Here is a 115343-nt window from a genome sequence, read left to right on the forward strand (position 1 = left end):
TAAATAATTAATAATCAGCTGTTTAATTTAATGGATAATCAACAAATTGTAAAAGATAATTTAGACTATACTTTGTTTTCTTGGGGAAAACAAGGTGGTCTAAATCCTATTAATGTATCGCATGCAAATGGTTCATATGTGTATGATAGAGATGGAAAAAAGTATTTAGATTTTTCTTCTCAACTTATGAATGTAAATATTGGTCATGGAAACCAACGCATAACAGATGCAGTTGCTAAACAAATGCAGGAAGTAAGTTTTGTATATCCTGGAATGGCAACAGATGTTCGTGGTAAATTGGGAAAAAAAATCGCTGAGATTACCCCGGGAAATTTAACAAAAACTTTTTTTACACTTGGTGGAGCAGAAGCTATAGAAAATGCTATTAAGCTTGTTAGAATGTATACTGGTCGCCATAAAATAATTACACATTATCGCGCTTATCATGGCGCAACATACGGAGCGATTACCGCTGGTGGAGACCCAAGACGTTTTCCTGTAGATAGTCAAGCCATGCCAAATGTAGTACATGTAGAAAATCCATATGCATATCGTTGTCCGTGGAATTCCGATTCTATTGAGCAATGTGGAGAACGCGCCTTAGCGCATTTAGAGCGTGTGGTAAAGTTTGAAAATCCAAATAGTGTAGCTGCTATTTTGTTTGAAGGCGAATCTGGTTCTTCAGGATGTTTAAAATATCCACCTATGTATTTAAAACGCGTACGAGAACTCTGTGATAAATACGGAATTATGATGATTGATGATGAAGTGATGAGTGGTTTTGGACGCACAGGAAAAATGTTTGGGATAGACCATCATAATGTCACTCCAGATATTATGTGTTTGGCTAAAGGCTTAACTTCTGGTTATTTACCATTAGGAGGTGTTGTAGTGACAGATAAAATTGCTGAGCATTTTAACGACAATCCAATGACTATTGGGTTAACATATTCTGCGCATTCTGTTTTGTGTGCTGCTGCATTAGAAAATATTAAAGTTATTGAAGAAGAGAATTTAGTAGAACGTGCAGCAGAAATGGGTTTATATATTGAAGCTGAAGTAGAAAAACTGAAAGCAAAACATCCATCTATTGGTGATTTTAGAAATACCGGATTACTTGGATGCATTGAGCTTGTGAAAAATAGAGATACAAAAGAACCAACCACGCCTTGGAATGCGAAGCCAAATGAAATGGAAGCCACGTCTAGAATGGCGACCAAAATCAGAGAGCTAGGCATGTTCACATTTGTACGTTGGAACTGGATTTTTATTGCGCCTCCTTTAAATGTCACCAAAGAAGAAGTAGATGAAGGGTTGCAAATAATCTCACAAGCAATTGCAATTGCTGATGAGTATGTCATTCCTGCGTAGGCAGGAATCTCGTGAAGTAAATTCAGAATTGGTTAATAAAAGTAAATGTCATTCCGACAGAGTGAGGAACGAACAACGAGGAATCTCATAATTTAAAGTAAGATTCTTCATTTTATTCAGAATGACAAACAACTAAAAAAGAAGTTCCAACTAAATGAATAAAGACATCGTAGAACTACAAGAAGACGTTTCAAATTCTTCACTATATAGCGAAGATTTAGCACCTGTACCTTCAAGTCAGCGTACTTGGAGCAAATGGCACCTTGCTGCAATTTGGATTGGTATGGCAGTCTGTATTCCTACATATTTATTGGCGTCTTATATGATTAAGACAGGATTGAATTGGTATGAGGCACTTATTATTATTGGGCTTGCTAATTTAATCATTACCATTCCTATGGTGCTTAATGGTCATGCAGGAGTAAAATACGGCATTCCATTTCCGGTTATTGGTCGAGCCGCTTTCGGAACAAAAGGTGTGCACTTAGCATCTGTAACTAGAGGAATCATTGCTTGTGGCTGGTTTGGTGTGCAAACTTGGATTGGAGGTTTAGCTATTTATGCCATTTTCAATGCCATTACTGGTTCAACAGGTGAGTTAGGATTGTCGATTGGTAAGTTCGTAGGCTTCGGAATTTTTTGGATTATTAATATGTATTTTATCTGGAAAGGTACAGAAAGCATTAAATGGTTAGAAACCTATTCGGCACCTATTCTTGTGATCATGGGAATTGTGCTCATTTATTGGAGCTATGCCAAAGCTGATGGATTTTCTATTGTGTTAGACCAAAGTGTTCAGCTTGAAAAAACAGCTGCTACAATTACAGAAAAAGAGGATACCTTTTATCTCAATTTAAATGTTTTAAAAAGTAAAGAAGGTCAACTCAAAGCTACTGAGTATGCTATTGTTTCAGAAGAAAATACAAGTTGGAAACCTTTCACTTCAGAACCAATTCAAATTAAAAACACTAAGAATATTCAAGTGCAATTCAGAAATAATGATGTTTTGTCTAGTGTTGTATCTGCGAATATAGTTTCTAATAATTCGGGAAGTAAGCTTTGGCGTTATTTGCTCTGGCTAACTGCTATGGTTGGTTTTTGGGCAACCATGTCTATTAGTATTGCAGATATTACACGTTATGCAGCAACTCAAAAAGACCAAATTGCAGGACAATTTATAGGATTGCCAGCAACTATGATGTTGTATTCTTTTGTAGGCATTTTTGTTACCTGTGCGGCAATTATCAATTTTAAAGATATTTTAATTGCTGATGATGCACCTTGGGACCCAGTTTCTTTAATAGCTAAATTCAAAAATCCAGTTGTGGTTATTGTAGCTCAGGTTTTTATGATTATAGCGACCTTGAGTACTAATATTGCTGCCAATGTAATAGCACCATCCAATGCATTTTCAAATTTATGGCCTAAAAAAATTAGTTTTAAAACTGGAGGAACACTAACAGGGATCATCGGAATATTAATCATGCCTTGGTGGTTATTAAATGAGATCTCAGGATTTTTAATTTTTGTAAGTGGATTATTAGGTCCAGTACTCGGAATTTTAATTGCAGATTATTATTTGGTTAGAAAAAAGAAGCTAGAATTAGCCGAACTTTATAAAGAAGAAGGAATCTATTCATATAACAAAACAGGTTTTAACAAAGCAGCTATGATAGCTTTATTCGTAGGTGTTTTTGCTGCGCTCATAGGTTTTTGGGTTCCTGCTCTAAGTTTCTTGTATTCACTATCTTGGTTTACAGGATTCTTTATTTCGTTTGTATTGTATTATCTATTAATGAAGAAAAAATAAAATGTCAATACTCATAAAAAATGGTCGTGTTGTAACGGCTTCAGAAAGTTATATCGCTGATGTCTATACCGAAGGCGAAAAAATTGTTGCCATAGGAAAAGACCTAAACTATCAAGCGGATAAAATAATTGATGCCACAGATAAATTAGTGTTTCCTGGCGGAATTGACCCTCATGTGCATTTGGATATGCCTTTTATGGGAACCTATTCTAGTGATGATTATGAAACAGGAACTCGTGCAGCTTTGCATGGCGGAACAACTATGGTCATCGATTTTATATTACAAACCCAAGGTGATACGCTTCATAATGCATTAAAAACTTGGCAAGAAAAATCGAAAAAAGCGATTGGAGATTATTCGTATCACATGGCTGTAACCGATTTTAATGATGATGTGGCAAAAGAAGTTGTTCAGATGATTGAAGACGAAGGGATTTCTTCGTTTAAAACATTTATGGCTTATAAAGGGGCACTTATGATTGATGACGGACAAATGGTGCAACTGATGAAAGTCGTTAAAAAACATGGTGGTTTAGTTACGGTTCATGCGACCAATGGCGATATGATTGATTCATTAATTGCTAAAAATAGAGCACTTGGAAACATGTCGCCTTTATATCATTATTTATCCCAACCAGAAGTTACAGAAGCAGAAGCTTCAGCACGTTTTGCAGATATGCTGCATTATACAGATTGCCCAGGTTATATTGTGCATATGACTTGTGAAGGTGCTTTAAATGCAGTTAGAAAAGCAACACAGCGTAACCAAAAGGTTTTCGTAGAAACCTGTACACAGTATTTAGTATTAGATGCCTCTTTATATAAAAATGATTTTGAAGGTGCTAAATGGGTTATGAGTCCGCCATTACGAGAAAAGAAAGACCAAGTGGCTTTATGGTCGGGGATTAATCAAGGTTTAGTTCAAGTGGTTGGTACAGACCATTGTCCGTTTATGTGGGAACAAAAGAAAATGGGCAAAGATGATTTTTCAAAAATCCCAAACGGTCATCCAGCAATTGAGCATCGTATGGAATTATTGTTTTCTGAAGGTGTTAATAAAGGAAAGATTTCACTCACTAAATATGTAGAAGTTGCTTCAACCAATGCTGCAAAAATCTTTGGAATGTATCCTAGAAAAGGAACCATTGCTATAGGAAGCGATGCAGACATCGTAATATTCGACCCAAATAAAGAACATACTATTTCTGTAGAGACACATCATATGAATTGTGATTATTCAGGCTACGAAGGATTCAATTTAAAAGGAAAAACAGAAACTGTCATCTTACGAGGTCAAGTTGCTATAGAAAATGAAGACTGCCTTTTAAAAGCAGGTCATGGAGAATTTATTAAAAGAGGAAAAACCTCTAAAACGGTTATTTAGTTAAGAGTTATGAGTTTAGAGTTGAAAAAAGAAAGTAAAAGTATTGTTGCTGAGAAAGCATATGCATTTGCTTTGCTTGTTATTTCAATTTATAAAGAACTAAAAACGGAAAACGAATTTATTCTTTCTAGACAAATACTTCGTTCAGGAACTTCAATTGGAGCAAATGTTAATGAAGCTATTTCTGCTGAATCTAAAAAGGACTTTGTTCATAAGTTGAGTATCTCTCTAAAAGAGGCTAGAGAAACTAAATATTGGTTAAATTTATTAAAAGACAGTAACTTCATTCATCAAGAGATGTATAACAAATCAAATAAAAAATGTGAAGAATTGATAAAAATTTTGAGTAGTATTATTTTAACTACAAAGCAACGTTACTTAAACAACTCTTAACCTAAAACTAATAATTCATAACTATAAGATATGCCAAGAAAAGTAAAATCAGGATTGATACAAATGAGTCTTCCAATGACGGAAGGAGAAGGAACTATTCAAGAAATAATGGATGCAATGTATGATAAGCATATGCCATACATTGAAGAAGCAGGACGACAAGGTGTTCAAATTTTATGTTTACAAGAAATTTTTAATACACCATATTTCTGTCCTGGTCAAGATAAAAAATGGTATGCATCTGCTGAATCTGTTCCAGGTCCAACAACCGAAAAAATGCAAGTACTTGCCAAGAAACATAATATGGTGATTATCGTTCCTATTTATGAGAAAGAATCGCCAGGCGTGTTGTATAACACAGCAGCAGTGATTGATGCCGATGGAACCTATTTAGGGAAATACAGAAAAAATCACATTCCGCATACCACTGGATTTTGGGAGAAGTTCTTCTTTAAACCAGGAAATATGGGCTATCCGGTATTTCAAACAAAGTATGCTAAGGTAGGTGTTTACATTTGTTACGATAGGCATTTTCCGGATGGTGCACGAGCTTTAGGTTTAAATGGCGCTGAAATCGTTTATAATCCGTCTGCAACAGTTGCTGGACTAAGTGAGTACTTATGGAAATTAGAGCAACCAGCTCATGCAGCTGCGAATGGCTATTTTATGGGTTGTATCAATCGTGTTGGTGAAGAGAAACCATGGAATTTAGGTAAGTTCTATGGACAATCATATTTCGTGGATCCACGTGGACAAATTTTCGCAGAAGCTTCTCGTGATGATGATGAATTATTAGTAGCTGAGTTTGATTTGGATTTAATTGAAGAAGTACGCTCTACTTGGCAATTCTATAGAGATAGACGACCAGAAACTTACGGAAGATTAACAGATCTTTAGTGATTTAATTATGGATTAAGAGCTAAGAATTTCTTTAAAAATGAAACTCATAACTCATAACTTTTAAACTCATAACTCTCAAATGGCAGAATATAAACGACCAAAAACGAAAGCCGAATTCGATAAGAATTTTAAGCAGAAAAAACCATTAATGAATGATACTGAAGCCTTTTACGAAGCTTCACGATGTTTGTTTTGTTATGATGCGCCATGTATTCAAGCATGTCCGACGAGTATTGATATTCCATTATTCATCAAACAGATTCACACCGATAATATTACAGGAGCATCCAAAACTATTTTCGATTCGAACTGGCTAGGAAACGCTTGTGGTGTCGTGTGTCCTACTGGCGTGTTGTGTGAAGGTGCTTGTGTATATAATCACCAAGATGTGCCGCCAATTCAAATTGGTAGACTTCAAAATTATGCGACGAATAAAACCATAGATGCTGATAAAACAATATTCAAAGTTGGCGAATCCAACGGAAAAAAGATAGCCATCATTGGAGCTGGTCCAGCTGGTTTGGCTTGTGCTTGCGAAGCACGAACTTTGGGTTATGAAGTTGATATATATGAAGCTAAAGAAAAGCCATCAGGATTAACGGTTTATGGAATTGCACCATATAAAATTACAAATGAAGAAGTCTTGAAAGAAGTCGATTATCTTCAAAATCAGTTGGGTTTCAATATTAAATATAATAATGCAATCAATTCAAAAAAAGAATTAAGTACTCTTGAAAACAACTATGATGCTATTTTCCTTGGTGTTGGTTTAGGTGCAACACGTCATCTAGGTTTAGATGGTGAAGACAAACAAGGCGTTATTGGTGCAGTTGAGTTTATTGAAGAATTGCGAATGAAACATCATGAAGTCAAAGTTCCAGCTAAGGTTGTTGTAATTGGTGGAGGAAATACGGCAATGGATGCTGCTTCTGAAGCAGCTAGAATGGGAGCACGAAAAACGGTCCTTGCGTACAGAAATTCGAAGGATAAAATGGGTGCATACGGATTTGAATACGACCTGGCAATCAGTGCAGGAGTAGATAGTCTATTTAATGTGACACCTTTGGCAATTACTGGAAATGGAAAAGTAGAAGGCGTGAAATTTGCAAAAACCGAAGTGATTGATGGTAAACTACAAACCAATATGAATAACACATTTATTGTGAGATGTGACATGGTTATAAAAGCAACTGGACAGGCTAAACAAGGGTATTTCTATGATATGATAGATGGTTTAGATATAGATAATAAAACAAGAATTAAAATCAATGAAGAATTTCAAACGTCCAATCCAAAGTATTTTGCGGGAGGCGATGCTATTAATGGTGGAGCAGAAGTTGTAAATGCAGCTTATGACGGAAAAATGGCAGCTCAAGGCATTCATAATTGGTTAAACAAAAAATAGAATAGACTGTCATTCCGCACTTGATACGGAATTCACATGCTTAATAATATAGATTCCTGCATACGCAGGAATGACAAAAAAACAAAAACATGATAGACTTATCAATAAATTTCGGAGGTATAAAAGCACCAAACCCGTTTTGGTTGGCATCAGCACCTCCAACAAATTCTGGATATCAAATAATGAAAGCTTTTGATGCTGGTTGGGGTGGAGCAGTATGGAAAACACTTGGTGTTCCTGTTGTTAATGTGTCTAGTCGCTATGGTGCTGTGAATTATAGAAATGCTAGAATGATGGGGTTCAATAATATTGAATTAATTACAGATAGACCATTAGCTGATAATCTTCGAGAAATAGAAGAAGTCAAAAAATATTTTCCTGACCATGCGGTGATTGCTTCATTAATGGTTGAGAGTAGAGCAGAATGGGAGCAGATTATAAAAGATGTTGAAAATGCTGGAGCTGATGGGATAGAACTCAATTTTGGTTGTCCACATGGCATGTGTGAACGAGGAATGGGGTCGGCAGTAGGTCAAGAACCAGAGGTTTTAAAGACGATAGTTGGTTGGGTGAAAGAAGCTGCAAGCATTCCTGTAATTACCAAACTATCGCCTAATATTTCACATATAACAGATCCTGGATTAGCAGCTGTGCAAGGTGGAACAGATTCAATTTCATTAATCAACACAATTAAAAGTATTGTTGGTATTGATTTGGATTCTTATGCGCCATATCCTATTGTAGATGGGAAAGGAACTAATGGAGGTTATTGCGGACCAGCAGTAAAGCCCATTGCAATGCATATGCTTAAAGATTTAGCACAACACCCAGAAATTGGCAAAGTCCCTTTGTCTGGTATTGGTGGTATTGAAACATGGCGTGATGTTGTAGAGTTTATTCTACTCGGAGCAACATCAGTTCAAGTATGTACTGCTGTAATGCATTATGGTTTTGGAATCGTACGTGAAATGGAAGCTGGTTTGCGCCAGTTCATGGAAGAAAAGAATTACAACACTATTTATGATTTTGCTGGAAAAGCCTTGCCTAATGTTACCGAATGGAAACACCTTAATTTAAAGCATAAAGTAGTTGCAGAAATTAATGCAGATAAGTGTATTGGTTGCGACTTATGCTATATAGCCTGTGATGATGGAGCGCATCAAGCCATTGCTTTGCCGATTGATTTAACAAATAGAATCCCAAGTATTATCGAAGAAAATTGTGTAGGCTGTAATTTGTGTTCATTGGTATGCCCTGTTGAAGATTGTATTACGATGGTTAAAAGGGATGATGGAACCCAAAGTTTAACATGGCACCAACGCACAGAAAATGATGATATTCCAGTAACTTTTGATGATGATAGAGCAGGTGGAAAAGGACATTTTGTTCCAACACCTGAAGATGCTTTGAAGCATAGAAAATAATGCCAATAATAAAACCTACTTATAAGCCACGTTTTTATTTTAAAAACGGATTTGTGTCTACTGTTTATTCTGGTTTAGCTAGAAATGTTTCTGGTGTTCTGCAAGAACGAGAACGAATAGTGCTTTCTGATGGCGACTTCTTGGATTTAGATTGGAGCTTTGCTCAGCAAAAAACTAACAAACTTATTATTGTGCTTCATGGTTTAGAAGGAAATGCACAGCGTCCATATATGAAAGGAACTGCTAAAGTGTTTAATGAAAATGATGTGGATGCAGTCTGTGTTAATTTTAGAAGTTGTAGTGGAGAAGATAATTTAAAGTTTAGGTCCTATCATTCTGGTGCTACTGAAGATCTGCATGATGTTGTTGAGCATGTTATTACTACAAAGCATTATACTCATATCTATATAAAGGGCTTTAGTCTTGGCGGAAATATGACACTCAAATATTTAGGAGAGCGTGATGTTCCGCATCAAATAAAAGCAGGAATTGCTATTTCTGTGCCTTGTCATTTGTATGGTTCTTGTCAAGAATTACACAAGTTTAATAATTTTTTATACCACGACCGTTTTAAAAAACATTTAGTAGGCAAGCTGAAAAGCAAACAAAGTTTGTTTCCAGATTTGGTTTCAGATGAAGATATTGCATCTATAAAAACACTTAAAGATTTTGATGACGTATATACATCTAAAGCGCATGGTTTTAAAGATGCTTTAGATTATTATAGTCAATGTAGTAGTTTGCAGTTTCTACAGAATATAAAAACGCCTACACTTATTATTAATGCACTTAACGATTCCTTTTTATCTCCAGAATGCTTTCCTGTAAAAGAAGCAAAAGAAAACCCAAATCTGTTTTTAGAAATGCCAAAATATGGAGGTCATGTTGGGTTTGTCGATAAACGTAATATTTATTATAACGAAAAGCGTGCTTTAGAGTTTGTGAAAACAAATTAAATAAGTTACTTAGCGCTTCTTAAAAATAGTATATGAAACATATTTACACTTCTATTATTTTATTCTTTTTTTTTCAATTGTCTTTTGGGCAGATTGGGTTTGAGGATAACTATATAACCAATTTTAATAACAGCACATATAATCCGGTAGGAACAGTAAAACATTTTGTTGATTTTGATGGTGATGGTGATTTAGATGTGTTATTGTCTTTTTTTAATAGGGTTTTGAGCTGGCATGAGAATATTGATGGATATGGAAATTATTCACAACAAAATATACTTTTGGATTTACCTGGTACTGGTAACATTGTATTTGAAGTTTTTGATTTTGATTATGATGGAGATGAAGATGTGGTATTAAAGTATGAGAATGTAATGTATTGGTATGAGCATATAGATGGACAAAACGAGCTCAATGAAGGGGTAGTGATACTTGATGATATTCAATTGGGAGCTTATAAATTTGAAGATATGGATGGGGATAATGATAAGGATATTGTTTTTAATTCAACTACAGGGAATACAAAGTTATTAATGTGGTCTGAAAACGATGGGCTAAATAATTTTGGACCACAACAAACTATTGATTCTGCAACAGGGTTTGGGGGTTTTAAATTTTATGTTGATGATATAGATGATGATGGTGATATGGATATTCTTGGAGCTAAAGAAGATTTTGTTTGGTACGAAAATACGGATGGCAATGGTGATTTTAGCAATGAGCATATCATACAGGCTAATGTCTCTGCGAATTTTTCAGTTGTTTATAATAGAGGTTTTGTTATTGCTGATTATGATGATGATGGTGATAAGGATATTATTACTAATGAATATCAAAATTATATGAAAATATATGAAAATATAAATGATATCTCTTTTGGAAGTGCACTGCTGCTTTCGGAGTTTCATAATACTTATGGATTTGCAGTAATGGATATTGATTTGGATGGAGATCAGGATATTTTAAATGGAAGCTCGAATGGTTTTTATTGGTCAGAAAATAATAATAATACTTTTCTTAACAGTCAATCATTGTTTGTTGATAATGGAGGTCATTATATAGAGAAATTAATAGATATAGACCTAGATGGAGATTTAGATATTTTGGTGAAGAATTATAGTGATGTTTTGTTTAAAATTAATTCAAACGGGACTTTTGAAGAGACGCTTCCTGTTTTTATGCAGTTATCTCGACCTAAAGAGGTTAAAGCTGCAGATTTAGATGGAGATTTAGATTTAGATATAGTTGCTACGGATCTTTACGGTAATATATTTTGGTATTCAAATATTGACGAAATGGGATATTTTAGTGTTCAAAGATATATTCATGATAACAGTGAGTATAGTGATGACCAAAGAAAAAAAATAAGTATCGGTGATCTTGATGGTGATAACGATAATGATATTATTTCAGTATCCAAATACGATGGTAGAATTTCTTGGCATGAAAATTTAGACGGACAAGGTGATTTTAGTAATGAGCAAATCATTAATTCAAGTCTAACAGATCAAGTACATAGTCTAGATTTAAAAGATGTAGATAATGATGGGGATAATGATATAGTGGTTGGCACTCATTATGGAATATACTGGCTTAAAAACGCAGATGGATTAGCAGGTTCGTGGGAAATAAATCAAATAGGTGCTAACGTAGGTTCTGTTTCAGAAATAGAATTAAATGATTTAGATAATGATAATGATAATGATGTTGTATGTTTTGATGGTAATGCAATTGTCTGGTTTGAAAATGTTGGTGGATTAGGTTCTTATGGAAATATGATGCCAATTTCATCAAACACCACTTATTTTCCAAAAGGTGTTTTTAAAATTTTTGATATGAATGGCGATGGTTACAAAGATATAATAGTATCATCTCGAGATAATAATAATATTTCTTTTTTTGAACATATAGATGGTAATGGTGCGTTTGAAGATGCTGTAATTGTTGTTAATGACGCAAACGGTGTCTCATCTATTGATATAGCTGATGTTGATAATGATGGTGATTTAGATATACTAGCTGCACTTGCAGATTTTGATATAGTAGTTTGGTATGAGAATTTAGATGGACAAGCTGAGGCTTTTGGTGATTTTAATGTTATTACTGATTTACAAGATAATACTAGTTCTTTTGTAGACTATAGCGGTTATATTGTGGCTGTAGATGTTAATCAGGATAATAATATTGATGTAATATCTGCCACTCAGATGTACCATAATTTAGTTTGGAGTAAGAATTTATCTCTAACGAATAGAATTAGTGGTTTCGTGAATTTTACATTTGACTTAAATGGTGTTGGTTGTGATTTCAGTAATAGTATTCCAGTTAATAATGTATTGATAAGTACATCAAACGGTGTTGAAAGTAAGGCTACATTTTCTTTAAATAATGGTCATTACCAATTGTATCCAGCACAAGATGGAAATTATGAAACGCAAATACTAACATCATTACCTCTTTATTTTGAATCTAATCCTGAATCAGAAACAACAGAATTTATAGGTCAAGGAAATACAAATGAAGTTGATTTTTGTATAGAACCTGTAGGAGTAGTTAATGACTTAGAAATTAGCTTATACCCACTTTCTGAAGTTCGACCTGGATATGATGTGTCTTATCAAATTGTCTATAAGAACGTTGGGACAACTATAGTAAACAATGGATTTATAACTTTAGATTATGATAATACAAAAATCAATTTTCAATCTTCAAGTGAATCTGTCTTTGCACAAACATCAAATTCTTTAGCATTTCAGTATCTTGATTTACAGCCTTTTGAAATAAGAACTATTGAATTGAATTTCAGTATGAATAATATACCATCAGTGATGTTAGGGGATATATTATTTTTTGAGACAGAAATTACACCTTTCACACAAGATGAAACTATTTATAACAATTCTTTTAATTTGCAACAAACTGTAATAGGCTCTTACGATCCAAATGATATAAGTGTTTTAGAAGGAGAACAAATATTATTAGAAGATGCAGATAAATATTTGCATTATATTATTCGTTTTCAAAACACAGGTACTGCAAGCGCTATTAATATTAATGTAGAGAATGCATTAGATGATAAACTAGATTGGACAACAATGCAATTGGAGAGTTTAAGTCATGCTGGTCGCGTAGAAATTAGAGATGGTAATATGGCAAAATTTATATTTAATAATATCCATTTACCAGATAGCACAAATGATGAGCCTAACTCTCATGGCTATATTGCTTATAAGATAAAACCAAAGAGTGATGTTGAAGTTGGTGATATATTTTATAATACCGCAGATATCTTTTTCGACTTTAATCCGGCAATTGTTACCAATACAGTAAGCACAGAAATAGTTAATGCTTTGTCGGTAAATGAATTCGAGGTTAAAGGATTTTCAATCTATCCAAATCCAGTAAATAATACATTAACTATAGAAGGAAAATCGGCTTTAGAATCTATTGCTGTTTATGATGTTAATGGTAGAGAATTAAATGCAATTGATATAGAAAACAACCAATTGCAGTATCTACTAGATGTTTCAGAGTTGTCTCAAGGTATTTATTTTATAGAAGTACAGTCAGATAACTTTAAATCTTCAAAAAAGTTTATTAAAGAATAACTCATAAATTTAACACTATAAAAAAGCGAACCCTTTGGTGACCATACCAAAGGGTTCTATTTGTGTAATACTTAAATAATCATAAATAAAAATTTAAGTGGCTGCAAATATAGTCTATTATATCATTTATAAAGCTATTAATTAGTATTTGTGCGGTAGGTGTGAAAAAATGTACGACTAAAGATTAAGATTTTTTCTTACATTTAAGGAAATCAACCTTTTATGCTTAAAAAAGTTTTTGGAAGTGCAGTTTTTGGAGTTGAAGCCACAACAATTACTGTTGAGGTAAATGTAGATTCTGGTATTGGTTATCATCTAGTTGGGCTTCCAGATAATGCTATAAAAGAAAGTAATTTTAGAATAGCTGCTGCGCTTCAAAATAACGGTTATAAAATCCCAGGTAAAAAAATCATCATAAACATGTCTCCTGCAGATTTACGTAAAGAAGGCTCAGCTTACGATTTAACTTTAGCGATGGGTGTTTTAGTCGCGTCTAAGCAAATTAAAGCAGAAACCATAGGAGAATATCTTATTATGGGAGAATTGTCATTAGATGGTAATTTACAGCCTATTAAAGGTGCTTTGCCTATTGCGGTAAAAGCTAGAGAAGAAGGGTTTAAAGGGTTTATTCTTCCTAAGCAAAATGCTAAAGAAGCTGCTATTGTTGATGGTTTAGAAGTGTATGGTGTTGATAATATAACTCAAGTAATCAACTATTTTGATAAAGGTGAAACTTTAGAGCAAACTATTATAAATACTAGAGAAGAGTTTAATAAAAGTCTCAATTTCCCTGAGTTTGATTTTAGCGATGTAAAAGGGCAAGAAAGTATAAAGCGCTGTATGGAGATTGCAGCTGCTGGTGGACATAACATTATTTTAATTGGTCCACCAGGAGCAGGAAAAACAATGTTAGCAAAACGATTGCCTTCAATATTGCCGCCAATGACACTTCATGAAGCGTTAGAAACAACAAAAATACACTCTGTAGTTGGTCGAGTTAAAGATTCAGGGCTCATGTCGCAAAGACCTTTTAGAAGCCCGCATCATACAATTTCTAATGTAGCACTTGTTGGAGGTGGAAGTTATCCACAACCAGGTGAAATATCTTTATCACATAATGGTGTTTTATTTTTGGATGAGTTGCCAGAATTTAAAAGAGAGGTTTTAGAAGTGATGCGTCAGCCACTGGAGGATCGAGAGGTTACTATCTCTAGGGCTAAATTTACAGTTACATATCCCTCATCTTTTATGTTGGTTGCTAGTATGAACCCAAGTCCAGGTGGTTATTTTAATGATCCAAATGCGCCTGTAACATCGTCACCAGCAGAAATGCAACGTTATTTGAGTAAGGTTTCTGGACCATTGTTGGATCGAATTGATATTCATATAGAAGTCACGCCAGTGCCTTTTGAAAAGCTATCAGACACTAGAAAAGGGGAAACCTCTGTAGAGATAAGAAAAAGGGTTGTATCTGCCAGGGAAATACAAACAGAACGCTTTAAAGTTTCTAATAATGTGCATTATAATGCGCAAATGAATGCGAAGCAAATTAGAACGTATTGTAAATTAGATGATGCTTCTATGCAGCTTTTAAAAACGGCTATGGAACGTTTAAATTTGTCTGCTAGAGCTTATGATAGAATTTTAAAAGTTGCGAGAACGATTGCAGATATTGAAGGCGCAAAAGATATAAATGGGACACATATTAGTGAGGCTATACAGTATAGGAGTATGGATAGAGAAGGTTGGTTAGGATAGCTAATCTAAAAAATATAATTTAATGTTTTGGTTTATATAAATTTATGTAAACAGTTAAATATTATTATATTAATATTGTGTTATTGATTTTATCAATGATTGAAAATAATCAATAAAAGCTTCAATTAAAAAAGATATAACTAAAAAGAAAAGTAATTAGAATAAGATTTATATATTAGACAAAACTATTTATTAACCTAACCCAAAAATCATTTAAAAATGAAAAAAATTGTAACATTAGTATTAGGATTTATCTTAGGTGCTTTAGCTATGTATTATTATTCAAATCAATCTTTAGGCGAAAGTGAAGCTATTGTAAAACCAAAAGGTGTTATTACTCCTGCAGAAGCTAAAACTCTTGATCAAGCTTTTAACACTAGACATGAACTAATTAGCGATTCTATAGTTAAACGACCAGATAATAGATCATCTTGGTGGTCATTAGAGGACATGAGAGATTATTTAAACTATGCTGAAAAAGAAAGCTTAGAGCTAGGCTATACAATGAATGGTGTTAGAGTATATTTAGGAGCATATCCTACAGATAAGGAAGTTGGCTATACAACAATGTTTATGGTGCCTACAGGGAATTTAAATGTTTCAGAAGGTAATATGACTCTTATTAATTATCGTATAGGCGACCCTCAAAATATTCCTGGAGGTTCAGGTTTTAACAAAGGAGCAGATGGAAATCCTCCTAATGCAAACTATACTCAATAACTTAGTTGTTTGAAACAATTTTTATTAGATAATTATTCCTTAATTACAAAAGCGTTTGAGATTATTGCTGCAGTGTTTGGTTCTATTTATTTATCAAAGACTAAAGATACTAGGTATAAAATTTTTGTAAATTATTTATGGCTAACTGTTGCTGTTGAGTTTATAGGTGAATACACAGCATTTCTGCAAAACAATTATGATAATGAATGGTATAATGCTATAAAAAATAGTGTATTTTGCAGAAATACGTGGTTATTTAATATTTATACCTTTCTGTCTATAGGATTGCTTGGTATATTTTATTCAAGGTTCTTTAGTAGTAAAATATCAAAGGCTATAATTAGGTTTGTTGTTTTGGGGTATAGTTTGTTTGTATTAATATACTTTACTGCAACAGATGCATTTTTTGTAATGTCTTTGCCTTACGATGAGATTTTAGGTACAGTTATTATTTGTACATACATCTTGCTTTATTTTATGGAGTTGATAAAGAGTGATTCTATATTAGTGTTTTATAAAACACCATTGTTTTATATAAGTGTAAGCTTATTGTTTTGGTATATATGTGTTACCCCTTTGTTTATATTTAATGGCTATTTTAGAGCTATAAATACAGATTTTGTAATATTTAGATATTTACTTTTATTACTTATTAACGTAATTACTTTTTTATGCGTCACATTTGGTTTTTGGTATTCACTCTACAAGAGGAAGTTATAAAAGAGGAACAAATAGCTTTAATTGGCTATGTGACTTTAGTTGTACTTATGTTGTCTGCTATGGTTATTATCTTTTTTATTGGTTTTCAAAAAAGAAAAAATAAATTATTACTAGATAAAATTCAACAACAGCAAGAGTTTGAAGAAGAAATATCTAAAACTCAATCTGAAATACAAGAGCAAACTTTAAAACATATAGGTTGGGAATTGCATGATAATGTTGGTCAACTTTTAGCTTATGCTAGTATGCAGCTAAATATGTTGTCTTCTAAAGTTTCTGATGATAATAAAAAGAAAGTTAATGAAGCTTCAGATGTAATTAAAGAAAGTTTAAAGGAAGTACGCTCTTTGTCAAAATCGCTCAATAATGATGTGATTTTAAATATAGGTTTTGAGAAGTCTATTACAAATGAATTAGATAGATTAAAACGGATGCAGTTTACTTCAGCTGAGTTGCATACAATTGGAACAAAAGTTGAGTTGCCAAATAAAAAGCATGAGATTGTGATTTTTAGAATTTTGCAAGAATTCTTTTCTAATTCAGTTAAATATTCCGAAGCAGATAACCTAAAAATTAGCTTAGATTATAAACCTGATGAATTAATAATTGAAGCCTCAGATGACGGAAAAGGTTTTGATATTGAAACTGTAGAAAAAGGCTCTGGCTTAATTAATATGAAAAGTAGAGCAGAGCTTATAGGAGCATCGTTTAATTTACAGTCACAACCAAATAAAGGAGTTGTTTTGATCTTGAAATATCCTTTATAATTAAATATTATTATGTTTATTCATAGCGTCACCCTGAATATATTTCAGGGTTGCAATCTAATTGAACAGTTTTTTAATTTTATGAGATTCTGAAACAAGTTCAGAATGACATACTTTACCTAAATTATGCATGCATCCCAAATGGGGTCTTTAGGTAATGGAGCAGTGATATTCAGTTCTATTTTTGAAACAGGATGAATAAAAGAGATATGTCTTGCATGTAAACTAATACTTGCGTCTTTATTACTTCTATTAAAACCATATTTTAAATCCCCTTTTATAGAACAGCCAATACATGCTAATTGTGTTCTTATTTGATGATGTCTTCCAGTTTCTAAGTTAATTTCTAAGAGGTAATAATTATCTAGCTTTTTTATAATTGAATAATGTAAAATTGCTTTTTTACTATCCTTAATTTCTTTATAATACGCAGTTGATTTATTGTTCTTTGGGTTCTTTTTTAGCCAATGTATTAAAGTGTCTTTAGATTTTGGAGGCTGATTCTTTACAATTGCCCAATATGTTTTTGAAATATCTTTAGAAACAAATAATTTGTTTAAACGAGGTAATGCTTTTGAGGTTTTAGAAAAAATAACCAAACCCGTTGTAGGTCTATCAAGCCGATGTACTGTGCCTAAATATACATTGCCTTGTTTATTATATTTTTCTGCAAGAAATTCTTTAACAATATCACTTAAAGGTTTGTCCCCTGTTTTATCACCTTGAACAATATCTCCAGCACGTTTGTTGACAATAATAATGTGATTGTCTTCGTAAAGAACTTGAAGGTTAGATTTGTTAGAAAGGACTTTAGACACTGTAATTAGTATTGCTCAGAGTCATTAGGAAAATCAACCGATTTTACATCATCTACATATTGAGAAATAGCAGTAGTCATGTCTTCATATAAATTCATATAACGACGTAAAAAACGCGGATTAAACTCATGAGTCATACCTATCATATCATGTAAAACTAGAACTTGTCCGTCAACACCTTTTCCAGCTCCAATACCAATAACGGGAATGTTAACACTCTCTGCAACTTCTTTTGCTAGTTTAGCAGGGATTTTTTCTAGAACAATTCCAAAGCAACCAGCTTTTTCTAGCATTAAAGCATCTTCTTTTAATTGTTGAGCTTCTTGTTCTTCTTTTGCACGAACTGTGTAAGTTCCAAATTTATATATAGATTGTGGTGTTAAACCTAAATGCCCCATTACAGGAATACCTGCATTTAAAATACGTTTAATAGATTCTTTTACTTCTTTTCCACCTTCCATTTTAACAGCATGACCACCACTTTCTTTCATTATTCTAATAGCAGAGCGTAAAGCTTCTTTTGGATCACTTTGGTAGCTTCCAAAAGGTAAATCGACAACAACTAAACAACGATCTATAGCTCTAACTACAGATGATGCATGGTATATCATTTGGTCTAAAGTAATTGGTAGTGTCGTTTCATGACCGGCCATTACATTACTTGCAGAATCACCAACTAAGATTATATCAATTCCTGCACCATCAACAATTTTTGCCATGGTATAATCATAAGCAGTTAGCATAGAAATTTTCTCACCATTAGCTTTCATATCTACTAATGATTTTACAGTAATTCGTTTGTATTCTTTTTTTGCTACAGACATAATTTTTTAGTTTGGTATTACAAAAGTAATGAGATTTTGTAATAATAAGATCTTATAATAGTTTTCTGTTTAGCAATCTGCCATATTTACTCTAACCGCTAAACCGCCTTCACTAGTTTCTTTATATTTAGTATTCATGTCTTTTGCAGTTTCCCACATAGTGTCTACAACTTTGTCTAATGGTACTTTTACATTGCTTGGATCTGTGTCTAAGGCTAGTTCTGAAGCATTAATAGCTTTAATTGCTCCCATTGCATTACGCTCTATACAAGGTATCTGTACTAAACCGCCAATGGGATCACAAGTTAGACCTAAATGATGTTCCATAGCAATTTCTGCCGCAACTAAAACCTGTTCTGGAGTTCCGCCTAAAAGCTCACATAAAGCCCCAGCTGCCATTGCAGATGATACACCTATTTCTGCTTGGCAACCACCCATTGCGGCACTAATTGTGGCTCCTTTTTTAAAGATACTTCCTATTTCGCCAGCTACTAATAAAAAACGTTTGATGTCATCAAAATTACCATCATGATTCTCAATCACTAAATAATACATAAGTACAGCAGGAATTACTCCAGCGCTTCCATTAGTTGGTGCAGTCACTACACGACCTAAAGATGCATTTACCTCATTAACACCTAGAGCAAAGCAACTTACCCATTTTAAAATTTGCCTAAACTTTACTTCAGTACTTCTAATTGTGTAAATCCATTCTACAGGATTAGAGTATGGTGTTTCTCCTTTCAAGCTTTGATGCATATCATATGCACGACGTCTTACATTTAAACCTCCAGGAAGTTGGCCTTCGGTATGACAACCATCATACATGCATTCTAGCATAGTATTCCATATGCGTTTAAGTTCTGTATCTATTTGTGCTTCATTTCTAATCGATTTTTCGTTTTCTAAAACAACTTCAGAAATTGATTTATTTAAAGTACTGCAAAACTGAAGCAAATCCGTACCTTTTTCAATAGGATAAGGAAACGAGCATTTTATTTCAAAATTCTTTTTATGATTTGTACGTTCTTCTTTTACTACAAAGCCACCTCCAATAGAGTAGAAAGTAGATTTTAATTTATTACCGTTAATTGATGCAGTAAAGGTCATTCCATTAGAATGAAATGGTAAAAACGTTTTATTAAATGTAATATCGGTTTCAGGATTAAAAGCTAATATTTTTTCACCATTAAAGCTTAATGTATAGGTAGTTTTAATCTCATTAATGTAGCTGTTTATTTTTTCCGTAGGAATGGTTTCCGGATCACATCCTAACAAACCTAGCATCACAGCATAATCTGTAGCATGTCCTTTTCCGGTAAGTGATAATGAACCATATAAGTCTACAGTTATACTTTCAACGGTATTAAAACTGTCTGTGTCTTTTAATTCTTTTATCCAACGTTCTGCTGCTCTCCAAGGACCAAGTGTATGCGAACTTGATGGGCCAACACCAATTTTTAGCATATCAAAAACCGAGATACATTCCATAAATAAACAGTTTTGTAGTTGTAAAAATAGGCTTTTAACTCTTATGTAGATTAATTTTTATTAAAGATTGAAATTTTTAAATGACAGCTTGTCATATTTTTTGTCATGGCATAATCATTGACATATAGATAACGAATTTAAAATGAACATTCAACACTTAATTTCTGTGTAAACAGAAAACTATAAAAACAAAAAATATAAATTATAATTATGAGTAAGATTATTGGAATCGATTTAGGAACAACCAACTCTTGCGTTTCTGTAATGGAAGGTAATGAGCCAGTTGTAATCCCAAATGCAGAAGGAAAAAGAACAACGCCATCTGTTATTGCTTTTGTTGAAGGAGGCGAAATTAAAGTTGGTGATCCTGCAAAACGTCAAGCAGTAACAAACCCAACAAAAACGGTTTATTCTATTAAACGTTTTATGGGAAACAAATATTCTGAATCTAAAAAAGAAGCAGAACGTGTACCTTATAAAGTAGTAAAAGGAGATAATGACACACCACGTGTTGATATTGATGGTCGTTTATATACGCCTCAAGAATTATCTGCAATGGTACTTCAAAAAATGAAAAAAACAGCTGAAGACTATTTAGGAACTTCAGTTGCAGAAGCAGTAATTACTGTGCCAGCATATTTTAACGATGCACAACGTCAAGCAACTAAAGAAGCTGGTGAAATTGCAGGTTTAAAAGTACGTCGTATTATCAATGAGCCTACAGCAGCAGCTTTAGCTTATGGTATGGACAAAAAAGGAACAGACCAAAAAATAGTAGTATTTGATTTTGGTGGAGGAACACATGATGTATCTATCTTAGAGTTAGGAGATGGTGTATTTGAAGTATTAGCTACAGATGGAGATACACATTTAGGTGGTGATGATGTTGATGAAAAAATCATTAATTGGTTAGCAGAGGAGTTTAATGCTGAAGAAGGTATGGATTTAAGAAAAGATCCTATGGCTTTACAACGTTTAAAAGAAGCTTCAGAAAAAGCTAAGATAGAGTTATCATCTTCAGCACAAACTGAAATTAATTTACCTTACGTAACAGCAACAGCTAGTGGACCAAAACACTTAGTACGTACATTAACAAAAGCCAAATTTGAGCAATTAATCGATGATTTAGTAAAACGTACTATTGAACCTTGTGAAGCGGCTTTAAAAGCTGCAGGTTTATCAAAATCTGATATTGATGAAGTGATATTAGTTGGCGGATCTACTCGTATTCCTGCTGTGCAAGAAGCCGTAGAAAAGTTTTTTGGTAAAACACCAAGTAAAGGTGTAAACCCAGATGAGGTGGTATCTTTAGGAGCAGGAATTCAAGGAGGTGTATTAACAGGTGATGTAAAAGATGTCTTATTATTAGACGTTACCCCTTTATCTCTTGGTATCGAAACTATGGGTAATGTAATGACCAAGCTTATTGAAGCAAACACTACGATTCCTACTAAAAAATCACAAGTGTTCTCAACAGCTGCAGATAATCAACCATCGGTAGAAATTCACGTATTACAAGGTGAGCGCCCTATGGCAGCAGATAACAAAACAATTGGTCGTTTTCACTTAGACGGTATTCCACCAGCAAGACGTGGAACACCTCAAATTGAAGTAACATTCGATATTGATGCCAATGGTATCATTAAAGTTTCTGCTACCGATAAAGCAACAAATAAAACTCAAGATATTCGTATTGAAGCATCTTCAGGTTTAACTGATGAAGAAATTCAAAAAATGAAAGCTGATGCAGAAGCTAATGCAGAAGCAGATGCTAAAGCAAAGGAAACAGCTGATAAATTAAATGCAGCCGATGCAATGATTTTCCAAACAGAAAGTCAATTAAAAGAATTTGGAGATAAATTATCTGATGATAAAAAGAAACCAATTGAAGAAGCATTAGAAGAATTAAAAGCTGCTTTTGAAACAAAAGACTTAGCAGTAATTGATCCAGCTTTAGAGAAAATTAATGAAGCATGGAAAGTGGCTTCTGAAGAAATGTACAAAGCACAAGCAGAAGCTCAAGGTGGAGCAGAAGCACCAGGACCAGATGCTAGCCAAAATGGTGAGGCTGAAGGAAGTGATGTTGAAGATGTAGACTTTGAAGAAGTAAAATAAAATTGAAGATGTCACCTTGAGCGCAGTCGAAAGGTCTCATCGAGATTACTTAACATTTGAAAAAGCGCAATCAGAAATGATTGCGCTTTTTATTTCTAATAAACCTCAAAAGAGTTTACTTTGCATATCTAATGATTTCTACATTAATTAAAAGTACATACCAACCAAAGCGCCTAGCTGTTAAACTTACTGCTAAAGGAGAAAATTATGTACAGCAAGGTCATCCTTGGGTGTTTTCAGATAGTATAGTAAAAATTACTGCAGACGCCAATACAGGAGACTTAGCTATAATTTTTGGTAAACGTGCAAATAAGATGATTGGAATAGGCCTCTATGATGCATTGTCTCCAATTAGAATAAAAATGATTTATAGTAGCACAACACCAGTTACTATTGATGCTGCTTTCTTTTATAAAAAGATAGAGAAGGCTTTTCAGAAAAGAGCACCATTACTAAAAACAAATACTAATAGTTACAGATTGTTATTTGGTGAAAACGATGGTTTTCCATCGTTAATAGCCGATGTATATAATTCAGTTTTAGTTGTGAAATTGTATTCTGAAATTTGGTTGCCTTATTTTAATACTATTTTAGAAAGTTTAGTTGATGTTTCAAAATGTGAAACAGTTGTGATTCGTTTAAGTCGAAGCTTACAAAACTCAAATTCTCATCAGCTTAAAGATGGAGAGGTAGTTTACGGAACTTTAGATAATGAGGTTGTTCAATTTGTTGAACATGACGTTAATTTTTCGGCAAATGTAATTAAAGGGCATAAAACAGGTTATTTTTTAGACCATCGTGAGAATAGGAGGCAAGTTGGGTTGTTAAGTAAAAACAAAACAGTTTTAGACGTGTTTTCTTATGCTGGTGGGTTTTCAGTTCACGCTTTAGCCAATGGAGCAAAAAAAGTAACAAGCTTAGATATAAGTGAGCAAGCTTTAGAGATTGCAAAACAAAATGGGAAGCTTAATAACTATTCAGGTAAGCATAATGTATTAGTAGGAGATGCTTTTAAAATACTAAAGCAACTCGTTGTAGAACATCAACAATTCGATGTCGTTGTAATAGATCCTCCAAGTTTTGCCAAGCAACAATCTGAAGTCGCTTTAGCAAAAAAGAAATATGCACAATTGGCAGAGTTAGGCGCTAAGCTTACAGCAAAAGGAGGAATGTTAGTACTCGCATCTTGTTCTTCTAGAGTTACAGCCACTTCGTTTTATGACATAAATTCTCAAACGTTGCAAAAAACACAACGCACTTTTTCTATTGAGCAAAAAACACAGCATGACATTGACCATCCAATTGGTTTTCTAGAAGGTGCATATCTCAAATGTGGATATTATCGGTTCTTAGATAATTAGATTTAAATGTATTTATAAACCTATTTTAATTTACCCAGTATTGGGTATTGAATAGCTTTTGTTCTAATGATATTTTGGTACATATTAACTAAACCAATTTATTATGAAAACAAGAATATTAATCTATCTCTTTTTATTTGCATTTAGTACGCTGCAAAGCCAGAACTCTGAAATTATTGAAGATAAAGTTTACCGTTTTAAATTTGGTATTGAATTAATAGAGTGTAAAACAAATGGAGAACCAGTTATTGATATGTTATCAGGAAGCCCAAGTGCTACAACTTATAAAAGTATTATAGCTGAAAAAGGATGGAAATTTAGAATAGATAAAATTTTAGAAAATAATGTAGTTATAACGTTTATTAATTGGGTAGGCACAGATCCAGTATTGGCACAACGAAATAAAGATTTTGTTTATGATAATGATAAAAAATATTTTTTATTAACTAAAGATAAACTTAAAAGATCTTCTGAAATAGTTTCCGCGAGAATAGAAATTGAATTTGGAACTGTAACAATCCCAATTAAAATAAGACCTGGTAATGGAGAAAATATCCCTCTTGATTTTTATGGTAATTTTAATGCAGGAGTTGGTTTGAGTTTTAGGCTTAGAAATATTTTAGATATATATTCTGGTATTAGTATCACTTCTGTTCCTGTTGATAGTGAAACTACAAATGGAGTTATTACTTCTACAACTAATGCTGCGGCTTTAACACCAACATTTGGTGTTCTTAAAGAAGTGGGAAAGGCTCAATTTGGTTTGTTTGTAGGATTTGATTTTTTATCAAGAAATTTAGGGAAAAACTGGACTTATCAAGGAAGAAGATGGTTTGGTATTGGCATTGGGTATAATATCTTTAGTGTAAGTAAAGGGCAAGAAAATGTAAAAGGTCAGTAATTCTGTTTTTTATTGTGATGTAATTTGGTAGTTTAGTTCGCAGTTAGATAAATTATAAGAGTCTTATGCCCAATAAAAACAGTTTAATAGATGCAATCCAGCAATTAATTGAAACCATTCTTAAAGCTTTAGGTTATTCTAATACTAAAAAAAGAACTTGGCATCAACATGTTGTTCCATATGAGGAGAATTGGGCTGTTCGTAGAGAAGGCAATAAGCGTATTACTTCTAAACACAGAAAGCAAAGTACAGCTATCCGCAAAGCTAAAACCTTAGCCAAACGTTATAATGCAGATGTTATAATTCATCGTGAAAGTGGTGGCATTCGAGACAGGATTAGTTATAAAGAAGACTAGTTGTAATGTATTATAGATTTCAAAAAGCAGCAGATTACTATGCGTGCATAATATTTTGTTATATTTGCTCAAATAAAATGTCAGGTTGAGCGCAGTCGAAACCTAATTTAATTTACGATTCATGCAAACCAAACTCACGCAACTTTTAAATATAAAGCATCCAATTATTCAAGCACCAATGTTTTTAGTATCAAATACCGCTATGGTTATTGAAGCTATGAAAGGAGGAATTGCTGGTTGTATTCCCGCATTAAATTATAGAACACTTGATGAGTTAAGAGCTTCAATAAAAGAATTAAAAGCAGCTAAAATTGAAGGTGGTTCGTTTGGGTATAACTTGATTGTAAATAAATCAAACATAAAATATAAGGAGCAACTAAGAGTACTTTGTGAAGAAGGTTGTGATTTTATAATTACATCTTTAGGAAGTCCAGAAGAAACTATTAATCAAGCACACAAAGTTGGGATTAAAGTGTTTTGCGATGTGGTTGACTTAAAGTTTGCTAAAAAAGTAGAAGGTTTAGGTGCTGATGCTGCCATAGCTGTAAATAATGAAGCTGGAGGTCATAGAGGCAATATGTCTCCAGAAGAATTAATCAAGCATTTAAAAGATAATTTAACTATTCCTGTAATTTCTGCAGGAGGCGTTGGTTGTAAAGCAGATATTGATGAGATGCTAAGTTATGGAGCTGAAGGTGTTTCTGTTGGTAGTCCGTTTATAGCTTCTATTGAAGCTGGAGTAACTCAAGAATATAAACAAGCCTGTGTAGATTATGGAGCTAATGATATTGTAATGACAGAACGTATTTCTGGAACACCTTGCACTGTTATCAACACACCTTATGTTAAAAAAATTGGTACTAAGCAAACTTGGTTAGAGTCTGTTTTAAATAAGAATAGAAAATTGAAGAAATGGGTTAAAATGATTCGTTTTTCTATAGGAATGAAGGCTACTGAAAAAGCCGCCAAAAAGACGACTTATAAAACAGTTTGGGTTGCAGGTCCAAGTATAGAGCATACTACTTCAATTTTACCAATAAAAGCAATTATTGAAAAGCTAACTATTTAATAGGCAGATAAATATCTGTTTTTAATTTCTGTTCTTCAGTGCGTCTAGGGTCATTTCTATAATGTTCTCTGGCTGACTCATCTCTTAGCTCATAATCATTATTCATTAGCCATTCATTAAAAATGTAATCATATACTTGAGGAAAGTTAGTATAAGAACCTTGATATTGAAAAACTGCAAATTTTCCACCTTTTAGTGTTTTTACACCAACATCACCATTAGGTTTGGCATCTTTATGTATAACCAAACACGCATCGTATCTAATTTTATCGTCTTCAGTAACATTTGGGTCGTCATGAGATTGTCCAATACCTTGAATACCGGCTGTAAATAATTTTTGTGTTTTTACTTCGTTCCATAACTTTTGCCAAGCTTCAGCATAATCTAAAGTTTGGTAAGCACCATGCATTCTGTAATACAGGCATTGCTTGTCTTCAATAGTAGTAATTTTTGGTTTCTTAATGTTCAATGTGGTTTTCATAATGTTCATTGTTTTGATGATGTGATGTTTATCGGTTCTATAATGTGATGGAGAAACTCCAAAATGATTTTTAAAAGCCTTAGATAATGATGAAGGTGTTTCAAAGCCAACATTGTAAGCAATCGTTTCAATACTAGAAGTAGAATAACCTAGCATTTTGGCTGCTGTTTCTATTCGTGTTCTAGAAATGTATGCTCCAATAGGTTCTCCTAAAAGCGCTCTTGTTATACGATGAAAATGAAATGGAGAAAAACATGAAATCTCAGCTAAGGTTTTAATATCAATTTTTTGATCTAGGTTATTGTGTATATAATCTATAACTAGGTTTAAGTTTTGCTGATAAATAACTCTATTAGATTCTTTTCTTGTCATTTCTTTGTATTGATACTGCAAATATATAACCCTATTAGGTTACAAACTTTTCCAATCTTGCTATCATGGAGACTTAGATGGTATATAATATTTTATTATTTACTTTAGTTGTAACTTTTATGGCTTGCGAGTCGTCTCATGTAAAAATTAACTAAATACTTTTCAATCAAAAAAATCAAATTATGACACTTAGTTTAAATCATCAATTTATCAAATCAAAAATCTTAGTCCTTTTTGTATTACTTTTTATAAGTCAGCTTTCAGTTGCGCAAACAAAAGAGGCACAAATAGATAAACTCATAAACACCTATGTAGATTACAATACATTTAACGGTTCAGTTTTAATAGCTGAAAATGGAAAAGTTATTTATAAAAAGGGGTTTGGAATGGCAAATATGGAATGGGATATTCCTAATGCACCAAATACAAAGCATCGTTTAGGGTCTATATCTAAACAATTTACAGGTTTATTAGTTTTGCAATTAGCCGCAGAAGGTAAAATTGATTTACAAGCACCAATCACCACATATCTTCCAGATTATAATAAAGAAAATGGAGATCGTATTACAACACATCACTTATTAACACATACATCTGGAATACCAAATTACACATCTTTTCCTGGTTTTGTTAGAAACGATAGTCGTGATCCATATACCCCAACAGAGTTTCTAAAACGATTTTCTGATATGGATTTAGAGTTTACGCCAGGAGAAAAGTTTAGTTATAGTAACTCAGGTTATTTTTTACTTGGTGCACTTATTGAAAAAGTGTCTGGTAAGACCTATGAGCAAATGCTTCAAGAACGAATATTTACGCCACTTGGCATGAATGATTCGGGTTATGATCATCACAAGACTATTTTAAAAAATAGAGCAACTGGTTATGAAAAGGAAGCAAATGCATTTGTCAATTCAGGATATTTAGATATGTCAATTCCTTATGCTGCGGGATCATTGTATTCTACAGTTGAAGATTTATATAAATGGGATCAAGCATTATATACTAATAAATTACTAACAAAAGAATATAGAGATTTATTTTTCGGAAAACACATTGAGGCAGGTCGCCGCAGCCATTATGGTTATGGATGGCGAATGGGTAACGACAGAATTGGTAATACTGAAGAAAGAATAGAAACTATAAGTCATGGTGGAGGAATTAATGGTTTTAATACTAATATTTCTAGAGCGCTTTCAGATAAATCATTAATTGTTTTATTAAATAACACAGGGCGAGCACCTCTAAGAGAAATAACAAGTTCTATACGTGCAATTCTATATGACAAAGCATATGATTTTCCTAAAAAATCTATAGCAAATGAATTGTTAGATGTAGCTTTAAATAATGGAAAAGAAGCAATTACTAAGCATTATACTACTATCAAAGATGTTAAAGACCATTACATCGATGAAGGCGAAATGAATCAAGTTGGTTATCAATTATTCCAATCTGGGAAGCTTGATGAAGCTGTAGCTATTTTTAAGATTAATGTAGAGGCATATCCAAAATCTTCAAATGTATATGATAGTTATGCAGAAGGCTTAATGAGCCAAGGTAAGAATGAGTTAGCAATAACAAATTACCGAAAGTCTATAGAACTAAATCCTAATAACCAAAACGGGATAAGTATGTTAAAGAAGTTAGGAGCAGATGTATCAGATTTAGAAAAAGAAATTAATGTTCCAGATGCTATATTACAAAGTTATGTTGGCAAATATGAGTTAGCACCATCTTTTATAATTGAAATCACTAAAGATGGTAAGCAATTAAAAGCACAAGCTACAGGACAACCAATTTTTGATATTTTTCCTAAAACTGAAAATGTATTCTATTTAAAAGTAGTTGAAGCACAACTTACATTTAATAAAAATGATAAAGGCGAAGTTGAAAGTGCAACACTGAAGCAAGGCGGAAGAGAAACAACAGGAAAACGATTAAAATAATTACTAGTTTACAGTCTATAGAAAAAACTCTTGATAACTATCAAGAGTTTTTTGTGTTCTTAAAGGTCTGGTATAGAGTTTGTTTGTAACAATTTAATAGATTTTACTACTTATAAGTAAAACAAGTATAATAATTAAAAAAAAGAAAAAGTATGATTAATAAAGGAGCTATTGTATTAGGAGTACTAATAGGAGCAGGAATAGGTGTGTTATTAGCGCCAGAAAAAGGAAGCGTTACAAGAGAAAAGCTTAAAAAAGAAGGAAAAGATATAAAAGATCAAATAACCCAAGATTTTGTTGAGGTTAAAGATGATTTGTCTAAAGCAGCTATTTCTGGTAAAGAAAAATTTAAAAAGGAAGCAAAAGACTTAGCCTCTAAAACAAGTTATAAAACAGAACAGGCTATTACATTTTTAGAAAAGCAATTGGCCGTTTTAAAAGAAAAGAATAAGACACTTCAAAAAACGGTTTAATAACCGTTAAAAACTGTTGCTTTAATGTTAGACCATTCTTCTTTTAAAATGCCGTAGCAGCAAGTACTGCGTTTAAAGCCATCGTTCATTAAGGTATCTTTTCGTAAAATACCTTCTAGTGTTGCGTTAAGCTTTTCAACAGCTTTTCGTGACTTCTGGTTGCGCTCGTCAATACGAAACTCTACTTTATCAAACTTTAAAGTTTCAAATGCATATTGAAGCATCAAGAACTTCATGTGTTTGTTTAAACCTGAACCTTGAAAGGCGTGACCAATCCATGTCCAACCAATATGGGCAACTTTATTTTTCCAGTTTATAAGCCCAAAACGAGTACTTCCAGCATAAACTTGTTTTTGCTTATCATAAATAATAAAAGGTATTGTGGTTTTATGGTAATAACCATCAACAGCAACTTGCACATAAGCTTTTAAAGCTTTTGGTGTAGAGATATTACTAGGCGAGTAGTAGATAAGGTTTTTTTCTTGGGCAATGTTTAATATATGCTCATAATTACTCAAATCTAATAATGAGAGTTTTACACGCTCATTTTCTAAAGTTGGTACTTTCATACTAAACTGTTTACTAATTTTACATTCACTTCATGAGTTCCTTCAAAAGGGATTATGTTTACATTGTTGGTAAATAACTCGTTAACACGATTAGTTTCATATTCCATGCGTTCGTCATTTAAATATTCGTCATTTATGCCATAAATCAAGCTTACTTTTCCTTTGAAAAATTTAAAATCATTTGCATTCAATTCTTTAGGAATACCTCCAGAATGTAATACCAATTGAGAGCATTGTAATTTGCGTTTGGCAACATAACGCATGGCAACACTAACACCTTGCGAGTACCCAAGCACAATAAGGTTTATATCTTCAGGAATTTGTTCGGTTTCAAAAATTGCATCAAAATTACGTAGTACGTTTTCTGTTTCTTTTAAAGTGTTTTCTTTAGTTAACCAGCTTGCGCCAACATGCTTAAATTTGGGTGGTACGTAGTATTTGCTTTGCGCTTGAGGCGCAATAATATAATTTTCTTCAGTATTAAGTTTTACAAAATATTTTAAAAAATAACGACTTAAATAACCCATGCCATGACATACAAACCATACGTTTTTGGTTTTTTTGGTTAAGCTATTTAAAGTAGAGTAGCTATTGGTAGTTGTATAAGAAATTTCCTTTTCTATAGAATTCATTTTGTACTTTTGTTAGCGACATTAAAAATACAGTATTTCTATGCAATTATCTAGAGAAGAAATTCTAAAACGCGCTAATCAAATTACAAAAAACACCTTGATGGAAACACTAGAGATTGAGATGGTAGATTTTGGTGATGATTTTGTTGTTGGCAGAATGCCCGTAAATAAAAGAGTATATCAGCCAGATGGTGTTTTGCATGGAGGAGCAACTGCGGCTTTAGCCGAAACCACAGGAAGTTTTGCTGCAGAATTACTTATGGATTTAGATAAAGTTTTTGTTAGAGGTATTGAGATTACTGCTAATCATTTAAAGAGTGTTCGAGAAGGTTACGTTTACGCAACAGCAAAATTTGTGCATAAAGGAAGAACAACGCAACTATTAGATATTAGAGTAACAGATGATAATGATAATTTAGTTTCGCTTTGTAAACTAACTACTATTTCTTTGCCAAAGAATAAATAATGATTTCAGGCACTTTTTTCGAACGTATTAATGAGCATTATAATTATGCGTTACCTTTTGTAGTTTATAGAAAACCTAATAAAAGTAATGCAAAGGTATTTCTCCAAACTGATGATAAGCTATATAAAAGTATAGATTATGCAGAAAGCGGATTTATATTTGCGCCTTTTAATAATAAAGCAGGTTCTATTTTAATGCCTTTAGAAGCTTCAGAGGTTTTTCAAACTGAACTTACTAGTAGTAATACTATATCAAGTAAAGCAGAAACACATGATGTTATTAATGAAGCGGAAAGAGAGGCGCATATTAAATTGGTTCAAAAAGGTATTGTTGAAATAGCTAAAAAGCAATTAGATAAAGTTGTTTTGTCAAGAAACGAAACTGTTACTATTTCTAATAACAACCCAATTTCAATTTTTAAACAATTATTAGATAAGTATACTAATGCATTTGTGTATTGTTGGTATCATCCAAAAGTTGGGCTTTGGTTAGGTGCAACACCAGAAACCTTAATTAAGGTTGAGGACAAACGTTTTTCTACAATGGCACTTGCGGGAACACAAGAATATAAAGGGACGCTTGATGTTACTTGGGAAACTAAAGAAAAAGAAGAACAGCAATTTGTTACAGACTTTATAGTAAACAGTTTAAGTGATGATGTTGAAAACCTAAACGTTACTGAAGCCAAAACTGTAAAAGCTGCTAATCTATTACACATTAAAACGCAAATAACAGGAACTCTTAAAGGAAGTCAAACCAGTTTTAAAAAGTTGTTAGATAAGTTGCATCCAACACCTGCAGTTTGCGGGTTGCCTAAAGTTGCTGCTAAACAGTTTATTTTAGATAATGAAGTTTATAATAGAGAATTCTATACTGGTTTTTTGGGAGAATTAAATCTTAAAGAGAAGCGTGTTAGAAACTCTAATCGACGTAACGTAGAGAATAATGCTTACAATTCTATAAAAACGGTTTCTAACTTATTTGTGAATTTACGTTGTATGCAACTTAAAAACAATGAAGCGTTGATTTATGTTGGTGGCGGAATTACTAAAGACTCTAATCCAGAACAAGAATGGCAAGAAACTGTAAACAAAACAAAAACAATAAAAGGTGTTTTGTGAAGTAATGTTTTGTTAGGTTGAGTCCTTCGACAGCGCTCAGGATAAACTTAAGTCGAAACCTATTTTTTTTACTACATTTGAACACACTATTTTTTAGATGAAGTACCCAAAAATTCCACTTGCTCAAACGGTTGTTCAGCTTTGTAAAGCTAAAGATATTAGTAATATTGTTATTTCTCCAGGAAGCAGAAATGCACCTTTAACACTAGGCTTCACAAACGATTCATTTTTTAATTGCTATAGTATTGTTGATGAACGCTGTGCTGCTTTTTTTGCTCTAGGTATTGCTCAGCAAACACAAAAGCCAGTCGCAGTACTTTGTACATCTGGAAGTGCTTTACTTAATTATTATCCTGCAATTGCAGAAGCATATTATAGCGATATACCGTTAGTAGTTTTATCTGCTGACCGACCTAAATATTTGGTAGGTATTGGTGATGGTCAAACTATTAATCAAAAAGAAGTGTATAAAAATCATATAGTATATTCTGCTAATTTAAAACAAGATGTAAAAGCTGAAAATAATAGTGAAACAGAAGAGCTTCCTATTTTTAAAAATATAGAGAATAAGCTTGAAAAGCTATTAGGCTTACAGCAAACCATTCAGCAAGAAAATGAAACTGAAATTAACACAGCAATTAATACAGCAATAACCCAAAATGGTCCGGTACATATTAATATTCCGTTTGAAGAACCTTTATATGAATTAACAGATGAATTAGCTGTAAATCCAAAAGTTATTCTTCCAGAAGTTAATGTAGTTAAAACTAATCCAGAGGCTTTAAATGATTTGGTTGATGTTTGGAATAATACATCTAAGAAAATGATTCTGGTTGGAGTTAACAAACCAAATAGTATAGAGCAACAATGGCTAAATAAGTTAGCTGAAGATGAAAGTGTGATTGTTTTTACAGAAACAACGTCAAATCTGCATCACGATAACTTTTTCCCGAGTATAGACCAAATTATTGCGCCTTTAACCGAAGATGAATTTAAAAGATTGCAACCCGATATTCTTTTAACTTTTGGAGGTTTAATAGTATCTAAAAAAATAAAAGCATTTTTAAGAACTTATAAACCCAAATTTCATTGGCATATTGATGAGAAAAAAGCTAATAACACGTTTTTTAGCTTAAGCAATCATTTGCGAGGAAACCCAAACACTTTTTTTTCTAAATTTTTACCAAAAGTAGATGTACGTAAAAGTAGTTACTTTTCATTTTGGTCTGCTATTAAAAAGAATAGATTGGTTAAGCATGATTCGTATTTAGAAACAATTCCGTATTCCGATTTTAAAGTATTTAATCAAATTTTAAGCACATTACCAAGTGATAGTGTATTACAACTGAGCAATAGCTCTACAATACGATATGCACAACTTTTTAAATTAAATAAGGCAGTAGATGTGTTTTGTAATCGAGGAACTAGCGGTATTGATGGTAGTACATCTACAGCTATTGGATTCGCTTTAAAAAGTGACAGACAAACAACTTTAGTAACTGGAGATTTGAGTTTTTTTTATGATAGTAATGCGTTGTGGAATGATTATATACCTAATAATTTTAGAATTATAGTTATTAATAATCAAGGTGGCGGAATTTTTAGAATCCTTCCAGGTCATAAGAATACTGAAAACTTCGACACTTATTTTGAAACCAAGCATAAGTTATCTGCAAAACAATTGTGTGAGATGTATGATTTTGATTATCAAGAGGTTTCAGGAGAATTTAATTTGTCTTCTGCTTTACAATCTTTTTATAATAATAATTCTCGACCAAAACTTTTAGAGGTTTTTACTCCTCGAGAAATTAATGATGAGGTCTTGCTTAGCTATTTCAAGTTTATTAAATAACAATTGTTGAGTGACTTTTACGTAAGTATTGTGTCTAATAATTAACTATCTTTATAGAGTATTTTTTAACCTAAAACACAATTAAAAATGAGTAAAAGAGACGAATTAATTGCAAAATATGCAGCAGATTTAAAGGATAAGTGCGGTGTTAATGCAGACATGGATTTATTAACTAAAGTAACTATAGGTTGCGGTCCATCAATTTATAATGCAGACTCTGCTACAGTTTCTGGATCTGATGAATCTGAATTGTCGACTGTAAAAAATAATTTCTTAATTAAAAAATTAGGATTAAAAGATGGTGCAGATTTAGATAAAGGTATCGATGCAGTTATGACGACTTATGGTAAATCTAATCGTAATAAGTATAGAGCAGTTGTTTATTATTTGCTAACTAAGCACTTTGGTAAAGAATCTGCTTATTAATTGGCAAACTAATAAAATTTATAGCGTTACTATTGTAACGCTTTTTTTATATCTATAAACTAGATATGATTACCTTTGCCAAATGATAAAAATTGGAGAATACAATACGCTAGAAATAATTAGAGAGACTAATCAAGGTTTATATCTTTCTGATAAAGAAAACCATGAAGTCTTACTACCTAATAGATATGTGCCAGAAACATTTCAAATATGGGAAATGATAGATGTATTTGTGTATTTAGATAATGAAGAACGTTTAGTTGCAGTAACAGATCAACCTTATATAATGCGTGGTGATTTTGCAGTGCTTAGATGTAATGAGGTTACTAAGCATGGTGCTTTTTTAGATTGGGGAATGGTTAAAGAATTGTTTTGTCCATTTAAAGAGCAAGCGTTTAAAATGAAACCAGGTGGTTGGTATCTTGTACATTGTTATTTAGATGAAGAATCACAAAGGTTAGTTGCATCAAGTAAAACCAATAGATTTCTTGACAATAAAGAGTTAACCGTTGCGCAATTTGATGAAGTAGATATTATGGTTTCGCATCCTTCAGAATTAGGAATGAATGTAATTGTTAACAAACAGCATTTAGGTTTAATTTTTAAAGATGATATATTTAAAGATTTAAGTATTGGAGATACTTTTAAAGGTATTGTTAAAAAAGTGCGCCCAGATAATAAACTTGATATTGCTTTAGGGCAAATTGGTTACAGAAATATTGAACCAAATGCTGAAGCCATAATGCATGAACTTCATGACAATAGTGGTTTTATAAGCCTTAATGATAAGTCATCGCCTGACGATATTAAAAATAGGCTTCAAATGAGTAAGAAAAATTTTAAAAAAGCAATTGGCACGTTATATAAACAGCGCTTAATTGAGATTAAGGATGATGGTATTTATTTAAAGGAGTAATAGACGCTATCCCAGTTTTTTCTATTACCCAATTTGCAGCATCAATAAGTGAGTTAAATTGTTTCCGTTTAGACTTAAAGTAATAATCTTCAATGGCAAGTATACGTTTAGTATTATGGCTATAGGTAACTATAGCATAGGCACTTAAATGTAATATGTTGTGTTTTTGCTTTATGATGTCAAGTAAGTTTACAGAAAAAGAATTCACTCTGTTAGAGATAAAACCATAAGGTTTTGTACTAAAAAATTCCCTACTCAAATCAAAAATTTCTTTAAAATCATTAAAAGATACATAAGCACCTTGCTTAAATTCTGCAACAATAAAATTTTCAAAAAAATGAAAATCTCCAATGTCGAGACAATAAGTGGCTTGAACGTTTTTTGAAAGAGGGGATTCTAAAACCTTCACAATAATTTTATGGATTAATTCATTTCAAACTTACAATCTATGTGTACTATAGCCAAAAAAAAAAGATGTTATTAGATGTAAATATGTATTTTTACGCTGAAAATTATTTCTATGGATAAAATAGGTTGGAAAGTCGTTAAAGAATACGAAGACATAACTTACAAAAAGCACAATGGCGTTGCTCGTATTGCATTTAATAGACCAGATGTACGTAATGCATTTAGACCAAAAACTACTAGTGAGTTGTATGATGCATTTTATGACGCAAATGAAGATGTAAATATTGGCGTAGTGTTACTTTCTGCAGAAGGCCCATCAACAAAAGATGGTATTTGGAGTTTTTGTTCTGGTGGTGATCAAAAAGCAAGAGGCCATCAAGGTTATGTTGGAGAAGATGGTTACCATCGTTTAAACATACTAGAAGTTCAACGCTTAATTAGGTTTATGCCTAAAGCTGTAATAGCAGTTGTACCTGGTTGGGCAGTTGGTGGCGGACACAGTTTACATGTTGTTTGCGATTTAACTTTAGCAAGTAAAGAACATGCAATTTTTAAACAAACAGATGCCGATGTAACCAGTTTTGATGGTGGTTATGGGTCTGCTTATTTAGCAAAAATGGTTGGACAGAAAAAAGCACGTGAAATATTTTTTTTAGGAAGAAATTATTCTGCACAAGAAGCTTATGACATGGGAATGGTAAATGCCGTTATTCCTCATGCTGAATTAGAAAGTGTAGCATATGATTGGGCTCAAGAAATTCTTGCTAAATCGCCAACATCAATTAAAATGTTAAAATTTGCTATGAATTTAACAGATGATGGTATGGTTGGTCAACAAGTATTTGCTGGAGAAGCAACACGTTTGGCTTATATGACAGACGAGGCAAAAGAAGGGCGTGATGCATTTTTAGAAAAACGCAAACCTAATTTTGATAAAAAGTGGATTCCTTAATTAAAAAGATTGATGAATAAAATTAAACCTTGGTTTTTAGCATTTAGATTAAGAACACTTCCGCTTTCAGTTTCTGGTATTATTATAGGATCTTGCTTTGCACACTATAATGGTGTTTTTGATGTTACTATCTGTGTGTTAGCTATTTTAACAACTATTAGCCTTCAGGTGCTATCAAATTTATCTAATGATTATGGAGATGGCGTTAAGGGAACAGATGATGAGAATAGAGTAGGACCAGAACGCGCTATTCAAAGTGGAATAATAACACCAGATGAAATGATAGAGGGAATTAAGTTTAATATTCTCGTTGTAATCATACTCTCAGTAATGTTAATTTACATTTCTTTTGGACATAAACATTTTTTATATGCCTTATTGTTTTTCTTTCTTTCTGGGGCATCAATCTATGCTGCAATGAACTATACTATTGGTAGTTCTGCCTATGGCTACAGAGCTTTAGGAGATGTTTTTGTATTTGTTTTTTTTGGCTTACTAAGTGTTGTAGGTAGTTATTTTTTATACTCAAAACAGTTAGACCATCATGTAGTTTTACCAGCAATTTCAATAGGATTATTATGTGTGGGTGTTTTAAATTTAAATAATATGCGTGATATAGAAACAGATGTTTTATCAGAAAAAATTACACTAGCAGTTAAATTAGGAAAAGATAAAGCTAAGGTGTATCATGTTTTTTTAGTAGCTACAGCAATGCTAATTGCTGTAATATTCTCCATTTTATATTTTTCTTCATTCTATAATTTTTTGTATGTAATAGCTTTTATTCCACTAGCTATTCATCTTAAAAAAATAATTAAAGCAGAACAACCAATAGATTTTGATCCTCAATTAAAAGTATTAGCACTTACTACTTTTTTATTTTCAATCTTATTAGGTGTTGGTTATATTTTATAAAAAAAACATAAATATTTGGAAATCAAATAATTAATTATTATATTTAATTTGAAATTTTGTAGGTCGGCATTTATTTGCTATATGTTGGCAATAAAATTTGGGGCTTTAAAACTCAGACAAATTTCTCAATTCTGTCTGAGTTTTTTCGTATTTTACATTTTGTAACACGATAACGCTATTCAAAATGAAAATTACATTTTATGGACATGCTAGTTTAGGTATTGAGATTAATAATATCCATATTCTAGTTGACCCTTTTATTTCTGCAAATGAAAAAGCTTCTCATATTAGCATAAATAATTTAAAGGCTGATTATATTTTATTAACACATGCACATCAAGACCATATTCTGGATGCCGAAGCTATTGCAAAACGTACTGGAGCAAAAATTGTATCTAACTATGAAATTGTGATGCATTATGATAAGTTAGGTATTGAAGGTCATCCAATGAATCATGGTGGTTCTTGGCAGTTTGATTTTGGGACAGTTAAATACGTAAATGCTATACATACATCATCGTTTCCAGATGGTAGTTATGGCGGTCAACCAGGAGGCTTTATAATTAAAGGAGAACATAAAACTATATATATTGCTGGTGATACAGCTTTAACGTATGATATGAAACTTATTCCAAATCAATTTAAGTTAGATCTAGCTATTTTGCCTATAGGCGATAATTTTACAATGGGTGTTGATGATGCGCTTTTTGCTTCTGAACTTGTAGAATGTGATAAAATACTTGGATATCATTTTGATACGTTTGGCTATATAAAAATTAATCGAGAAGAAGCTAAACGCAAATTTTTTGATAATGATAAAGATTTAATGCTACTAGAAATTGGTGAGAGTTTAGAGTTGTAATTTCTTTAGTTTCAATATTAATCTATTGTTCTTAAAATATTATTAATCTAATACATGTTATTAAATAAATTAGTTATTATCTCTTGTCTTAATCCATTCTTCTCGTAAATCATCACTAACTTTTCCTGTGCCATCATGACGCCATCCTGGAGGTTTTATAAAATAAAGTAATCTACTAGTTAAAGACTTTTTTCCGCTAAAAGCATCTTTAAACATATTAACCCATTCTATAAAAGCAATTTTTACAGGATTATAAGTATTTATATTTTTTACTAAACCATAAACTACTTTTTCATCGTCAAGTTCTGGTTGAAAAGTTCCGAAAAACTTATCCCAAATAATTAATATTCCTGCATGGTTTCTGTCTAAATACAAAGGATTACTACCATGATGAACACGATGATGAGATGGTGTATTCATAATAGCTTCAAACCATTTTGGTAGTTTGTTTATAGTTTCAGTATGAATCCAGTATTGATAAAGAAGGCTTACAGACATTTGAAACATAATCATAGCAGGATGAAATCCTACTAAAGGCATCCATAACCAAAAAATAAAGGTGTAAAAACCACCAGACCATGTTTGCCTAAGTGCTGTACTAAGATTGTAATATTGTGACGAGTGATGCACAACATGAGAAGCCCAAAACAAACGGCATTGATGTGCTATTCTATGATTCCAATAATACGTAATATCATCAGCAAAAAAAATAAGTATAAAACTCCACCAAGTTACTGGTATTGTAAATACTCTAAAATTGTTATAAATCCAAAAAAAAGCTAATAGTACTAAAGCTTTACTTAAAAATCCAAGAAATACATTTCCTAAACCCATAGTAATTGACGAAAAAGCATCTTTGGCTTCGTAACCTTTTACATGTTTTAATTGCTCTCTAGTTGTTACAAATAATTCTATAAGCATCGTTAAGACAAACACAGGTATGGCAAAAAGTATAATATCTGGGAATTCTGGTGTTTCCATTTTTTAGATTTAAAGGAGCTGTAAATTACAAATTTTATTGATTATTTTTGGGCTGAATAATGACAGCAACTTATCATAAATATATTTTAAACTTTAAACAGCCAAGTGGTACGTCACGAGGCGTTTTAAAAACTAAAGAGACTTGGTTTTTAAGATTAACTGATAACGAAAAAATAGGTGTAGGCGAGTGTGGTGTGTTTAGAGGATTAAGTATTGATGATAGACCAGATTACGAAGACAAATTAAAATGGGTTTGTGAAAACATTAACTTGGGTTTAAATAATTTGCTTAGTAAACTTGTTGAGTTTCCTAGTATTCAGTTTGGTTTAGAAATAGCCTTTAAATCATTACAGAGAGCTTTTCCTTTTGAATTATTTCCTTCAGAATTTACAAAAGGAAAAAACAATATTCCTATTAATGGTTTAATATGGATGGGAAGCAAAGCATTTATGAAGCAGCAAATAAAAGAAAAGCTTGAAGCTGGTTTTACGTGTATAAAACTAAAAATTGGCGCGATAGATTTTCAAACCGAATTGAGTTTATTAAAATCTATACGCAAAGAGTATTCTGCTAAAGATGTAGAATTGCGTGTTGATGCAAATGGAGCATTTCATGCAGATAATGCATTAGAGAAATTAAAACAACTTTCAGATTTTAATTTACACTCTATTGAGCAACCAATACAGCAAGGTCAATTTGAAGCTATGGCCAGACTTTGTGAAGAAACACCTTTGCCAATTGCTTTAGACGAAGAATTAATAGGTGTGTTTTCTGTAACTAAAAAACAAGAATTACTACAAACTATAAATCCGCAGTACATTATCTTAAAACCTAGTTTAGTTGGTGGTTATAAAGAAAGCCAAGAGTGGATAGGTTTAGTAGAAGAACGTGAGATAGGTTGGTGGATTACTAGCGCTTTAGAAAGTAATGTTGGTTTAAATGCCATTACACAATGGACATTTACTTTAAAAAATAAAATACCACAAGGACTTGGTACTGGAGGTTTATTTACAAATAATTTTGATAGTCCTTTACAAGTAAAAAATGGTGCTTTGTATTACAACACAAATTTAGATTGGAAATTTAATTTATAAAAATGAATTACATACAACAGGCATATAAAGGAGAGAATGAACCTTGGAAAATTGTTTTAACCTTGATATTAGTATCAGGTCTTTTTGTTGGGAACATTATATATTTTATGTTTTTTGGAGATGGAATAGATGTCATTGAAGAACAAAAAAAATTATTAGAAATGATACCAAGTAAAAACTTTTGGTTAGCAATAAATTTATTGCCATTTGTAATTTTACTAGGCCTTTTATTCTTGTTAGTAAAGTCATTGCACAAAAGAAGCTTACTCAGTTTAACCACAGCTAGACCCAAAGTAGATTGGAGTAGAGTAGCTTTTTCTTTTTTATTAATTGTAATTACTGCGCTTGTGTTGTTTGGTATTAGTTATTATTCTGACCCATCATTGGTTGAGTTGCAGTTTAATCCTTTAAAGTTTACAATTTTATTAATTATTAGTCTTTTAATGTTTCCGCTTCAAATTGGTTTAGAAGAGTATTTGTTTAGAGGCTATTTAATGCAGCAGGTTGGTATTTTGGTGAAGAACAAATGGTTTCCTTTAATACTTACTTCTGTTTTATTTGGATTGCTTCATGGAGCAAATCCTGAGGTTGCAGAGATTGGTTCTATTATTATGGTGTATTATATTGGTACAGGCTTACTTCTTGGTATTATGACTTTAATGGATGATGGATTAGAATTGGCGTTAGGCTTTCATTTTGGTAATAATTTATTAGCAGCTACCTTAGTAACGGCAAAATGGTCTGCTTTGCAAACAGATGCTGCTTTTGTTTATACCGCAGAGGAAGCTTCAACTCAAATTTCTGAAATAGTTTTACCAGTTTTAATAATTTATCCAATACTACTTTTTATACTTGCTAAAAAATATAAATGGACCAATTGGAAAGATAAACTCTTTGGTAAAGTTAAAGCACCACCAAAAGAAAATTATAAGATTATAGAATAAAAAAAAGCTGTCTAAAAAGTGATGTTTTTTGTCATTTTGAGCGAAGTCAAAAATCTCAATTATCTATAAATTAGAATATTGATTCTATAGAGATTCTTCATTTTAATTCAGAATGACACTTTTTAGATAGCTTTTTTTCTATGTGCTATTTGAGTTTTTATTCTGTTGCTTTAAGTAGTATTGCGGCTTTATTAAAATCTGAAGCTGCGTTAATGACATCTCTAAATTCTTCATAACGATTTAAATCGTACTCATGCGTTTTATAAAACTCTTCAATGCTAATTGTAATTGTATTACCTTCTTGTTTGTATGATGATTCAAACTTTGCAATTTTTTCGCCATTTAAAGCTTTATAACTTTTATCAATATTTAATGAGTTTAAACCTTCAGCCGTATAACCATCAGGAATAGTAACAACAATAGAATAGTTGTAACGGTTTGGATAGGTCATCTCTATTGGGTTTATGCGTTCTGTTTCTTGGTATAATTCACTTTGTGTGCCTATAACCAAGCCAACTTGAAATATATAGCTGTCTCCAGCATCTTCTAATAAGGCCTCAGAAGTAATTGTAGATGTTACAACAAATGGCTTGTTGTATTCTAGTTGATTCATTTCTGCATGTTCTACTTTATAATCTAAAATCTCTTTATCTTCAATACCAGAACCTGTTAAGTAGTCTTTAAACTCTTTCTTGCCTTGATCTGTAGAGAGACTTAAAACGGCTCTATTGGTTTCAGACCAATGCCCATAATACTCTTGGTATTCTGATATGGTTACGCTCTCTAATTCGTCAGAAAAACTTATGTCCATATCTCGTTTAATTCTACTATAATCTTCATCATACTCTACAATTTTTGTAAAATAGTGGTTAAAATCTGATTCTATAAACAAACCGTAATTACCTAAAATATTAAAAGGTGCTTCACCAACTCTAGATTCTATTCTGTCTGGAGCTATGTACTTTTTCTCAGTAGGTAAGTAGATTAAAAAGTCACGTAACATACCTGGAATAAAGAAATTTGGATCAAACTTGGTTAAAAAACGATTTGCAGTTATTACAATTTCGAAATCTACATTTAATGCTTTTAAAAAGTGTGCATAAACCTTTACAATACCATAATCACTTGCCGATTTGTTAGTGAGAATGTAATCTAAATTTGTAAGATCTTCGTTATTGTTTTTTACAATTGTAAAGTTTGTTTTAATATAATTATCGATTCGAGTTGCTTTCTCAAAAGGCGATAAATCTGTTTTGCCTTCTGTAATTGTTTGGATGTCGTTTTTAATTTTCTCTGAAACTACTTCTGGAAAAAACTGTCTTCCAACATTGTTAGAAACATTACTCCAAAACATATCTTGAGTTATATTTTGCCCTTCAGGAAAACATTGGTATACAACTGCAATATCATTTGCTTTTGGTGTAGAATATTCTTCCTCAATCATTGCAGGAATATTAGTTAACGTTAATAGTTTTCCCGAATATTGATCTGTAGAAACATCTTTAAATTCTTCTTCGGTTCTATATGCTTTTACATTAGAATTTAAGCCGTTGGTTACAAATAAAAACTCTGCATTTTTAATTTTATAATCTGCTTGTATCGTTTCAGAACCATACATGTCGTACTCTTTTTCTACAGTATATAAAACCTCTATTTCTGAACCTTTCTCAACACCTTCAATAGCAAAAATTTTAAAGTCGCCATATTCTTCAACATTTTTTACTTCTTTAATATTGTCTTTATTTAAAAGCGTGATTTTTCCGTTAGCATTTATTGTTCTTGCTTTTATATCTACTACATTTTTTACTGAATACATTGGGATATATACAGTGTTGTGCTGACTTATACCTTTGTCGTCGTTTACTCGAGCTATGGTATGTTCTGTTTCAAAACGTCTAGGTTCTGCAGAAAATTGACCTTTTGAATATTCTACAATATGTTTTTTTAAAATGACTATTGAAGATTCATCTTGCTCTTTTTTTGTTAGCTCATGAAGTTTTGGGTCTTGGCTCCAATTGTAAGTTTTATAGTACTGAGCAAATGAATTGGTTGTTGCAAGTAACAGAAGTATTAGTGCTTTTTTTATCATTATATTTTTTCTAAAATTATACTTTTTTTATAAGCTTTTGTTAAGCTTTTTATGAAGCTATTCCAGCTTTCAAAATTTTCATTTTTTATACTAAGTGTATTTACATTTAAAAATTTATGTTGTGTTATTACATTGTCTTTTACAGTATACGAAATTTTGAAACTATAGTTTGGGTTTTCAAACGAAAGTGCTTTAGGGATATAACTTGCTTTGTAGCCTTCGGGAATTTCAAAAGTTGATGTAAAATCTCTATTAAATTTATAATCAATCTTTTTACTATACTTACGTTCTTTTAGATTATCTATTTTACTCTTAGATAATGTACGGTCTATATTTAGATTCACGTATATTTTATCAGATATGGTTTTTGTATAACTATCTATAGTTAAATCATAACTTAATATTAAAGGCGTGTTTTTATTGTCAAAATTGGCTTTGGTAATATTGGTGTATTTTGTTTTGTTATTACCTAAGGCTAAGGTTGTGTTTAAAAATTCTTCTTCGGTTTTATCATCTTTTTTATACGTGTAATTTGAAATGAATTCAACTTTTTCATAGCCTTTTAAAGCACGTTTTTCTTTAACCTTTATTGTTCCGTTATCAAAAGTGATTTTGCTTGTAATTTTTGAGGTACTCTTTTTGGCATCTTGAACAGGAACCTTAATTACCTTAAAGTTATTTTCGTCGATACCTAAAAGCGCTTCTTTGGTTTGTGTAAATGCACTCGGCATCCCAAATGGCACGTAACTATCTGTGGCATCTAGAAAAATGGTGTCATTTTCTACAATGGCAGTATTTATCATATGATTGTCTACCATTGGCGTTGGTACATCAAAGTAAGAATAGTTTCTGTTTCGAGTTCCGATCCAAGTTCTATAAGATGTTATACCAACATGATTAAGCATTTCGTATAATAGGTTTGCCATATCCTTACAGTCGCCATAACGTTTGTCACAAACACTTGCAGCACCACGAGGAATAAATCCACCTAAACCGTCTTCAAAAGCAACATAAGTAATATTGTCTTGAACCCAATTAAAAATTGCTTCAGCTTTTTCGCGTTTTGTATTTAGAGGTTTTACAATATCATCTGCAATAGCATAAACTTTATCTAAAGCATTTACATCAATTTGATCTACTAATGATGTATACCATTTGTATAAATCGCTTACATCGTTTAAAACATTATGAGTCTTTCCGTTTTTCTCATAACTCTTTATATAAACAATAATATGAGGCAAGTAATATAAAATGGCTTCGCTATCTTCTTCGCCTTGAAAACCTTTAATATTATTAACTGTCCATGTATAAATATTGTTATCACCAGACAGCTCTTTTTTAAAGTCTAAATTTATGCCTTGTGTATTAAAATCTATATAACCAATAGTTACATTTTTAGGAAACTCAATAGATAATTGAGCACTCTTTGTTGGCACAAAACTCCCAAACCTAAAAAGACCTAAAAAATGAGGGTCTTTTATGATTTCTTTATAACTTAAATTAGTTACAGCACCTTTTGTTACTGCAGGAAATGTGAAGTTTTTAGATTCTTGGTCGCTATAAAAAACACCATTATCAAAAGCACGTTTCGTTTCAATATAATCGACATTAATTTTTTTGTTTGTACTTGGGATGTATGTGTAAGCTTCAATATCTTCAATAGTTGTAAAGCTATCAAAATGCATAGCTTCATTTGCAAAAACAAGTTTTTTAGATGTTAGATATTCTGCTTGTTCAGAAATATTTTTTGCAATATTAAACTTATGTTTATTGAGTTCAATTTTTATATGTTCATGTCTTTTTAAATAGATATAGTCTTCATCAGAAAAATCTTGCGAAAAAGCCAAAAAAGGGATTAATAAAAAGAGAAAAAAAGCTTTATTCATTTGTTTTAGGTTTACATTCAAATATAGATATATTTTAATATTTATGTTTAACTTGAAGCCGTTAAATATATTATAAAGTTACGATAGCTAATATCATACCAAAATGACACCTACGTTTGATAAAATTCACTTAAAATTTAAGTTTAATTCTAATAAATATACGTTTAAAGACTTAAAAGAAGTTGCTTATAGCTTTGTAAAAGAAGGCGACGAATTTGAAAAAAATATTGGTGATTTTTTTTTAGATTGGCTGGATGATAAACCATATATAGAGACTAAAACGTCTGGTTCTACAGGTGTTCAAAAAGTGATTAGACTTAGTAAACAAGCGATGGTGAACTCTGCTATTGCTACTGGAGATTACTTTAATCTTAAACCAGGAGACTCAGCTTTACATTGCTTACCATGTAATTATATTGCTGGAAAAATGATGATGGTTAGAGCACTTATATTAGGCTTAGAGGTTGATGTAATTAAACCTTCGTCAGCTCCAATTTTTAGTACGAAAAAGCGTTATGATTTTAGTGCGATGGTTCCGTTACAGCTCAAAAACTCATTAAAAAATTTGCAGCATATAAACACTGTAATTGTTGGCGGTGCTTCAGTTTCTCATAAGCTGATTGAAGATTTAAAGTCTTTAAAAACCACTGTTTATGAAACTTATGGCATGACAGAAACGGTTAGTCATATTGCTGTGAGACAGTTAAATAGTTTAAAGCCTTCTCAGACCAATTATTTTAAAACATTGCCAGACATAGAGATAAGTCAAGATGCTAGAAATTGTTTGGTAGTTAATGCACCTAAATTATCAGATGAAGTTGTAGTAACTAATGATATTGTTGAATTAAAGTCTGAAACTCAATTTAAATGGCTCGGTCGTTTTGACAATGTTATTAATTCTGGAGGCATAAAATTGTTTCCTGAGCAGATAGAAGTAAAGCTTCAGAATAGAATTAGACGACGTTTTTTTATTACTTCAGAAAAAGATGAAGTATTAGGAGAAAAAGTTGTGTTGGTTTTAGAAGACGAGTCTAATGTACTAGATAAATCGTATTTTAAAGATTTAGATAAGTTTGAAATCCCCAAAAAAGTATATTCAGTTTCAAAATTTAGTGAGACATCTACAGGAAAAGTGCAACGCCAAAAAACATTTCTAGAGGCAAAAGCTTAGTTCACTCACTCAAAAGAATACTTCACGCATTATTGGTTTTCTAATTAATGAATTGGTTTTAGGTTTACAATAAACTTAAATACAATCATTATAAAACAAATGCCAAAGTTAATGGTTGGTTAGATAGATTTTTTTTAGTTGAATTGGTATTTGTTTAAAAGCAACTTGATTATTTGGGTTGCTTTTTTTAAACCTGTAAAACACCCATATTAAAAGGTTTTTCAATAGGAGCGTGGTTAGCAGCTTCAATTCCCATGCTAATCCAAGTTCTGGTATCTAAAGGATTTATAATAGCGTCTGTCCAAATACGAGCAGCAGCATAATATGGAGAGACTTGATTGTCATATCTATCTTTTATTTTATTAAAAAGCTCGGCTTCTTTTTCAGGCGTAATTTCTTCGCCTTTTTTAAGTAATGACGCTTTTTCAATTTGTAGTAGCACTTTAGCAGCAGAGTTACCGCTCATTACTGCAAGCTCGGCACTTGGCCAAGCAACAATTAATCGAGGGTCGTATGCTTTTCCGCACATAGCATAGTTTCCAGCTCCATAACTGTTTCCTATAACAATAGTAAATTTTGGAACTACAGAATTACTCACAGCATTTACCATTTTGGCACCATCTTTAATAATGCCTCCATGTTCAGATTTACTACCAACCATAAAACCTGTTACATCTTGTAAAAAGACTAACGGAATTTTCTTCTGATTGCAATTGGCTATAAAACGTGTAGCCTTATCTGCACTATCATTATAAATAACACCACCAAATTGCATTTCACCTTTTTTGGTTTTTACTAGCTTTCGTTGGTTGGCTACAATACCAACTGCCCAACCGTCTATACGAGCATAAGCAGTAATAATTGTTTGCCCGTAACCTTCTTTGTATTCGTCAAACTCACTGTTGTCAACTAAACGTTTGATGATTTCTTTCATATCGTATTGATCGGCTCTCGATTTAGGTAGAATACCAAACATATCATCAGGGTTCTCTTTTGGTTTTTTTGATGCTACTTTACTAAAACCAGCCTTATCGTAATCACCAATTTTATCTATTAAGCGTTTAATAGTATCAAGAGCATCCTTATCATCTTTAGCCTTATAATCAGTTACACCAGAAATTTCACAGTGTGTAGTTGCACCACCAAGTGTTTCATTATCGATACTTTCTCCAATAGCAGCTTTAACCAAGTAACTTCCGGCAAGAAAAATGCTTCCAGTTTTATCTACAATTAAAGCTTCGTCACTCATAATAGGTAAGTAGGCACCACCAGCAACACAGCTTCCCATAACTGCTGCAATTTGGGTAATGCCCATACTACTCATTATCGCGTTATTTCTAAAAATGCGACCAAAATGTTCTTTATCTGGAAAAATTTCATCTTGCATTGGTAGATAAACACCTGCAGAATCTACTAGGTAAATAATAGGTAATTTATTTTCTATAGCAATTTCTTGAGCTCGTAAATTTTTTTTTCCAGTTATAGGGAACCAAGCACCAGCTTTTACAGTTGCATCATTTGCTACAACAATACATTGCTTTCCGCTAACATATCCAATTTGTATTACAACACCACCAGAAGGACTACCACCATGTTCTTCGTACATGCCTTCTCCAGCAAAAGCTCCAATTTCAATAGACTTAGATTTAGGGTCTAGAAGATAGTCAATACGCTCTCTAGCAGTCATTTTGCCTTTAGCATGATGCTTTTCTATACGTTTTTGTCCGCCACCTAATTTTACTTTGGTAAAGCGTTTTTTTAAATCTGAAACGAGTAGTTTATTGTAATCTTCGTTTTTATTGAAGTTAATGTCCATTCTTAATATTATTTTGCACGAATTTACAAAACCAATTCATGTATAAAAAGTGAAAGGTTTGTTAAAAAATATAACACGGAATTATTTTCCTTGGAAACTAAATTTATTTACTTTATATTTGTACCATCAATTTAAAATTAAAGAAATGAAAAGAGATAAGATTATTTATTATGTAGCAACAGGTTTATTAACCTTGTTAATGTTGTTTTCTGTAAGTATGTATTTTTTTAAGCATGACGATGTAGCAACAATGTTTACAGCATTTGGGTACCCAACATATATTATATATCCATATGCCATTGCAAAGCTGTTGGGATTATTTGCAATTTGGAATCCAAACTTTAAAATAATTAAAGAATGGGCTTATGCAGGCTTCTTTTTTGCTTTTATTTTAGCATTTTTTGCACATTATATGATTGGCGATGGCGAACAAACAGGAGCATTAATTGCATTTGTATTATTAATAGTATCATATATTTTTAACAAAAGAATAAATTAGAGATTTCCTTCTTCAAGGAAATGAATAAAAGAATAATTAAATGAAAAATATAATAGCCTTTGCAGGAAGCAACAGTAAAAATTCAATTAACAAGCAACTAGCAACTTATGCAGCAAATTTGGTATCTAATGTAGAAGTAATTGTTTTAGATTTAAACGATTTTGAATTACCTTTATATGGAATAGATTATGAAGTTGAACATGGCATACCAGATAATGCGCATAAGTTTTTAGACTTAATTAAGTCAACAGACGGAATTGTTTTATCATTAGCAGAACACAATGGTGCTTATGCTACAGTGTTTAAAAATATTTTTGATTGGATGTCGCGTATAGACGGAAAATTATGGAGTGGTAAACCAATGTTATTAATGGCTACATCTCCAGGAGGCAGAGGAGGCGCAACAGTTTTAGAAATTGCCAAAGGACGTTTTTCTTATATGGGAGGAAATATAGTTGCAGATTTTAGCTTGCCTTTTTTTATGGATAATTTTTCTGATGATAAAATTGTAAATCAAGATTTAAACGAAGAATTAATTGGTAAAACCACATTGTTATCTAAAGCCTTATAAAATGAATATTGAGCAATTTGATGATGGTAAAAAAGGAGAATTCTATATTGAAATAGAAGGAACTCAACTAGCCAAAATGACTTATACTTATGCAGGTGATGATAAAATTATTATTGACCATACAGAAGTTAACGAAAAACTTAAAGGTCAAGGTATTGGTTATAAACTTGTAGCTGCTTCAGTCGAATTTATGCGAGCAAATAATATTAAAGTGATTCCTTTATGTCCTTTTGCTGCAGCTGTATTTAAGAAAAAGCAAGAGTATTCAGATAGATTAGTTTAAAACTATGGGAGATATTTCAACAGATATAAATACAACTTTTCCTAATAAAAAGGTAAAGGCATTATTAAATATTATTTATACAGCAAACTGGATAAGTAGCCATCAAAATGCATTTTTTAAACCTTTTGGAATTTCTCCACAGCAGTATAATATTTTAAGAATATTAAAAGGCGCAGGAGAAGCTATTAAAGTGCAAACTATTAAAGAGCGTATGTTAGAGCGTGCGCCAAATGCAACACGATTAATGGACAAATTATGTGATAAAAATTTAATACATCGTTTGCCTTGTCCAGACGACAGACGTGTTGTGCATATTGAAATAACAAAAAATGGATTACAACTGTTAGATGAAATTTCTAAAGAATTTAAAGATGATTTATTAGAAAATATAACAGAAAAAGAAGCAGACCAATTAAGTAATCTACTAGATAAAATACGATAGCGTATTTTTTTAATCAAATAGTTTCCATGGAAACTATTGCAAATAAAGATAAAATGAAATTAAATACAATAAAAAGAGCAGGGCGAAGCCACTTTGTAGACATGGGGCCAATTCGGTTAAGACAACCGTTTCCAACCCAACATATAGAAATGATAGACCCATTTGTATTATTGCATCATTATGGGCCCTACGAGATATCAGAAACAAATAATCCGTTCGATTTGGGACCACATCCTCATAGAGGCTTTGAACCCATTACATTTTTGGTGCAAGGCGAACAACTGCACAGAGATTCATTAGGAAACGAAAGTGTTGTTAAAGCTGGAGATGTACAGTGGACAACAGCTGGTCGAGGTATAATTCATGCTGAAGGCCCAACAAATGAGTTTGTTCAAAAAGGAGGAACACTTGAGGGGATACAGTTATGGTTAAACTTACCAGCAGAAAAAAAGATGATACAGCCTAACTATCAGCATGCAAAAAGTGAAGACTTTAATGTTGTAGCCTCTGAAGATGCTAAAGTTAACGTGCAAGTTATTGCCGGAGCCTTTAAAGGTAAAAACGGAAGAATAGTAACGCAAACATCTGTTAATGCATTTATGATAGATGCAAAAAATGGAGGAGAACAGTTTATACAGTATTCTAATTTACATCAAGGTCTACTATATTTATTAAACGGAAAAGTTACCGTAAATCATGTTGAAGCTTTAGAGTTAGATAAAAACCAATTAATGGAGTTTCAACAAGATGGAGAAGGTTTTTCAATAAAAGCAGAAGAAAACAGTAAACTATTATTTCTATCTGGAAAACCAATTGATGAGCCAGTTGCAACTTATGGGCCTTATGTAATGAATAATCAAACAGAATTGTTAGAAGCAATGAGAGATTATCAAATGGGAAAAATGGGATTTCTCCCAGCTAATTAAAATTAAAAGAGAAAAGTTATGAAAACAATACTTCATAAATCAAATACAAGAGGATTTGCTAACCATGGATGGTTAAAATCTCATCATACGTTTAGTTTTGCGAGTTATCAAAATGCAAAACGCATGAATTTTGGAGCACTTCGTGTTTTAAATGACGATGTAGTACAACCAAAAATGGGATTTGGAACGCATCCTCATCAAAACATGGAAATCATTTCAATCCCATTACAAGGGGCATTATCCCATAAAGATAGTATGGGTAATAAACGCGCTATAGAAGTAGGAGAAATACAGGTTATGAGTGCAGGTACAGGATTAACACATTCTGAATTTAATGATAGCAAAACAGACGAGGTTAATTTTCTGCAATTATGGATTTTTCCTGAAAAACTAAATATTGAACCAAATTATAACCAACGCTTATTTCCTTTAGAAGGAAAAAAGAATCAGTTGCAAACTGTTGTTGCGCCAAAAGATAAGCTCGAAGACAATGCACTTCCAATTAATCAACAAGCTTATATTTATAGAACAAATTTAGATTCAGAGACTAGTGTTAATTTAAAAGTGAAATTACAACAAAACGGATTTTATGTTTTTGTTGTAGAAGGTGAAATCCAAATAGATAACACCTCGTTAGGGAAAAGAGATGCTTTAGGTGTATATGAAACAGAAAATATACAAATAAAAGCGAATCAAAGTTCTGAGGTGATAATCATTGAAGTTCCTATGAACTAGATATAATTATTGATTAATAGTATAGAGGCTATCTAAAAAGTGTCATTCTGAATGAAAATGAAGAATCTCAATAAAATAAAAAATTTGATTTATAGATAATTGAGATTTTTCGACTCCGCCCAAAATGACAATATAATTACTTTTTAGACTGTCTCTTTTTAGTTTAAAAATGCGATATTTGTAATTCCCTTAAAAACAAAACTAAATTATGGCAATGAATAAAAATACAGTATTAGCATGGGCTACTACTATAATGATAATAGTAGGATTAGGTTTAATAGCACTTGGAGCATTTCGATATGATGACGTAGCTGGTTGGGGATTTGCAGCTGTTGGGATTGGCTTTTTTGCTATTGCTTGGGTGTTTAACGCATTAAAAGGCAGAGTTTAAAGCTTTTTAATGAGTAGTATTCGGTCAATCAAATAAACAGATAAACATAGCAACTTCTTAAACTAATAAACTCAAAAAAAATGAGTGATGATAAAAAGATAATATTTTCAATGTCTGGTGTAACTAAAACATTTCAAAGTGCAAACACACCAGTTTTAAAAAACATATACTTGAGCTTCTTTTATGGAGCAAAAATTGGAATCCTTGGTCTTAATGGTTCTGGTAAATCTACCTTATTAAAAATAATCGCAGGCGTCGATAAAAATTACCAAGGTGATGTAGTATTCTCTCAAGACTATTCAGTTGGGTATTTAGAGCAAGAACCAAAACTAGATGAAGACAAAACAGTGATGGAAATTGTTAGAGAAGGCGCAGCAGAAACTGTTGCTATTCTTGACGAGTACAATAAAATTAATGATCAGTTTGGTTTAGAAGAAGTCTATAGCAATCCAGATAAAATGGAAAAGCTAATGAATAGACAAGCAGAACTTCAAGATCAAATAGATGCTGCTAATGCTTGGGAGTTAGATACCAAATTAGAAATTGCTATGGATGCATTACGTACGCCAGATGGTGATAAAAAAATTGGTGTGCTTTCAGGTGGTGAGCGTCGTCGTGTAGCCTTATGTCGTTTATTATTGCAAGAACCTGATGTCTTATTGTTAGATGAACCTACCAACCATTTAGATGCAGAATCTGTACATTGGTTAGAGCATCATTTAGCACAGTATAAAGGAACTGTAATTGCAGTAACACACGATAGATACTTTTTAGATAATGTTGCAGGTTGGATTTTAGAATTGGATAGAGGAGAAGGCATTCCTTGGAAAGGAAACTACTCATCATGGTTAGATCAAAAATCTAAGCGTATGGCTCAAGAAAGCAAAACAGCCTCTAAACGTCAAAAAACGTTAGAGCGTGAGTTAGAATGGGTTCGCCAAGGTGCAAAAGGTCGTCAGACAAAGCAAAAAGCACGTTTAAAAAGTTACGATAAGTTAATGAGTCAAGATCAAAAACAACTTGACGAAAAACTTGAAATCTATATTCCTAACGGACCACGTTTAGGAACCAATGTTATTGAAGCAATAGGTGTAAGTAAAGGCTATGATGATAAGTTGTTATATGGCGATTTAAACTTTAATTTGCCGCAAGCAGGTATAGTTGGTGTAATTGGACCTAATGGAGCTGGGAAAACCACCATTTTCAAGATGATAATGGGAGAAGAAACTGCAGACAAAGGCGAGTTTAAAGTAGGAGATACAGCCAAGATTGCTTATGTAGATCAAAAGCACTCAAATATTGACCCAAATAAATCGATTTGGCAAAACTTTAGCGACGAGCAAGAATTGGTAATGATGGGAGGAAAACAAGTAAACTCTCGTGCTTATTTAAGTCGATTTAATTTTTCTGGAAGCGAGCAAAATAAGAAAGTAAGTTTGCTTTCTGGAGGTGAGCGTAACCGTTTGCATTTAGCAATGACGCTTAAAGAAGAAGGTAATGTGCTACTTTTAGACGAACCTACTAATGATTTAGATGTCAATACATTAAGAGCTTTAGAAGAAGGTTTAGAAAACTTTGCAGGCTGTGCTGTGGTAATTAGTCACGACAGATGGTTTTTAGATCGTATTTGTACACATATTTTAGCTTTTGAAGGTGACTCTGAAGTGTATTTCTTTGAAGGCAGTTTTTCTGATTATGAAGAAAACAAAAAGAAACGACTTGGTGGTGATTTAATGCCAAAGCGCATTAAATATAAAAAACTAGTTAGGTAGTTGTTTATAAACACTAGTTATAGCATATTTTAATTGAAAGTAAAAAAGAATAAGGTAAAAAACAGATTAGTTGTTGCTAGTATTATTTTGAGTGGATTAGTATCATATATTGGTCTTTCAAATTATTTCAAAGTAGTAGTACTTAATAGAACGGATTCTTATCTATTTGGAAAAGAAGAAGTTTCATTTCAGCCTTATTTTTATAAGACACCTGAGTTGTTTTCAATGGTGAATTTGATTTTAGTCTTTTCATTTTAGGAATATGGAATGTTGAAGCAAAAAAAATAAGTCAGACTAAGATTATCGGAATCATGTGGTTTTTTATTATTGTATTTTCAATGCACAATTTTTTAGCGCGTATAAATTAAAACAGACAAACAGTCAGAACAACATACGTAATTAATTGTTAATTTTGGATATACTCGGAAACCCTACGAATTTTCATCTGGTTCGCTTTCTTTTGCTAACTTATTGCTGACACAATGAAGCCATACATAAAGCTATTGTTAATGATTAAACCTAATTGATATAAGCACAAGAATGAATCGTGAAATAATCGATATAAATGATTACACAATCTTGTTGGAAGAGGCTTCTACCGATAATAATTTAATAGATTCATGCTTTTTTGACGAACCTGTAATAGCTATCGCCTTTTATGGTGCAGGTGATGTTAGACTTAACGTAAAATTTGATGGAAAAGTCAAAGAATTCCATCACACCAAAGGTATGGTGCTATCATTTTATGCAGATGATATGGTAGAGTTTGAACATCATGTTTCCAAACTAAAATCTCTGCAATGTTTAGTAATCGCAACAACAATAAGAAACATAGACAAATTGCCTAATGGTGAAGGTCAATTCTTAGAACAATTTTTACATCAATTAATTCACCCAAAAGATCATTATGTTGAAGGTCCAGTATTTAATATGAGCCCAGAAATGTTTCAATTAGTTGAACAGTTCTTTAGCAATACCTATGAGGGCGAAATTAAAATGATGTTTTATAAAAGCCATATCACAGCTTTACTTTCTCATTATTTTGGACAGTTGGCAAAACAACAACACACAAAACTTGATACTTCGCAAATAGAAAAAATCAATCTAGCCCAAGAAATTTTAATATCCGATTTGGAAAACCCGCCTTCATTAACAGAGCTTGCCTATAAAATCGGAACAAATACAAATAAACTTAAAACAGAATTTAAAGCTCAATTTGGCGTACCTGTTTTCAAATATTTGCAAAACGAACGGCTAAAAAAAGCTTATAATTTAATAAAGAACGAACGAAAAACTATTCAAGAAGCGGCTTGGGCTGTAGGATACGATAGTTTAGGTTCTTTCTCTAACGCTTTTGAAAAAAAGTTTGGCTATAGACCTAGCCAAGTGTAAAATTCTTTTCGAATAAATCATAATTCTTTTTGAATAAGTTGCTGGAAGACAGCTACTATAGATTTGTATCATAATTTAAAAACTAAAGATTATGATTAGTAAAAATTTATTTAGCATTGTATGTGGTATACTCGTTTGGATTTTAGGAGTTAGCTTTTACCTCTTATCATTTTATGTCCCCATTTTAGAAAATCTGGAACTACAATCTAATAGCGCATTGGCTTTAGGTATCATACCTAGTGCATGTATAGGAACATATCTGTTCTATACAAAAAGTCACATAAAACCATCTACATTAGGGCTTACATTCGTTATTGTGGCAACGCTTCTAGATGTAATAGTTACGGTTCCAGTCTTTATAGTTCCAAATGGTGGAAGCTATTTAGAATTTTTCGGAGACCCAATGTTTTACACAATTGTAGTTGAGTTTTACTTCATTGTATTCTATTTCGGAAATCATTTAACCAATAAAAAAATCAAAGCATGAAAACTATTGTTTTTTTATTACGGTTTTATTGAATGCACTTTCTACAGGTTTTTTCTTTGCTTGGTCTGTTTCAGTCATATTGGGAATAAAAAAAGTAGGTCATTTAACGTATTTGGAAACCATGCAAAGCATTAATAGAGAAATCTTGAATCCATTGTTCTTCATTGTGTTCTTTGGAAGCTTAATTGCATTGGGAATAACTACTTATTTAAGTTCAATAACAAAACTGTATTTGTGTTAGTGTTGGCATCAACAATCATTTATCTAATTGGCACCTTTGGAGTTACAGCTTTTGGAAATGTTCCCTTAAACAATGAACTAGAAGCATTAACCATTACCAATCTTAAAGCAATAGAGCTAAAGAATTTTAGAATCTATTATGAAAGTGCATGGAATCATTACCATGGTATTAGAGCCATTTCAAGCATGGTTTCATTCATTCTATTACTTATATCAACATTTATTCAAAAAACATTTTAAAACAATTCATTATGAAAACAAACATTTTAGTTATCGGAGGAACTGGAAAAACTGGTCGCCGAGTAGTCGAGCAATTACAAAACAAAGGAATTGAACCAAGAGTTGGCTCAAGAAATTTATTGCCAAGCTTTGATTGGGATAATAAAGATACGTGGATCAGTGCTTTAGAAGGCATCGAAAAAATGTATGTTACGTATTATCCTGATCTTGCTGTTCCAGGAGCCAAAGAAGCTATAGAGAGTTTAACTTATTTAGCAAAAGAATTAGGTGTTAAAAAAATGGTGCTGCTCTCTGGAAAAGGTGAAACTGAAGCTGAAGCTTGTGAAAAAATTGTGATGAATTCTGGAATGGATTATACAATAGTTAGAGCATCTTGGTTTAATCAGAATTGGAGCGAAAGCTTCTTTTTAGACCCTATTCTTTCAGGAGAAGTGGCATTACCAATGTCTGATGTATTAATCCCGTTTGTAGACGCTAATGATATTGTAGAGGTTGCTGCTACTGTCCTACTCAATGATACATACAATGGTGAAATTATTGAGGTAACTGGTCCTGAATTAATCACTTTTAAGGATATTGTCAATATCATTTCAAAAACTAGTAAAAGAAATTTGAATTTTTACGATATCACGCTAGAGCAATATATCGATGGCATGAAACAAATGCAAATGCCTAATGATGTTGTGTGGTTAATTGAGTATTTATTTAGTCATGTTTTAACCAATCCAAAGAACCAACTTGTAGTTAATGATATTGAACGAGTTTTAGGAAGAAAAGCGAAAACATTTCTAGAATATGCACAAGAAACTGCTGAAACTGGGATTTGGAGTCAAGTTGAAGTCCAATAACTATTGCCAATAATGTGTATGAGTAATAGCGATTTGAATCTTAATTGAAGTTGCTATTCTTTTTTTTTATTGTAAATTACTTTCTGAATAGTAGTATCTTTTGTTCGCTATTACTTATACAGAAAACCGTTAGCCAATTAATTCAAAATAAATAAGATGAAAGTTACAGCCGAGAAAAACGAAAGAATTGCTAAAATGACATTTGCATCTGTGTATCCACATTACATAAATAGGTTAGAGAAAAACGGTAGAACGAAAGAAGAATTTCATCAAGTGATAGAATGGCTAACCGGATTTGATGAAAAACAAATACAAGAAATGATTGATGAAAAAGTAACGTTTAGAACATTTTTTCAAGAAGCTAAAATACATCCTAATGCACATTTGATTAAAGGAGTCGTTTGTGGATATAGAATAGAAGACATAGACGATGAATTTGAATTGTATAGACAATGTAGATATTTAGATAAGTTGTATGATGAATTGGCAAAAGGCCGTAAAATGGAGAAAATTTTACGAGTAGAAAAGAAATAGTACCTGTAGTGACAGAATGTATAATTAATTGTTTTGCAAGTGCTTATTTGTAAAACTCTATAGAAATACTCTTTGTCAAGATTTTATTTGCTAATTTAGTTGCTAACCACATCAACAAAGCCATCTACGAATGTGTTTGAGTAACTCAATATGAAAAAAATAATATTAGCCATATCAATTTTAATAACTTCATCTGCCATTAGTCAAGAAATAGAATTAGTAAATTTTAAATCAACTGATTGTACTGAGGAAAGAGGAATTGGTGACAGCATCCTTTTTAAGAAACAAAATGGCAATACTTTAATTATAAAAATTACTGCAGAATTTAATTGTTGCGGAAGTGTTTCAGGTTCAATAGATTTAAAAAAAAGATTTCTTAAAAAAAACATTCTTAATCTCACATATGAAGATTATTCAGAAGAATATTGTAACTGCATTTGTTATTTTGAGTATACATACACAATAGAAGGTATTAAAAAAGAGAACTATCTAGTTTATATAAATGGTAAAGAAATTGAATACACAAATTAATTGCTTAGTACTAGCAAGCTTCTTTCTTATTGTTGTGAGTTGTAAAAAAACAACCAGTGAAACAAAAAAAGATAATCAAATCAAATCTTTAAAAGATAGTATCTCTAGTACTATTAAAAGTGATTATTTTGCCTTGCTTGATACAATTACTGATGTTTCAACACCAATGCATTATGAAATAGCACGAACTAATTATGTAAGAGAAAGTATAATAACTAAAACTGTAATAAACATGAAAGGTTTCCTTCATATTCAATATAAGCTAGACTCGATAATCCCCATAATTTTAACCAAAAATAATCACGCTATTAATCTTGGTTTTACTAATAGTTCAGAAAATAAAATTAACGTGTTAAAAAATGATTATTCGTTTATTCGAGCAAATAATATATACTTTAATGCAGCATTTATTTTTAACCAAAATAAACACAAAATAACCTATGCAATAAGTTACTCAGGAAAGCAAAAAGGAAAATTTTGGCATCACGCGGGATTAATGAAAAACTAACTCACTCAAAAACAATACCTGTTAAAAAGAGTTTCTGGTGCATTTGTGAAAAAGAATGAAAGTAAAAAAAATAAGAGGACATAAAAGAATTTGGAACGACATTGAAAGATGGAAAAAAGCTAATCTGTACCTTGATATAGAAAAACTTAAACATTCCGAAAGAGATTATGTAAAAATTTGGATTCATCCTTTTAGCAGTATTTCTTTAACTAATAGCCAATATCCAGAACCAAAGGGAGAAACTAAAAAAAGAATTTTAAATGGTCTTTTTGATATTTATGAGTGTTGGGAAAAACAACTAAATCAACTAAATAAACCTTATTATTTAAAAATATGGCTTTATACACCAAGGTTTTCTAAATCACAAGTTGTCTGTTCGATCACAAACTCAATTAATCTTTATAAAAATACATTTAGTATTCCAGAAAATGTAAAAACCTTTAAGCCTAATTCTGTTGGGGTTGCAGAAAGTAGAATTAAAAATTATAAATGGGAACATAGAGTTGACGAAGAGTTTTTAGATAATACCGAAATAGGGCAACCAGAAGACTTTAAAACAGTAAACGATTACTATGAAAACAAAAAGTGGTTTGAAGCAAAATTAAAAAAATCACACAGAAAGACAGAATATAAAAAACCAATAGCAAACATAACTGAATTTTATGCTTTTAAGCTAGGAGACGTTTGGCTTGGGGAAAAGTAAATTAATAAAGTAAAGTAGTATTAACCAATATAGAATCATTAAAAAATTTAATATGAAAAAATTAGTATCAGTATTAGCATTACTATTATTTTTAAATTTTGCGTATACCCAAGAAGTTAAAAAATATTACGATAGTGGGCAGTTATTCTCAGTTGGAAAACAAGAAAACGAAAAGCGAGAAGGTTTATGGAAATTCTATTATAAAAATGGTAAATTAAATTCTGCTGGGACTTATGAAAATGGATTGAAAAATGGCGTATGGGATTACTATTTCGAAAATGGTAAACTAGCTGAAAATAAAAAATATATAAACGGCGTACTTGAAGGTTATGCCACAGAATATCATAAAAACGGTATACTATCCAGAATTGGAAAATATAAAGAAGGAGTGAAAAATGGTGAATGGAAAGTATTTAAAGCCAATGGGAAAATTGCTGAAACAGCAAATTACACCACAGGTAAAGATTATGTCGAATGGATGAGCTATAACGTAAACGAAAAACTATATAAAACAGGATATAGAATGTTAAAAACACGAGATCGTTTAGGTAAATGGAAATATTATCATGAAAATGGAAATTTAAGTTGGAAAGGATCTTTTTTGAGTGATAAGTTTGATGGTGAATGGATTGGATATCATGAGAATGGTGAAATCTATAAAACCGAAATTTGGTCTTTAGGAAAACTTAAATCTATTTTATCTTGTTACGACGGACAAGGAAACAAATTAGAAATAGGCACGCTTAAAGACGGAAATGGTACTGTAAATAATTATGATATAGATGGTAATTTATCTAGTACTATAACATACAAAAATGGTGTAAAGCAAGAATAATACTGCTAATATCACAAGAATTGTTTTTTTCTAATGCAGCAAAAATGTCTGATGAGTATGAAGAACTTGTGCCCAAAAGAAACTAAGACTATCTTCTTAATTCAATTAAAAACAAAGGATTATCAAAAAAAATAGCAGAAATTGAAAGACAGGCATGACGTCGAGAAATTCACTCATTAAAAGAACTAACATTTAGAACAACGATCTCAAAATTTACAAAGGCTATAAAAGGAAGAAAAGATTTGTATTACGAAGACATATTTTTATCTAGAGTGAAATATACCGATTTTATTAAGGATGAACCTGAAAATAGATTTAATGTTATTACAACTAAAAATAAGTTTTATGAATATGAAAAAGAGTTAAGATTATTTATATTTTATTACCCAAAAATTGAATGAGGAATATATCCGCCATATAATACTTTTATTGGAAGAAGATTAAAAGTTGATTTAAGGGAGTTGATTGATGAAATTTGCCCAAGTCCGTTTCTAGACAAGTGGTTTGATAAAACCTTAGTAGAGATTTTAAATAAAATAAACCCAAGTTTGAGCAAGAAAATAAAAGCCTGCAATTAGCAGGCTTTTTTATTTATTATTTAACTATTGTTTTAGTTTTTTGTTTTCAGCTCGAAGCTTAGAGCTTTTTAGTAAGCTTAATATTAAAAGGCTAATAATTGTAACAATTGCAATAGATAGAATTACTACAATTTTTTCAGTTTCATTTTGAGGAGTTACTATTAAGTTAATAGAATTTAATGTCATAATTTAGTTGTTATCATATAAGTGACCATCGGTAAAGTCTTTATAGCTTTTTTCTACATCAGATTTAAAACCACTCATTTCAGATAATTTCTTATTCTCCGCTTTTAACCTGTACATTTTAATTATAGCAACACCTATTAAAAATGCAAAAATACTAGCAGTAATAATTAGTACAATTGTGAGTTGTGTAGTGGTTACGAGCGCATAACTTTGGTGAGTATATAGTAACATATAATAGGTTTATTAGATTTGGTTTGGTGCTCAAATATACAATTTTAATTGAAACTCTAACTGTTTAAAAATAAAAATGTTATAAAAAAATAAATCGACGAAATGCATATATTGTCTACGTATGCATCATTGCAATAGGTGAATATTTCTGTTTTTTTCAGTATTAATAGGGTGTTTAAATAGGTATTGCTATTTAAAATAATCTTAAAAAAAAGCTAACTTTTTTAAATCTGATTTAGGCTATTTTTGTAACATTTTTTTTGTTTTTACTACTGATATTTTAGCAGTTAATGTTTTTAAAATCATATTTTTTAACGAAATTGCTTATCGTAAAATTGTTCAACTTAAAACACTACATATACTATGTCTGATGATTTTGATTTATTAGAAACCAATACAAACGAAAAAAGCGAAAAAGTAGATGTCAATTGGGGAAAAGCCATCGACACTATGAAATCTAAATTAGCTCAAGAAGATGACCCTGAAAGTCGCCAAAAAATATTAAATGCAACATTAGACGATGTTGTGCACATGGCAGAAAAGGACAGAACGACTTTGCTTGACGCTATAAAGGATTTAACAGATTATCAAGATGAAGTAGGTATTATGTTTGAAGGTTTTTCAGCACTAAATGCTGCAGAACAAAAAATAATTGATGATGCCATAAAACGTTTAGAACGTGCTAAAGTTGAGTTAGAAGATGCTCAAAATAAGCCAGACACGTGGTGGAATAACCTTTGGGGAAGAAAAGGTAAAATCAAAAAAGCTGAGCAAGAACTAAAAAATGCTCAAAAAGAGCGTGATGCTTCAGATAATAAGGCAAAAGCAATGTTTCAGCAACGTATTGAGAGTGCAGATGTGCAAACCCTATTAAATGAGTTGTCATTTAAAAGTCAAGCAGCAATAAAGCGATTAAAAGACAGAGAAGTAGAAATTAAAGAAGTAGAAGAAAGCCTTAAAGATGCTATTGTAGAAGCTAGTAAAAATCATACTAAAGCTCTAGAAAAGAAAAAAGAGGTAGAAAACCAATTAGAAGAACAATACGCATTGTTAAAGCAAGCGCGTCAAGCATTAGAAGAAGTAGCAGATAAGCAATCTGCAGAATATTCAGATGCTTTAGCAAAAGTAACGCAACTTGAGCAAAAAGTTGAAGAGTTAGAAGGGCTTAAAAATGCATACACAACATTAGCCGCAAGTAAAGATAGTTTTGTACATAAGCATAATTTAACAATTAAAGTATTAACATCATTACGTAGTAATTTACAAACACATCGTGCTAAATTAAAGTCAGATACAGACGAAAGGTTAAAGTATTATGACGGTTATGTAGTGGCTTTAAAAGCAAGAACAGATCAAGAATTTGCTGCAATTTTAGAGCATTTAGGTGTTAAAACAGATGAGCATATAGGAGAAACATTAGCATCTATGCATACAGCAAGTGCTAAAGCACGTCAAGAAATGATGGATAATATTCCAGTTCATGAAAAAGTAATGCAAGGTGTTTATGGCAGTTATGCAGAGGCTTTACAAGAGATTCGTAATAAAGATAAGTCTATTCAAAAAAACTTTGCTGAGCGTTATGGTATCGATATGAAAGAGATTTTCGAAGATTATTATGCAGCTGACCCAAATGAACCAGCAGGTGATGACAAAAAACCTTCTGGAGAACCAAAACCAGAAGCAGGAGACGACGACTTATTAGGATAAATTTATTATGGCGTTTCAGCAGTTGTTTTTAAAAACAACTGCTGTCAGGCTTTCACTACTCGCTCTCTGCGAGGCGCTCAAACAAACCGTTCAATCCTTAACGCAAAAGCTATTTTTTATAATAACCAATAAACACGTTTTTAAAGACTATATAATTAATAAAACAGAAACTAGTTGTAGCAAAATTGCTAACAGCTAATAAGCTAAGTGCTAAAATATGATAGTAACACCATTAGATTCTGCATATCTTGATTCCAAAGAGCATTATGTATTCTATCACAAAATGATAGATTTTGCACTTAAAGAGCTTATAGTTGCTGTACAGCAGCAACAACTCTGTAATGAAGATGAAGTCAATCTCTTCAAACAATACAGTGATTTATTGTTGTATTCTATTGAAGCTATGCGTGTTAAGTACATGTATGATGATGAAGGCAACATGAAGGTTGATGTTACAGATTCAGGATTTCCAAATTATTTAGAATTCCGTTATTTATTTAACGATTTAGAATTACGTGAAGAGTATCTGGATAAGCTTACAAATGTTGACACCTTAAAAGAGGAATTTTTAGATACATTATTACGCAAAAAAGAACCTATAAAAAAACGTAAACTATTTCAAGCTTCATCAATTGTATATTATACATCAGCTAAAAAGGAATATATTTTTAACAGATTTGTGCAAGGTAAAATTATTAATGCAGAAGATGGTACGCCTGGTGAATATTTAGTAAGTTGGAGTTTTTACGATGTGTCTCATAACAGACCATTTATTTGTTATATGTATTTTGATTATAATGGAGGAAAAAATCCATTAAAAGACAGGGAAGATATTTATAAAATACTTAAAACAGTAGCAGATCGTGAAATGGCATTAGACACGATGGCATACGCCATTGATAAACGTTTAGAAAAAGTGTTGCCAAAACTTATAAAACGTATTGATTTAGGACCAATACACAATATGTTTGCTAAAGACGAAAACCAAATAACGCATGCTATATTAGATGGTATTTCTAAAAAAACAATTCCTTTAGAATCGTATGCAATATCATTAAAAATAGACGAAGTAGCATCAGGCAGCGAATTTAAAGAAGGCAGCTTTTTTAATAAGCAAGTATTGCAAAAATGGAACAGTGTGTTTAAAAAGAAATATGTTTTAGCGCCGCATAGAATTATTCAGTTGTTATATAACAAAACACCAGAAATAATGAATAAACTATCAAAAGCACCAATTGAAATAGCCAATTTAAAAATTGATAAAATAAAAAAGTAAAATAGTATACAGTCACAGTCTCAGTGAGCAGTTCTGTTTACTGTGACTGAAACTGCAAACTGAAGACTAAAATATGGAACACAATTCAACATTTCCTATAAAACAAAATGAATTAGATATGCTTCGTGATGAAGCAACATCTTACATTAAAAGTATACAATGGGAACAAGGCCAACGTGCTAAGAATAAAGATAAAGATGCCAAAGACGAATCGATTTTATTGTATTTGTCTCGTGCAAAAGGTAATGGAGCAGCAGATGTAACTTCGGTATCAAAAACCGTATTGGCTTTAAAAAAACGTCTATTACCTGAGTCAGTAGCACTTCCTATATATTTAAATCAAACATTATATGCAGTTCAAGAAGGTTTAACACTTGGTATTTGGATAAAAGATAGCTATTATGATGCATCTGGTTTATCTACTTTAAGTGAAAATAAATCAGCACTTGATAATGCTGGTAAACGTGAATACGAAAGTAAAATGCATACAGCAACAGCATTTATGTTATTTGCTACAGCGTATAAAATATTGCATGATTTAAAACCGCATGCATCAGATGATTTAAGTGTCATGAAACAAAAGTTTGCAGGTATTCCTGAGGTTTCATTTATGTCGCCTTTAAAAGGAATTTCTTGTAGCTTATTTTATTACGATAAATATTTAAGTCATCCAGAAATTATAAAATCTGACAAAGATGTTATAGATTTTACAACCGTTTATTTTGAAGCTTTAATTGATGAAATACAATTACGTAAAAGTGCTTTAGAATATACCGAAACAATTACAGACAGAACCTATAAATTAGAAAATTCAGATTTTGCAGTAGATGGTTGGGACAACCAATTTTCTGGTACTGCAGTAAGTGTAGAGTTTAATAAAATTCAGTTTGAGCAAATTGTAGGTAATAAAGACGCAAAGCATTTTGCGAGACGTTTAACAGAACGTTTATTGAGTTATGATTTTGAGGCTAAAAAAAACCCGTTTCAGGAACTTGGAGGTTTTATGCCAGTGTTTATGGGTTACGGAATTCCAGGAACTGGAAAAAGTATGCTTATTGCTGCCATTGCTACGCGATTAAAGATGCATAGTGAGAATTTAGAAATTCCATTTTTGTTTCACCCAATGCCAGATACTTTAATTAGTACATTTCAAGGTGGTTCTGCTGAGAAAATGGTAGAATGGATGAAACCATTGCAAGATCCAACACGACTTATTTTTGCACCAATTGATGATGCCGAAAATAACTTGCAAGAGCGTACAACACAAGGTGTTTCTGCTGGTGTAAAAGAAGTTATAGGTGTATTTTTAAGATATACCGAAGGCGCTTATGCAGTAAATTACGGAAATAGTTCTGTAGGCCTATTCACTAATCTACCAGAGATGCTAGATAAAGCTGTAATTTCTCGTGTGCAAGGGCGTTTTAAAATAGATGGAGCCAGAAATGAAAAAGATTTTGTAGATCAAGATTACTTGTGGTGGCGTAAACTGGAAAAAACAATGCCAGATTTTATAAATATGAGTAATCCTAAAGATTACAAATATTTAGATGCACAACAGGTTGCAAAAAACCTAGGAGAGATTTTAGATAAAGTAGATAAACCAACAGAAGAGCGTGTGTTAGACACATTTGATAGAATTACTAAAAAGTACAATGACAATGAGCATATGTTTTATGCCCATTTATATACTGAGGTTCAAAAAATATTTCCATTCTTTTCATCAAGAGATGTTAGAAATATTCAAAAAGCAGTATCATTACGTTTAACAGATTTTGATTTAGAAAAAGATTGGTTCGAAAATCCAGAAGTATACTTTAAAAAGGATTATGAGACCAAGTTTGGTATGTTGCAAGAACTGATGCGAGCTAATATGAAAGGCTTAGATTTTTCTGACATTAGACGTCAAGAAGTAGTACGTTATTTAGATAATGTGGCAACAATTGCAGATACAGACTTTAAGCGTAAAGTAGATGCGAGAATAAATCAATTAAATATCGAAACAGAAGCTAGAGAGCAGTTTGGGAATAATAAGGATTAAGTAAAAAGTAACAAGGCAAAAGGAGATTAATTTATCGCTTTTCTCTAGTGCCTTTTCACTTAAAAGAAACATGCAAAAGCTAAAAGAAGCAAATTTATATAGAAGTGAACTCATTCCTGTAAGTGGGAAATTAGTTGAGCGTTATAATCAATGCTTATTAAAATTGGGGTTTACAGAAACTAAACTCACTCATTTTTCTATAGATGGTTTGGGTTGGAGTCCAGAAGTGGCAGATGAAAAAGAAGAGCTATATTATTTAAATAATGGAGAATCTAATCCGCATGGGATTATTATTTCGCCATTACAAAAAGGAAAACCTGTTTATAATCCATCGCATACATTTGATAGAGAAATGATGCAACATGTGTTTAGAACACATGGCGAAAAGATAAATAATATCACTCGAGATTCTGCAATATGCATAGATTTTGATCAAGATATTGATGCGTTTTATGAACCTTTAGATGTTTTAAAGTACACCACTATAAACATCAAGTTTCATCTAATTAATAACCTTGACAAAATTCAAGAGGGGCAATTACGACTCATCGAAAAATTTAAACAAGGCAATAATTTTATTGATGAAACATTGCATGAGCAATTATTACATTCCGCTAGAACCTATGGTGATTTACGCGGACGGAATTTAGAATTGCACCCAATACAGTTTACTACAAATTCATTTTATACACGTTCATTTGGAGGTGTTTATGTGTTGAGAGATTTCATTTCACCAATTATCGTTTTTGAAGACGAAAAATGGTATAAAGAAGCCATTAAAGACACAACTCATGATGTGTTTATTTTTCATATTTCTCAGCCTCAACTTATAGAAAAACTAAGAGATCATATTATTATTACTTATGACCTTGAAGATTCTGTAAAAACTAAGCGTTACAATAGAATAAAGAAATTTGAATTTGCACAACACTTAAAAAACACACAACATCCAATTAGAGATATTTTAACAAACGACCTTTTGTTTAAAAGCTATCTTAACAAAATAGATATAGAGTCTCGTAAAAAAATAATGAGTGTCGAGCGTTATCTCGAAAAGTTAGAAACAAGTAATCAATATAAAATAGCAGATATAGTTGATGTTAAGTTATTTGAAGCTTTGCATGAGCCACATTCGTCTTTAGATCCAAAGCATCAAGATTTAATCTGGAAATTGCTAGTTAATATCTCAGCAAAAGATGTGTTGTTCTTGTATTGGTATGATAAAGAGCAGTTTTACAAAAGCTATGATGCCTGGGATGACTCATTAAAAGAATGGGTTGTAGAGACTATAAGTAACAATATTTAATAGTTTTAGACTAACTTTATAAACAAGCATTATCAAAATAAAATATTATGGGATTAGAACTAATTATATTTATCACAGCTATATTATTTGGCATCTTTTTATATTGGAGAGAATCCAATGGTAATGGCTTATACAGGTTTGTAAATAAAATTGTGAATAGTAAAGAATTGCAAATGAAACCAGAAGATAAAAAGGGCTTTGTTTACAGGCAAGCATTTTTACCACGATTAGTTTTTGTAGCTGTATTATTTTTATTGATTGCAGTTATTTTACAGTTTTTAACCCCATTTAAAATTTTTGGAAGTTATAATGGTGTTTCTGCGTTCGCGTCAGTTATCGTCGGAACTTTATTAGGAACATACTTAGCAAATTTTGTATTAAAGTCAACCAAAGTTATTGAAGAAAAAAGTGACTCTTTAGGAGATATGGTAGAAGATGCTGTAGAAAAAGGAAAAGACCTCATTGAGGATTTAAAAGAAAAGGGTGAAAAATCTGTAGATGTTGTAGAAGACAAAATTGATGATGTAAAAGAAGACATTAAAGAAGAAACCAAAAGTGCTCGTGAGCGCCTGAAGGATAAAGGCCTAATGTAATACTTGTCATTCCGCACTTGATGCGGAATCCATAAAATAAGATTAAATCTTTGCATTATAATGCAGAATGATAAAAACTAAATTAATGATTAAAAACTATTGGAATAAAGGAGGAAAGCAAAAAGCAATTACCATTATAGTTGGTCTAGTTTTGTTAATCGCATTATTTGTGTTGCGTGATGACTATCAACCAGCGTTGTTATTTGTTAGAAAATACATTTTTATTATCATATTATGCCTAATTGTATTACTCTTAGGTTTACGTAAGTTTAGAAAAACGGCAAGTACAGGCAAACGATTAGGTGTTTTAGCTTTTTTAATTGTCTTTTTTGGGCTTTTATATGTTGCTGGTTGGCATTTTAAATTATATGATTATATGAAAACCTATAATGTTTTTAATAATCTAAATAAAGTCGAAATAAATGAATTGCCTTTAACTCAAAACGAACGTATACAACCATTACGTAATATTTTTTCTATGGCAAATGAAAGTGTAGGAGAAACAAAAGATGTGTCACTTCCGCATTTAGTACGTGTTGATGATGAGAATAAATGGACCATGGCAATTCAGCCTTCAGAAAAATACACCATACAACAAATAAGCGATAATACAGAAGAAGTATTTTCAGTATCGAGTACAACGCCATTTCCTAGATTTTCTAGCGAGAATCGTATTCCTGTAACATTTTCTATTGGTGAATCTTTAAAGTTTAGCCGTAATACATACAATGCAGTTGTGCAACGTTTTAATCCTTGGATGCTATTTAACTACGAGCCAAGTGATACCTTTTATATGAAAAACGATTCTGGACAATGGGTGCAAGTAGTGAGTTTAATTAAATGGAAAGGCTTTTTATTTCCATATCCAACCTTTGGTGGCGTTATGGTTATAGATAATGGCGAACATGATTTTAACGATTATATCGAGCGTATTTTAATAGGAAAAGGAACCTATATAAGTCCAGATGAGATGAAAAATTATCCGTATCTCACAAAGCAAAATACATTATCAGAAAAAGTATCACGATTACAAGCCGAATCTTTAAAGTTTATAGGTGGTTTTAGTGATCCTTTACCTTGGAATATGAAAACGGCTGTTAAAATTCCAGATTTAGCAGACGACCAAAACCAACAACCATTTGTAACAGATTTTGATTTTGCAGGTTCAGAGTCTGATGCGTATAGTGGTTTGTACCATTGGTTTGGTTTAGAGCCAGTAGGTGATGAGCGTACCAGTTTAACCTATAGTGTGTTTATTCCGGCTGACGGAACAGATAAAATGTACTATTACGATCATGCATCAAAAAAACAAGGTTATGCAGGCGTTTCTGCAATGCCTTTAAAAGTGATAGAATCGCGTAAAGAGTTTGATTGGTCTGTAAACAAGCCTGTTGAGTTTAGACCTTATATAAAAGACATTGCAGGAAGAAAACGTATGTTCTTCCTTGGGACTATATCTGCAATTAGAGAGAACGATTCTGGTAAGTTTGATGGTTCTGCTACGCCAGATTTAGCTTTAGTTGATAGTGAATATAGAGATGTAGTTTGGATCGATGTTAAGCATCCTAGTACTTGGGATAAAGTCGTTTACGACCAATTAGGAGAAGCTTGGCGATCTAGTGAAGGCATTGGTTATTATTATGAAAATGAATTACAAGACAAAGACATTAATGATGCTTTAGGGCAAACCTATAAAGTCATAGACTCTTTAGATAACGCAAATAAAGAGCGTAATAAAGAAGCTATTGAAGCTTTACAACGTAAAATAGATTCATTAAAATCGGTTATTAATTAATGTTAAACTCTATTTGTGCTTAATTTAAAACTCAAATTAAGATTGAACTGCGATAAAAATACAAATTCATGAAGACAGTATATATTTTATTTTTATCAATCATAACAATAGGAAATATTTATTCTCAAAATGATAAAAATCAAACTAAGTTTGAAATATTGTTCCCAGAGATAAAAGTTGAAAATGTAAATAAAAAAACTATAACATTTTATGAATTTGAAGAAGGACCATTTACTGTATCTTTTTCAATTCATAAGTTTCTAGATATTCCTAAAAATATAACAACATCTGAAGAATTATGTAATTGGATTAACGAGGATATAGAAGATACAATTCCTGATGATTTTAGATTTCATGTAGGACACATTTCCAAACAAATAGCCTATTTTAAAACTACTGAAAGAACCTATTCATATGAAAAAGAAACTTATTTAAAATTAGCCAATGAAGGTTATTTATTTAAGTATTCTGTGTATGGTTCTGGAGTAAAAGATAAAATAAATTCTAAGTATCTTAAAAAATACTTCAATTTTTTGGAAGGTATCAAAATAAACTAATCACAACAATGTGTATAGTTCATTGCTTGTTCAGTTTGCACTCAAAAATTAAATAACTAACTCCATTTTAATATCACAGCGTATATATGGGCAATCTGGCTCAACAGGAATTTCAATAAAACCATATTTTCTATAAATATAGATGGCGTTTTCTAATTTTTTACTAGAGTAGAGTATAAGTTTAGGGATGTTGTTTGCTTTAGCGAAGTCAATACAATGTTGCATTAATTGTTGACCAATTTTTCGTCCGCGTTCTTTTGGAGAAACAGCCATTTTTGTAAGCTCAAAAACACCAGTTGCTTTCATTGGCATTAAAGCAACTGTACCGAGTATGTTTTTGTTGTCTTTGGCAAAAAATATATAACCACCTTTATCTACGATATAAGTTTCTGGTTTACTTAATACCTCTTGGTCATAAGGTTCTACATAAAAATAAGTTTTAAGCCATTCAATATTTAAATCATAAAAGGCTTTGGCAAAATGGTTGTCATAATTAATTATTTCGATAGTATTAGATGTTGTCTTTTTTGCTCTTTCAATAACAGTAGTACTAAACCTTTTTTCTGTTAGTTTAAGTTCAAAATTATTTAACTGCTCAATTAGTGAGTTTGCTTTCCCATTAGAAAACTCTTTTACAGTTGCATCTATGGCTTTCCAAATAGGTTTCATTTGAGATTCTTGGTTTCTTCCTTTTGTAGAAAGAAAGACTATTTTTTTTCTTTTATCTTTTTTATCAGTTTTAAAAACCACCAATTCTTTTTTTGATAGTTTGTTAATTGCCTGTGTAATTGCTGGCTGTGATATATGTAATGATTCTTGTAATTGTGTTGTAGTTACACCATTTTTTGTGCTTATTATTTTAAATATAGGAAACAAGTATGGATCAAAATCTATATTAAAACTATCATATACCAATTGAGTTTCTTTCATCATATAGTCACTCATTCTTTTTAACCTAGAACCTAAACCTAACTCACCAAAGCCTTTTAATGCATCCATAATATTTGTGTTTATATAAGTGCTTATGCAAATATACACATGTGAATTAAAATATAAAAGCGATTTTTAATTTTTTATGAAATCTGTAATGAGATAGGTGATAAGCTTACCAACTTTAATAGCTGTTTTTTTTGTTGGTGCTGCTTCACAGATATGTAAGTAAGTAGCATTTTTGTGATTTGAAAAAAAATTAACAAAATGTCTAGCTTTTGTAACACTAAATCCGCTAGGCGTCATTGCACTACTTGGAATATCTACTATGGCATCACAATCTATTTCTATGCCGTAGTTTGTGTTAGATACATGATTAATAACCTTTTTTAATTCGGTTTTATATTTTAATTCTTTTCTTATTTCAATCGCTTCAAAAGTGTTGTACTGTATAGATTTTAAATGATCCATTGTTTTAAAAATATGATCTGAAGTATAGTTTTCATGCAGCCCGAAAACAAAATAATTTTTTAAAAACCCTTCAGAATAAGCATAACTAAACCCATTACCGCTATGTCTACCTTCTTCAGCTCTAAAATCTGTATGTGCATCAAAATTAACGACATTAATAGGTTTTTTAAGTGCTAAACTTGTTCCTTTTATATTTCCGTAAGCATTATTATGTCCGCCACCAATAATAATTGGTGTCTTTCCTGCGCTAACAATATTATATACCAAATGAGAAACTGTTTTGTCAATCTGTTCTACTAATTGTCTGGCAGTTTTAACATCTTTCTTTTTCTTTTGATTAAGTGTTTTTAGTTGTTCTTGTTGCTCATGAAACTCTAAGCAACCAAGAATTAGCACCTTTTTTGGGTTAGTAAATGCATTGCTTTGTATGTTTAACAAAATTTTAATTGCTGCGTCCCAAGCACTTGAAGCACCTGATTTCCCGTAGTTTGCGAAAACACCTACATCTTCTTTTATGCCAAAAAGAACATAGTCAACGTCTAAATTTTCTAAGTCGTCGTATATATTGGTGAGTTGAGAAAGTAAAACAACATGTTCTCCAAATTTGGTTTCGCCAGAACGTTTTTTAAGAAGACGATTTAAATCTTCAGCATTGAAAACAGAAAGTTGATCCATTAAGAGATAAATTAAAATTGAAGAATTAAAAATACAGTTTATTTATTTTCGAAACTATTAAAAACAATTATTTAAAGCATAACAATTAAGAATTAACGTTTCAACAACTTAAAACAAAAGCGATTTATGGAAAATTCAAACAGTAAAAGTACAGGGTTAAAGGTTGCATTAGGTATTTTAGTAGTCCTTTTTCTAGCTACAGGGTTTTATACTTCAAAATTGTATAAAGACAAAAAAGAAAACGAAGCTACACTTACAAAACAAAAACAAGAAGTAATGGCTGAGTTAAGCACAATGGCAAAACAATATGATGTAGCTATTGGCGAAAATGATGTAGCAAATCAAAATTTATTAGAAGCTAGAGAGCGTATTCAAGGTTTAATGGATTCTTTAAAAATATCACAAAACAGTGTAAATAGCCTTTGGAGATACAAAAAGAGATTCTTAGCATTACAAGAAGAAATGGATGTGTTATTAACTGAAAATGATAAATTGAAAATTGAAAATGCTTTATTAGCAACATCTTTAGATAGCACTCAAATGCAGTTAGCAGAGCGTGAAATGTTTACAGATTCTCTATTAGTTCAAAATACAGAATTAGCAGATGTAGTTGAAAATGCAGCAGTTTTACAAACTATAGGTTTAAAAGGATTTGGTGTTATAGAGCGTAGTTCTGGTAAATTAATACCAACAGAAAGAGCTAAACGAAGCGATAAAATTAGAGTTTGCTATACTGTTGCTAAAAATAGCTTAGTAGGTTCTGGAGATAAAGAGTTATATGTGCAAGTATTAGACCCAAGTGATAATGTATTAGGTGCTAACGAGCAAATACAATTTGATGATAAAGTTTTAAACTACAGTTTGGTAAGCAAATTTAATTATGAAAACCAAAGTTTAAACATTTGTGAGTTTGTAGCTCCTGCTGAAGATTTTCAAAAAGGACGTTACGTTGTAAATGTATTTAATGAAAAAGAGTTATTATCTTCTACAGAATTTTCACTTAGATAATTAAGTAATATAAAGTAAAGAAAAGCCTGAAAGTATTTTTCAGGCTTTTTTTATTTTATAGATTTATCTTGTAATGTAAGTATATTATGAACGTCATTCCGAATTTATTTCGGAATCTCATCACTAAATACATCAAACAGTTAAAATGAGAACCTGAAACAAGACTTCGACAAGCTCTGCCTAATAGTTCAGGTTGACCAATAACGATTATTGAGATTAGACCTAACTTTATACTGTTTGCCCATTAATGATAACAGTATCAATAAGATTATCACCAAATGCATATGGTAAATAGGAGTAATCAGGAATAGGTTGTGTAATTATGATGTTTGCTTTTTTGCCTCTACAAATACTGCCATGAGTATTGCTAATTCCCATAGCATAGGCTCCATTTATAGTCGCTGCATTAATAGCTTCTTCTGGAGTCATTTTCATTTTTATGCAAGCTGTGCTAACTACAAAATTCATGTTACCACTTGGTGTAGAACCAGGATTGTAATCTGTAGCCAAAGCCAGCGGTAAGCCAGCATCAATTAATTGTCTCGCTGGTGTATACGGAATACTTAAAAAGTAAGAGCAAGATGGAAGTGCAACAGGTATTGTATTAGTATTTTTAAGAGCTTCAATATCTTCTGTGTTTAATTCTTCAAGATGGTCAACAGAAAGTGCATCATTGTTTACGGCTAACGCAACGCCTCCAAAAGCATTAAATTGATTAACGTGAATTTTTGGAATTAACCCATGTTGTCTTCCTGCTTCTAATACACGTTTTGTATCTTCAAGAGAGAAGTAGCCTTTTTCACAAAAAACATCAATATATTCAGCTAAATTTTCATTTACAACTGCTGGAATCATTTCATTAACTACTAAATCAATAAAACCTTCTTTATTGTTTTTGTAAGCTTTCGGTATAGCATGAGCAGCTAAAAGTGTCGCTTTAACTTTTACATCAAAATCTTTTTTTAAGCGTTTAATAACACGGAGCATTTTAAGTTCGGCTTCAACAGTTAAACCATAGCCTGATTTTATTTCTATGGCTCCAGTACCTAATTTAATGACTTGTTTTAGGCGTTCTGCGGATTGGTTATATAATTCGTCTTCACTAATATTTTGAAGTTTTTCTGCCGAATTTAAAATGCCACCACCACGATTGGCAATAGCTTCATAGCTCAAACCATTTATTCTATCAACAAATTCTTGAACTCGATTTCCTGCATACACAAGATGTGTATGAGAATCGCACCAAGTTGGTAAAACAACTTTACCTGAAGCATCTATAATTTTATCTGCTTCAATATCTATACAATCTGTCATGCTTCCGTATTCAACTATAGTATCATGTTCAATAAGCAAATATGCATTCTTTAAAGTTGGCAGGATTTTCATGTCAGCGCCTTTTATAACAGTAACATTGGTTTCTCTTACTTGAAGTAATTCTTTTATATTGGTAATTAATAAAGTCATATTTTGCTATAAAAGCCTAAATTTAACAAAATTAAATTCTGATGACTAGAGAAAAACGTGATAAAATTTGTGAGAGTTGTAATAATCATATTATTGACGAACGTTACGGATTGTTATGTGGACTAACCAATAATTTTGCAAATTTTCAGGATAAATGTAAAGATTATAATGCATCAGTTGCAGCACCATCAATAGCTAGAAAGCCTATAGAAAGAACTACAATTACAAAAAAGAAAGAAAAAAAGGGCTTTGGTTCTGTAATAGGAACAGGAATTGTTTTGTGGATTGTATTTAAAATTGTTTTAAAACTGATTAAGAGTTTTTCAGAATAAAAAAGAAGTTATTTAAATAAGTGTCATTCTGAATGAAATGAAGAATCTTATATAAATACACGTAATAATTATTATGTGAATGAGATTTTTTAACTACACTCAAAATGACTAAGCATAACTCTTTTTTTGAATAAAAAACGCCAACTATAAGCTGACGTTTGTAATATAAATTGAGTTTTTTTGATTCTTATTTTGAATCGCCAACCATATTTTCAGGTTTAACCCAAGTATCATAATCTTCGGCAGAAACATAACCTAAATTAATGGCTTCTTCTTTTAAAGTTGTTCCATTTTTATGAGCTGTATTTGCAATTTCGGCAGCTTTATAATAACCTATTTTAGTATTTAATGCAGTTACTAGCATTAATGAGTTATTTAATAATTCTTTAATAACGCCATGATTTGGTTCTATGCCAGAAGCACAATGCGCTTCAAAGCTTACACAAGCGTCTCCAATTAGCTGTGCAGATTGTAAAACATTTGCAGCCATCATTGGTTTAAATACGTTTAACTCGTAATGACCTTGAGTACCACCAACAGTTACGGCAACATCGTTGCCCATAACTTGAGCACAAACCATGGTTAAAGCTTCACATTGGGTTGGGTTTACTTTTCCTGGCATAATAGAGCTTCCAGGTTCATTAGCAGGAATTATAATTTCTCCAATACCAGAACGTGGTCCAGAAGCCATCATACGTACATCATTAGCAATTTTGTTAAGTGATACAGCTAATTGCTTTAAAGCACCATGTGTTTCAACTAAAGCATCGTGAGCAGCTAAAGCTTCAAATTTGTTTTCAGCAGTTATAAAAGGTAGGTTTGTAAATTGAGCAATATATTTTGCAACTAAAATATCATAACCTTTTGGTGTGTTTAATCCTGTACCAACAGCTGTTCCTCCTAAAGCTAATTCGGCTAAATGGGGTAAAGTGTTTTTTAAAGCTTTAAGTCCATGGTCTAATTGAGACACATATCCCGAAAATTCTTGACCTAAGGTTAGTGGTGTTGCATCCATTAAATGTGTGCGTCCAATTTTAACAACCTCCTTAAATTCAATAGCTTTTTTATGTAATGTATCTCTAAGTTTAGTTATTCCTGGAATAGTGGTTTCTACTATTTTTTTATAAGCAGCAATATGCATGCCTGTTGGAAATGTATCGTTAGACGACTGTGATTTATTCACATCATCATTTGGTTGAATTGTTTTTTCACCTTCACCAATAATATGACCAGCAATTTGATGCGCTCTATTAGCAATAACCTCATTTACATTCATATTGCTTTGTGTTCCTGATCCTGTTTGCCAGATAACTAAAGGAAACTGATTATCATGTTTACCTTCTAGAATTTCATCACAAACTTTAGCTATTAAATCTCTTTTTTCTGTTGATAAAACACCAAGTTCATTATTTGTGTATGCAGCTGCTTTTTTTAAGTAAGCAAAACCATAAACAATCTCTAGTGGCATTGATGCTGAAGCCCCAATTTTAAAGTTATTACGAGAACGTTCTGTTTGAGCTCCCCATAGTTTATCTGCAGGCACATTTACATTACCCATAGTGTCTTTTTCTATTCTAAAATCCATTGCTAAATAAAGTATTTATTACAGCTGCAAAGTTACAATTTTGTTGTTGATTTGATCTAAGTATTTAAGCCTTTATTTGTTATTATTGATAGATTTAAATTAGTATTGAAAACCTGTTAATAAAACTCAAATTTTCTATTGTAAAACAAAACTCTTTATTATATCTTTGCCATAGTTATATAAAAGAACCACACATTATGTTTGATTTTGATCAGTATTTAGGATTTTTAGCGTTTTTAACCATTTTAACTTTAGGTTTTTGGTTGATGATATTTTTAATCACATTTGTAATCCCTTATTGGATTGGAGGTTCTTTAATGGAACGCATGAAGGAAATACGTGATGAAAAGAAAGCAAAAAGAGAAGCATCTACTCATTAATTGAGTATTTATAAATATTAAAAAAAGGAAGCTATATGGCTTCCTTTTTTTTGTTATGTGTTTTTGAGTTATCCTTCAAAATCAAAATCATCACTTCTGTTACCGCGTTGACGTTTCTTCTTTTGATTAAACCTATAAGTGAATGATAAATTAAAACTACGCTCTCTCCATTGAAATTCGCTTTCACTTGTAAAGGTTGGAGTAGTGGTTGTTTGGTTTCGTTTTCTACTATTAAAGACATCATTAACATTAAATGCTATTGATGCTTTATCTTTAAATAGGTCTTTACTAAAAGCTAAAGTTGTACTAAATAATGCGTCTCTATCATTTTGCGAATCTTCACTTCTTGGACCATTATAAAACAATCGTGTTTGCCAATCTATATTTCCGGGTAATGTGTATTTGTTATTTAAACGTACAAACCAACTTGAGTTTTTATTGGCTAAATCTAATCCGCTAGGTGTTATGCCTTCAGTTTCAGATTGAAAGAAATTAAAATTAGCATTTATGTTCCACTTTTTTGAAGCTCTATATGCTAAAGTAAATTCAAAACCAATACGATCTTGAGTAGCTAAATTTATTGGTGTTCGGTTTATTACATTTTCTTCAATACCATTTACAATAACGGTTTCACCAGTATCTAACGAAATAAAATTAAAAACGTCTGTTGCATGAGAATAATATGCAGACGTGTCAAATGTAAACTTGCCAAAACGTTTTAAATACCCTAAATCAAACTGTCCAGAATAGCTTGGGTCTAAATCTGGATTACCTTGAAACACGCTGGTAATACTTGATCTTGAAGGGAATGGATTTATAAAAAAGGAACGAGGTCTTCGTAAACGTCTGTTATATGCTAAGGTGATATTTTCACTTTTACTGAGTTCATAATTTAAATTTACAGTTGGAAATAAACCTGTATAGTTTTTCTTTTTAAATGCTCCAGTAGTTGGTTGATCTAAAGTGATTTGGGTATTCTCCATACGTAAACCTAATAGGTATGAAAATTTATCTCCTATTTTGCTGCCATATTGTGTATAGACTGCTGTTAAATACTCTTTGTAATTAAAAAGGTTTGTTAAGCCATTATCTACTACAAATTGATTTGTATTGCTATCTAAAAATTCTACAGTGTAATCTGTGCTTTGTTTATTGAAGTTTCCACGATAACCCATTTCAAACTGGCTTTTTTCTCCTATAGGTAGTACATAATCTGTTTGTAATAATATACGCGTTTGGTCTTCTAAAGTAGCTACTTTTTCTTTGTTTATGCCATCAATGTTTACAAGTGAATTTTCATCTTCATTGCTGTCTTCGTACTGAAAATCGAATGTTAATTTATGACCACTAGTTTTAAATTGTTTATCAAAATTTATAGCATAGAAAATTGTTTTGTCATTTTCTAATTCTGGATCTAAACGTAAACTACTAGACAATAAGCTCCTATTAGTGTCAAACTGCTCAATGATGTTAGTTGTGTTTCTTTCACTGTCACTATCTCTATAGAAAATAGATGATGTTAATGATGCAGAGTCTGTGATATACCATTCTATACCTAAATTGGTATTGAAACCTTTTCTTACGCGATCAAAATCACTAGATTCATCTAAAAATGTATCTGGGTTGTCTGCTATTAAATTTCCTAAATCATCAAAGTCTTTATTAAAATTTTGACGTGATGAATTTATATGACCAGGAGCTTCGCGATAACTATAACCAGAAGTGTTAAAAATGTTTACGTTTCCGGTTCTATAATTTATATTTCCTGAAATTCCTGCAGAAGGATTATAGCCAACATTAGTGGTTATGGCTCCATTGAGACCTTGAAGTTTACTTCGCCTTAGTATAATGTTTAAGATTCCTGCTGTGCCTTCGGCATCATATCGTGCTGAAGGCGATGTGATAACTTCTACCTTTTCAATTGATTCTGCTGGTAATTGACGTAAAGCATCAGTTGAGTTTAAACCAACTAAACCAGATGGTTTACCGTTTATTAAAATTCTAACATTTTCATTACCTCGCAATGAAACATTTCCTTCTACATCAACAGAAACTGAAGGCACATTATCTAAAACATCACTAACTGTGCCGCCTCGTACTGTAAGGTCTTTACCAACATTGTAGATTTTTTTATCGAGCTTTATCTCTACAGTTGTACGTTCTGCAATAACTTCTACGGCGTCTAAAGACTCTATGTCTAAAGCTAAGCTAACTTTACCTAAGTCTATATCGTTTGTTATATTTCTATCTTGAAATGTTTGTGTTTTATAAGATATGTATTCTACTAATATATTATAGACACCTTTGGGAACTTTAATGTTAAACTTCCCTTTTTCATCGGTAATGCCACCAGTAATTATTTTATTCTCTTTCTTGCTAAAAAAAGAGACTGTAGCATATTCTAAAGGTGCATTTACGTCTTTATCAATTACTGTTCCTGTAACTTTTGCTTCTTTGTTTTGTTGAGCGAAAGCTGTGCTAAGTGTTAAGAATAACACTATTATATTAAAAAAAGATTTCATAAAGTTTTAGTTTTTATCTGCTTTATGTTTTCTTTTCTTTTTTTTCTTTTCCTCTTTTTTTTCCTTTGGTTTGTTTTTAAGGATATCTTTAATTTTTATCATAGTATCTTCAGAAACCATGTCCTTTATATCTAAAAAATGAGTAGCATCTAGATTTTCTAACAATTCTTCACGTTTGTAGCTTTTCATTTCTGTCATTAAAAGTGTCTTCTTTTTTTCAAAGTATGAATGTAATTTTTGAGAAATGATTTCTTTTTGAAAATCATCTACATTTAAACTATTAACAAAGTCTGAAACATATTTCTCTTTCTTTTTTTCTAATTCTTTTTTGTAACGCTCAATTTTTGCCTTGTCTGCAGCTTTGTTTTGAGGTGCTCTATTTTGTGTAGCTCTTCTTTGTGCAGAAGTAGAAGTAATCATTGAAAATGATAGAATGAAAATAAAAATTAATCTTTGCATACTTAATGGTGTGAAATTCTCGACAAAAATAGAGTTTGCTTTACACTAGCTTGGTTAAACTTGTGTTAAAAGAAAAGTTTAAAATGTACTAAATAATATCTAAAATACGCTTTGGAGGCCTTCCAATTACTGCTTTATCACCGTTAATAATAATAGGACGCTCAATGAGTTGTGGGTATTTTGCCATCACATCAATAAGTTCTTTATCTGTAAATTCAAGACCTTTAAAGTTATCTTTCCAAATGGTTTCGTTTTTTCTAATGAGTTCTATTGGACTAATATTTAGAAGCTTTATAATTTTGCCAAGTTTTTCAGATTCTAAAGGCTGATCTAGATATTTTATGACTTCGTGATTTGCTTTTTGAGTTTCTAAAATCTCTAACGATTCTCTAGATTTACTACATTTGGGGTTGTGATAAATTACAATCATTTTTGCTATTTAGTTTAAAGGGATACTCAAAGTTAGTTTATTTTTTACTTGCTATAAATTGAATAAGTAATCTTATCAACATTTTACTTAACATAATTAATATTATAATTGATTGCTCTCTTCTTGTTGACCCATCATCATTAGATATGCCTTTAAAAATGGCTCAATATCGCCATCCATAACGGCATCTACATTACCAGTTTCATGTAATGAACGCACATCTTTTACTAGTTTGTAGGGATGCATAACATAATTTCGTATTTGACTTCCCCATTCAATTTTCATTTTCCCAGCTTCAATATCATCTCTTTGTGCCATTTGTTTTTGTAACTCAATTTCATATAATTGAGATTTCAACATTTGCATTGCCCGAGATCTATTATCATGTTGTGAACGTGTTTCTGAACATGAAATTTGAATACCAGTTGGCTTATGAGTTAATTGAACTTTGGTTTCTACTTTATTTACGTTTTGTCCACCAGCACCACTAGATCTTGCGGTTACAATTTCTATATCTGCAGGATTGATTTCAATTTCAATAGTATCATCAACCAATGGATAAACATAAACAGAAGCAAAACTTGTATGTCTTTTAGCGTTACTATCAAAAGGAGAAATACGAACCAAGCGGTGTACACCATTTTCGCCTTTTAACCAACCAAAAGCAAAATCACCTTCAATTTCTAAAGTCACAGTTTTTATACCAGCCACATCACCTTCTTGAAAGTTGAGCTCTCTTACTTTAAAGCCGCTCTTTTCTGCGTACATCAAGTACATTCGCATAAGCATTTGAGCCCAGTCACAAGATTCTGTTCCGCCAGCTCCAGCTGTAATTTGTAATACAGCACTTAGTGAGTCGCCTTCTTCAGAAAGCATGTTTTTAAATTCTAATTTTTCAATGCTACTTGTAGCTTGAGCAAATCTAGACTCTACATCTTCAGCAGTAGCTTCATCTTCTTTATAGAATTCATAAAGCACCTCTAGATCTTCAATTAATGTTTTAGATGTTGTATAATCGTCAATCCATTTTTTCTTTTCACGAAGCGATTTCATTACAAGCTCTGCTTGTTTAGAGTCGTTCCAGAAGTTTGGGTCGAAAGTTTGTTCTTCTTCGTTAGAAATTTCAATTAGTTTAGCATCTATGTCAAAGATACTGCCTAAGCGAGCTAAGGCGTTTATTTAGATCTGTAATTTGATCTGATGTAATCATAGTGAATAAATTTTAACAAATGTAAAATTTATGTCTTATTGTAAAAGAATTTTAAGTCATATTTTTTGAAGTTATTTATGTAGTTTTATGAGCTAATTAATTATTATGAAAAAATACACTTTATTTCTTGTATGTATTCTTATTGCAAGTGCTTCTTTTTCTCAAGTATTAGAAGGAAAACAACTTAAAAAATATAATGGCTATTTTAATTTCTTTTATGAAGAAGCTCAAGATAAAATCTATTTAGAAGTTGAAGATTTAAACAAAGAATTTCTGTATGTAAGTTCTTTGGCGACTGGAGTAGGTTCTAACGATATTGGCTTAGATCGAGGTCAATTAGGAAATCAATATGTTGTAAAATTCATTAAAGCAGGAAATAAGTTATTACTCGTTCAGCCTAATCAAAATTATAGAGCAATTACAGAAAACCAATTAGAAAGGAAAAGTATCGAGCAAGCGTTTGCTACATCTGTTTTATTTGGTTTTAAAATTGAAGAAGAAAAAGCAGGTAAGTATATTATAGATTTTACACCTTTTTTGATGCAAGACACGCATCAAGTAGCAAATACCTTAAAAAATGCTAAAGAAGGCAACTATAAAATTGATGCAAGTAAAAGTGCACTAGCATTAGAACGCACAAAAGCATTTCCTAAAAATGTTGAGTTTGAAACATTACTAACATTTAAAGGAGAACCTAAAGGACGAAATATTAGAAGTGTTACACCAACACCATCTTTGGTTAGTGTAATTCAGCACCATTCGTTTGTAGAGTTGCCAGACAACAACTATAAAAAACGCGAGTTTGATGTGCGAAGTGGTGCTATTTCAATATCATATTTAGATTATGCAACACCAATACAAGAACAAATAAGAAAGCGATACATTATACGTCATCGTTTAGAAAAAAAGAACCCTAATGCAGAAATAAGCGAAGCTGTAGAACCTATAATTTATTATTTAGATCCAGGAACACCAGAACCAGTACGTTCGGCATTATTAGATGGAGCGCGTTGGTGGAATGAAGCTTACCAATCAATTGGTTTTAAAGATGCTTTTCAGGTAAAAATGTTGCCAGAAGATGCGGATCCAATGGATTGCAGATATAATGTTATACAATGGGTGCATCGTTCTACTCGTGGTTGGAGTTATGGCGGAAGTGTTATAGACCCAAGAACTGGTGAAATTATTAAAGGCCATGTTAGTTTAGGGAGTTTACGTATTCGTCAAGATTTTATGATTGCTCAAGCCTTACTAAATAAACCTTTTGCTGAGCGTGACGATAACTATCAACCAATGTTAGAGATGGCATTGTCTAGAATTAGACAATTAAGTGCTCACGAAGTTGGACATACCATTGGATTTGCACATAATTTTGCTGCAAGTGCAAATAACAGAGCATCAGTAATGGATTATCCGCATCCAACAGTAACTTTAAATAATGGCGAAATAGACCTAAGTAACGCCTATGCAACAGGAATTGGTAATTGGGATAAGGTTACTGTTGCGTATAGTTATTCTGAATTCGATAAAAATGCAAATGAAGAGCAAGAGTTAAATTCAATTTTAGAGAAAGCTCAAAATAGCGGATTGCGTTTTATTACAGATGCAGATGCTAGACCACAAAGTGGTGCTCATGTTCTGGCTCACCTTTGGGATAATGGTATAAGTGCTGCTGAAGAATTAAATAATGTGCTTAAAGTTAGAGCAAAAGCTATCTCAAATTTTTCAAAAGATAATATAAAAACTAACGAACCGTATTCGGTTTTAGAAGATGTATTTGTACCATTGTATTTCTTTCATCGTTTTCAAACAGAAGCAGCTTCAAAGGTTGTTGGTGGTTTAGACTATAATTATGCAGTTAAAGGCGATAATCAATTAATTACTAAAGTTGTTAATGTTAAAGAACAGCGAGAGGCATTTAATGCACTATTAAATACAATTTCTGCTGAAGCGATTGTTATTCCGAAAGAAAAGTTAGAATTATTTCCGCCAAGAGCTTTTGGTTATGGTAGAAGTAGAGAGTCTTTCTCAGGAAAAACTGGCGTTGCTTTTGATCCTTTAAGTGCTGTGTCTACAGCTAGTAATATGTCGTTAAAATTGTTGTTGAATCCGCAAAGAGCTAATCGTTTGGTGCAACAAAAAAGCTTAGACAGTAATCAATTAGGGTTAGATGAAGTATTAGAAACGCTAATAAAAGAGTCGTTTAAAAAACAATATAATGACGCGTATTTAAACGAAGCACAACAAATGATTAATACTAATGTGCTTAAGTATATTATGAATTTAGCAGTAAATGATAATTCATTTTTTCAAGTAAAAGCAAAAGCAAATAGTGCTATTATTTCAATTGCTAAATCTATAGATATTTTATCACCTTATGGTATGGAATATATGCGATTAATAAAACGCTTTAATGACAAGCCAGAAGCGTTTAAGTTAGAAAGCTCTCCAAAAATACCAGATGGTTCTCCTATTGGGACAGACAACTGTAATTACTTATTAGATTAGAAAAATGATTATAGATTTAAGAAGCGATACCGTAACAAAGCCAACAAAAGGAATGTTGGATGCTATGTTTTCTGCTAAGGTTGGTGATGATGTGTTTAGAGAAGACCCAACAGTTAATGAGCTTGAAGAATGTTTGGCTAAAATGTTTGGGAAACCAAAAGCATTATTTTTTCCTTCGGGAAGTATGGCAAATCAAACAGCTTTAAAACTACATACTAATCCTGGAGACCAAGTTATTTGTGATAAATACGCGCACATATATAATTATGAAGCTGGAGGCGCATCTTTTAATAGCGGCTTGTCATGTAAATTAATTGATGGCAATAGAGGCATGTTTACTGCAAATCAAGTTATAGAAGCTATTAATCCATCAGAATATTATTACAGCCAAACACGACTAGTAGAAGTAGAGAATACTACAAACAAAGGTGGTGGAGCTTGCTGGAATTTTGAAGAGCTTAAAAAGATAAGAACTGTTTGTGAAGAAAATGAGTTAGGATACCATCTTGATGGCGCAAGACTATGGAATGCTTTAGTTGCTAAAAACGAATCAGCAAAGCAATATGGTGATATTTTCGATTCTATTTCGGTGTGCTTAAGTAAAGGTCTTGGTTGCCCTATTGGTTCTGTGCTCATTGGCGATGAAGATATTATGAAAAATGCTATAAGAGTGCGTAAAATTTTTGGAGGTAATATGAGGCAAGTTGGTTATCTCGCAGCAGCTGCGTTATTTGCTTTAGATAATAATGTGGAGCGCTTAGCAGACGACCATAAAAAAGCAAAAGAAATAGAAGCAGAACTTAGCAATCTCTCTTTCATAAAAAAGGTAGAACCTGTTGAAACTAATATTGTGATATTTGAATTACAACCAAATGTTGACGAAACTAGTTTTGTAAACCAATTAAAAGAAAATAACATTTATATTATTGGTATGGGCGGCAGAAAATTACGTATTGTAACACATCTAGATTACACTAACGAAATGCACGATAAGCTTTTGAGCGTTTTTAGGAAGAATGATTTTACTAATAAATAATTATTTGCCAAAGCAATTAGTTATAGACGTTGTAGGCAGTAGTAATTATATTATTTCTTTTAGTTTAGTATATGATTCCTCAAGAAACTCTTTAATCAAATCAATTAATTCATGAGTGCTTTTTCTTAAAATTGTTATTTCTTCTTTAATCTTTTCATCTGTATATTCTATAAGAACTTTATCAGTTTCAGAGCCAATGAGTGCGTTAAGATCTTCCCAAATAACAGTTCCATTGAATGGTTTTATATCTGCTTCTCCAGTATGTAATTTTTTATGTCTTTCTGTTTTTAATTCCTTAAGTTTTTCGGTTATTTTTTCAGCTATTGAGGATATTTCGTTAAAACCTTCTTTTTTCGCTTTGTCTTTAAAAGTATGGGCTGAAACTTTTTCTAAATTAAGGTCTAAATCATATAATAGAGTTCCTATTTTTCCTAATAAATCTAATACTGTAATTATTCTAATGAAGTAGTTTTCATAATGATATTTAAAGTAAGTTTCTTGAGAATCCAAAAAAGAATAGTGTTTTATAATATCAGCACGTTCTTTTTCTAAAAATTGGAATGTTAAATCTATATCTCTTAAAACGACACTTATATTTCCGTATAGTTTTAAAATTAATTTAATTTTTTTTTCATTTTCAGTTCCATATTCTTCGTAAACTAAATCTAGGTTTTCTAGACACTCTTTCAAATGTTTAGAAACAAATTTTAAAGATGCCTTTGCTAATTCAAGTTCGAATTGTGTGCCAGATAAATATTCCTCCATAATCTGTTTCTCTTATTACTGCCAACGAGTTTGTGTATGATTTCGTTGTGTTGGCTAGGACTAAATTTGCAAGAAGAAACCGAACCAGTAGGAAAATCTGCAGGATTTTCCGAGTACACATAAACCGAGCATTTGGTTATACACGTTAGCTGTAGTTTTATTTTTTCTTATTTAAACCTGTTAAACTAGTATATAGTATTTCATCAGAATTTTTATAGAGTCTAAGCATCAAACGTTTAGCACTTGTCGTTTCGATATTATTTTCTATCACATAGAGATACTCTCCGTTATCAAATCTATAATCAAAACCAGAACCATATTTGGTTTGTTGTTCAACCTCTCCGTTATACAAAACCAAACTTGGTCTATCTTTTGTAGTGTTTGGTTTATTCCAAGATGTATATCTTATAGTACCATCTTTTAGTTTATCTACTTTAATTATAAACTTATTATTTTCAGAATGTATAATGTTTTCTTTATACTCATTACGATAGGTAATTTGTTTGTCTTGAATCTTAAATTTATAATATGCTTTATCATTACTAGCATAGAAACTACTATCTGAGACCCAATATACTTTACCAAAAGAGCTAAAATCAAATTTATATTTTTCCTCTATGTCGTAATCTGTAATAAGAATTGGATGTGCTTTTTTGTCTATCATTTGATACAAAGAAATGCCATCGAAATCAATCCCGTCATTAGCATAACTATAAATGAATTTTAGATTTGGTGAAAAAATAAGCTCGTAGCCTGATATATAGGACGTTGATCCATCTTCTAAGTTTATTAACAGATTTGAAACAGTTGATTCAAACCAATTTTCATAAATGACACAACTATTTAATTTTTTTATGAAGCCGCGATAAGATACACTAATAAGTTCATCATCATCTTCTAAACAAGTTTTGATAGTCTTAATTGGTGTTTTGACAGTGTAACAAGATTCTGTTAAATTTAGCTGAGAAGGAAATATAGTTTTATCTAATAATTGAGTTGTTTTAATTTGTTTAGCTTCTTCATAATCTTCCTTTTTTATAGTCGTTAAGATTATATCATAATTTTCGTTTCCTCTAATCAATAAATAAAAATCATTATTTGGCTTTATTGTGTCTATAATCTGTTTAGAATTAAGTGAGTTTTTTAATTTTATTTCGAGACGATCTTTAGCATTATTTATTATTCGATATTCTTTTGTTGAAACACTCAGTAATAAAATAGTAAGAATTATAGTAGTAAAATTCATTTTTAGACCTTTATTTAATTAATATGATTTTGTCGCGGAAAATCATTGCAGTTTGCTGTACATGTTGTTGGGTGTAGGCTTTTTAACTGATTTAAAATTAAAATCCGTATGTTTTTTTTGCACTTTCGATTTGCTCTTTTTCTGTTGTTTCTGGATAAAGAATATATTTAGGTGCAATAATTGGTTTAACTTGTTCTACGGTAATTTTTGATATAGTTGCAAAAGGAAATTTCCCATCTGTCATTTCAGTTAATATCCTTTCCATTTCCAAGAATTCAGAGTCAGTTTTTTTAATAATTTTTGCTTTTCCTTTTATTTGAAATCCTTTCTGCACCAGAATGTCAATAAAACTCACACAAACATTTTCGTTCTGTTTGATATTTCTAACTGTTTGGGGTGAAGCAATATTTGCAACAATTATTTTGTCCGTTCCATAATAATTGAAAATTTCTTTTGGTGAAACATTTGGTGTATTTTCAGTCGATACAGTTGCTAGCCAACACAGAACGCTTCTGTTTATATACTCCTTAATTTCTGTTGTTAGTTCCATGGTTTTTAGCTTACCAACATCTATATAGTTAACAGTTACTTAAACATATCCATTCCAGGAATATTAGGCATACCATCTTTTGCAACAGCAGCTAATTCTGTTTCGTTAACATGGGTTGCTTTTTCAATGGCCTTATTTAAAGTTAAAATAAGATAATCTTCAAGCATTTCTTTATCTTGTAAAAGCGCGTCATCAATAGAAATTGTTTTAATTGTTCTATTGGCAGTTAGTGTAACTTTTAGTTTATCATCACTACTAGCTTCATCTACCAAAACATGGTTTAAACGTTCTTTAGTAGCTTCAACCTTTTTTTTAGTTTCTTTAAGCTTCGCCATCATTCCCATCATATCTCCAAACATAATCTTGTGTTTTAAATTTCAATTACAAAACTACTAAATCTGTGTAATAAATCATTAATAATCTATTAACATCTAGATTATAATTTTAATCCTATTTTTGCAGTCTTCAAAAGAAAATAAATTAATGATAAATTCAATTGTTCAGCCTCCAATTGCTGCAAAACTTCCAAGGGAATTAAAGATTCATAATGATGTAAGAATTGATGATTATTTCTGGCTTAACCAAAGAGAAAATCAAGAAGTCTTAGATTATTTAAATGCAGAAAACGACTATTTTGAGCAAATGACTTCGCATACTAAAGATTTTGAAAATCATCTTTTTGAAGAAATGAAGAGCAGAATAAAAGAAGATGACCAATCTGTACCTTATAAATATAATGGCTATTGGTATATTGTTAGATATGAAAAAGGAAAAGACTATCCTATTTACACGCGTAAAAAAGAAACTTTAGAGGCTGAAGAAGAATTACTTTTTGATTGTAATATCATGGCTCAAGGCCATGATTACTTTAGGCTTGTAGGTTTAAGCGTAAGTCCTGATAATACAATGATTTCTTTTGGAGTTGATACAACAGGACGTCGTAATTATAAAATACAAGTTAAAGACTTAAAAAAAGGTAAGTTACTTGCAGATGTTATTGAAAACACTACAGGCTCAGCAACTTGGGCAAATGATAATAAAACACTGTTTTATACGCAAAAGAATAAACAAACGCTTCGCTCTAATAAAATATATAAACACAAACTAGGAAATCTACAATCTGAGGATACCTTAATTTTTAATGAAACAGATGAAACTTTTGGAGTTACAGTTTATAAAACAAAATCCAGAAAGTATTTAGTAATTGCATGCTATAGTACTTTAACTAATGAGTATCATATTTTAAACGCTAATACACCAAACGATGATTTTAAAGTGTTTCAAGAACGTGTAAGAGCTTTAGAATATAGTATTTCGCATTATGAAGATCAGTTTTATATTGTAACTAATGCAAATGATGCGTTTAATTTTAAATTAATGAAAACGCATGAAAACCAAACAGAAATCTCTAATTGGGTTGAGGTGATTGCCCATAGAGAAAATGTGCTGCTTGAAGATATTGATATTTTTAAAGATTTTTTAGTCGTTAGCGAAAGAGCTAATGGCTTAAATAAAATAAGAATTAAACGTTGGGATAATACAGATGATTATTATTTACCATTTGATAACGAAACCTACACAGCCTATACAAGTACAAATGTAGATTTTGATACAGAAATATTACGTTATGGTTATAACGCTTTAACAACACCAGCTTCTACTATCGATTTTAATATGGTTACAAAAACTAAAACCATTAAAAAAGAACAGGAAGTTTTAGGAGGAAAGTTTAATAAAAATAATTATGAGTCTGAACGTATATGGGCTACATCTGATGACGGAACCAAAATACCAATGTCTTTAGTTTATAAAAAAGGTCTTAAAAAAGATGGTACAAATCCAGTTTTACAGTATGCTTATGGATCTTATGGTTCTACAATTGATCCTTATTTTTCTACCATACGTTTAAGTTTATTAGATCGAGGATTTATTTACGCTATTGCGCATGTAAGAGGAGGCGAATATTTAGGAAGACAATGGTATGAAAACGGAAAATTATTGCATAAAAAAAATACATTTTCAGATTTTATTAATTGTTCAAAATTTTTAATTACAGAAAAGTATACATCATCAAAACACTTATATGCAATGGGAGGAAGCGCTGGCGGACTTCTTATGGGCGTTATAATAAATAATGCACCAAAACTATATAATGGCGTTATCGCTGCAGTACCATTTGTAGATGTTGTTACTACAATGTTAGATGATACAATTCCTTTAACAACTGGAGAATATGACGAATGGGGAAACCCCAATGATGAAAGTTATTACAATTATATAAAAGACTATTCACCTTACGATAATGTATTGTCACAAGATTATCCTAACCTTTTGGTAACAGCAGGATTACATGATTCTCAAGTGCAATATTGGGAACCTGCAAAATGGGTAGCTAAGCTAAGAGAAATGAAAACAGATAGCAATAAATTATTCTTAAAAACTAATATGAAAGCTGGTCATGGAGGAGCTTCAGGAAGATTTGAAGCATTAAGAGAAGATGCTCAAGAATATGCTTTTTTACTAGACTTAGAAAATATTAATAGCTAATTAAAAAAAAACGCTTATTTTTGCGAGGTTTTAGTTTTCATTTTATTAATTTGAAGCTGATAAATAGCATTTATGAAACAAGACATACAGGTATTTGATAATGTGTTAGAGCTCATAGGTAGAACACCTCTTATCAAACTAAATAGAATGACAGAAGACTTTGAAGGCGATTTTTATGCTAAAGTCGAAGCCTTTAATCCAGGTCATTCTTCAAAAGATAGAATTGCACTTCATATTATAGAAGAAGCTGAGAGGCAAGGTATACTTACTCCTGGCGATACAATTATAGAAACAACCTCAGGAAACACAGGGTTTAGTATTGCTATGGTTAGCATTATTAAAGGTTATGAGTGTATTTTGGCAGTGAGTTCAAAATCATCGGCAGATAAGATAGATATGCTAAAATCTATGGGAGCACAAGTTTATGTGTGTCCTGCTAATGTTAGTGCAGATGATTCACGTTCTTATTATCAGGTTGCAAAACGTTTACATAACGAAATAAAAGGTTCTATATACATTAATCAATATTTTAATCAATTAAATATTGATGCACATTATAATACAACAGGTCCAGAAATCTGGACTCAAACAGAAAAACAAATCACGCATTTAGTTGCTTGTAGTGGTACTGGAGGAACAATTTCTGGAATTGCTAAATATTTAAAAGAGAAAAACCCTAGTATAAAAATTATTGGAGTTGATGCTTTTGGTTCAGTCCTTAAAAAATATCATGAAACGCGTGAGTTTGATGATAAAGAAATTTACCCATACAGGATTGAAGGTTTAGGTAAAAACTTAATTCCTACGGCAACAGATTTTGACCTAATAGATAAGTTTGTTAAAGTAACAGACGAAGAAAGTGCCCATACAGCAAGAGAAATAGCTAAAAATGAAGGGTTGTTTGTGGGTTATACAAGTGGTGCAGCAATGCAAGCATTAAAACAACTTGAAGAAGCAGGAGAGTTTAAAAAAGGAGATAAAGTTGTTGTTGTTTTTCCAGATCATGGGTCAAGATATATGAGTAAAGTATATAGTGATAAATGGATGGAAGAGCAAGGTTTCTTTGATAGTAAAACAATAGCATCTGAAAAAATTCAGTATGTAAAATAATAAAAAAAGTAAAAATTAAAAATCCTATTGCGCTGTTTGTGTGATAGGATTTTTTGTGTATAATGGGTTATCAACACTAGTTTATAAAAATATTATGCGGTCATAATATAATTAACTAATTTTGCCACACTAACAAGACTAATAATAGCAGTACATGAAGGATTTATTTGATAAGATTTATAAAGATAAAGGACCATTAGGAAAATGGGCTTCGCATGCAGAAGGTTACTTTGTATTTCCTAAGTTAGAAGGAAAGATATCTAATAGAATGAAATTTCAAGGTAAAGATGTAATTACTTGGAGTATTAATGATTATTTAGGACTAGCAAATCATCCTGAAGTTAGAAAAGTAGATGCAGAAGCTGCTGCAGAGTATGGTTCTGCTTATCCAATGGGAGCACGAATGATGTCTGGTCATACAGATTTACACGAAAAACTACAAGATGAATTAGCATCTTTTGTAAACAAAGAAGCTGCTTATTTATTAAATTTTGGTTACCAAGGCATGGTATCTACTGTTGATGCTTTGGTGTCTAAAGATGATATTATTGTTTATGATGTTGATGCACATGCTTGTATTATTGATGGTGTGCGTTTACATATGGGAAAACGATTTACCTATAAACATAACGATGTTGAAAGTTTAGAAAAAAACTTAGAACGTGCTACTAAAATGGCAGAGCAAACTGGTGGAGGAATTTTAGTGATTTCTGAAGGTGTGTTTGGTATGCGTGGAGAACAAGGTCGTTTAAAAGAGATTGTTGCGCTTAAAAAGAAATTTAATTTTAGGTTATTTGTTGATGATGCTCATGGTTTTGGAACCTTAGGAGCAACAGGAGCAGGTGCTGGAGAAGAGCAAGGCGTACAAGATGATATCGATGTGTATTTTGCAACATTTGCTAAATCTTTAGCAAGTACAGGAGCATTTATTGCAGCAGATCAAGAAATTATTGATTATTTAAAATATAATTTGCGTTCTCAGATGTTTGCAAAATCATTGCAAATGCAATTAGTTGTTGGTGCATTAAAGCGTTTAGAAATGCTTAAAACAATGCCAGAATTAAAAGCGAAGCTTTGGGAGAATACAAACGCATTACAATCTGGATTAAAAGATCGTGGTTTTGATATAGGTACAACACAAAGTTGTGTAACTCCTGTATATCTTAAAGGAAGTATTCCAGAAGCAATGGCTTTAGTAAGAGATTTACGTGAAAATTATGGAATTTTCTGCTCTATAGTTGTATATCCAGTAATACCTAAAGGATTAATTTTATTACGTTTAATTCCTACGGCAACACATACATTAGAAGATGTTACAGAAACTTTAGATGCTTTTGAAGCAATTAGAGAACGTTTACAAAACGGAACTTATAAGCGTTTATCTGCAGCTGTAATTGCTGCAATGGGTGAGTAACTTGAAGTTATTTATATAATATTAAAAGAGACTGTCTAAAAAGTGTCATTCTGAATGAAAATGAAGAATCTCAATAAAATCAAAATTCTGATTTATAGATAATTGAGATTTTTCGACTCCGCTCAAAATGGCAATGTAATCACTTTTTAGACAGTCTCTTTTTTATGCAATATCTTTTTTAAATGTACAACGTCTTTTATGCGTTACTGGTTTAAAGTTTTTCCATAACTTTTGTATAGCTACATTATCATCTAGCTCTGGACCTCTAATGCACAACTCAATACCTTTTTCTGAAAAAGTTTTATGAAACTCATGAAATATAATGGCAGTAACACCTTTATTTTGATACTCTGGCAAAACACCAATTAAATAAAACGTAACAGTTTTTGCGTGTTTCTTTGCATGTAATAAGTGGCTAATGCCAAAAGGAAAGAGTTTACCTTTCATTTTTTGCAAAGCCTTTGCATATGATGGTGTTACAATACCAAAACCAACAAGTTTACCGTCTTTATCTAAAACAAACTTTACATATTCTGGATTAAGAAATCCAATAAATTTCTTTTTAAAGTATTCTCGCTGTTCATCATTAATATCTACGAATGATGATAAAACAGAATGTGACTTTGTAAAAACATCAAACATTTCGTCTGTGTAAGGAAGTATGTCTTTGTTTTTGGTGAAATTTATAGCTTTAAGCTGATATCTTTTTTTGATTAAGGTTTGTATTCTGGAGAAAAATTCTGGTTTGATATTTACAAACTCCATTTTGTTCTCTGAGTATGTTTTTGCAACATTATAGCCTAATTGTTCAAAATGAGTCGCATAATAAGGATGGTTGTGCCAAGTAATCATGCTACCTATTTGATCAAAACCTTCAGTTAAAACTCCAACTTTATCTAAATTTGAAAACCCAACTGGACCTTCAACATATTTTAATTGATTGCTTTTTCCTATGTCATGAACTTTTTCAAGTAAAGATTTTGTAACTTCAACATCGTCTATAACATCAAACCAACCAAAACGCATTTTACTTTCATTTTGGCCTTTTACTTCTAGCCAGTTTATAATTGCAGCAATACGACCAACAATTTTATCTTTTTTATAGGCCAAGAAAAAACGCGCTTCAGCATCTTTAAAAACAGGGTTTATCTCTTTATTAAATGTATTTAATTCTTCTTTTATAATAGGAGGAACCCAATATTTTGAGTCTTTATAAAGTTTAAAAGGAAATTTAACAAATTGTTTTAAATCCTTTTTAGAATGAATTTCTTTAACTGTAATCATAGAGTATAAGGCTTAAAGACTTCCGTCATCATCAAAGTCAACATCATCTTTCTTTTTCTTTCTTTTCTTTTTCTTACTCTTTGGTTTACGTTTATCGGCATCTTTTTTATCGTTGTTATTGTCGATCTTTTTGTCTTTATGAAAATCTAATCGATAAGAGGCTCCAAAATTAATTCCGAATACAGAAGGCGTGTCTTTTGTGTTTAGAGTTACTGCTGTATCTAATTGAAAATCTTTACTTAATAAATAACCACCTCCAAAACGAAATAAATTATCTGCATAAAAATCACTTTTAATGCCTTGAGTTTCTCCAAAAATCGCCCATCTAGGATTGAAAGAATGTGTTAAGGTTAAGATATATTGAAAATCAGAAAAATCACTTCCTATTCTGTCTTTAACAAAATTCATCACAAAAACCCATCCGCCAGAAAAGTTGTTTTGAGTAGCAACCATTATTTTTGGACTAAAGCCTTCTACATCTGGAGCAGTAAAAGGATTGTTTTTTGTATCAAAATTAGCACCTACATATACTGCTACAGCGGGAATTAACGATTTCCATTTAAAAGTTCTATTGGCATGATAGCTATAAAGATTTGGTTTTTCTTCTCCTGCATTTTTATATGGATCATAGACAAGATATTTTGCGCCTATTGCGAAGTTTTTAAAATTTGAACGCTTATCTTCACTTGTAAAACCAGATCTAGAAATCAGTTTTCTTTTGTCGTTTTGGTATGTACCTTCAATATTAATCTCTAATTCTTCAAACAATAAACCATAGCGCGCTGAGAAATCAATACCAAAGCCAGATACTTCATAATTTAATGGTGTATGCTTTTCCTTTATTGTATATGGACCTACTTCTAATTGTGCAACATTGGTACCAACAGAAAAGGCACTTCTCGAAACTCCTGGTCTATTAGAGTTGATTACTTCTGTGTATTGAGAAAAAGCATTGTAGGTTAAAAGGAAGGTTAATAAAGAAAAATAAATTTTGATAGATTTCATTGTTAAGCAGTTTAAGTTCAAATATAGAGATTTTATATATTTTTTAAGTATTTATAACTGTTTTTAAACGCTGATAATTGTATTTTTGAATAAAATATTTTTTAATGCTGTAAAGAGCATCGCTTATGGGTTTATTAAGAACGATTTTAATTATTTTATTGATTTATTATGGTGTAAAAATCTTATCTAAAATTTTTGCGCCGTATTTATTACGTTATATGTCTAAAAAAATGCAAGAGCGTTTTGGTGGACAATTTCAACAACAACAAAGTAACCAACAGCCTAAACATAGAGAAGGAGAAACTGTTATAGATAAAGTCCCTAATACTAATGCATCTTCAAATAAAAAAGTTGGAGAGTATATAGATTACGAAGAAATTGATTAATTTTCACAATATTCTTTTAAACTAGATTCATGCAGTTTTCTTTCAAAAAATGCCTTCCTCATTTACTTGTATTAGTAGGATTTATAGTTATTTCATTAGCATATTTTAGTCCTGTTTTAAAAGGAAAGCAAATCTTTCAGAGTGATATCATGCAATACATTGGCATGGCTAATCAACAAAAAGAATTTAAAGCTAATACGGGAGAAGAAACCTATTGGACTAATAGTGCGTTTGGAGGTATGCCAACTTACCAATTAGGAGCAAAGTATCCACATAATTATATTAAAAAACTAGATTCTGTTTTGCGGTTTTTACCACGACCTATAGATTATCTATTTCTCTATTTGTTAGGGTTTTATATATTGTTACTTTCATTAAAAGTTGACTTTAAACTTGCAGCACTTGGTGCGCTTGCTTTTGGATTTTCTACATACCTAATTATTATACTAGGTGTTGGCCATAATAGTAAAGCACACGCCATAGCATATATGCCTTTAGTGTTAGCAGGAATTATACTCACATTTAGGCAAAAATACATTATAGGTTTTTTGCTAACTGCGGTTGCTTTAGCGCTCGAAATTGGAGCAAACCATTTCCAGATGACTTATTATCTAATGCTTTTAGTTATTGTTTTAGGTATTGCATATCTAATTGATGCTTATAAAAAACAGATGATTCCTCGTTTTTTTAAATCTGTAGGAATTATGGTTGTTGCCCTTATTCTGGCTATTGGTTTAAATGCAACTAACATTTTGGCTACTCAAGAGTATGCTAAGGAAAGTACACGAGGAAAAAGTGAACTTACTATAAATCCAGATGGTACGCCTAAAGAAGCAACTTCTGGACTGAGCAAGGAATACATTACAGAATATAGCTATGGTATTTTAGAGACCTTTAATTTATTTATACCAAGATTATTAGGTGGAGGAAATGGAGAAGATGTAGGTAAAGATTCTGAAATGTATAACTTTTATACAAGCATAGGCGCAAGCCCAATTGAAGCTACTAGAGAAGTGAAAAATACGCCAACATATTGGGGAAGCCAACCTATTGTTGAAGCTCCGGCTTATATTGGAGCTGTTGTACTATTTTTATTTGTATTCGCATTGTTTTTAGTAAAAGGACGTTTAAAATGGTGGTTAGTTGGCGGAACAATAGTATCACTCTTACTGTCTTATGGTAAGAATTTAGGTTTTTTAACAGATTTCTTTATTGATTATATTCCTTTGTATGATAAGTTTAGAGCAGTTAGTTCTATTCAAGTTGTTTTAGAGTTATGTATTCCTGTACTTGCCATTTTTGGTTTAGTACGATTGTTTAATGCCTTTGAAAAGGATGAAGACAAACAAAAAGCTTTAAAATACTCAGCACTTATAACAGGAGGAATTGCTTTATTGTTTTTAATATTTAAGTCTTCTTTTGATTTTGTAGGTGTAAATGACGGTTATTATCGTCAGTCATATGGTCAATATGGTCAGGCTTTTGTTGATGCTTTAAGAGCAGACCGCAAAATGATTTTTACGCAAGATGCTATACGAACATTAGCCTTAGTATTACTTTCTGCGGGAACAGTTTTTATGTTTTTAAAGAAGAAACTTTCTGAAACATTAGTAATTGTGATTTTTGCGGGATTAATAGTGTTTGATTTAGTAGGTGTTGATAGACGCTACGTTAACAATGATAATTTTGTATCTGCCATAGAAGTAAATAGACCTTATCAAGCAAATGCTGCAGATAAGGAAATCATGAAAGATAAAAGTCATTTTAGAGTTTTTGATGTTACTTCTGGTGGCGCAAGAGCATCCTATTTTCATAATTCTTTAAGTGGTTATCATGCTGCAAAACTAAAGCGTTATGATGAGTTGTTTGATTTTTATATAGCTAAGAATAATATGAATGTTTTAAATATGCTTAACACAAAGTATATTATAGCTGAAGAAAATGGTTCTATCTTTCCTTTTACAAATGAAGATGCTAATGGTAATGCTTGGTTTGTGTCTCAATTAAGAGGTGTTGATTCTGCTAATGATGCAATACTAGCTTTAGATAGTTTAAAAACTTTGGACGAAGCTATTTATGAAAAAAGTGACAAAAGTAAAGTAAAAGCTGCTGTAGAGAAAAATTATCAATTTAGTGTTGATTCTCTAGCATTAATTTCATTAGTTGATTATAAACCAAACTATTTAAAATACGAGTCAAGTAACAACAATGAGGGCTTTGCAGTATTTTCTGAAGTATATTATGGAGAAGGTTGGAATGCTTATATAGATGGAAAAATTAAACCTCATCAACGTGTTGATTATATTTTAAGAGGTATGCAAATCCCAGCAGGTAATCATACCGTTGAGTTTAAGTTTGAACCTAAAGTTATACAAACAGGAAGCACAATTGCATTAGCTAGCTCAATACTATTTGGGTTGTTGTTAATTGGAGGATTATGGTTTGGATTTAGAAAAGAATAGTTTGTCATTCCTGCGTATGCAGGAATCTTTAAATTTGAAATTAAATTAATAATGGATTCCCTTTTTCAAGGGAATGACAATAATGGCAAAAAAAAAAGTACTTATAATTACATATTATTGGCCACCAGCTGGAGGTCCAGGCGTACAGCGTTGGTTAAAGTTTGTAAAGTATTTGCCAGAATATGATATTGATCCAATTGTATATTGTCCCAAGAACCCAAATTATGCTATTATAGATGAGAGTTTGTCTTCTGGAATTCCTAAAGAAGTAACTATTATAAAACAACCCATTCGTGAACCATATCGTTTGGCGAGTTTATTGTCTAAAAAAAGTTCAAAAGAAATTAGTTCTGGAGTGATTCCTAAGCAAGAGAAACAGACTTTTATTCAAAAGTTGTTGTTGTATGTTAGAGGAAATTTCTTTATTCCAGATGCTCGTAAAAATTGGGTAAAACCTTCGGTTAAATATCTTTCAGACTATATTAAGAAAGAACAAATAGAAACCATTATTACTACTGGTCCACCACATAGTTTGCATTTAATTGGGCTTCAGTTAAAAGAACAGCTAGGAGTAAAGTGGATAGCCGATTTTAGAGACCCATGGACAACTATAGGTTATCACAAAAAATTAAAGCTTTCAAAATCATCTCAAAAAAAGCATAAACAGTTTGAGCATGATGTTTTAAATGCTGCAAACCAAATTATAGTAACGAGTGAAAATACTAAGCAAGAGTTTGCATTAAAGACCAATAAGCCGATTACAGTCATTACAAATGGATATGATACACATCATATAGAAAAACCTGTAAAGGATTCAAAATTTACACTTTCTCATATTGGATCCTTATTGTCTGAGCGAAATCCAAAACAATTATGGGAAGCTTTAAGTGAATTGATTAATGAAAATGAATCTTTCAACAAAAGTTTCCAATTAAACTTAATAGGTGTTGTTAGTGAAGATGTTATACAAACCCTTAAAAATTTTAAATTAAGCCATCATATTAACAATGTAGGTTATGTGTTGCATGATGAGGCATTAAAAGCACAAATGCAATCACGTGTATTGTTGATGGTCGAGATTAATTCAGAAGACACAAAAGCTATAATACCTGGTAAATTGTTTGAATACATGGCATCACATACGCCCATTATTGCAGTTGGGCCTAATGATACAGATGTAGAGCGTATTATTAAATCAACAAATACAGGACGCTATTTTTATTACAATCAAAAGGAAGAAATTAAATCTCAAATTTTATCGTATTTTGAAGCTTATAAAAGCAATACACTTACTACACAACCAATAGGATTGCAGCAGTATAGTAGAAAAGCATTAACAAAACTAGTTTCTCAACTCATCTAATGGGCATTGTAATAAATCAATCCTTTAAAAACACAATCACAACCTATTTAGGCTTTGGAATAGGAGCGATTAATACCTTATTTCTATATACCTACTTTATTACAGATCAATATTATGGTTTAATTGCTTTTATATTATCTGCAGCCAATATTATGATGCCTTTAATGGCTTTTGGAGTTCATAATACCATCATTAAGTTTTATTCAACATTTAAAACTAGAAACTCTCAAAATAGTTTTTTAACCTTGATGCTATTTTTGCCTTTAGTATTGGTAATTCCTGTAGGTCTTATAGGTTATATATCTTATGAAACTATTGCCGAATTACTTTCACAAAAAAATGAAATAGTAAAAGATTATGTCTGGTACATTTATATAACTGCCATAGCAATGGCATATTTTGAAGTATTTTTTGCTTGGGCAAAAGTGCAAATGCAAACCGTTTTTGGAAATTTTATGAAAGAGGTATTTCATAGAATAGGCGTGATGATATTGCTTTTTTGTGTCTATTTTAAATATCTAAATGTAGAACAGTTTATTATAAGTGTAATTGGGGTTTATGTACTACGAATGCTTATCATGAAATTGTATGCTTTTAGTGTAAGATTACCTGTATTTAAATTCAATAAGATTGAAAATTTAAGTTCTATTTTAAAGTATTCTTCATTAATCATTATTGCAGGATCCATAGCAACTTTAATACTAGATATTGATAAGTTTATGCTTAATAATTATATCAATATAGCAGAAGTAGCATATTATAGTGTTGCTGTATTTATTGGTACTGTTATAGCTGTGCCACAACGTGCTATGCATCAAATATTACAGCCTTTAACAGCACAGTTTTTAAATGAAAATAATAAGCTTGCCTTAAAAGATTTATATCAACGAAGTTCGCTAACCTTATATGTAATTAGCGGATTAATTTTCTTGTTAATCATCGCTAACATTAATCAATTATACGTTATAATTCCTGAAAAATTTAGTGGCGGATTATTAGTTGTGTTTTTAATTAGTATTGCCAAATTATATGATAACCTTCTTGGAAATAATAATGCCATTTTGTTTAATAGTGACTACTATCGTATAGTATTAATTTTTGGAGTATTACTTGCTATACTTGCCATAGTTTTAAATATGCTGTTAATACCTAAATATGGTATCAATGGGTCGGCTTTAGCAACATTAATTGCAATAGGAGTCTACAATACAATTAAAGTTTATTTTGTTAAGCAAAAGTTTAATATGTTGCCATTTACAATTGCTACGTTAAAAGTTAGTCTGGTAATAGTAGCTATTGTATTGTTGTTTTATTTTTGGGAATTTCCTTTTCATCCTATGGCAAATATTTTATTAAAATCTCTTTTAATAGGAATTGCGTATTTAATGCTAATCTATAAGTTAGCTGTTTCTCAAGATATCTCAGAGCAGATAAAAAAGTATCTGCGACTCAAGTAGATTAACTCTAAGTAAGTCTACTAAGCATTCGTAATGAATATATATTTGAAATTTAGAAACAAGATACTGAACATTAAAACCTCAACTATCAAGTAAAACGAGAAAATCCCACAAGGTGCTTTGAGGCATACTACTTGCGGGACTTTCTAACTAACCAACCAAAGTCATTATATGTTTAAGATCGTGATCGTCTTGTGCTTGTCCTAGCTTTTTTCTGTTGTGAACTTCTTGAGCTAGGCTTTTTAGAAAACGATTTATTTCTACTTTTATTTTGTGTTACAGTTCTAGACTGTGTATTATATCTACGTGAGTTAGATGCTTTTGGTTTTCTAACCGTCGTATTTTTTCTAACCACTCGAGGTGTCTTTATTGATTTAGACACAGTTCTATTAGGTTTGGTCACATGTCTTCTAGTTGAAGTAGACTTAACTGTTCTAGTTTTAGTGCCTTGGTTAGAAGACATTGTTCTAGTATTACTTCTTACTTGAGAAGAAGGCTTAGTTTTAACTCTTCCTGGTGTTGAAGTTAGTCTTCTGTTATTAGTTCTAGTTCTAGAGTCTGCTGCAGTTCTTTCTCTTCCATTATCACGTCTAGTTGTTGTAGCGTTAGATAATCTGTTATCATTAGATCTTATAGAGCTATCAGTTCGTCTTGGTATTGCTTCTTGTCTGTAACGATCGCTAATAGTTGAGCGTCTTCCGTTATGAGCAACTGTATTACGTCTTGTATTAGTTCTAACAGGTTGTCTATAGTTGTTTCTATAAGGTCTGTAATATGTGTGTCTTACAGGTGTATAATATTGTCTGTATGGTCTAACATTTACTACACAGTAGTCAAAAGCTGGTACTACATAGTAACTGTGCCAAGGTCTGTACACATAAGCTCTGTTATAAACATTTATAAAACCTGAACAATGAGAAAACCTATTATATCTGTTGTAATGTACATATAAACCTCCTACACGAGAGATGCGACCAAAACTGTTGTAATGAATGTTTACATTACCTGCACGTGAAATACGACCATAAAAATCGTAAAATATTGGAGTATTCTCTATTTGTACAATAGCTCCATAACTATCATATTGTACGTAAGGGTTATAATCATAACCAGAATTAAAGCTTATTGAGACATTTGGAGTACCAATAGATACATTTACATCTGGACCACAATTTGGCATAAAAAAATCGAATTGACCATCTGGAAAAACAGAAAATTCAATACTATTTTCTTCAAATATAAAAGAATTGCCATAACCATTAACATAAGCGTTAGATATTGTATTGTGTGTTGCAATGTTGGTGGTTTTTGCGTTTACAGAAATATTTGCTAGAAGCATCGCTGTAAAAAATAAAGCTAATTTTTTACTCACATCTTTATTTATATTGAAAGTAATGAGTTCGTGAATCTTCGATTTCATAATTGTTGCGGATTTTATATTCTACATTTATTACTAAACAAACAGTGTGCCAAAAAACTAATTTTAAAAGTAAACGATTGGTTTTTAGGTAATTGAATTAGAGTTCGTTTTTTGTGATAGTCTAGAATAACGATAAGTGTTACCACTAATTTTAAAAATCATATTTTAGTAGAAGCATTAATTAACCATTTATAAATTGAATTTTAAAATGAATCATCACCTAACCGAAACTTTAAAACTCAGTGACATTTTTTCTTTAAAATCATTGCTCTTAAAAATCATAGGAGTAGTTGCAGCAACAATAGCTATTAAAGGGTTTATGATTCCAAACCATTTTTTAGATGGAGGCCTTTTAGGGATTTCCATTTTAATGCATGAGTTTTATCATATCGATGTTTGGATTCCTTTACTGTTACTCAATATCCCATTTGTTATATTGGGTTATAAAAAAATAGGTAAAAATTTTGCTGTACATGCCTTATTATCTTTGGTGCTTTTAGGTATTGCATTAAATATTTTGCCAATTCCAACTGTAACTAAGGATCACTTCTTGGTAGCTGCTTTTGGAGGTGTATTTGTTGGTCTTGGTATTGGTTTTGTAATTAGAGGCGGCGGCGTTATTGATGGTTTAGAAGTCATTGCTGAGTTTACTAACAAAAAGTTTGGACTCTCTACTACTGAAATTATTATGGCTATAAACACTTCAATATTTTTGATTATTGCGTTCTTTTTAGGTTTAGAAAAAGCTATGTATTCTATACTTACTTTTTTTACAGCACTTAAAGTATCAGATTATGTTGTTGATGGTTTTGAAAAATTAATATCCTTAACCATTATATCACCAAACGATGCACTAATTAAAGATTTAATTGTAAATACATTTAATAAGCCAATAACAGTTTATAAAGGTGAACGTGGTAATTTACCAGAAAACTATGCTGTTAAGCACGATTGTGATATTATTGTTACAGTGGTAACAAGATTAGAAGTGCATAAAATAAAGCAAGCCATAGCTCAAGCAGACCCCAAAGCTTTTATGTTTGTGCAGAATATTAAAGAAGTAAAAGGAGGCGTAATAAGTAGAAATACAGGTCATTAATGTCGGTTAGTTTCAATACCATATTAAAAGATGTTACATCACTCTTAAATAAAGAGTTGCCAATGTATTTAAGCTATCATAATACTGCACATACACTTTATGTATTAGATAGAGCAATTCATATAGCTAAAAAGGAAAAAGTTAATTCAAAAGATTTAGAATTAATTAAGTTAGCAGCTTTGTATCACGATATAGGTTTTATTAAAACCAATGTCGAGCATGAAAAAGAAGGCTGTAAGATTGCCGAAAAACAGTTGCTAGATTATGGATATGCTAGAGAAGATATAGCAGTTGTTTGCGGAATGATTATGGCTACTAAAATTCCTCAAAACCCAAAAAACCTACTAGAACAAATTATAGCAGACGCAGATTTAGAATATTTAGCAACTTCAAATTACCAGAAAATAGCTCATAATTTGTTTTTGGAGTTACAGCAATATAATCCTAGACTTACTACTCAAAAATGGAAAACCATACAGTTAAATTTTTTAAAAGAGCATCATTATTATACTAAATACTGTAGACATTATAAAACATTTAGGAAATTAAAAAACATAAAGCAGCTTAAAAGAATGCTTTAACTTAAAATATGTAACTTTATCTTTAGCTATTAATTAAACAATACGATATGAAACGACTACTCATTTGTATTGCCCTAATCTTTTTTAACCTAACATATTCACAAGTCAATAAAGACTCATTGCTAAGCGTTTGGCAAGATGAAGATAAAACCAACTCGATTAGGTTAAATGCTATAGATAAACTTATGCGGTCTTATAAAAAAACTCAACTGGATTCCGCTTTCTACTATGCGCATTTAAAATTGGATTTAGCACAAAAAAAGAATATAGATTTAGAAGTTGGTCGCACGCATTCTTACCTCGGAATTAAATATCATAGAAATGGGAAATCAACCCTAGGATTAGAACATTTGGAAAAAGCTGAAGAGATACTGGTTCCATTAAATCATAAAAAAGCTTTAATTTCTTTATATACTAATTTTGGAATGGTTTATTTTGATCTTAAAGAATTTGATAAAAGCATTGATTACTTTACTAGGAACTTTAGATTTGACCTTAATGACTCTCCAGAAATTGCTAGAAAAACCTATACTGATTTAAGTCCTATTTATCTAGAAATTGGTGAATATGATGAGGCCGTTAAGTGTCTTAAAAAAGCTAAGGCATTAATTAAAGACGGCAATAAATCTGCTCTGCTTGCTAATTCTGGCAATTTTGGTATGGCATATTTTTATTTGGAGGATTATCCAAAGTCCCTAGAGTATTACAACGAGGCTCTAGCTTTGGCCAAAGAACTTAATAGACCTTTTGAAATTGCCATTACTGAAGTCAATATTGCTGAAACCTATTTTAAACAGGAGCATTATGCAAAGGCTTTAGCAGCAAATAAAAGAAGTTTAAAATTAATAAATGATAGTGAGTTTCACACTGTAAAGCCTTATGTATATAATAATATTGGAGAAGTATATAAAGGAATGCTTGAGTATTCAAAAAGTATTGAAGCTTTTGAAGTCGCCATAAAATATGGAACTTTGCATTCAAATGATTTTGAACTTAAAAGGTCTAAGAGAGCCATTTATGAGCTGTACAAACTAACTGGTAATTATAATAAAGCGTTAAAATATCTAGAAGAGATGGTGGCAGCAAAAGACAGTCTTAACGAAATAAATACTGCCAAAAAACTTCAAAAATTAGAATTTGATAAAGAACGTTTGAAAGATAGTTTACAAAATGAAGAAGCTAAACTAAAAACAGAAATGGTACATCAAGCAGAAGTTAGGAAGAAAGATAAGAATAAAAATCTAGCATTAGCCACAGGATTATTTTTCTTATTAATATCTGGAGGATTGTATAGTAGATATCGATTTACTAAAAAAGCTAAAGCAGTTATAGAAAAAGAAAAAGACCGTTCAGAAAATTTGCTTTTAAATATTTTGCCAGCTGAAGTAGCTGAAGAACTTAAAGAAAAAGGAGAAGCAGAAGCTCAAGACTTTGAAATGGTCTCAATTTTGTTTTCAGATTTTAAAGGTTTCACAGGTATGTCAGAAAAAATGTCTGCTAAAGACTTAGTTGGCAATATCAATGAATGTTTTAAAGCTTTTGATGCTACCATGGAGAAATATAATATCGAAAAAATAAAAACCATTGGCGATGCGTATATGGCAGCTGGTGGATTACCTATGAATTCTAAAACATCAGTTAAAGATACAGTGCTAGCTGCACTCGACATGCAAGATTTTATTATAAAACTACATAAAGAAAAAGAAGCCAAAGGCGAACATGCTTTTGAGATGCGTGTAGGGATTCATACTGGTCCAGTGGTTGCAGGTATTGTTGGTGTAAAGAAGTTTCAATATGATATTTGGGGAGATACTGTAAATACAGCTTCTCGTATGGAGAGTAGTGGCGAAGTTGGAAAAGTAAATATTTCAGAAAATACGTATGATTATATAAAAGACGAACCAGAATTCACTTTCGAAAGCCGAGGTAAGATTAAAGCCAAAGGCAAAGGTGAAGTAGAGATGTATTTCGTAAGTTTAAAATAGAAAAATCCCAAAGCCTTTGGGAAGAGTCTTTGGGATTTTATAATCTCAATTCTAGTTAGGTAGATGAGATATCTTATCGTTTGTGTTTTTTGTGCTTCTTGTGTTTTTTGTGTTTTTTCACTTTACCACTTTTCTTGTAATAGTAGTAGTCATCATCATAATTAAAGTCATCATAATTGAGATATTCATATCCATTAAATACAGTATCAACACCGCAGTTTAATTCTGCATTAAATTGATTAACAATACCATTAATGTGAACAATTTCGCCCCAACGGTTATAGTTTACTCTTAAACCACCAACTTGTCTTAACATTTTGTTGCCACGTTGGTAACTCATATATACTGAGCCTGCACGTTTAATTTTTCCTTGTCTGTCGTAGTTAATAAATACATTACCAATTCTACGTACTTTACCTTGATTGTCGTGAGTAACAATTACACCTCTTGTTCTTGGTACAGAATAATGCGTTCTACCAACACTACCTGGGGCACCATAAGTTGTATTTACTGAGCTCCTTCGTGTATTTAATCTTCTGTAATAGGTGTCTGTGAAGTTTGATTCAATATCAGTATTAAAATCAAAGCTTCCGTCAGGAAAAATTAAAAATTCTACACCTCGCTCAATAAACACAATTGGTTCGGCAAAACGATAGCGTGCATTGTTAAAATCTTCCCCATTTGTCACAGCAGTTCCTGCTGTTGTTGCAGATGTCATACCTAGTAACATCATTGCAATAAAAAGTACTTGCTTTTTCATGATTCTTAATTATTTTTAAAAATCTGTATCATGTAACATCTTAATTATAATTTAAATTTTTATTAATTTAATGTTTAGATGTTTCATAATTATAGGTTTTTAGATTATGCCTACTCATTTAGCTTTTCGGCTTACGCTATTGGTTGAATTGAAACCAATTAGCGTGCCAAAAAATATAAAGTACTGATTGTTAATTGGTTGAGTTGTTGTTTTAAATGTGTGATTTGTGTTTACTTTTTAATTGATGTAACATTTAGTCTATAAATTCTTCTAATAAATAGAGTATAATCAATACCATATATTTTTAGTAATTTTAAAAACTAACCACACCAAAAATGAAAACTGAACAAGTAGATTGTCAAAATTGTGATAAAACGTTTGAAGATGGGTTTGAATTTTGTCCGCATTGTGGACAAAAAACTGATGAGGATCTTACTTTAAGTGTTTTGTTTTATAACACAATTAGTAATTACTTTTCATTTGATGCGCGTTTTTTAAAAGGATTTATTTTTTTAATGTTTAAACCAGGATTTCTTCCTCAAAAATTTATTGAAGGAAAGCGTTTATTGTATCTACACCCTGGACAAATGTATTTGTTTGTTGCATTCATTTTCTTTTTCATTTTTTCGTTTACTGTAACAGAAAACACAAACGATCTTAATAAAGCACTGCAGGAAAATGATCGTATTAGTTTGTCTGGTGGAGAAATTAAGACTATTGAAAAACCTACTTTAGATTCTATCCAGATTAATAAAATTTTAAAGCCAATAAAAAATAATCAAGAGGTTCTGGGAGTAGCGGAAAACGATGTTAAGGTATTAGACTCTATTATAAAAAGTGAAAGTGTAAATGACATGCAAACAGCTGGTTTAACCTTTGATTTTGATGAGAAAAAAGTGGATTCTTTAATTAAAGTAGGAGCAGAAGATAAAGCTGTTTATACAGCAATGGGAATGCCTGATGATGCGGGTTTTATTAAAAGAAAATTTTATGCGCAAATGCTTAAGCTTTATAAAGAAAAAGGTGTTGGCTCTATATTACTAACATTATATAACAGCTTACCAATAGCATTGTTTTTTTTATTGCCAATTTTTGCATTAATACTTAAAATTTTATACAGAAAAAAAGGACCATATACACATCACCTTGTTTTTAGTTTGTATTATTTTTCTTTTTTATTTACCGCAATAAGTTTAGTATATCTTATCAATATTTTAATTGATATACCAGATTGGATAGATTGGGTTTTAATTGCTTCAACATTCTTTTACTTAATGATTGCTGTAAAACGATTTTATAAACAAGGTTGGTTTTTAAGTTGGTTTAAAAGTGGTCTTACAACATTTTTGTTTTTATTATTTGTTACGCCATTTACAATTATAATTGTTGGTATATTTTCGTTTATGTTTTATTAATTATAATAAGTTATTTTGGTAAAGTATAGGTGTTAGATTCCATTTCTTTAATAATTTTATTTAAACGAGGCTGGAAGTTTTTAGGTGCCAATTCTATGTTGTTTTTAATCGAACTTATTGCGTCTTTTGCATTACCAAGAAAATAATTTGCAACATCTCTATTTAAAATCAAAAACCAGCGTTTAGGGTGTTTATTGTTCGCTTTATTTAAAAATGTTTTTGCAACTAAGTATTCTTTTTGTTCAAGAAGGTATCTGCTAAAATCATACGCTTCATAATCTTTATAGTCTAAGGTGTACAACTCTTCTAATGTTTCGTTAAGTACTTCGGTTTTATTGAGTTTCTTTAAAAGCTTAATTTTTGTAGATATATTGGTAAAGTTTTTATTTGAAGCAAACCCATTAAAACCTCCATGTATTGAACGGTTAACCCATAGTAACGCTTCACTTAAATTTGTGTTATGATTTAAACACCAATTGGCTGCATCATTCCAAGCTTGCCAATGGTAAGTATTTATGCCTCTTAACTCATTTCTAAAACTATCAACAACGGTTTTATTTAAATTGACAGATACTTCAAATGCAATCTTTTGTTTGGCCCATTCTAAGCCAATCTTTACTGAGTTCTCTTTCCAGTCAAAAAACTCAAAATCTAGTTTTTCACTAAATGTGCAATTAGTTGCTTTAACATCTATACTTAAGGTTACATCGTTTTCTAAATCTAAATAGTAACTTCCCCATTGATTATTATTGTGCGCAAACAAAAGTGTATATATTTCCCCTTTGGGAATAATGTGAAAACCATATTTTCCAGCTTTTAATTCTTTACCTTCTATTTTAACATTTGTAGTAAACTCTATAGTAGTGTTCATGTTTGCTCCAGCTCGCCATGCAATTGGATTACCATATTGAGGAATCACATTAGGGTCATTCCACACATCTCTTTTGTTAACTGACGGACTACTATAGTCTAATATAATATCTGTTACTGCTAATTGTTGTTGCTCTATAACATGATTACTTCTCTGAGGAATTTTTAAGGTATGAAATTGAGCATGTCCTGAAATAAAAATTAAGAGGGTTAAACTAGTGATAAAGTGTTTTTTTAGCATAATATTAATAGTATTAATTAAAGTGTAAATTTAGAATTAGATTCTATTAAAGCCCTTTTGATTTGATAAATCATGATAGAATTTTTTTTTTGTGAGCATTACTTTTTATCCTGATTCGCTAAATCTGAATAAAATTTTAAGTGAAGATTATATTATATTAAACGATTACTATAGTTTTACCATATTTAGGATTTTAAAATGGTTAGGTGTGATTGTAAACTCATTAAAAATTTGGATTGCTGTATTTTGCTTGTTAGCAATTGCTAATGCTTTGTTTTTGGTATTTGTGTTTTTAAAGAAACGACCTTTTAAAACATATGCAGATATTTTTATTTCACTTTTATTAATTGCATTGGCGCTCAGAATAAGTAAATCGATATTTTACTATTTATTTTTTAATATATCTTCTTTATATATATCTATAGGTTTAATGGGTAAGTTAGCCATTGGTCCTTTTTTATTGCTCTTTGTTAAAAGTAATAAAGCTCAGTATACATTTAACCCAATAGATTTATTGCATTTTTTGCCTTCATTAATCGCATTGAGTGTTGGTTGGAGTTTATATATTGGTCAATTAGCTGTACTATTCTGGACAGGAACAGCAGTTTTATCAGCTTATATTATATATTCTTGGTATTTATATACTAAAAATGAAGTTGTTAAATCATCAAAATCTAAGTTAGATAAATCTGTACTTATAGGGGTTAGTATTATTTGGATGACCTTTGTGTTTCAAATAGTTTCTAGAGGTATAGAAATGTATGTAATAGGTACAATAATCTCTGTATTGGTGCTATATTGGTTAAATTATAATTTAACTATGTACACAATTAAAAAGTTAAAATCTGAAAAAATAAATACAATATCTAAAGAACGAATGAATCGTGTTGCTTCTGCTATAGATTTTAGTTTTAAAGAAGAAAAAATTTACCGAGATTCTAAGTTAACATTAAGTAAGTTATCTGAACATATCAACCAACCTGTCTATTTAATTTCTCAAACCATAAACAAAACATATAATAAAACATTTCCAGAATATGTTAACCATTATCGAGTTGAAGAACTAAAAAAAGAACTGGAAAAGTTTGGCACTACAAATTACACAATAGAAGGCATAGCTTATAGTGTTGGTTTTAATACGCCTTCAGCTTTTTATGCTGCTTTTAAAAAGCAAATTGGCTTAACGCCTCAAAAGTTTATTGAGGAGAATCTTAATAAAATTGAAAATAGGAATTGAATTTTTGAATTATACTTTCTCTTTTAAATAACTTCCAGTGATTGAAGCTTTATTTTTTACTAGATCTTCAGGAGTTCCGTGAGCAACTAATTTACCACCACGTTTGCCGCCTTCAGGGCCTAAGTCTATAACATAATCTGCACATTTAATAAGTTCTAAATTATGTTCTATAACAATAATCGAGTGTCCATTAGCTATTAATGCTTGAAATGATTTTAGCAGTTTTTTAATATCATGAAAATGTAATCCTGTTGTTGGCTCGTCAAAAATGAATAATGCATTGTTACTTTTACTTCCTTTGCCTAAAAAAGAGGCTAATTTTATACGTTGTGCCTCACCTCCAGAAAGCGTAGATGAGCTTTGACCTAAAGTTACGTAACCTAAGCCAACATCTTGTAAAGGTTGGAGTTTACCTTGTATTTTAGTCTGGTTATATTCTGAGAAAAAGGTTATAGCATCATCGATAGTTAAATTTAAAATATCATCGATAGTTTTACCTTCAAAAGTAACTTCTAAAACTTCCTTTTTAAAACGTTTACCATTACAAGTTTCGCAGGTTAGATGTACATCTGCCATAAACTGCATTTCAATAGTAACCTCACCTTCACCTTTACAGGTTTCACAACGTCCGCCATCAACATTAAAGCTAAAGTGTTTGGCTTGGTAGTTTCTAATTTTACTTAATTTTTGATTAGCATATAAAGCTCTAATATCATCATAAGCCTTAATGTAGGTTACAGGATTTGAACGAGACGAACGTCCTATTGGGTTTTGGTCAACAAACTCAATGTGTTTTAGATTGCTAAAATTTCCTTTTAAGTCTGTAAACTGACCAGGTTTATCACCAAAATCTGTTAGTTTCTTTTGTAATGCTGGAAAGAGTATTTTTTTTACTAAAGTACTTTTTCCACTACCAGAAACTCCTGTAATTACGGTAAGCATTTCTAAAGGAAACGTTACATCTATATTTTGAAGGTTATTTTCTCGAGCTCCAATAATATTAATATGATATTTAGAAGTACGACGCGTTTTTGGAACTTCAATTTTTAGTTTTTCATTTAAATATTGTGCGGTTAAAGAGTTTGATACAAGTATTTCTTTATAAGTTCCTGTGGCCACAACTTCACCACCAAAAGTACCAGCTTCTGGTCCAATATCTATAATCTCATCTGCAGCTTGCATAATATCTTCATCATGTTCTACCACAATAACAGTATTGCCTAAATCACGAAGCGCAATTAGTACTTTAATTAGTTTTTCTGTGTCTTTAGGATGTAAGCCTATACTTGGTTCATCTAAAATATACATTGAACCTACCAAACTACTTCCTAATGAAGTAGCAAGGTTTATACGCTGACTTTCACCACCAGATAACGTATTAGAACGTCTGTTTAATGTAAGATAATCTAAGCCAACATTACTTAAATAGACAAGTCTGTTGTTTATTTCTTTAAGCAAACGCTTTGCAATTTTGGCATCATACTCATTTAGTTTTAATTCTTTAAAAAAGATTGATAGTTGATCTAAAGGCATTTCTACCAAATCTGTTATAGTAACCTTTCCAACTTTTACATAATTTGCCTCAGGTCGTAACCGTTTACCATGGCAAACATTGCATTTGGTTTTTCCTCTATACCGTGATAACATAACACGGTTCTGAATTTTATAGGCTTTAGATTCTAATTCTGCGAAGAATGAATTCAACCCTTCAAAATAAGCATTGCCGTCCCAGACAAGTTGTTTTTGTTCGTTGCTTAATTCAAAATAAGGCTTATGAATAGGGAAATCAAATTTATGTGAGTTGTTAACTAGTTGGTCACGATACCAACTCATGCTTTCACCTCGCCAAGGAAAAATTGCATTTTCGTAAACTGATAATCCAGTATTTGGAATCACTAAATCAGTATCTATACCAATAACATCGCCATAACCTTCGCATTTAGAACAAGCGCCATATGGGTTATTAAAGCTAAATAAATGCACGTTTGGTTCTAAAAACGTCATGCCATCTAGCTCAAATTTATTATTAAAATGATGCTGTTTTTTATCTGAAAGCGATTCAATTATACAAGTGCCTTTGCCTTCAAAAAAAGACGTTTCAATTGCATCAGCTAATCTGTTATAGAAGTCTTCTTCGTGTTTTATAATAATTCTATCAACAACTAAATAGGTGTTTTTTGTTAGTTGTTTTTCGATAGCTTCATCAATTCTTAAAACATCGTCTTTGTATTTTACTCTTGCATAGCCTTGCTGTTGTAGAACTTTAAGCTTGCCTGCCATCGTTCTGCCTTCTTCTAAAATAATAGGAGAGAGGAGCAATAGTTTTTCGCCTTGGTCTAATGTTTTTATTAACTCAAGCACATCTTTTGTTGAGTGCTTTTTTACTAAATTTCCAGAAATGGGTGAATATGTTTTACCTATTCTAGCAAATAATAACTTTAGGTAATCATAAATTTCAGTAGTAGTTCCAACTGTAGATCTAGGGTTTGTAGAGTTTACTTTTTGCTCAATGGCAATTGCAGGAGCTATGCCTTTAATAAAATCTACCTTAGGTTTATTTAATCGTCCTAAAAATTGTCTTGCATAACTTGAAAGACTTTCTACATAGCGTCTTTGCCCTTCAGCATATAACGTGTCAAAGGCCAAACTAGACTTTCCTGAGCCAGATAAACCAGTAATAACAACAAGTTTATTTCTAGGGATAACAACATCAATATTTTTTAAGTTATGCAATTTTGCACCTTTTATGATGATGTTTTGTTTAGGACTTACGTCTAGAATGTTACTATTCATAGGAGTTTGAGCATATAAAGATTTGCAAAGATACTATAAGTATTTCAGCTTATAAAATGGATTATTGTTGAATAAAATGTTAAAGTTTTATGGTTTTTTTTGCTTTTTAGGAATGATTGTTGTTATATTTGAGACTTAAACAGTTAAAAATTAGTTGCCTATAACATAATATTACTTTCAAGTTTAACCCCAAGCTAAGAAGATTACTTCTTTGCCCTTAAAGTAATAATTATGAGACACGAACTTATCACAGACGCTGTTTTAGTTAAAAACTACATTAACGGAGACGAAAGCTCACTTTCGGTTTTAATTAACAGACACAAACAGAAAATTTACAGTTTTATCTATTCAAAAGTATTTGACAGAGATATTACTGAAGATATCTTTCAAGATGCTTTTATTAAGGTTATTAAAAACCTAAAACTCGGAAAATATAATGAAGAAGGTAAATTTTTACCTTGGGTTATGCGTATTTCTCATAATTTAGTGATTGATCATTTTAGACGAAATAATAGAATGCCAAAGTTTGATAATTCTGGAGAATTTAGTATATTCTCTGTGTTAGGTGATACTGCTTTAAATGCTGAAAAGCAACTTATAAAAGAACAGGTAGAATCTGACTTAAGACGACTAATTGAAGAATTGCCAGACGATCAAAAACAAGTGCTAACAATGCGTATGTATAAAGATATGAGTTTTAAAGAAATATCTGAAAGAACAGGTGTTAGTATTAATACAGCTTTGGGTAGAATGCGTTATGCTTTAATTAATTTAAGAAAGGTAATAGATAAAAATAATATTGTTTTAACAAACTGATACAATAAATATAGTTTTGCTGCGTTTAGGAAATATATAAATCCTAAAATTATAAAAATGGCAAAACTATACTCTGAGTGTCCCCAAAAGAAAAATAACCTAACTCCAAAAGAAGAGACAGTGGATTTTCTTTTGAATTATTCTAAGGCTTTAAGTGTTATACATTGTAATAAATTGAAGTTTGAAGCGCTTCTAAACTAAACTTTGAAAAGTCCTGATTGTTAGTCATCAGGACTTTTTATTTTTATAGTAGTCATTTAAAACGGTTACTCTTCCAATAGTTTTTGTGATAATATCCTTATCTAAATCCCAACCTCTAGCTGGAGAATATTCTCTTCCGTACCAAATAATTTGTAAGTGTAAATCGTTCCATAAATCTTTAGGAAATAAACGTTTTGCATCTTTTTCTGTTTGAACAACATTTTTCCCATTAGTTAAATTCCAGCGATACATTAATCTATGAATATGAGTATCTACAGGAAATGCAGGAATACCAAAAGCTTGTGATAAAACAACAGCAGCAGTCTTGTGACCAACAGCTGGTAAAGCTTCTAAAGCTTCATAGGTTTGCGGAACTTCGCCATTATATTTTTCAATTAATATTTTTGATAAACCATAAATTCCTTTGCTTTTCATTGGTGATAGGCCAACGGGTTTAATAATTTCTCTAATTTCATCTGCTGAAAGTTTAATCATGTCATATGGATTATCAGCTTTAGCAAACAATAAAGGCGTGATTTTATTAACTCTAACATCTGTGCTTTGAGCAGACATTAAAACGGCTATAAGTAATGTATATG

Annotated in this window: 105 protein-coding genes (1 of these 105 only partly in view); 73 read left to right on the plus strand and 32 right to left on the minus strand. The window is 31.4% G+C overall.

Annotated features, from left to right (window positions below; translation table 11 throughout):
- Positions 1-30 precede the first annotated feature (30 nt).
- The 13 genes from BXY80_RS06570 to BXY80_RS06630 all read left to right on the plus strand — a co-directional run bounded on the left by BXY80_RS06570 (position 31) and on the right by BXY80_RS06630 (position 17216).
- Complete coding sequence (locus BXY80_RS06570; protein ID WP_120200472.1) at positions 31-1371, plus strand: aminotransferase class III-fold pyridoxal phosphate-dependent enzyme; 1341 nt, start codon at positions 31-33, stop codon at positions 1369-1371.
- A 154-nt stretch (positions 1372-1525) separates the two neighbouring features.
- Positions 1526-3181, plus strand: a complete 1656-nt coding sequence (locus BXY80_RS06575; protein ID WP_120200473.1) for an NCS1 family nucleobase:cation symporter-1 — start codon at positions 1526-1528, stop codon at positions 3179-3181.
- 1 nt (position 3182) lies between these two features.
- A complete protein-coding gene (gene hydA, locus BXY80_RS06580) occupies positions 3183-4565 on the plus strand; it encodes a dihydropyrimidinase (RefSeq protein ID WP_120200474.1) in 1383 nt (460 codons plus the stop codon).
- Positions 4566-4574: 9 nt separating this feature from the next.
- On the plus strand, positions 4575-4958 hold the full coding sequence (locus BXY80_RS06585) for a four helix bundle protein (RefSeq protein WP_120200475.1): 384 nt from the start codon (positions 4575-4577) through the stop codon (positions 4956-4958).
- Between the two features lie 30 nt (positions 4959-4988).
- Positions 4989-5855 carry a nitrilase-related carbon-nitrogen hydrolase gene (locus tag BXY80_RS06590; RefSeq protein ID WP_211328344.1) on the plus strand — a complete coding sequence of 289 codons (867 nt, stop codon included), beginning with the start codon at positions 4989-4991 and terminating at the stop codon, positions 5853-5855.
- An 82-nt stretch (positions 5856-5937) separates the two neighbouring features.
- Complete coding sequence (locus tag BXY80_RS06595; protein WP_120200476.1) at positions 5938-7263, plus strand: FAD-dependent oxidoreductase; 1326 nt, start codon at positions 5938-5940, stop codon at positions 7261-7263.
- 89 nt (positions 7264-7352) lie between these two features.
- Positions 7353-8687 (plus strand): NAD-dependent dihydropyrimidine dehydrogenase subunit PreA, encoded by a 1335-nt coding sequence (preA, locus tag BXY80_RS06600; protein WP_120200477.1) that lies wholly within the window; start codon positions 7353-7355, stop codon positions 8685-8687.
- On the plus strand, positions 8687-9643 hold the full coding sequence (locus BXY80_RS06605; protein WP_120200478.1) for a YheT family hydrolase: 957 nt from the start codon (positions 8687-8689) through the stop codon (positions 9641-9643). Before preA ends, BXY80_RS06605 begins: the two co-directional genes overlap by 1 nt.
- Before the next feature lie 32 nt (positions 9644-9675).
- The gene (locus BXY80_RS06610) at positions 9676-13251 is read left to right on the plus strand and encodes a T9SS type A sorting domain-containing protein (protein WP_120200479.1); all 3576 of its coding nucleotides are present in this window, start codon (positions 9676-9678) and stop codon (positions 13249-13251) included.
- A gap of 222 nt (positions 13252-13473) precedes the next feature.
- Positions 13474-15009 carry a YifB family Mg chelatase-like AAA ATPase gene (locus tag BXY80_RS06615; RefSeq protein WP_120200480.1) on the plus strand — a complete coding sequence of 512 codons (1536 nt, stop codon included), beginning with the start codon at positions 13474-13476 and terminating at the stop codon, positions 15007-15009.
- A 219-nt stretch (positions 15010-15228) separates the two neighbouring features.
- Positions 15229-15729, plus strand: coding sequence for a hypothetical protein (locus BXY80_RS06620; protein ID WP_120200481.1), 501 nt, complete (start codon positions 15229-15231; stop codon positions 15727-15729).
- A 9-nt stretch (positions 15730-15738) separates the two neighbouring features.
- Positions 15739-16449 carry a hypothetical protein gene (locus BXY80_RS06625; protein WP_120200482.1) on the plus strand — a complete coding sequence of 237 codons (711 nt, stop codon included), beginning with the start codon at positions 15739-15741 and terminating at the stop codon, positions 16447-16449.
- A complete protein-coding gene (locus BXY80_RS06630; protein WP_120200483.1) occupies positions 16401-17216 on the plus strand; it encodes a sensor histidine kinase in 816 nt (271 codons plus the stop codon). Before BXY80_RS06625 ends, BXY80_RS06630 begins: the two co-directional genes overlap by 49 nt.
- A 119-nt stretch (positions 17217-17335) precedes the next feature.
- On the opposite strand, the gene BXY80_RS06635 is transcribed toward BXY80_RS06630, so the two are convergent.
- From BXY80_RS06635 to BXY80_RS06645, 3 genes are all read right to left on the minus strand, one after another.
- Complete coding sequence (locus BXY80_RS06635) at positions 17336-18034, minus strand: RluA family pseudouridine synthase (RefSeq protein ID WP_120200484.1); 699 nt, start codon at positions 18032-18034, stop codon at positions 17336-17338.
- A 5-nt stretch (positions 18035-18039) separates the two neighbouring features.
- Entirely contained in the window at positions 18040-18858 is an 819-nt protein-coding gene (panB, locus tag BXY80_RS06640) for a 3-methyl-2-oxobutanoate hydroxymethyltransferase (protein ID WP_120200485.1), read from the minus strand.
- A gap of 69 nt (positions 18859-18927) precedes the next feature.
- A complete protein-coding gene (locus BXY80_RS06645; RefSeq protein ID WP_120200486.1) occupies positions 18928-20349 on the minus strand; it encodes an L-serine ammonia-lyase in 1422 nt (473 codons plus the stop codon).
- A 210-nt stretch (positions 20350-20559) separates the two neighbouring features.
- On the opposite strand from BXY80_RS06645, the gene dnaK reads away from it, so the two are divergent.
- From dnaK to BXY80_RS06670, 5 genes are all read left to right on the plus strand, one after another.
- Positions 20560-22464 (plus strand): molecular chaperone DnaK, encoded by a 1905-nt coding sequence (gene dnaK, locus BXY80_RS06650; RefSeq protein ID WP_120200487.1) that lies wholly within the window; start codon positions 20560-20562, stop codon positions 22462-22464.
- A 131-nt stretch (positions 22465-22595) separates the two neighbouring features.
- Positions 22596-23825: a class I SAM-dependent rRNA methyltransferase gene (locus BXY80_RS06655; protein WP_120200488.1), complete on the plus strand. Its 1230-nt coding sequence runs from the start codon at positions 22596-22598 to the stop codon at positions 23823-23825.
- A gap of 103 nt (positions 23826-23928) precedes the next feature.
- Positions 23929-24726: a hypothetical protein gene (locus BXY80_RS06660; RefSeq protein WP_120200489.1), complete on the plus strand. Its 798-nt coding sequence runs from the start codon at positions 23929-23931 to the stop codon at positions 24724-24726.
- 65 nt (positions 24727-24791) lie between these two features.
- A complete protein-coding gene (locus BXY80_RS06665; RefSeq protein WP_120200490.1) occupies positions 24792-25082 on the plus strand; it encodes a DUF2188 domain-containing protein in 291 nt (96 codons plus the stop codon).
- Positions 25083-25203: 121 nt separating this feature from the next.
- The gene (locus tag BXY80_RS06670; protein ID WP_120200491.1) at positions 25204-26151 is read left to right on the plus strand and encodes an NAD(P)H-dependent flavin oxidoreductase; all 948 of its coding nucleotides are present in this window, start codon (positions 25204-25206) and stop codon (positions 26149-26151) included.
- Here BXY80_RS06670 and BXY80_RS06675 read toward each other — a convergent pair.
- Positions 26144-27004, minus strand: coding sequence for an AraC family transcriptional regulator (locus tag BXY80_RS06675; RefSeq protein WP_120200492.1), 861 nt, complete (start codon positions 27002-27004; stop codon positions 26144-26146). The two genes, BXY80_RS06670 and BXY80_RS06675, sit on opposite strands and share 8 nt — an antisense overlap.
- Before the next feature lie 182 nt (positions 27005-27186).
- On the opposite strand from BXY80_RS06675, the gene BXY80_RS06680 reads away from it, so the two are divergent.
- Both BXY80_RS06680 and BXY80_RS06685 read left to right on the plus strand, forming a co-directional pair.
- A complete protein-coding gene (locus BXY80_RS06680) occupies positions 27187-28950 on the plus strand; it encodes a serine hydrolase (protein WP_120200493.1) in 1764 nt (587 codons plus the stop codon).
- A gap of 152 nt (positions 28951-29102) precedes the next feature.
- Positions 29103-29423 (plus strand): YtxH domain-containing protein, encoded by a 321-nt coding sequence (locus BXY80_RS06685; protein ID WP_120200494.1) that lies wholly within the window; start codon positions 29103-29105, stop codon positions 29421-29423.
- On the opposite strand, the gene BXY80_RS06690 is transcribed toward BXY80_RS06685, so the two are convergent.
- Entirely contained in the window at positions 29420-29992 is a 573-nt protein-coding gene (locus BXY80_RS06690; RefSeq protein WP_120200495.1) for a GNAT family N-acetyltransferase, read from the minus strand. The two genes, BXY80_RS06685 and BXY80_RS06690, sit on opposite strands and share 4 nt — an antisense overlap.
- Positions 29989-30624, minus strand: coding sequence for an alpha/beta hydrolase (locus tag BXY80_RS06695; protein ID WP_120200496.1), 636 nt, complete (start codon positions 30622-30624; stop codon positions 29989-29991). The genes BXY80_RS06690 and BXY80_RS06695 overlap by 4 nt, the downstream gene beginning before the upstream one ends.
- Positions 30625-30664: 40 nt before the next feature.
- On the opposite strand from BXY80_RS06695, the gene BXY80_RS06700 reads away from it, so the two are divergent.
- From BXY80_RS06700 to BXY80_RS06720, 5 genes are all read left to right on the plus strand, one after another.
- Positions 30665-31090, plus strand: coding sequence for a PaaI family thioesterase (locus tag BXY80_RS06700; RefSeq protein ID WP_120200497.1), 426 nt, complete (start codon positions 30665-30667; stop codon positions 31088-31090).
- Positions 31090-32211 (plus strand): chorismate-binding protein, encoded by a 1122-nt coding sequence (locus tag BXY80_RS06705; RefSeq protein WP_120200498.1) that lies wholly within the window; start codon positions 31090-31092, stop codon positions 32209-32211. The genes BXY80_RS06700 and BXY80_RS06705 overlap by 1 nt, the downstream gene beginning before the upstream one ends.
- A 97-nt stretch (positions 32212-32308) precedes the next feature.
- Entirely contained in the window at positions 32309-34063 is a 1755-nt protein-coding gene (gene menD, locus BXY80_RS06710) for a 2-succinyl-5-enolpyruvyl-6-hydroxy-3-cyclohexene-1-carboxylate synthase (RefSeq protein ID WP_120200499.1), read from the plus strand.
- 87 nt (positions 34064-34150) lie between these two features.
- Positions 34151-34489 (plus strand): DUF2853 family protein, encoded by a 339-nt coding sequence (locus BXY80_RS06715; protein ID WP_120200500.1) that lies wholly within the window; start codon positions 34151-34153, stop codon positions 34487-34489.
- Positions 34490-34571: 82 nt separating this feature from the next.
- Positions 34572-35405: a CvfB family protein gene (locus tag BXY80_RS06720; RefSeq protein WP_120200501.1), complete on the plus strand. Its 834-nt coding sequence runs from the start codon at positions 34572-34574 to the stop codon at positions 35403-35405.
- Here BXY80_RS06720 and BXY80_RS06725 read toward each other — a convergent pair.
- On the minus strand, positions 35374-35814 hold the full coding sequence (locus tag BXY80_RS06725; protein WP_120200502.1) for a hypothetical protein: 441 nt from the start codon (positions 35812-35814) through the stop codon (positions 35374-35376). The two genes, BXY80_RS06720 and BXY80_RS06725, sit on opposite strands and share 32 nt — an antisense overlap.
- A gap of 111 nt (positions 35815-35925) precedes the next feature.
- Between BXY80_RS06725 and BXY80_RS06730 the strand changes: the two genes are divergently transcribed.
- From BXY80_RS06730 to BXY80_RS06740, 3 genes are all read left to right on the plus strand, one after another.
- Entirely contained in the window at positions 35926-36765 is an 840-nt protein-coding gene (locus BXY80_RS06730) for a 1,4-dihydroxy-2-naphthoyl-CoA synthase (RefSeq protein ID WP_120200503.1), read from the plus strand.
- Between the two features lie 12 nt (positions 36766-36777).
- The gene (gene menA / locus BXY80_RS06735) at positions 36778-37680 is read left to right on the plus strand and encodes a 1,4-dihydroxy-2-naphthoate octaprenyltransferase (protein WP_120200504.1); all 903 of its coding nucleotides are present in this window, start codon (positions 36778-36780) and stop codon (positions 37678-37680) included.
- 184 nt (positions 37681-37864) lie between these two features.
- Positions 37865-38542: a metal-dependent hydrolase gene (locus BXY80_RS06740; protein ID WP_120200505.1), complete on the plus strand. Its 678-nt coding sequence runs from the start codon at positions 37865-37867 to the stop codon at positions 38540-38542.
- 69 nt (positions 38543-38611) lie between these two features.
- Here BXY80_RS06740 and BXY80_RS06745 read toward each other — a convergent pair whose 3' ends face one another.
- Positions 38612-39523 carry a sterol desaturase family protein gene (locus BXY80_RS06745; RefSeq protein WP_120200506.1) on the minus strand — a complete coding sequence of 304 codons (912 nt, stop codon included), beginning with the start codon at positions 39521-39523 and terminating at the stop codon, positions 38612-38614.
- Between the two features lie 59 nt (positions 39524-39582).
- Here BXY80_RS06745 and BXY80_RS06750 point away from each other — a divergent pair, with 59 nt between their 5' ends.
- Together BXY80_RS06750 and BXY80_RS06755 are read left to right on the plus strand one after the other, a co-directional pair.
- Positions 39583-40617 (plus strand): o-succinylbenzoate synthase, encoded by a 1035-nt coding sequence (locus tag BXY80_RS06750; RefSeq protein ID WP_120200507.1) that lies wholly within the window; start codon positions 39583-39585, stop codon positions 40615-40617.
- 2 nt (positions 40618-40619) lie between these two features.
- Positions 40620-41561: a CPBP family intramembrane glutamic endopeptidase gene (locus BXY80_RS06755; RefSeq protein WP_120200508.1), complete on the plus strand. Its 942-nt coding sequence runs from the start codon at positions 40620-40622 to the stop codon at positions 41559-41561.
- 157 nt (positions 41562-41718) lie between these two features.
- On the opposite strand, the gene BXY80_RS06760 is transcribed toward BXY80_RS06755, so the two are convergent.
- Together BXY80_RS06760 and BXY80_RS06765 are read right to left on the minus strand one after the other, a co-directional pair.
- Positions 41719-43650, minus strand: coding sequence for a DUF3857 domain-containing protein (locus tag BXY80_RS06760; protein ID WP_120200509.1), 1932 nt, complete (start codon positions 43648-43650; stop codon positions 41719-41721).
- Positions 43650-45536, minus strand: coding sequence for a DUF3857 domain-containing protein (locus BXY80_RS06765; protein ID WP_120200510.1), 1887 nt, complete (start codon positions 45534-45536; stop codon positions 43650-43652). The genes BXY80_RS06760 and BXY80_RS06765 overlap by 1 nt, the downstream gene beginning before the upstream one ends.
- 103 nt (positions 45537-45639) lie before the next feature.
- Here BXY80_RS06765 and BXY80_RS06770 point away from each other — a divergent pair, with 103 nt between their 5' ends.
- Positions 45640-46707: an AMP-binding protein gene (locus BXY80_RS06770; protein ID WP_120200511.1), complete on the plus strand. Its 1068-nt coding sequence runs from the start codon at positions 45640-45642 to the stop codon at positions 46705-46707.
- A gap of 187 nt (positions 46708-46894) precedes the next feature.
- Here BXY80_RS06770 and BXY80_RS06775 read toward each other — a convergent pair whose 3' ends face one another.
- Positions 46895-48523 carry an acyl-CoA carboxylase subunit beta gene (locus tag BXY80_RS06775; protein ID WP_120200512.1) on the minus strand — a complete coding sequence of 543 codons (1629 nt, stop codon included), beginning with the start codon at positions 48521-48523 and terminating at the stop codon, positions 46895-46897.
- Positions 48524-48668: 145 nt separating this feature from the next.
- Here BXY80_RS06775 and BXY80_RS06780 point away from each other — a divergent pair, with 145 nt between their 5' ends.
- The 17 genes from BXY80_RS06780 (at position 48669) to BXY80_RS06860 (ending at position 60460) form a co-directional block, all read left to right on the plus strand.
- Positions 48669-49022, plus strand: coding sequence for a DoxX family protein (locus BXY80_RS06780; RefSeq protein WP_120200831.1), 354 nt, complete (start codon positions 48669-48671; stop codon positions 49020-49022).
- Positions 49023-49062: 40 nt separating this feature from the next.
- A complete protein-coding gene (locus BXY80_RS06785) occupies positions 49063-49593 on the plus strand; it encodes an NADPH-dependent FMN reductase (protein ID WP_120200513.1) in 531 nt (176 codons plus the stop codon).
- A 1-nt stretch (position 49594) separates the two neighbouring features.
- Positions 49595-49876: a GNAT family N-acetyltransferase gene (locus BXY80_RS06790; protein WP_120200514.1), complete on the plus strand. Its 282-nt coding sequence runs from the start codon at positions 49595-49597 to the stop codon at positions 49874-49876.
- 4 nt (positions 49877-49880) lie between these two features.
- Complete coding sequence (locus tag BXY80_RS06795; RefSeq protein ID WP_120200515.1) at positions 49881-50318, plus strand: MarR family winged helix-turn-helix transcriptional regulator; 438 nt, start codon at positions 49881-49883, stop codon at positions 50316-50318.
- 26 nt (positions 50319-50344) lie between these two features.
- Entirely contained in the window at positions 50345-51244 is a 900-nt protein-coding gene (locus tag BXY80_RS06800) for a pirin family protein (protein WP_120200516.1), read from the plus strand.
- Positions 51245-51262: 18 nt separating this feature from the next.
- The gene (locus tag BXY80_RS06805) at positions 51263-51979 is read left to right on the plus strand and encodes a pirin family protein (RefSeq protein WP_120200517.1); all 717 of its coding nucleotides are present in this window, start codon (positions 51263-51265) and stop codon (positions 51977-51979) included.
- A gap of 208 nt (positions 51980-52187) precedes the next feature.
- The gene (locus BXY80_RS06810; protein ID WP_040249340.1) at positions 52188-52370 is read left to right on the plus strand and encodes a CAL67264 family membrane protein; all 183 of its coding nucleotides are present in this window, start codon (positions 52188-52190) and stop codon (positions 52368-52370) included.
- An 80-nt stretch (positions 52371-52450) separates the two neighbouring features.
- Positions 52451-54142, plus strand: a complete 1692-nt coding sequence (gene ettA, locus BXY80_RS06815; protein WP_120200518.1) for an energy-dependent translational throttle protein EttA — start codon at positions 52451-52453, stop codon at positions 54140-54142.
- Positions 54143-54682: 540 nt separating this feature from the next.
- A complete protein-coding gene (locus BXY80_RS06820) occupies positions 54683-55534 on the plus strand; it encodes a helix-turn-helix domain-containing protein (protein ID WP_120200519.1) in 852 nt (283 codons plus the stop codon).
- A gap of 91 nt (positions 55535-55625) precedes the next feature.
- Positions 55626-56021 (plus strand): DUF5367 family protein, encoded by a 396-nt coding sequence (locus BXY80_RS06825; protein ID WP_120200520.1) that lies wholly within the window; start codon positions 55626-55628, stop codon positions 56019-56021.
- A gap of 240 nt (positions 56022-56261) precedes the next feature.
- The gene (locus BXY80_RS14045) at positions 56262-56501 is read left to right on the plus strand and encodes a DUF1772 domain-containing protein (RefSeq protein ID WP_245977198.1); all 240 of its coding nucleotides are present in this window, start codon (positions 56262-56264) and stop codon (positions 56499-56501) included.
- Positions 56502-56512: 11 nt separating this feature from the next.
- The gene (locus tag BXY80_RS06835; RefSeq protein ID WP_120200521.1) at positions 56513-57349 is read left to right on the plus strand and encodes an SDR family oxidoreductase; all 837 of its coding nucleotides are present in this window, start codon (positions 56513-56515) and stop codon (positions 57347-57349) included.
- A 156-nt stretch (positions 57350-57505) separates the two neighbouring features.
- Positions 57506-57883, plus strand: a complete 378-nt coding sequence (locus tag BXY80_RS06840; RefSeq protein WP_120200522.1) for a DUF2200 domain-containing protein — start codon at positions 57506-57508, stop codon at positions 57881-57883.
- A gap of 150 nt (positions 57884-58033) precedes the next feature.
- On the plus strand, positions 58034-58414 hold the full coding sequence (locus BXY80_RS06845) for a hypothetical protein (RefSeq protein WP_120200523.1): 381 nt from the start codon (positions 58034-58036) through the stop codon (positions 58412-58414).
- Entirely contained in the window at positions 58398-58922 is a 525-nt protein-coding gene (locus tag BXY80_RS06850; protein WP_147376109.1) for a hypothetical protein, read from the plus strand. Before BXY80_RS06845 ends, BXY80_RS06850 begins: the two co-directional genes overlap by 17 nt.
- Before the next feature lie 55 nt (positions 58923-58977).
- On the plus strand, positions 58978-59625 hold the full coding sequence (locus BXY80_RS06855; protein ID WP_120200525.1) for a hypothetical protein: 648 nt from the start codon (positions 58978-58980) through the stop codon (positions 59623-59625).
- A 52-nt stretch (positions 59626-59677) separates the two neighbouring features.
- Complete coding sequence (locus tag BXY80_RS06860) at positions 59678-60460, plus strand: toxin-antitoxin system YwqK family antitoxin (protein ID WP_120200526.1); 783 nt, start codon at positions 59678-59680, stop codon at positions 60458-60460.
- A 602-nt stretch (positions 60461-61062) separates the two neighbouring features.
- Here BXY80_RS06860 and BXY80_RS13915 read toward each other — a convergent pair.
- The gene (locus BXY80_RS13915; protein ID WP_162843283.1) at positions 61063-61224 is read right to left on the minus strand and encodes a hypothetical protein; all 162 of its coding nucleotides are present in this window, start codon (positions 61222-61224) and stop codon (positions 61063-61065) included.
- A 3-nt stretch (positions 61225-61227) separates the two neighbouring features.
- Entirely contained in the window at positions 61228-61455 is a 228-nt protein-coding gene (locus tag BXY80_RS06865; protein WP_120200527.1) for a hypothetical protein, read from the minus strand.
- Between the two features lie 363 nt (positions 61456-61818).
- Between BXY80_RS06865 and BXY80_RS06870 the strand changes: the two genes are divergently transcribed.
- From BXY80_RS06870 to BXY80_RS06900, 7 genes are all read left to right on the plus strand, one after another.
- Positions 61819-63162 carry a coiled-coil domain-containing protein gene (locus tag BXY80_RS06870; protein WP_120200528.1) on the plus strand — a complete coding sequence of 448 codons (1344 nt, stop codon included), beginning with the start codon at positions 61819-61821 and terminating at the stop codon, positions 63160-63162.
- Positions 63163-63379: 217 nt separating this feature from the next.
- Positions 63380-64438, plus strand: coding sequence for a hypothetical protein (locus BXY80_RS06875; RefSeq protein ID WP_120200529.1), 1059 nt, complete (start codon positions 63380-63382; stop codon positions 64436-64438).
- A 73-nt stretch (positions 64439-64511) separates the two neighbouring features.
- Positions 64512-66476, plus strand: coding sequence for an AAA family ATPase (locus BXY80_RS06880; protein ID WP_120200530.1), 1965 nt, complete (start codon positions 64512-64514; stop codon positions 66474-66476).
- Positions 66477-66546: 70 nt separating this feature from the next.
- Positions 66547-67782, plus strand: a complete 1236-nt coding sequence (locus BXY80_RS06885) for a DUF6638 family protein (RefSeq protein ID WP_120200531.1) — start codon at positions 66547-66549, stop codon at positions 67780-67782.
- Between the two features lie 47 nt (positions 67783-67829).
- The gene (locus BXY80_RS06890; RefSeq protein ID WP_120200532.1) at positions 67830-68375 is read left to right on the plus strand and encodes a YtxH domain-containing protein; all 546 of its coding nucleotides are present in this window, start codon (positions 67830-67832) and stop codon (positions 68373-68375) included.
- An 85-nt stretch (positions 68376-68460) separates the two neighbouring features.
- Complete coding sequence (locus BXY80_RS06895) at positions 68461-70170, plus strand: hypothetical protein (protein WP_120200833.1); 1710 nt, start codon at positions 68461-68463, stop codon at positions 70168-70170.
- Positions 70171-70238: 68 nt separating this feature from the next.
- Positions 70239-70727, plus strand: coding sequence for a hypothetical protein (locus BXY80_RS06900; protein WP_120200533.1), 489 nt, complete (start codon positions 70239-70241; stop codon positions 70725-70727).
- A gap of 48 nt (positions 70728-70775) precedes the next feature.
- Here BXY80_RS06900 and BXY80_RS06905 read toward each other — a convergent pair whose 3' ends face one another.
- Both BXY80_RS06905 and BXY80_RS06910 read right to left on the minus strand, forming a co-directional pair.
- Positions 70776-71726, minus strand: coding sequence for a helix-turn-helix domain-containing GNAT family N-acetyltransferase (locus BXY80_RS06905; RefSeq protein WP_120200534.1), 951 nt, complete (start codon positions 71724-71726; stop codon positions 70776-70778).
- 66 nt (positions 71727-71792) lie between these two features.
- On the minus strand, positions 71793-72803 hold the full coding sequence (locus BXY80_RS06910) for a formimidoylglutamase (RefSeq protein ID WP_120200535.1): 1011 nt from the start codon (positions 72801-72803) through the stop codon (positions 71793-71795).
- A 126-nt stretch (positions 72804-72929) separates the two neighbouring features.
- Here BXY80_RS06910 and BXY80_RS06915 point away from each other — a divergent pair, with 126 nt between their 5' ends.
- A complete protein-coding gene (locus BXY80_RS06915; RefSeq protein WP_120200536.1) occupies positions 72930-73811 on the plus strand; it encodes a chromosome partitioning protein ParA in 882 nt (293 codons plus the stop codon).
- Between the two features lie 228 nt (positions 73812-74039).
- On the opposite strand, the gene hutI is transcribed toward BXY80_RS06915, so the two are convergent.
- Complete coding sequence (gene hutI, locus BXY80_RS06920) at positions 74040-75275, minus strand: imidazolonepropionase (RefSeq protein WP_120200537.1); 1236 nt, start codon at positions 75273-75275, stop codon at positions 74040-74042.
- A gap of 41 nt (positions 75276-75316) precedes the next feature.
- Here hutI and BXY80_RS06925 point away from each other — a divergent pair, with 41 nt between their 5' ends.
- Entirely contained in the window at positions 75317-75607 is a 291-nt protein-coding gene (locus BXY80_RS06925; protein WP_120200538.1) for a hypothetical protein, read from the plus strand.
- Positions 75608-75794: 187 nt separating this feature from the next.
- Here BXY80_RS06925 and fumC read toward each other — a convergent pair whose 3' ends face one another.
- Positions 75795-77192, minus strand: coding sequence for a class II fumarate hydratase (gene fumC / locus BXY80_RS06930; RefSeq protein ID WP_120200539.1), 1398 nt, complete (start codon positions 77190-77192; stop codon positions 75795-75797).
- Between the two features lie 197 nt (positions 77193-77389).
- On the opposite strand from fumC, the gene BXY80_RS06935 reads away from it, so the two are divergent.
- A complete protein-coding gene (locus BXY80_RS06935; protein WP_120200540.1) occupies positions 77390-77572 on the plus strand; it encodes an ATP synthase subunit B family protein in 183 nt (60 codons plus the stop codon).
- Between the two features lie 68 nt (positions 77573-77640).
- Here BXY80_RS06935 and BXY80_RS06940 read toward each other — a convergent pair whose 3' ends face one another.
- The 4 genes from BXY80_RS06940 to prfB form a co-directional block, all read right to left on the minus strand.
- Positions 77641-80094 (minus strand): TonB-dependent receptor domain-containing protein, encoded by a 2454-nt coding sequence (locus BXY80_RS06940; RefSeq protein WP_120200541.1) that lies wholly within the window; start codon positions 80092-80094, stop codon positions 77641-77643.
- Positions 80095-80100: 6 nt separating this feature from the next.
- On the minus strand, positions 80101-80553 hold the full coding sequence (locus BXY80_RS06945) for a hypothetical protein (protein WP_147376110.1): 453 nt from the start codon (positions 80551-80553) through the stop codon (positions 80101-80103).
- A gap of 88 nt (positions 80554-80641) precedes the next feature.
- Positions 80642-80983, minus strand: coding sequence for an arsenate reductase (glutaredoxin) (gene arsC / locus BXY80_RS06950; protein WP_120200543.1), 342 nt, complete (start codon positions 80981-80983; stop codon positions 80642-80644).
- Positions 80984-81085: 102 nt separating this feature from the next.
- A protein-coding gene (gene prfB, locus BXY80_RS06955; protein WP_120200544.1) for a peptide chain release factor 2 occupies positions 81086-82193 on the minus strand; the annotation gives its coding sequence in 2 pieces (ribosomal slippage) (positions 81086-82129 and positions 82131-82193; 1107 coding nt in all).
- 105 nt (positions 82194-82298) lie between these two features.
- On the opposite strand from prfB, the gene BXY80_RS06960 reads away from it, so the two are divergent.
- Positions 82299-84701 carry a zinc-dependent metalloprotease gene (locus tag BXY80_RS06960; protein WP_120200545.1) on the plus strand — a complete coding sequence of 801 codons (2403 nt, stop codon included), beginning with the start codon at positions 82299-82301 and terminating at the stop codon, positions 84699-84701.
- A 4-nt stretch (positions 84702-84705) separates the two neighbouring features.
- The gene (locus tag BXY80_RS06965; RefSeq protein ID WP_120200546.1) at positions 84706-85737 is read left to right on the plus strand and encodes a threonine aldolase family protein; all 1032 of its coding nucleotides are present in this window, start codon (positions 84706-84708) and stop codon (positions 85735-85737) included.
- 45 nt (positions 85738-85782) lie between these two features.
- On the opposite strand, the gene BXY80_RS06970 is transcribed toward BXY80_RS06965, so the two are convergent.
- From BXY80_RS06970 to BXY80_RS06985, 4 genes are all read right to left on the minus strand, one after another.
- A complete protein-coding gene (locus tag BXY80_RS06970; protein WP_120200547.1) occupies positions 85783-86502 on the minus strand; it encodes a Cthe_2314 family HEPN domain-containing protein in 720 nt (239 codons plus the stop codon).
- 157 nt (positions 86503-86659) lie between these two features.
- The gene (locus BXY80_RS06975; protein ID WP_120200548.1) at positions 86660-87748 is read right to left on the minus strand and encodes a hypothetical protein; all 1089 of its coding nucleotides are present in this window, start codon (positions 87746-87748) and stop codon (positions 86660-86662) included.
- Positions 87749-87845: 97 nt separating this feature from the next.
- Positions 87846-88298, minus strand: a complete 453-nt coding sequence (locus BXY80_RS06980) for a pyridoxamine 5'-phosphate oxidase family protein (protein ID WP_120200549.1) — start codon at positions 88296-88298, stop codon at positions 87846-87848.
- Between the two features lie 35 nt (positions 88299-88333).
- The gene (locus BXY80_RS06985) at positions 88334-88657 is read right to left on the minus strand and encodes a YbaB/EbfC family nucleoid-associated protein (RefSeq protein ID WP_120200550.1); all 324 of its coding nucleotides are present in this window, start codon (positions 88655-88657) and stop codon (positions 88334-88336) included.
- Between the two features lie 124 nt (positions 88658-88781).
- Between BXY80_RS06985 and BXY80_RS06990 the strand changes: the two genes are divergently transcribed.
- The 3 genes from BXY80_RS06990 to BXY80_RS07000 all read left to right on the plus strand — a co-directional run bounded on the left by BXY80_RS06990 (position 88782) and on the right by BXY80_RS07000 (position 93369).
- Positions 88782-90845 (plus strand): S9 family peptidase, encoded by a 2064-nt coding sequence (locus BXY80_RS06990; RefSeq protein ID WP_120200551.1) that lies wholly within the window; start codon positions 88782-88784, stop codon positions 90843-90845.
- A gap of 72 nt (positions 90846-90917) precedes the next feature.
- Positions 90918-91955 (plus strand): PLP-dependent cysteine synthase family protein, encoded by a 1038-nt coding sequence (locus BXY80_RS06995; RefSeq protein WP_120200552.1) that lies wholly within the window; start codon positions 90918-90920, stop codon positions 91953-91955.
- 154 nt (positions 91956-92109) lie between these two features.
- A complete protein-coding gene (locus BXY80_RS07000) occupies positions 92110-93369 on the plus strand; it encodes an aminotransferase class I/II-fold pyridoxal phosphate-dependent enzyme (RefSeq protein WP_120200553.1) in 1260 nt (419 codons plus the stop codon).
- A 162-nt stretch (positions 93370-93531) separates the two neighbouring features.
- Here the strand turns inward: BXY80_RS07000 and BXY80_RS07005 are convergent, their stop codons facing one another.
- On the minus strand, positions 93532-94653 hold the full coding sequence (locus tag BXY80_RS07005; RefSeq protein WP_120200554.1) for a GNAT family N-acetyltransferase: 1122 nt from the start codon (positions 94651-94653) through the stop codon (positions 93532-93534).
- Positions 94654-94665: 12 nt separating this feature from the next.
- A complete protein-coding gene (locus BXY80_RS07010) occupies positions 94666-95658 on the minus strand; it encodes a transporter (RefSeq protein WP_120200555.1) in 993 nt (330 codons plus the stop codon).
- A gap of 125 nt (positions 95659-95783) precedes the next feature.
- Here BXY80_RS07010 and BXY80_RS07015 point away from each other — a divergent pair, with 125 nt between their 5' ends.
- The 4 genes from BXY80_RS07015 (at position 95784) to BXY80_RS07030 (ending at position 101326) form a co-directional block, all read left to right on the plus strand.
- A complete protein-coding gene (locus BXY80_RS07015; RefSeq protein ID WP_120200556.1) occupies positions 95784-96044 on the plus strand; it encodes a DUF4834 family protein in 261 nt (86 codons plus the stop codon).
- Between the two features lie 29 nt (positions 96045-96073).
- A complete protein-coding gene (locus BXY80_RS07020) occupies positions 96074-98506 on the plus strand; it encodes a YfhO family protein (protein ID WP_120200557.1) in 2433 nt (810 codons plus the stop codon).
- Positions 98507-98588: 82 nt separating this feature from the next.
- Positions 98589-99869, plus strand: coding sequence for a glycosyltransferase family 4 protein (locus BXY80_RS07025; protein ID WP_120200558.1), 1281 nt, complete (start codon positions 98589-98591; stop codon positions 99867-99869).
- On the plus strand, positions 99869-101326 hold the full coding sequence (locus BXY80_RS07030; RefSeq protein ID WP_120200559.1) for an oligosaccharide flippase family protein: 1458 nt from the start codon (positions 99869-99871) through the stop codon (positions 101324-101326). Before BXY80_RS07025 ends, BXY80_RS07030 begins: the two co-directional genes overlap by 1 nt.
- Before the next feature lie 175 nt (positions 101327-101501).
- Here BXY80_RS07030 and BXY80_RS07035 read toward each other — a convergent pair whose 3' ends face one another.
- Complete coding sequence (locus BXY80_RS07035; RefSeq protein ID WP_120200560.1) at positions 101502-102746, minus strand: hypothetical protein; 1245 nt, start codon at positions 102744-102746, stop codon at positions 101502-101504.
- Positions 102747-102954: 208 nt separating this feature from the next.
- Here BXY80_RS07035 and BXY80_RS07040 point away from each other — a divergent pair, with 208 nt between their 5' ends.
- Genes BXY80_RS07040 through BXY80_RS07050 form a run of 3 tightly spaced genes read left to right on the plus strand, consistent with a single transcriptional unit; the run spans position 102955 to position 106411 of the window.
- Positions 102955-103845 carry a YitT family protein gene (locus tag BXY80_RS07040; protein WP_120200561.1) on the plus strand — a complete coding sequence of 297 codons (891 nt, stop codon included), beginning with the start codon at positions 102955-102957 and terminating at the stop codon, positions 103843-103845.
- On the plus strand, positions 103845-104426 hold the full coding sequence (locus BXY80_RS07045; protein ID WP_120200562.1) for an HD domain-containing protein: 582 nt from the start codon (positions 103845-103847) through the stop codon (positions 104424-104426). Before BXY80_RS07040 ends, BXY80_RS07045 begins: the two co-directional genes overlap by 1 nt.
- A gap of 47 nt (positions 104427-104473) precedes the next feature.
- The gene (locus BXY80_RS07050; RefSeq protein ID WP_120200563.1) at positions 104474-106411 is read left to right on the plus strand and encodes an adenylate/guanylate cyclase domain-containing protein; all 1938 of its coding nucleotides are present in this window, start codon (positions 104474-104476) and stop codon (positions 106409-106411) included.
- A 73-nt stretch (positions 106412-106484) separates the two neighbouring features.
- On the opposite strand, the gene BXY80_RS07055 is transcribed toward BXY80_RS07050, so the two are convergent.
- The gene (locus BXY80_RS07055) at positions 106485-107171 is read right to left on the minus strand and encodes a hypothetical protein (protein ID WP_120200564.1); all 687 of its coding nucleotides are present in this window, start codon (positions 107169-107171) and stop codon (positions 106485-106487) included.
- A 335-nt stretch (positions 107172-107506) separates the two neighbouring features.
- On the opposite strand from BXY80_RS07055, the gene BXY80_RS07060 reads away from it, so the two are divergent.
- The gene (locus tag BXY80_RS07060) at positions 107507-108586 is read left to right on the plus strand and encodes a DUF3667 domain-containing protein (RefSeq protein WP_120200565.1); all 1080 of its coding nucleotides are present in this window, start codon (positions 107507-107509) and stop codon (positions 108584-108586) included.
- A 10-nt stretch (positions 108587-108596) separates the two neighbouring features.
- Here BXY80_RS07060 and BXY80_RS07065 read toward each other — a convergent pair whose 3' ends face one another.
- The gene (locus BXY80_RS07065; RefSeq protein ID WP_120200566.1) at positions 108597-109697 is read right to left on the minus strand and encodes a DUF2911 domain-containing protein; all 1101 of its coding nucleotides are present in this window, start codon (positions 109695-109697) and stop codon (positions 108597-108599) included.
- Between the two features lie 91 nt (positions 109698-109788).
- On the opposite strand from BXY80_RS07065, the gene BXY80_RS07070 reads away from it, so the two are divergent.
- Positions 109789-110934 carry a helix-turn-helix domain-containing protein gene (locus BXY80_RS07070; RefSeq protein WP_120200567.1) on the plus strand — a complete coding sequence of 382 codons (1146 nt, stop codon included), beginning with the start codon at positions 109789-109791 and terminating at the stop codon, positions 110932-110934.
- Between the two features lie 9 nt (positions 110935-110943).
- Here the strand turns inward: BXY80_RS07070 and uvrA are convergent, their stop codons facing one another.
- A complete protein-coding gene (gene uvrA / locus BXY80_RS07075; RefSeq protein WP_120200568.1) occupies positions 110944-113727 on the minus strand; it encodes an excinuclease ABC subunit UvrA in 2784 nt (927 codons plus the stop codon).
- 231 nt (positions 113728-113958) lie between these two features.
- Here uvrA and BXY80_RS07080 point away from each other — a divergent pair, with 231 nt between their 5' ends.
- Positions 113959-114543: an RNA polymerase sigma factor gene (locus BXY80_RS07080; RefSeq protein ID WP_120200569.1), complete on the plus strand. Its 585-nt coding sequence runs from the start codon at positions 113959-113961 to the stop codon at positions 114541-114543.
- 228 nt (positions 114544-114771) lie between these two features.
- Here the strand turns inward: BXY80_RS07080 and BXY80_RS07085 are convergent, their stop codons facing one another.
- Positions 114772-115343, minus strand: partial view of an endonuclease III domain-containing protein gene (locus BXY80_RS07085; RefSeq protein ID WP_120200570.1) — the 3' portion only. The gene runs 88 nt beyond the window's last position; the window shows 572 of its 660 coding nt (coding positions 89-660); its start codon lies off the right edge, out of view; the stop codon is at positions 114772-114774.

It is taken from the genome of Ichthyenterobacterium magnum (assembly GCF_003610635.1).
Taxonomy (GTDB): domain Bacteria; phylum Bacteroidota; class Bacteroidia; order Flavobacteriales; family Flavobacteriaceae; genus Ichthyenterobacterium; species Ichthyenterobacterium magnum.

Coding starts and splice junctions, on each gene's coding strand:
- BXY80_RS06995 (WP_120200552.1), top strand. CDS start 90,918: ATGAAACAAGACATACAGGTATTTGATAATGTGTTAGAGCTCATAGGT.
- ettA (WP_120200518.1), top strand. CDS start 52,451: ATGAGTGATGATAAAAAGATAATATTTTCAATGTCTGGTGTAACTAAA.
- hydA (WP_120200474.1), top strand. CDS start 3,183: ATGTCAATACTCATAAAAAATGGTCGTGTTGTAACGGCTTCAGAAAGT.
- BXY80_RS06680 (WP_120200493.1), top strand. CDS start 27,187: ATGACACTTAGTTTAAATCATCAATTTATCAAATCAAAAATCTTAGTC.
- BXY80_RS07025 (WP_120200558.1), top strand. CDS start 98,589: ATGGCAAAAAAAAAAGTACTTATAATTACATATTATTGGCCACCAGCT.
- BXY80_RS06890 (WP_120200532.1), top strand. CDS start 67,830: ATGGGATTAGAACTAATTATATTTATCACAGCTATATTATTTGGCATC.
- BXY80_RS06630 (WP_120200483.1), top strand. CDS start 16,401: ATGCGTCACATTTGGTTTTTGGTATTCACTCTACAAGAGGAAGTTATA.
- BXY80_RS06940 (WP_120200541.1), bottom strand. CDS start 80,094: ATGAAATCTTTTTTTAATATAATAGTGTTATTCTTAACACTTAGCACA.
- BXY80_RS06935 (WP_120200540.1), top strand. CDS start 77,390: ATGTTTGATTTTGATCAGTATTTAGGATTTTTAGCGTTTTTAACCATT.
- menD (WP_120200499.1), top strand. CDS start 32,309: ATGAAGTACCCAAAAATTCCACTTGCTCAAACGGTTGTTCAGCTTTGT.
- BXY80_RS06975 (WP_120200548.1), bottom strand. CDS start 87,748: ATGAATTTTACTACTATAATTCTTACTATTTTATTACTGAGTGTTTCA.
- BXY80_RS06910 (WP_120200535.1), bottom strand. CDS start 72,803: ATGGATCAACTTTCTGTTTTCAATGCTGAAGATTTAAATCGTCTTCTT.
- BXY80_RS07050 (WP_120200563.1), top strand. CDS start 104,474: ATGAAACGACTACTCATTTGTATTGCCCTAATCTTTTTTAACCTAACA.
- BXY80_RS07030 (WP_120200559.1), top strand. CDS start 99,869: ATGGGCATTGTAATAAATCAATCCTTTAAAAACACAATCACAACCTAT.
- BXY80_RS06985 (WP_120200550.1), bottom strand. CDS start 88,657: ATGTTTGGAGATATGATGGGAATGATGGCGAAGCTTAAAGAAACTAAA.
- BXY80_RS06660 (WP_120200489.1), top strand. CDS start 23,929: ATGAAAACAAGAATATTAATCTATCTCTTTTTATTTGCATTTAGTACG.
- BXY80_RS06835 (WP_120200521.1), top strand. CDS start 56,513: ATGAAAACAAACATTTTAGTTATCGGAGGAACTGGAAAAACTGGTCGC.
- BXY80_RS07015 (WP_120200556.1), top strand. CDS start 95,784: ATGGGTTTATTAAGAACGATTTTAATTATTTTATTGATTTATTATGGT.
- BXY80_RS06645 (WP_120200486.1), bottom strand. CDS start 20,349: ATGGAATGTATCTCGGTTTTTGATATGCTAAAAATTGGTGTTGGCCCA.
- BXY80_RS06800 (WP_120200516.1), top strand. CDS start 50,345: ATGGAAACTATTGCAAATAAAGATAAAATGAAATTAAATACAATAAAA.
- BXY80_RS06900 (WP_120200533.1), top strand. CDS start 70,239: ATGAAGACAGTATATATTTTATTTTTATCAATCATAACAATAGGAAAT.
- BXY80_RS07060 (WP_120200565.1), top strand. CDS start 107,507: ATGAAAACTGAACAAGTAGATTGTCAAAATTGTGATAAAACGTTTGAA.
- BXY80_RS06760 (WP_120200509.1), bottom strand. CDS start 43,650: ATGATAAAAAAAGCACTAATACTTCTGTTACTTGCAACAACCAATTCA.
- BXY80_RS06945 (WP_147376110.1), bottom strand. CDS start 80,553: ATGCAAAGATTAATTTTTATTTTCATTCTATCATTTTCAATGATTACT.
- BXY80_RS06855 (WP_120200525.1), top strand. CDS start 58,978: ATGAAAGTAAAAAAAATAAGAGGACATAAAAGAATTTGGAACGACATT.
- preA (WP_120200477.1), top strand. CDS start 7,353: ATGATAGACTTATCAATAAATTTCGGAGGTATAAAAGCACCAAACCCG.
- BXY80_RS06925 (WP_120200538.1), top strand. CDS start 75,317: ATGACTAGAGAAAAACGTGATAAAATTTGTGAGAGTTGTAATAATCAT.
- BXY80_RS06620 (WP_120200481.1), top strand. CDS start 15,229: ATGAAAAAAATTGTAACATTAGTATTAGGATTTATCTTAGGTGCTTTA.
- BXY80_RS06865 (WP_120200527.1), bottom strand. CDS start 61,455: ATGTTACTATATACTCACCAAAGTTATGCGCTCGTAACCACTACACAA.
- BXY80_RS06590 (WP_211328344.1), top strand. CDS start 4,989: ATGCCAAGAAAAGTAAAATCAGGATTGATACAAATGAGTCTTCCAATG.
- BXY80_RS06840 (WP_120200522.1), top strand. CDS start 57,506: ATGAAAGTTACAGCCGAGAAAAACGAAAGAATTGCTAAAATGACATTT.
- BXY80_RS06790 (WP_120200514.1), top strand. CDS start 49,595: ATGAATATTGAGCAATTTGATGATGGTAAAAAAGGAGAATTCTATATT.
- BXY80_RS07055 (WP_120200564.1), bottom strand. CDS start 107,171: ATGAAAAAGCAAGTACTTTTTATTGCAATGATGTTACTAGGTATGACA.
- BXY80_RS06720 (WP_120200501.1), top strand. CDS start 34,572: ATGATAAAAATTGGAGAATACAATACGCTAGAAATAATTAGAGAGACT.
- BXY80_RS06960 (WP_120200545.1), top strand. CDS start 82,299: ATGAAAAAATACACTTTATTTCTTGTATGTATTCTTATTGCAAGTGCT.
- BXY80_RS06740 (WP_120200505.1), top strand. CDS start 37,865: ATGAAAATTACATTTTATGGACATGCTAGTTTAGGTATTGAGATTAAT.
- BXY80_RS07080 (WP_120200569.1), top strand. CDS start 113,959: ATGAGACACGAACTTATCACAGACGCTGTTTTAGTTAAAAACTACATT.
- uvrA (WP_120200568.1), bottom strand. CDS start 113,727: ATGAATAGTAACATTCTAGACGTAAGTCCTAAACAAAACATCATCATA.
- BXY80_RS13915 (WP_162843283.1), bottom strand. CDS start 61,224: ATGACATTAAATTCTATTAACTTAATAGTAACTCCTCAAAATGAAACT.
- BXY80_RS06780 (WP_120200831.1), top strand. CDS start 48,669: ATGAAAAGAGATAAGATTATTTATTATGTAGCAACAGGTTTATTAACC.
- BXY80_RS06880 (WP_120200530.1), top strand. CDS start 64,512: ATGGAACACAATTCAACATTTCCTATAAAACAAAATGAATTAGATATG.
- BXY80_RS06795 (WP_120200515.1), top strand. CDS start 49,881: ATGGGAGATATTTCAACAGATATAAATACAACTTTTCCTAATAAAAAG.
- BXY80_RS06775 (WP_120200512.1), bottom strand. CDS start 48,523: ATGGACATTAACTTCAATAAAAACGAAGATTACAATAAACTACTCGTT.
- BXY80_RS06905 (WP_120200534.1), bottom strand. CDS start 71,726: ATGGATGCATTAAAAGGCTTTGGTGAGTTAGGTTTAGGTTCTAGGTTA.
- BXY80_RS06750 (WP_120200507.1), top strand. CDS start 39,583: ATGACAGCAACTTATCATAAATATATTTTAAACTTTAAACAGCCAAGT.
- BXY80_RS06755 (WP_120200508.1), top strand. CDS start 40,620: ATGAATTACATACAACAGGCATATAAAGGAGAGAATGAACCTTGGAAA.
- BXY80_RS07005 (WP_120200554.1), bottom strand. CDS start 94,653: ATGATTACAGTTAAAGAAATTCATTCTAAAAAGGATTTAAAACAATTT.
- BXY80_RS06820 (WP_120200519.1), top strand. CDS start 54,683: ATGAATCGTGAAATAATCGATATAAATGATTACACAATCTTGTTGGAA.
- BXY80_RS07020 (WP_120200557.1), top strand. CDS start 96,074: ATGCAGTTTTCTTTCAAAAAATGCCTTCCTCATTTACTTGTATTAGTA.
- panB (WP_120200485.1), bottom strand. CDS start 18,858: ATGTCTGTAGCAAAAAAAGAATACAAACGAATTACTGTAAAATCATTA.
- BXY80_RS06895 (WP_120200833.1), top strand. CDS start 68,461: ATGATTAAAAACTATTGGAATAAAGGAGGAAAGCAAAAAGCAATTACC.
- BXY80_RS07045 (WP_120200562.1), top strand. CDS start 103,845: ATGTCGGTTAGTTTCAATACCATATTAAAAGATGTTACATCACTCTTA.
- BXY80_RS06570 (WP_120200472.1), top strand. CDS start 31: ATGGATAATCAACAAATTGTAAAAGATAATTTAGACTATACTTTGTTT.
- BXY80_RS06970 (WP_120200547.1), bottom strand. CDS start 86,502: ATGGAGGAATATTTATCTGGCACACAATTCGAACTTGAATTAGCAAAG.
- BXY80_RS06705 (WP_120200498.1), top strand. CDS start 31,090: ATGATTTCAGGCACTTTTTTCGAACGTATTAATGAGCATTATAATTAT.
- BXY80_RS06585 (WP_120200475.1), top strand. CDS start 4,575: ATGAGTTTAGAGTTGAAAAAAGAAAGTAAAAGTATTGTTGCTGAGAAA.
- BXY80_RS06980 (WP_120200549.1), bottom strand. CDS start 88,298: ATGGAACTAACAACAGAAATTAAGGAGTATATAAACAGAAGCGTTCTG.
- BXY80_RS06655 (WP_120200488.1), top strand. CDS start 22,596: ATGATTTCTACATTAATTAAAAGTACATACCAACCAAAGCGCCTAGCT.
- BXY80_RS06715 (WP_120200500.1), top strand. CDS start 34,151: ATGAGTAAAAGAGACGAATTAATTGCAAAATATGCAGCAGATTTAAAG.
- BXY80_RS06845 (WP_120200523.1), top strand. CDS start 58,034: ATGAAAAAAATAATATTAGCCATATCAATTTTAATAACTTCATCTGCC.
- BXY80_RS06730 (WP_120200503.1), top strand. CDS start 35,926: ATGGATAAAATAGGTTGGAAAGTCGTTAAAGAATACGAAGACATAACT.
- BXY80_RS06615 (WP_120200480.1), top strand. CDS start 13,474: ATGCTTAAAAAAGTTTTTGGAAGTGCAGTTTTTGGAGTTGAAGCCACA.
- menA (WP_120200504.1), top strand. CDS start 36,778: ATGAATAAAATTAAACCTTGGTTTTTAGCATTTAGATTAAGAACACTT.
- BXY80_RS06785 (WP_120200513.1), top strand. CDS start 49,063: ATGAAAAATATAATAGCCTTTGCAGGAAGCAACAGTAAAAATTCAATT.
- BXY80_RS06685 (WP_120200494.1), top strand. CDS start 29,103: ATGATTAATAAAGGAGCTATTGTATTAGGAGTACTAATAGGAGCAGGA.
- BXY80_RS06990 (WP_120200551.1), top strand. CDS start 88,782: ATGATAAATTCAATTGTTCAGCCTCCAATTGCTGCAAAACTTCCAAGG.
- BXY80_RS06605 (WP_120200478.1), top strand. CDS start 8,687: ATGCCAATAATAAAACCTACTTATAAGCCACGTTTTTATTTTAAAAAC.
- BXY80_RS06700 (WP_120200497.1), top strand. CDS start 30,665: ATGCAATTATCTAGAGAAGAAATTCTAAAACGCGCTAATCAAATTACA.
- BXY80_RS06770 (WP_120200511.1), top strand. CDS start 45,640: ATGACACCTACGTTTGATAAAATTCACTTAAAATTTAAGTTTAATTCT.
- BXY80_RS07035 (WP_120200560.1), bottom strand. CDS start 102,746: ATGAAATCGAAGATTCACGAACTCATTACTTTCAATATAAATAAAGAT.
- BXY80_RS06765 (WP_120200510.1), bottom strand. CDS start 45,536: ATGAATAAAGCTTTTTTTCTCTTTTTATTAATCCCTTTTTTGGCTTTT.
- BXY80_RS06965 (WP_120200546.1), top strand. CDS start 84,706: ATGATTATAGATTTAAGAAGCGATACCGTAACAAAGCCAACAAAAGGA.
- dnaK (WP_120200487.1), top strand. CDS start 20,560: ATGAGTAAGATTATTGGAATCGATTTAGGAACAACCAACTCTTGCGTT.
- hutI (WP_120200537.1), bottom strand. CDS start 75,275: ATGACTTTATTAATTACCAATATAAAAGAATTACTTCAAGTAAGAGAA.
- BXY80_RS06695 (WP_120200496.1), bottom strand. CDS start 30,624: ATGAATTCTATAGAAAAGGAAATTTCTTATACAACTACCAATAGCTAC.
- BXY80_RS06810 (WP_040249340.1), top strand. CDS start 52,188: ATGGCAATGAATAAAAATACAGTATTAGCATGGGCTACTACTATAATG.
- BXY80_RS06860 (WP_120200526.1), top strand. CDS start 59,678: ATGAAAAAATTAGTATCAGTATTAGCATTACTATTATTTTTAAATTTT.
- BXY80_RS06595 (WP_120200476.1), top strand. CDS start 5,938: ATGGCAGAATATAAACGACCAAAAACGAAAGCCGAATTCGATAAGAAT.
- BXY80_RS06875 (WP_120200529.1), top strand. CDS start 63,380: ATGATAGTAACACCATTAGATTCTGCATATCTTGATTCCAAAGAGCAT.
- BXY80_RS06915 (WP_120200536.1), top strand. CDS start 72,930: ATGGAAAATTCAAACAGTAAAAGTACAGGGTTAAAGGTTGCATTAGGT.
- BXY80_RS06885 (WP_120200531.1), top strand. CDS start 66,547: ATGCAAAAGCTAAAAGAAGCAAATTTATATAGAAGTGAACTCATTCCT.
- BXY80_RS06805 (WP_120200517.1), top strand. CDS start 51,263: ATGAAAACAATACTTCATAAATCAAATACAAGAGGATTTGCTAACCAT.
- arsC (WP_120200543.1), bottom strand. CDS start 80,983: ATGATTGTAATTTATCACAACCCCAAATGTAGTAAATCTAGAGAATCG.
- BXY80_RS06690 (WP_120200495.1), bottom strand. CDS start 29,992: ATGAAAGTACCAACTTTAGAAAATGAGCGTGTAAAACTCTCATTATTA.
- BXY80_RS07040 (WP_120200561.1), top strand. CDS start 102,955: ATGAATCATCACCTAACCGAAACTTTAAAACTCAGTGACATTTTTTCT.
- BXY80_RS06665 (WP_120200490.1), top strand. CDS start 24,792: ATGCCCAATAAAAACAGTTTAATAGATGCAATCCAGCAATTAATTGAA.
- BXY80_RS06675 (WP_120200492.1), bottom strand. CDS start 27,004: ATGACAAGAAAAGAATCTAATAGAGTTATTTATCAGCAAAACTTAAAC.
- BXY80_RS07010 (WP_120200555.1), bottom strand. CDS start 95,658: ATGAAATCTATCAAAATTTATTTTTCTTTATTAACCTTCCTTTTAACC.
- BXY80_RS06575 (WP_120200473.1), top strand. CDS start 1,526: ATGAATAAAGACATCGTAGAACTACAAGAAGACGTTTCAAATTCTTCA.
- BXY80_RS06745 (WP_120200506.1), bottom strand. CDS start 39,523: ATGGAAACACCAGAATTCCCAGATATTATACTTTTTGCCATACCTGTG.
- BXY80_RS07065 (WP_120200566.1), bottom strand. CDS start 109,697: ATGCTAAAAAAACACTTTATCACTAGTTTAACCCTCTTAATTTTTATT.
- BXY80_RS07000 (WP_120200553.1), top strand. CDS start 92,110: ATGAAGGATTTATTTGATAAGATTTATAAAGATAAAGGACCATTAGGA.
- BXY80_RS06870 (WP_120200528.1), top strand. CDS start 61,819: ATGTCTGATGATTTTGATTTATTAGAAACCAATACAAACGAAAAAAGC.
- fumC (WP_120200539.1), bottom strand. CDS start 77,192: ATGGATTTTAGAATAGAAAAAGACACTATGGGTAATGTAAATGTGCCT.
- BXY80_RS06825 (WP_120200520.1), top strand. CDS start 55,626: ATGATTAGTAAAAATTTATTTAGCATTGTATGTGGTATACTCGTTTGG.
- BXY80_RS06670 (WP_120200491.1), top strand. CDS start 25,204: ATGCAAACCAAACTCACGCAACTTTTAAATATAAAGCATCCAATTATT.
- BXY80_RS06610 (WP_120200479.1), top strand. CDS start 9,676: ATGAAACATATTTACACTTCTATTATTTTATTCTTTTTTTTTCAATTG.